At 38.2% G+C, this 115,343-nt stretch carries 90 protein-coding genes, 1 other RNA gene and 5 pseudogenes (1 of these 96 only partly in view); 25 read left to right on the forward strand and 71 right to left on the reverse strand.

Annotation, left to right across the window (positions count from 1 at the left end):
- The 5 genes from TOL5_RS15365 to TOL5_RS15385 form a co-directional block, all read right to left on the reverse strand.
- Positions 1-1,419: the 5' portion of an ATP-binding cassette domain-containing protein gene (locus TOL5_RS15365; protein WP_221260491.1), read on the reverse strand. It extends 180 nt beyond the left edge of the window; the window shows 1,419 of its 1,599 coding nt (coding positions 1-1,419); it begins with the start codon at positions 1,417-1,419; its stop codon lies off the left edge, out of view.
- Positions 1,391-2,407, reverse strand: a complete 1,017-nt coding sequence (locus tag TOL5_RS15370) for an ABC transporter permease (protein WP_042085743.1) — start codon at positions 2,405-2,407, stop codon at positions 1,391-1,393. Before TOL5_RS15370 ends, TOL5_RS15365 begins: the two co-directional genes overlap by 29 nt.
- A complete protein-coding gene (locus TOL5_RS15375) occupies positions 2,407-3,477 on the reverse strand; it encodes a microcin C ABC transporter permease YejB (RefSeq protein WP_151806575.1) in 1,071 nt (356 codons plus the stop codon). Before TOL5_RS15375 ends, TOL5_RS15370 begins: the two co-directional genes overlap by 1 nt.
- Positions 3,478-3,591: 114 nt before the next feature.
- Positions 3,592-5,430 (reverse strand): extracellular solute-binding protein, encoded by a 1,839-nt coding sequence (locus tag TOL5_RS15380; protein WP_151806574.1) that lies wholly within the window; start codon positions 5,428-5,430, stop codon positions 3,592-3,594.
- Positions 5,431-5,507: 77 nt separating this feature from the next.
- Positions 5,508-8,795, reverse strand: a complete 3,288-nt coding sequence (locus tag TOL5_RS15385) for a LysM peptidoglycan-binding domain-containing protein (RefSeq protein WP_200024729.1) — start codon at positions 8,793-8,795, stop codon at positions 5,508-5,510.
- Positions 8,796-9,010: 215 nt separating this feature from the next.
- Between TOL5_RS15385 and dnaQ the strand changes: the two genes are divergently transcribed.
- The 3 genes from dnaQ (at position 9,011) to nudC (ending at position 12,955) form a co-directional block, all read left to right on the forward strand.
- Positions 9,011-10,426 (forward strand): DNA polymerase III subunit epsilon, encoded by a 1,416-nt coding sequence (gene dnaQ / locus TOL5_RS15390; RefSeq protein ID WP_221260492.1) that lies wholly within the window; start codon positions 9,011-9,013, stop codon positions 10,424-10,426.
- Positions 10,427-10,553: 127 nt separating this feature from the next.
- Entirely contained in the window at positions 10,554-12,197 is a 1,644-nt protein-coding gene (locus tag TOL5_RS15395) for a chemotaxis protein (RefSeq protein ID WP_221260493.1), read from the forward strand.
- Positions 12,197-12,955 carry an NAD(+) diphosphatase gene (nudC, locus tag TOL5_RS15400; protein ID WP_005030446.1) on the forward strand — a complete coding sequence of 253 codons (759 nt, stop codon included), beginning with the start codon at positions 12,197-12,199 and terminating at the stop codon, positions 12,953-12,955. The genes TOL5_RS15395 and nudC overlap by 1 nt, the downstream gene beginning before the upstream one ends.
- Before the next feature lie 36 nt (positions 12,956-12,991).
- On the opposite strand, the gene TOL5_RS15405 is transcribed toward nudC, so the two are convergent.
- From TOL5_RS15405 to TOL5_RS15420, 4 genes are all read right to left on the reverse strand, one after another.
- Positions 12,992-13,894 carry an alpha/beta hydrolase gene (locus TOL5_RS15405; RefSeq protein ID WP_046761255.1) on the reverse strand — a complete coding sequence of 301 codons (903 nt, stop codon included), beginning with the start codon at positions 13,892-13,894 and terminating at the stop codon, positions 12,992-12,994.
- Entirely contained in the window at positions 13,878-14,582 is a 705-nt protein-coding gene (locus tag TOL5_RS15410) for a BON domain-containing protein (protein ID WP_004831722.1), read from the reverse strand. Before TOL5_RS15410 ends, TOL5_RS15405 begins: the two co-directional genes overlap by 17 nt.
- Before the next feature lie 107 nt (positions 14,583-14,689).
- Positions 14,690-15,106, reverse strand: coding sequence for a YraN family protein (locus TOL5_RS15415; protein WP_046761254.1), 417 nt, complete (start codon positions 15,104-15,106; stop codon positions 14,690-14,692).
- An 11-nt stretch (positions 15,107-15,117) separates the two neighbouring features.
- Positions 15,118-16,068, reverse strand: coding sequence for a penicillin-binding protein activator (locus tag TOL5_RS15420; RefSeq protein WP_035301412.1), 951 nt, complete (start codon positions 16,066-16,068; stop codon positions 15,118-15,120).
- A 10-nt stretch (positions 16,069-16,078) separates the two neighbouring features.
- Here TOL5_RS15420 and rsmI point away from each other — a divergent pair, with 10 nt between their 5' ends.
- Entirely contained in the window at positions 16,079-16,921 is an 843-nt protein-coding gene (gene rsmI, locus TOL5_RS15425) for a 16S rRNA (cytidine(1402)-2'-O)-methyltransferase (RefSeq protein WP_004831728.1), read from the forward strand.
- Positions 16,922-17,046: 125 nt separating this feature from the next.
- Complete coding sequence (lptA, locus tag TOL5_RS15430; protein WP_151781074.1) at positions 17,047-17,562, forward strand: lipopolysaccharide transport periplasmic protein LptA; 516 nt, start codon at positions 17,047-17,049, stop codon at positions 17,560-17,562.
- A 73-nt stretch (positions 17,563-17,635) separates the two neighbouring features.
- Here lptA and TOL5_RS15435 read toward each other — a convergent pair whose 3' ends face one another.
- The 5 genes from TOL5_RS15435 to TOL5_RS15455 form a co-directional block, all read right to left on the reverse strand.
- The gene (locus TOL5_RS15435; RefSeq protein ID WP_042085725.1) at positions 17,636-17,887 is read right to left on the reverse strand and encodes a hypothetical protein; all 252 of its coding nucleotides are present in this window, start codon (positions 17,885-17,887) and stop codon (positions 17,636-17,638) included.
- Between the two features lie 172 nt (positions 17,888-18,059).
- Positions 18,060-19,301 (reverse strand): FAD-dependent monooxygenase, encoded by a 1,242-nt coding sequence (locus TOL5_RS15440; protein WP_151781075.1) that lies wholly within the window; start codon positions 19,299-19,301, stop codon positions 18,060-18,062.
- Positions 19,298-20,509, reverse strand: coding sequence for a 2-octaprenyl-6-methoxyphenyl hydroxylase (gene ubiH, locus TOL5_RS15445; protein ID WP_151781076.1), 1,212 nt, complete (start codon positions 20,507-20,509; stop codon positions 19,298-19,300). The genes TOL5_RS15440 and ubiH overlap by 4 nt, the downstream gene beginning before the upstream one ends.
- Before the next feature lie 287 nt (positions 20,510-20,796).
- On the reverse strand, positions 20,797-22,119 hold the full coding sequence (gene pepP / locus TOL5_RS15450; protein ID WP_151781077.1) for a Xaa-Pro aminopeptidase: 1,323 nt from the start codon (positions 22,117-22,119) through the stop codon (positions 20,797-20,799).
- 306 nt (positions 22,120-22,425) lie between these two features.
- Positions 22,426-23,058: a UPF0149 family protein gene (locus TOL5_RS15455; protein ID WP_004831738.1), complete on the reverse strand. Its 633-nt coding sequence runs from the start codon at positions 23,056-23,058 to the stop codon at positions 22,426-22,428.
- A gap of 64 nt (positions 23,059-23,122) precedes the next feature.
- Between TOL5_RS15455 and TOL5_RS15460 the strand changes: the two genes are divergently transcribed.
- The 3 genes from TOL5_RS15460 to ssrS all read left to right on the forward strand — a co-directional run bounded on the left by TOL5_RS15460 (position 23,123) and on the right by ssrS (position 24,243).
- Positions 23,123-23,674: a hypothetical protein gene (locus TOL5_RS15460; RefSeq protein ID WP_004831739.1), complete on the forward strand. Its 552-nt coding sequence runs from the start codon at positions 23,123-23,125 to the stop codon at positions 23,672-23,674.
- A 2-nt stretch (positions 23,675-23,676) separates the two neighbouring features.
- Positions 23,677-23,961 carry a cell division protein ZapA gene (locus TOL5_RS15465; protein WP_004831740.1) on the forward strand — a complete coding sequence of 95 codons (285 nt, stop codon included), beginning with the start codon at positions 23,677-23,679 and terminating at the stop codon, positions 23,959-23,961.
- A gap of 100 nt (positions 23,962-24,061) precedes the next feature.
- Positions 24,062-24,243: non-coding RNA, 6S RNA (gene ssrS / locus TOL5_RS15470), on the forward strand.
- 269 nt (positions 24,244-24,512) lie between these two features.
- On the opposite strand, the gene TOL5_RS15475 is transcribed toward ssrS, so the two are convergent.
- Together TOL5_RS15475 and TOL5_RS15480 are read right to left on the reverse strand one after the other, a co-directional pair.
- Positions 24,513-24,929, reverse strand: coding sequence for a GFA family protein (locus tag TOL5_RS15475; protein ID WP_151781078.1), 417 nt, complete (start codon positions 24,927-24,929; stop codon positions 24,513-24,515).
- A gap of 93 nt (positions 24,930-25,022) precedes the next feature.
- Entirely contained in the window at positions 25,023-25,229 is a 207-nt protein-coding gene (locus TOL5_RS15480; protein WP_151781079.1) for a hypothetical protein, read from the reverse strand.
- A 195-nt stretch (positions 25,230-25,424) separates the two neighbouring features.
- Here TOL5_RS15480 and TOL5_RS15485 point away from each other — a divergent pair, with 195 nt between their 5' ends.
- A complete protein-coding gene (locus tag TOL5_RS15485) occupies positions 25,425-25,856 on the forward strand; it encodes a GNAT family N-acetyltransferase (RefSeq protein ID WP_228129442.1) in 432 nt (143 codons plus the stop codon).
- A 621-nt stretch (positions 25,857-26,477) separates the two neighbouring features.
- On the opposite strand, the pseudogene TOL5_RS15490 reads toward TOL5_RS15485, so the two are convergent.
- The 3 genes and pseudogenes from TOL5_RS15490 to TOL5_RS15500 form a co-directional block, all read right to left on the reverse strand.
- Positions 26,478-29,063, reverse strand: a pseudogene (locus TOL5_RS15490) (TonB-dependent hemoglobin/transferrin/lactoferrin family receptor).
- A gap of 141 nt (positions 29,064-29,204) precedes the next feature.
- The gene (locus TOL5_RS15495; RefSeq protein ID WP_151781133.1) at positions 29,205-30,188 is read right to left on the reverse strand and encodes a FecR family protein; all 984 of its coding nucleotides are present in this window, start codon (positions 30,186-30,188) and stop codon (positions 29,205-29,207) included.
- Positions 30,178-30,726: a sigma-70 family RNA polymerase sigma factor gene (locus tag TOL5_RS15500; RefSeq protein WP_004828713.1), complete on the reverse strand. Its 549-nt coding sequence runs from the start codon at positions 30,724-30,726 to the stop codon at positions 30,178-30,180. Before TOL5_RS15500 ends, TOL5_RS15495 begins: the two co-directional genes overlap by 11 nt.
- A 160-nt stretch (positions 30,727-30,886) precedes the next feature.
- Here TOL5_RS15500 and TOL5_RS15505 point away from each other — a divergent pair, with 160 nt between their 5' ends.
- Positions 30,887-31,261: a hypothetical protein gene (locus TOL5_RS15505; protein ID WP_162987681.1), complete on the forward strand. Its 375-nt coding sequence runs from the start codon at positions 30,887-30,889 to the stop codon at positions 31,259-31,261.
- A gap of 256 nt (positions 31,262-31,517) precedes the next feature.
- Here the strand turns inward: TOL5_RS15505 and TOL5_RS15510 are convergent, their stop codons facing one another.
- The 15 genes and pseudogenes from TOL5_RS15510 to kdpA form a co-directional block, all read right to left on the reverse strand.
- Entirely contained in the window at positions 31,518-33,845 is a 2,328-nt protein-coding gene (locus TOL5_RS15510) for a TonB-dependent receptor (protein WP_151781132.1), read from the reverse strand.
- A gap of 259 nt (positions 33,846-34,104) precedes the next feature.
- Entirely contained in the window at positions 34,105-35,595 is a 1,491-nt protein-coding gene (locus TOL5_RS15515) for a surface lipoprotein assembly modifier (RefSeq protein ID WP_221260494.1), read from the reverse strand.
- A gap of 63 nt (positions 35,596-35,658) precedes the next feature.
- Entirely contained in the window at positions 35,659-36,417 is a 759-nt protein-coding gene (locus tag TOL5_RS15520; protein WP_009586465.1) for a Slam-dependent surface lipoprotein, read from the reverse strand.
- A 202-nt stretch (positions 36,418-36,619) separates the two neighbouring features.
- Positions 36,620-39,751 carry a TonB-dependent receptor gene (locus TOL5_RS15525; protein WP_221260726.1) on the reverse strand — a complete coding sequence of 1,044 codons (3,132 nt, stop codon included), beginning with the start codon at positions 39,749-39,751 and terminating at the stop codon, positions 36,620-36,622.
- 424 nt (positions 39,752-40,175) lie between these two features.
- Entirely contained in the window at positions 40,176-41,189 is a 1,014-nt protein-coding gene (locus TOL5_RS15530; protein ID WP_046761195.1) for a FecR family protein, read from the reverse strand.
- A pseudogene (locus TOL5_RS15535) lies at positions 41,190-41,758 on the reverse strand (sigma-70 family RNA polymerase sigma factor).
- A 235-nt stretch (positions 41,759-41,993) separates the two neighbouring features.
- Positions 41,994-42,431, reverse strand: a complete 438-nt coding sequence (locus tag TOL5_RS15540) for a Fur family transcriptional regulator (RefSeq protein WP_004828689.1) — start codon at positions 42,429-42,431, stop codon at positions 41,994-41,996.
- A 21-nt stretch (positions 42,432-42,452) separates the two neighbouring features.
- Entirely contained in the window at positions 42,453-42,878 is a 426-nt protein-coding gene (locus TOL5_RS15545; protein WP_009586455.1) for a YbaN family protein, read from the reverse strand.
- Between the two features lie 30 nt (positions 42,879-42,908).
- Positions 42,909-43,505 carry a biliverdin-producing heme oxygenase gene (locus tag TOL5_RS15550; protein ID WP_009586442.1) on the reverse strand — a complete coding sequence of 199 codons (597 nt, stop codon included), beginning with the start codon at positions 43,503-43,505 and terminating at the stop codon, positions 42,909-42,911.
- A 41-nt stretch (positions 43,506-43,546) separates the two neighbouring features.
- On the reverse strand, positions 43,547-44,404 hold the full coding sequence (locus tag TOL5_RS15555) for a TonB family protein (protein ID WP_121774499.1): 858 nt from the start codon (positions 44,402-44,404) through the stop codon (positions 43,547-43,549).
- Between the two features lie 366 nt (positions 44,405-44,770).
- On the reverse strand, positions 44,771-45,481 hold the full coding sequence (locus tag TOL5_RS15560; RefSeq protein ID WP_004828685.1) for a response regulator: 711 nt from the start codon (positions 45,479-45,481) through the stop codon (positions 44,771-44,773).
- 27 nt (positions 45,482-45,508) lie between these two features.
- Positions 45,509-48,166: a sensor histidine kinase gene (locus TOL5_RS15565; protein WP_121774498.1), complete on the reverse strand. Its 2,658-nt coding sequence runs from the start codon at positions 48,164-48,166 to the stop codon at positions 45,509-45,511.
- Between the two features lie 237 nt (positions 48,167-48,403).
- The gene (gene kdpC / locus TOL5_RS15570; protein ID WP_121774497.1) at positions 48,404-49,006 is read right to left on the reverse strand and encodes a potassium-transporting ATPase subunit KdpC; all 603 of its coding nucleotides are present in this window, start codon (positions 49,004-49,006) and stop codon (positions 48,404-48,406) included.
- A gap of 20 nt (positions 49,007-49,026) precedes the next feature.
- A complete protein-coding gene (gene kdpB / locus TOL5_RS15575; RefSeq protein WP_151781130.1) occupies positions 49,027-51,057 on the reverse strand; it encodes a potassium-transporting ATPase subunit KdpB in 2,031 nt (676 codons plus the stop codon).
- Positions 51,058-51,067: 10 nt separating this feature from the next.
- A complete protein-coding gene (kdpA, locus tag TOL5_RS15580; protein ID WP_151781129.1) occupies positions 51,068-52,792 on the reverse strand; it encodes a potassium-transporting ATPase subunit KdpA in 1,725 nt (574 codons plus the stop codon).
- A gap of 315 nt (positions 52,793-53,107) precedes the next feature.
- Between kdpA and TOL5_RS15585 the strand changes: the two genes are divergently transcribed.
- Positions 53,108-53,908 carry an undecaprenyl-diphosphate phosphatase gene (locus TOL5_RS15585; RefSeq protein ID WP_009586456.1) on the forward strand — a complete coding sequence of 267 codons (801 nt, stop codon included), beginning with the start codon at positions 53,108-53,110 and terminating at the stop codon, positions 53,906-53,908.
- 270 nt (positions 53,909-54,178) lie between these two features.
- Here the strand turns inward: TOL5_RS15585 and hfq are convergent.
- A pseudogene (gene hfq, locus TOL5_RS15590) lies at positions 54,179-54,442 on the reverse strand (RNA chaperone Hfq); the annotation flags it as partial.
- 153 nt (positions 54,443-54,595) lie between these two features.
- A complete protein-coding gene (locus TOL5_RS15595; RefSeq protein ID WP_010590876.1) occupies positions 54,596-54,862 on the reverse strand; it encodes a hypothetical protein in 267 nt (88 codons plus the stop codon).
- A 154-nt stretch (positions 54,863-55,016) separates the two neighbouring features.
- Between TOL5_RS15595 and TOL5_RS15600 the strand changes: the two genes are divergently transcribed.
- A complete protein-coding gene (locus TOL5_RS15600) occupies positions 55,017-55,697 on the forward strand; it encodes a heavy metal response regulator transcription factor (RefSeq protein WP_004828666.1) in 681 nt (226 codons plus the stop codon).
- Positions 55,690-57,066, forward strand: a complete 1,377-nt coding sequence (locus TOL5_RS15605) for a heavy metal sensor histidine kinase (protein WP_042085672.1) — start codon at positions 55,690-55,692, stop codon at positions 57,064-57,066. Before TOL5_RS15600 ends, TOL5_RS15605 begins: the two co-directional genes overlap by 8 nt.
- Positions 57,067-57,369: 303 nt before the next feature.
- Here the strand turns inward: TOL5_RS15605 and TOL5_RS15610 are convergent, their stop codons facing one another.
- Positions 57,370-59,739, reverse strand: coding sequence for a heavy metal translocating P-type ATPase (locus TOL5_RS15610; protein ID WP_151781127.1), 2,370 nt, complete (start codon positions 59,737-59,739; stop codon positions 57,370-57,372).
- Positions 59,740-60,007: 268 nt separating this feature from the next.
- Between TOL5_RS15610 and TOL5_RS15615 the strand changes: the two genes are divergently transcribed.
- The 5 genes and pseudogenes from TOL5_RS15615 (at position 60,008) to TOL5_RS15635 (ending at position 65,676) form a co-directional block, all read left to right on the forward strand.
- Positions 60,008-60,379 carry a copper resistance CopC family protein gene (locus tag TOL5_RS15615; RefSeq protein WP_004828659.1) on the forward strand — a complete coding sequence of 124 codons (372 nt, stop codon included), beginning with the start codon at positions 60,008-60,010 and terminating at the stop codon, positions 60,377-60,379.
- A 62-nt stretch (positions 60,380-60,441) separates the two neighbouring features.
- Positions 60,442-61,323, forward strand: a complete 882-nt coding sequence (locus TOL5_RS15620) for a copper resistance D family protein (protein ID WP_151781126.1) — start codon at positions 60,442-60,444, stop codon at positions 61,321-61,323.
- 648 nt (positions 61,324-61,971) lie between these two features.
- A complete protein-coding gene (locus TOL5_RS15625; protein ID WP_221260495.1) occupies positions 61,972-64,452 on the forward strand; it encodes a heavy metal translocating P-type ATPase in 2,481 nt (826 codons plus the stop codon).
- A gap of 17 nt (positions 64,453-64,469) precedes the next feature.
- Positions 64,470-64,931, forward strand: coding sequence for a Cu(I)-responsive transcriptional regulator (gene cueR / locus TOL5_RS15630; RefSeq protein ID WP_004828653.1), 462 nt, complete (start codon positions 64,470-64,472; stop codon positions 64,929-64,931).
- A gap of 99 nt (positions 64,932-65,030) precedes the next feature.
- Positions 65,031-65,676: pseudogene (locus TOL5_RS15635) on the forward strand (IS982 family transposase).
- Between the two features lie 575 nt (positions 65,677-66,251).
- On the opposite strand, the gene TOL5_RS15640 reads toward TOL5_RS15635, so the two are convergent.
- Positions 66,252-66,440 (reverse strand): heavy-metal-associated domain-containing protein, encoded by a 189-nt coding sequence (locus tag TOL5_RS15640; protein WP_004828649.1) that lies wholly within the window; start codon positions 66,438-66,440, stop codon positions 66,252-66,254.
- A 645-nt stretch (positions 66,441-67,085) separates the two neighbouring features.
- Here TOL5_RS15640 and TOL5_RS15645 point away from each other — a divergent pair.
- The 3 genes from TOL5_RS15645 (at position 67,086) to TOL5_RS15655 (ending at position 69,451) form a co-directional block, all read left to right on the forward strand.
- Complete coding sequence (locus TOL5_RS15645; protein ID WP_009586449.1) at positions 67,086-68,012, forward strand: LysR family transcriptional regulator; 927 nt, start codon at positions 67,086-67,088, stop codon at positions 68,010-68,012.
- 63 nt (positions 68,013-68,075) lie between these two features.
- On the forward strand, positions 68,076-68,399 hold the full coding sequence (locus tag TOL5_RS15650) for a hypothetical protein (protein WP_009586498.1): 324 nt from the start codon (positions 68,076-68,078) through the stop codon (positions 68,397-68,399).
- 152 nt (positions 68,400-68,551) lie between these two features.
- Positions 68,552-69,451, forward strand: coding sequence for a LysR family transcriptional regulator (locus TOL5_RS15655; protein ID WP_009586481.1), 900 nt, complete (start codon positions 68,552-68,554; stop codon positions 69,449-69,451).
- A 587-nt stretch (positions 69,452-70,038) separates the two neighbouring features.
- Here TOL5_RS15655 and TOL5_RS15660 read toward each other — a convergent pair.
- The 18 genes and pseudogenes from TOL5_RS15660 to TOL5_RS15745 all read right to left on the reverse strand — a co-directional run bounded on the left by TOL5_RS15660 (position 70,039) and on the right by TOL5_RS15745 (position 91,492).
- Entirely contained in the window at positions 70,039-71,211 is a 1,173-nt protein-coding gene (locus TOL5_RS15660; protein ID WP_198114776.1) for a fimbrial protein, read from the reverse strand.
- Between the two features lie 81 nt (positions 71,212-71,292).
- On the reverse strand, positions 71,293-72,417 hold the full coding sequence (locus TOL5_RS22525; RefSeq protein ID WP_227560705.1) for a fimbrial protein: 1,125 nt from the start codon (positions 72,415-72,417) through the stop codon (positions 71,293-71,295).
- A gap of 48 nt (positions 72,418-72,465) precedes the next feature.
- The gene (locus tag TOL5_RS15670; protein ID WP_221260496.1) at positions 72,466-75,021 is read right to left on the reverse strand and encodes a fimbria/pilus outer membrane usher protein; all 2,556 of its coding nucleotides are present in this window, start codon (positions 75,019-75,021) and stop codon (positions 72,466-72,468) included.
- 27 nt (positions 75,022-75,048) lie between these two features.
- Positions 75,049-75,759 carry a molecular chaperone gene (locus TOL5_RS15675; protein WP_221260497.1) on the reverse strand — a complete coding sequence of 237 codons (711 nt, stop codon included), beginning with the start codon at positions 75,757-75,759 and terminating at the stop codon, positions 75,049-75,051.
- Between the two features lie 33 nt (positions 75,760-75,792).
- Entirely contained in the window at positions 75,793-76,398 is a 606-nt protein-coding gene (locus TOL5_RS15680; protein WP_221260498.1) for a fimbrial protein, read from the reverse strand.
- Positions 76,399-77,236: 838 nt separating this feature from the next.
- Complete coding sequence (locus tag TOL5_RS15685) at positions 77,237-79,660, reverse strand: glucose/quinate/shikimate family membrane-bound PQQ-dependent dehydrogenase (RefSeq protein ID WP_005030547.1); 2,424 nt, start codon at positions 79,658-79,660, stop codon at positions 77,237-77,239.
- A 16-nt stretch (positions 79,661-79,676) separates the two neighbouring features.
- Positions 79,677-81,005, reverse strand: coding sequence for a carbohydrate porin (locus tag TOL5_RS15690; protein ID WP_151798608.1), 1,329 nt, complete (start codon positions 81,003-81,005; stop codon positions 79,677-79,679).
- Between the two features lie 16 nt (positions 81,006-81,021).
- Positions 81,022-82,482, reverse strand: coding sequence for a right-handed parallel beta-helix repeat-containing protein (locus TOL5_RS15695; RefSeq protein ID WP_373467646.1), 1,461 nt, complete (start codon positions 82,480-82,482; stop codon positions 81,022-81,024).
- A 20-nt stretch (positions 82,483-82,502) separates the two neighbouring features.
- On the reverse strand, positions 82,503-83,282 hold the full coding sequence (aroD, locus tag TOL5_RS15700; RefSeq protein WP_373467647.1) for a type I 3-dehydroquinate dehydratase: 780 nt from the start codon (positions 83,280-83,282) through the stop codon (positions 82,503-82,505).
- Between the two features lie 235 nt (positions 83,283-83,517).
- Entirely contained in the window at positions 83,518-84,147 is a 630-nt protein-coding gene (pcaG, locus tag TOL5_RS15705; RefSeq protein ID WP_004828630.1) for a protocatechuate 3,4-dioxygenase subunit alpha, read from the reverse strand.
- An 11-nt stretch (positions 84,148-84,158) separates the two neighbouring features.
- Entirely contained in the window at positions 84,159-84,884 is a 726-nt protein-coding gene (gene pcaH, locus TOL5_RS15710) for a protocatechuate 3,4-dioxygenase subunit beta (RefSeq protein ID WP_004828629.1), read from the reverse strand.
- A 10-nt stretch (positions 84,885-84,894) separates the two neighbouring features.
- Positions 84,895-85,308, reverse strand: coding sequence for a 4-carboxymuconolactone decarboxylase (pcaC, locus tag TOL5_RS15715; RefSeq protein WP_004828626.1), 414 nt, complete (start codon positions 85,306-85,308; stop codon positions 84,895-84,897).
- A 31-nt stretch (positions 85,309-85,339) separates the two neighbouring features.
- A complete protein-coding gene (locus tag TOL5_RS15720) occupies positions 85,340-86,692 on the reverse strand; it encodes an MFS transporter (protein ID WP_198114772.1) in 1,353 nt (450 codons plus the stop codon).
- 41 nt (positions 86,693-86,733) lie between these two features.
- Positions 86,734-87,513: a 3-oxoadipate enol-lactonase gene (gene pcaD, locus TOL5_RS15725; RefSeq protein WP_221260499.1), complete on the reverse strand. Its 780-nt coding sequence runs from the start codon at positions 87,511-87,513 to the stop codon at positions 86,734-86,736.
- Entirely contained in the window at positions 87,510-88,868 is a 1,359-nt protein-coding gene (pcaB, locus tag TOL5_RS15730) for a 3-carboxy-cis,cis-muconate cycloisomerase (protein WP_198114770.1), read from the reverse strand. Before pcaB ends, pcaD begins: the two co-directional genes overlap by 4 nt.
- Before the next feature lie 8 nt (positions 88,869-88,876).
- Positions 88,877-90,084: pseudogene (gene pcaF / locus TOL5_RS15735) on the reverse strand (3-oxoadipyl-CoA thiolase).
- A gap of 74 nt (positions 90,085-90,158) precedes the next feature.
- Positions 90,159-90,812: a 3-oxoacid CoA-transferase subunit B gene (locus tag TOL5_RS15740; protein ID WP_121775262.1), complete on the reverse strand. Its 654-nt coding sequence runs from the start codon at positions 90,810-90,812 to the stop codon at positions 90,159-90,161.
- Positions 90,809-91,492 carry a 3-oxoacid CoA-transferase subunit A gene (locus tag TOL5_RS15745; protein ID WP_198114769.1) on the reverse strand — a complete coding sequence of 228 codons (684 nt, stop codon included), beginning with the start codon at positions 91,490-91,492 and terminating at the stop codon, positions 90,809-90,811. Before TOL5_RS15745 ends, TOL5_RS15740 begins: the two co-directional genes overlap by 4 nt.
- A gap of 248 nt (positions 91,493-91,740) precedes the next feature.
- On the opposite strand from TOL5_RS15745, the gene pcaU reads away from it, so the two are divergent.
- Both pcaU and TOL5_RS15755 read left to right on the forward strand, forming a co-directional pair.
- Complete coding sequence (gene pcaU, locus TOL5_RS15750) at positions 91,741-92,565, forward strand: IclR family transcriptional regulator PcaU (RefSeq protein WP_004828614.1); 825 nt, start codon at positions 91,741-91,743, stop codon at positions 92,563-92,565.
- A 114-nt stretch (positions 92,566-92,679) separates the two neighbouring features.
- A complete protein-coding gene (locus TOL5_RS15755; RefSeq protein ID WP_046761064.1) occupies positions 92,680-93,528 on the forward strand; it encodes a tetratricopeptide repeat protein in 849 nt (282 codons plus the stop codon).
- A gap of 660 nt (positions 93,529-94,188) precedes the next feature.
- Here TOL5_RS15755 and TOL5_RS15760 read toward each other — a convergent pair.
- From TOL5_RS15760 to TOL5_RS15810, 11 genes are all read right to left on the reverse strand, one after another.
- Entirely contained in the window at positions 94,189-94,383 is a 195-nt protein-coding gene (locus TOL5_RS15760; RefSeq protein ID WP_046761062.1) for a hypothetical protein, read from the reverse strand.
- A complete protein-coding gene (locus TOL5_RS15765; protein ID WP_009583894.1) occupies positions 94,356-94,622 on the reverse strand; it encodes a hypothetical protein in 267 nt (88 codons plus the stop codon). Before TOL5_RS15765 ends, TOL5_RS15760 begins: the two co-directional genes overlap by 28 nt.
- Before the next feature lie 104 nt (positions 94,623-94,726).
- Complete coding sequence (locus TOL5_RS15770; RefSeq protein ID WP_049044436.1) at positions 94,727-95,164, reverse strand: hypothetical protein; 438 nt, start codon at positions 95,162-95,164, stop codon at positions 94,727-94,729.
- Between the two features lie 45 nt (positions 95,165-95,209).
- Positions 95,210-95,650, reverse strand: a complete 441-nt coding sequence (locus TOL5_RS15775) for a hypothetical protein (RefSeq protein ID WP_221260500.1) — start codon at positions 95,648-95,650, stop codon at positions 95,210-95,212.
- Positions 95,651-95,707: 57 nt separating this feature from the next.
- Entirely contained in the window at positions 95,708-95,956 is a 249-nt protein-coding gene (locus tag TOL5_RS15780; RefSeq protein WP_035299849.1) for a hypothetical protein, read from the reverse strand.
- A 175-nt stretch (positions 95,957-96,131) separates the two neighbouring features.
- On the reverse strand, positions 96,132-96,605 hold the full coding sequence (locus tag TOL5_RS15785; protein ID WP_199995906.1) for a tetratricopeptide repeat protein: 474 nt from the start codon (positions 96,603-96,605) through the stop codon (positions 96,132-96,134).
- A gap of 346 nt (positions 96,606-96,951) precedes the next feature.
- Positions 96,952-97,185 (reverse strand): hypothetical protein, encoded by a 234-nt coding sequence (locus TOL5_RS15790; RefSeq protein ID WP_121775884.1) that lies wholly within the window; start codon positions 97,183-97,185, stop codon positions 96,952-96,954.
- 2 nt (positions 97,186-97,187) lie between these two features.
- The gene (locus TOL5_RS15795; protein ID WP_198114767.1) at positions 97,188-97,394 is read right to left on the reverse strand and encodes a hypothetical protein; all 207 of its coding nucleotides are present in this window, start codon (positions 97,392-97,394) and stop codon (positions 97,188-97,190) included.
- A gap of 531 nt (positions 97,395-97,925) precedes the next feature.
- On the reverse strand, positions 97,926-98,618 hold the full coding sequence (locus TOL5_RS15800) for a tetratricopeptide repeat protein (protein WP_121775861.1): 693 nt from the start codon (positions 98,616-98,618) through the stop codon (positions 97,926-97,928).
- Between the two features lie 9 nt (positions 98,619-98,627).
- Positions 98,628-103,469, reverse strand: coding sequence for an RHS repeat-associated core domain-containing protein (locus TOL5_RS15805; RefSeq protein ID WP_228740292.1), 4,842 nt, complete (start codon positions 103,467-103,469; stop codon positions 98,628-98,630).
- A 62-nt stretch (positions 103,470-103,531) separates the two neighbouring features.
- On the reverse strand, positions 103,532-107,119 hold the full coding sequence (locus TOL5_RS15810; protein WP_221260501.1) for a type VI secretion system Vgr family protein: 3,588 nt from the start codon (positions 107,117-107,119) through the stop codon (positions 103,532-103,534).
- A 304-nt stretch (positions 107,120-107,423) separates the two neighbouring features.
- On the opposite strand from TOL5_RS15810, the gene TOL5_RS15815 reads away from it, so the two are divergent.
- Together TOL5_RS15815 and TOL5_RS15820 are read left to right on the forward strand one after the other, a co-directional pair.
- Positions 107,424-109,106, forward strand: a complete 1,683-nt coding sequence (locus tag TOL5_RS15815; RefSeq protein ID WP_139420524.1) for an arylsulfatase — start codon at positions 107,424-107,426, stop codon at positions 109,104-109,106.
- Positions 109,103-110,098 carry an SUMF1/EgtB/PvdO family nonheme iron enzyme gene (locus TOL5_RS15820; RefSeq protein WP_139420523.1) on the forward strand — a complete coding sequence of 332 codons (996 nt, stop codon included), beginning with the start codon at positions 109,103-109,105 and terminating at the stop codon, positions 110,096-110,098. The genes TOL5_RS15815 and TOL5_RS15820 overlap by 4 nt, the downstream gene beginning before the upstream one ends.
- 131 nt (positions 110,099-110,229) lie before the next feature.
- Here TOL5_RS15820 and TOL5_RS15825 read toward each other — a convergent pair whose 3' ends face one another.
- The 4 genes from TOL5_RS15825 to TOL5_RS15840 form a co-directional block, all read right to left on the reverse strand.
- Entirely contained in the window at positions 110,230-112,920 is a 2,691-nt protein-coding gene (locus TOL5_RS15825; RefSeq protein ID WP_221260502.1) for a TonB-dependent receptor domain-containing protein, read from the reverse strand.
- A gap of 76 nt (positions 112,921-112,996) precedes the next feature.
- Entirely contained in the window at positions 112,997-113,461 is a 465-nt protein-coding gene (locus TOL5_RS15830) for a YbaN family protein (RefSeq protein ID WP_151781585.1), read from the reverse strand.
- A 104-nt stretch (positions 113,462-113,565) separates the two neighbouring features.
- Positions 113,566-114,710 (reverse strand): IS3 family transposase gene (locus TOL5_RS15835; RefSeq protein ID WP_085944219.1). Its coding sequence is split into 2 segments (ribosomal slippage): positions 113,566-114,446 and positions 114,446-114,710, totalling 1,146 coding nucleotides; the frame shifts between segments, so codons are not numbered across the junction.
- Positions 114,711-114,747: 37 nt separating this feature from the next.
- A complete protein-coding gene (locus TOL5_RS15840) occupies positions 114,748-115,329 on the reverse strand; it encodes a biliverdin-producing heme oxygenase (RefSeq protein WP_221260503.1) in 582 nt (193 codons plus the stop codon).
- Positions 115,330-115,343 lie beyond the last annotated feature (14 nt).

Below are 115,343 nucleotides of genomic sequence, written 5' to 3' on the forward strand. Positions count from 1 at the left end.
TTGCAATTGACGCAATAATTTCACAATTGCACGCTGTGTGGTTCGGTCAAGTGCAGATGTTGGCTCATCAAGAATCAGTAATTTAGGTCGCAGGACCACTGCACGTGCCAAAGCGACACGTTGACGTTGTCCTCCTGAAAGCTGATGCGGATAAAGTTGTTTCACGACAACAGGTAATTCAACTTTATTCAAAATTTCATTGATCCGAATAATCATTTCTGATTCTTTTAAATTTTGTAGTGCCAAGCCCTCTCGAATAATCTGATCGACCCTCATTCTTGGGTTTAAACTGCTTAATGGATCTTGAAAGACAATCTGAAAATTGCAGCGTAGCGGTCTTAATTTGCGTTGATTCAAACGATTAATATCTTGATTTAATAAAACAATATTACCTGTACTTTCAATCAGTCTTGCAATTGCCAAAGCTAAAGATGTTTTACCAGAACCGCTCTCACCGACAATCCCAATGGATTCAGCACGATTCAAACGCAAATTTAAAGGCTCAACCGCAATAAAATAATCTTGGATTCGATTGAAAAGCCCTTTCCGAATTGGAAATTTGACCCCGAGTCGATGTAAAGACAGTACCAAATGACTGTCCTTCGGTACTGGATTGGCTTCACCAAAGTTATGATCCAGTAAATATTGGGTATATACTGTTTTAGGTTTTAGAAAAATATCTCGAACTAAACCCTTTTCTTCAACCCGTCCCTGATTCATCACGATCACTTGATTGGAATATTTACGAACCAAATTCAAGTCATGGCTAATCAGGATCATCGCCATTTTATGATTCAAAATCAGCAATTGTAATAAGTTTAAGACTTGGGATTGTAAAGTAACATCCAATGCTGTGGTTGGCTCGTCTGCAATAATAATTTCAGGTTTTTGTGCCAATACTGAAGCGATTAAAACACGTTGTCTTTGCCCGCCCGACAGTTCATGTGGATAACGTTGTAACTTATCCTCAGGATCATCCATCCCTACATCACACAATAAATCATAGACACGTTTTCTGGCTTTTTCTTTAGACATCCCTTCTAAAATTAATGTTTCACCCACAATCCGTTCTACTTTATGCAATGGATTTAAAGCGGTCATCGGTTCTTGAAAGATCATGGCAATTTTTTTACCACGAATATTTAATATACCATTTTGATTGAGTGCCAATAAGTCGTGTTGATCATAGACAGCTTGCCCTGAAGCTTTTAAATCATCGGGAAGTAATCCCAGTAAAGCCAAACCGCTGATAGATTTCCCGGACCCACTCTCCCCGACAATCGCTACAGTTTCACCGACATGTAAATCAAAATTCAGATTCTCAACCAGCACTTTCTGTTGTTTATTTTCAATGTGCAGATGCTTAACAGACAATAATAAAGATTCATCATTATTTTTGGCGTCTTGGATCGAATGCATCGCGTGTCGCCTCCCCAATATAAATTAATAATGACAAAACCAACGCCAATGTAAAAAAACCTGAAAGTGCAAGCCACGGTGCATCTAGGTTATTTTTACCTTGTAACAGCAACTCTCCCAAAGATGCGGCATCAGGTGGTAAGCCATAGCCTAGAAAATCCAACGCCGTAAGTGCTGTAATATTTGCAGTCAACATAAAAGGTAATTGTGACAAGCTTGAACTCATGACATTTGGCAGAATATGCCTAAAAATAATCACTAAATCACTTACACCTAATGCACGCGCTGCTTGCACATAATCCAAGTGACGCGCACGAAGGAACTCCGCTCGCACAATACCCACCAACTCTGTCCAACCGAAAATCAACATGATCAAAAACAGCCAATACACACTCGGCGTAAACAAACTGACTAAAATAATCACCATAAATAAAGTGGGTAATCCTCCCCAAACTTCGAGGATTCGCTGCCCAATCAAATCAACCCATCCACCATAATAGCCCTGAATCGCACCCACAACGACCCCAAGAAAAGCAGCAAACAACGTAAGAGCAAAACCAAATAACAAGGATATACGTAATCCATACAGGATTCTGACCAACACATCACGTCCTTGGTCATCTGTTCCCAACCAATTTTGCGTTGTAGGTGGTGATGGTACAGGGACAGCTAAATCTAAATTAGGGGTCTGATAGGAGAAGCGTAGAATAGGCCAAATCGCCCAGCCTTTTTCATCAATCAGCTGTTGAACAACAGGATCTCGATAATCAGCTTCAGTTTCAAAAACTCCACCAAAGGTTGTTTCTGGATAGGCTTTAAACACAGGCATGTAATAGTGCTGATCGTATTTGACCAATACTGGCTTATCATTGGCAATAAATTCAGCTGAAATAGAAATCACAAACAGTGCCATAAATAGAATAAAACAGCCAAAGCCCAATCGATTTTGTTTAAATTTCTCTAAACGGGCATGCATGATTGGTGACATTATTTCGCACCTCTTGATTCAAAATCAATCCGAGGATCAATCACCCGATACAACACATCGCAAATCAATCTTAAAATCAGACCAAAGAGGGTCAAAAAGAATAAAGTACCAAAAATCACAGGATAATCACGCTGTTGTACAGCTTCAAAACCCAGTAAGCCTAATCCATCTAAATTAAAAATTATTTCGATTAGTAAGTTACCTACAAAAAACACCACCACAAGCACTTCGGGTAACCCTGCCACAATCACCAATAAGGCATTACGGAATACATGTTTGTAGAGCACTGTATTTTCGGTCAAACCTTTGGCACGTGCAGCGAGTACATAATGCTTATTTAACTCTTCCATAAATGTGTATTTTGTAAGATAGGTTAAACTGGCAAAACCACCCAGCACCATTGCCAACAAAGGTAAAGCCATGTGCCAAAAATAATCAATCACCTGCTCAAACAAGTTCAAACTGTGAAAGTTGTCTGATACAAAACCCTGTAATGGAAACCACTGAAAATAAGAACCACCAGCAAAAAATACGATCAACAAAATCGCAAAGACAAAAGCAGGAACGGCATAACCTACAGCAAGTAGCAATGATGTTGCTCGATCAAAAAAAAGACCATTCTGTTTGGCTTTCCTTATACCCAAAGGAATGGAAATTAAGTAAATCAGCAAAGTGCTCCATAAACCCAAAGACATTGTGACTGGCATTTTTTCGAGTAAGAGTTCTGTAACAGGTTTATCTTTAAAAAAACTGCTGCCAAAATCAAAAGCCAAATAATTGCTCAGCATCAGTCCAAAACGTCGATACGCGGGTTGATCAAAACCATATTGCTTTTTGATTTGCTCAACCATTTCTTGGCTCAGACCTTGCGCACCACGATACTCATGGCGGTCGATCGAAGCAGAAATTCCACCCGTGCCGATATTATCTCGTTGAAAGTTTTCTGCTTGCTGAATCGCCTGTTCAACAGGTCCGCCTGGTGCAATTTGAACCACAACAAAATTGATCAATAAAACAAAGAACAATGTTGGAATGATCAGTAATAGCCTTTTGAGTATATATGTGCCCATTGCAACAAGGTTCCTTATGTCCTCATGAGGATGGATGAATCAATTTAACTACGACTTAATTTGAGTCACTTATGTTTTGCATACTATTGTCTTTTAGACAATTTTTTTCATCGATTATCTTTTTAAATATTGCTCTACTTTTTTAGTTTCAATCGGATCAGCCCACCAATACTCTAAACCGAGTGATAGTTTGGGTTTAATTACAGGTTGATGATACATGTTCCAATAGGCATACCAATTTTTATCATTGCCATAGGTCAGAATTTGATAATAACCAGCACGTAACACACGATCGAGTACACGTGTATGTAATACCAGTTGTTCACGATTTGGGGAAGCAATCATCTTTTGGATCAATTGATCAATCACAGGATTTTTAATTCCTGCATAGTTATAATTGCCTATCTCATCTGCCGCTTTAGAACCCCACATTTGAGCCTGTTCAGCACCTGGTGTCAAAGATTGTGGCATATCCATTGGCGTCATCTGAAAATCCAAACGGCGCATACGTTCAGTATATTGCGGCAAATCCACTTGGCGAATCGTGGCTTGAATACCGAGTTTTTTTAAATTGCGTATATAGGGCATCAAAGTTCGTTGCGCACCATCCTGATGAATCAAAAACTCAATGCGAATAGGTTTCCCTTGCTGATCAAGCAATTGACCTTGGTAAAAACGATACCCTGCTTTTAATAAAATAGAACGTGCAATCAACAGGTTTTGCCGATTAAAACCACTGGCATCAGAAACAGGATATTGCCAATCTGCTAAAACACCTTCTCGTTGTAAAGTTGGAAGTTGTTTAAGATAAGGTTTAAGAATCTCTAGTTCTTGAACACTGGGTTTCCCCGTTGCAGCTAGCTCACTGTTTTGAAAATGGCTTTGTAGTCGAATATTTTGACCATATAACAAAGCTTTGTTGATCCATTCAAAATCATAAGCATAGGTTAAGGCCTGTCGAAAATACAGATCATTAAAAGGTGTTTTTCGGGTATTAAATATCAAACTTTGAGTTAATGCCGGTGTTTGAATTTTAGCGGTATAAGCTTTGACTAGTCCTGCTTTTACCGCAGGAAAATGATAAGCAGTCACCCAATTGCGCGCGCTTTTCTCTTGGTAAAATGTATACTGTCCGGACTTAAAGCCCTCAAAAGCAACTTCAGGACTGCGATAATAAACATATTTGATTCGATCAAAGTTATAACGTCCGCGATTGACAGGTAAGTCTTTTGCCCAATAGTGTGGGTTCCGTCTATAAGTAATACTACGTCCAGAATCAATTCGTTCAATTAAATAAGGACCAGATCCTAAAATCGGTTGCAAAGTCACTTTGCCATAGTCTTTATTTTTCCAATCCGCTTTTGAGTAAATTGCGATCTTTGCCAAAATATAAGGCATATCAGGATTATGGGCAGATTTAAAGGTCATTTTTACCTGATACTTGGACAACACTTCCGTTTTTGCCAAATCAGATAAATACATTTGAAAGCCAAGATTGGCTTTGGTCTGAATCGTATCAAAGCTAAATTTGATATCTTCAGCGGTGACTGGTGACCCATCACTAAAACGGGCTTGAGGATTCAGGTGAAAAATGACATATTTGGTTTTAGCGGGATCATAACTGACTTTTTCAGCAAGTAGTGGATATAACACACCTGGTTCATCCAACGAGCTATCCATCAAGCTATCAAATACATAGTTGATTCCTTCAGTCGAACTGCCTTTGCCATTCAAACTGTTTAAATTATCAAATGTACCGATACTTGACGTACTGATATAACCGCCTTTTGGCGCATTGATATTGGCATAAGGCATGACCTGAGCTTTGACATATAATGGCGAATTATGAACCGCAATATAAGGTGTAGTCTGAATTGCAGCAGCTACATCCACTGCAATACCTCCCCCCAATGCCAATACGAATGTACTGACATGTGTAAAACTCAGGTGCATTCCCCTACTTTCCTTGATTCAAAAAATCATTTTGAAAATTTAAATCACTCAGTAAATCCATCTATCACCCAAATCAATTAAAGATTTGGAACTTTGATAATACTACCAATACGTAAAGCGGCATTTGGTTTCAGATCATTCATCTCAGCTAATGCACCAGTATCGATACCGAACTTACTGGCTAAACGAATCAATGAGTCGCCACTTTTCACTTTGTACTCAGTGACAGTTTTAGGAATACGAATGGATTGACCGCGCTGTAAACCAGCACGTGGACTTAAATCATTCATCTCAGCCAGTTCTTGTACGGATAAACCCACACGACTTGCAATGACATTTAAAGATTCACCTGCCTTAACAGCATAACTTTCAGTATTCTTACTCGCTGCTTTAGATGAAGACTTTGCTGAAGCTTTTAAGTCTTCCTTTTCCTTAGAAAGCGAGGCTTTACTGGGTAAATCTCCGTCAATTTTCAAACGTTGTCCAACATCAAGTGCTTGATTACGAGATAAACCATTTAAGTCGCTCAAATAGCTCAACTGTAATTTATATTTCTTGGCAATACTTGCTAGCGTCTCACCTGATTTTACGACATGAATGTCCTTGCTTGAAGCTTCAGATTTCGCTTCATTTTTGCTATGTGCTCTGTCTTTAGCACTACTTTCAGGTGTCCCTGTTAATTTGAGCTTTTGTCCAACCAGCAAACCTGAGGTCGTCGTTAGACCATTTAACTCAGCAATTTGGTTAACTTGTAAATTATATTTGTTGGCAACTGCAATCAAACTATCGCCCGATTGAACTGTATAGGTCTCTGGAGTAGAACTTCCAGCAGGAATTTTGATCACCTGACCTACAAGTAAGTTTCGAGATGGAGAGAGTTTATTCAACTCAGCCAACTCCGTTAAAGATAATTTAGACTGTGCTGCAATACTGGATAAACTATCACCACTTTGAACTTTATAGTTTTCCGTTTTATAGCTTGGTTCAGATTTCAGATTTTTAAACTTACTTTGCTCAGCCACTTTCGACTCAAGCTTGTTCTCTTGCTCATTCACTTCATTAAGGGGCACATTGATTTTTTGCCCGACAAACAAACTGCTTGAAATATCTAATCCTGGAGTTAAATCAGCAAGTTCATGTACTGATAATGCATAACGATCAGCGATGATTTTGAGATATTCACCACGTTTGACCACATAAGATTTAGTTCTTACTTTGGCAACTGGCTTAGATGTATCTGCTCGAACCACAGTTTTGTTGATTTCTGATAATTTATCATCAGCAGTATCTTTAAGTTTTAATTTTTGACCAACAAATAAATTACTGTTGGTATTCAAATTGTTATAACTTGCCAATTGTGAAACCGATAAATCAAATTGATTGGCTACGCCAGTTAAGCTGTCATTCGGTTTAACCACATAAGTGGTCGGTGCTGACTCTGTTGCTTTCCGTGAGGTGGTTGGCGCATCAATCTGTGGTTTAGCATCATACAAATACAATGTTGCACCAACAAATAAAGTTCCATTTGGATCCACTTGGTTCCATTTGGCAATGTCACGCCAATTGACTCCATTTTTCAAAGCAATCGTTGCTAAAGTATCACCTGGCAAAACAGTATAAGTGCTGCGTTTACCTTTAGGAGGTTCCACCACGACTTCAGTATCAGTTTTCTTAAAGTTCTTATCTTGATTCAGTTTCGCTTCTTCAGAATTTGCAGGTGTAGTATCAGCCAAGCCTTTAGGATAGGCAAATCCAACGGTATTTTCTCTACCCTGCACTTCTGCGACTGATTGACTGGTCTGAATCGCAGTCAGTTTAATTTTGCCGTCATACGGGTCTAAAACTTCCGTACCTTGAGGCGCAATTGCTTTAATTTCTTTAACAACTTCTTCTTTTTCTGCTTGTGTTGCTTGAGGTTCTAACACTTGTTTAACTGTTTCTTTTTCACCTTCGGCTTTCACCGCGGCAAGAATCTGGGCCTTTTCTCGTGCAGAAATCGGTGGCTCCACTGCTACAGGTTTAACATTGGCAGCCGTAGTAACGGCAACAGGAATACGTGGTGCACTTGGAATATCTGCATTGGCGGCAAATCGCGCCAAAGCATCTGAGCCCTGTGGCGTATTCTTTAAAGTATTTACTGAATTTGCAGTGCTGGTTGTCGTAGTGGTTGCTTTATTTGAACTCAATACAGGTGGCGTAGTACGGGTCGGCGTAATCGATTGCGTTACTGTAGACGTTACACCAGCAGGTGTTAAAGTCTGGGTTGCTGTCGTTGGGCTATTATTGCTTGCCCAAAATCCACCATCAGAGCTTGATTTTAAAGCTCTTAACTTGGAATCAATTGTTGGGCTTAAATCAGCAGGAATCAAAATTCGTAAAGTACTTGATGGATCAACAACTTCACCACGATGCCCCGGATTCAGTGCGTACAATTCCGCACGGCTTAAACCTGTGATGGACGCAATTTGATTCAATTGTGCACCTGGTGGAACAGCGACTTCTCTAAAATGCGGACGATTGGCAATCGGCGGTAAACTTACACCATATTTAGATGGATTTTTAATGATTTGTGCCACCGCCAAAAAACGCGGAACATAGTTCATCGTTTCTTGTGGTAATCGCAATGACCAATAGTCTGTTGGCAACCCTGCTGCTTGGTTTCGATTAATTGCCTGTTGAATTCGTCCTGGACCAGCATTGTATGCTGCCAATGCCAATTCCCATGAACCAAACTGATTATACAAACCACCTAAAAACTCATATGCTGCACGAGTGGACTCAACCACATCACGACGCCCATCGTACAAACTGGTTTGTCTTAAACCGTAAATTTTACCTGTGCTTGGGATAAACTGCCACATTCCCGCTGCCGCAGCACTACTGGTTGCAGCAGGATCGTAAGAACTTTCAATGATTGGTAATAATGCCAATTCAGTTGGCAAACCGCGACGTTCAGCTTCTTTTACTGTATGGTAAAGATAACGTGATGCACGGGCACTCAAACGATCTATATAAGGTTGACGAGAAACGAACCAGCTTCGTTGCGCATCAATCCGTGGGTCCCAATGGTTTTCATCCATTTTAAAACCAACAGACATGCGCTTCCAAACGTCACCATGTTTTAAAATCAATAAACGATCACCTTCTACCGCACGCATATCAGTTGCTGACAGAAGATCCTCTAGTGAATCCAAACTGTTCGCGTCCAACATCCCTGACGACTTTGATGTTTGAGTTTTTGACGTCGATGGGTTCGAAGAACACCCAGCAGTCAAACCCAGTGCCGCCAATGCAGATGTTAATAGTGATAGTTTAAAGAAAACAGATGCAGTAGGTTGCCACACCATTGTGGTAGGTTTAAACATAAGGGTTCCGAACAACATTTAGTAAATTATTTTATCTTTGCCATTTTAGTAGAGCTTAGGGCGCATACAAGGCAAAATTTGAATGCGAATTGCATACAAATGTTACAAGAAATTAAAAAAATCTCAGTTCATGCGTAGAAAACGCTGATTTGCGTATACAATAAATTCTTAAACCACGATGTTCAACTCTTAATTCACTTTCATTGGTTATTACTATGTCACAAACAATCACACTTTATGTCGACGGTGCTTGTAAAGGCAACCCAGGTCCTGGTGGCTGGGGTGCTTATATCATCACTGAAACTGAAGAGCATAAATTGTGTGGTGGTGAGCTGGATACCACCAATAATCGTATGGAGCTGAGTGCTGCTATTGAAGGCATTTCATTTTGCCCTACAGAAGCGAAACTGATTATTTGGACCGACTCCAACTATGTGAAGCGCGGTATTACCGAATGGATTGAAGGTTGGAAAAAGAAAAATTGGAAAGATGTCAAAAATCCTGATTTATGGCAAAAACTGGATCGCGTATGTAGAGGTCGTGAAATCGAATGGAATTGGATTAAAGGTCATGCAGGTCATGCAGGCAATGAAATGGCTGATCAATTGGCAAACTTAGGTACGGAACAAACATTGGCAGCAAAAAACACGAAGGTGCCTCAATCAGCCACCGAACAGAGTGTAGAAAATAATGATAAAAAAAAAGATGAAAAAGACTGGTTGCTTGATGATCCCTTCGGATTTGACCTGATGGAATCCGATGAAACTATCGATACTGAATTGCCAACACCCAAACAAACTGTGACAAGCTCTGAAACACCAAATAATAATTTGCGCCATGAAGATGTAGTTGAACAGGTTGAACAAAGTACTCAAATGAAAGATATGAATATTCACCCGCAAATTGTGATTACACCTGCGACCATAAAACTGCATGGACCTAAACAGTTTATTCTTGATACCGAAACCACAGGTTTTTATTATCAGGACAGTGATCGAATTGTTGAAGTTGGTGCGATTGAAATGGTCAACCGTAAACTCACAGGCAGTTCGATTCACATCTACATTAATCCAGGAAAACCTGTAGGTGAGTCAGAAGCCATCCACGGGATCACTGATGAATTTTTAAAAGACAAACCCAAGTATGAGGAAATTGCAGAAGTCCTATTCGACTACTTAAAAGGCAGTGAAATCATTGCACATAATGCAAGCTTCGATATGAACTTCTTGGATATGGAATTCAAACGCAGTGGTCTTCCTGCCCTGTCTGAAGTGTGTACAGTGACTGATACTTTAGCGATGGCTAAAAGTAAGCATCCCGGACAAAAAAACTCTTTAGATGCACTTGTTCGACGTTACGAAATTGTTCAACGTGATCGTACTTTCCACGGCGCATTGCTCGATGCTGAAATTTTAGCCGATGTTTATCTCGCAATGACAGGCGGACAAGTATCCTTTGACATGGATGCTATTTCTGCACATACTGAACAAGCTCAGGGGAATACAACACGGCAAAAAATTGAAATTGATGTTCCAGTAATTTACGCTTCAGATGAAGAATTGGAAGCACATGAGAACTGGGTCAATAAATATCAAGAAAAACATGGGGAAGCCTGCATTTTTGCAAAATAAAATTTCCTATTTAGGCTGATTTTTTCTGTAAAAAGTCCCTTGTTCAGCTATATTAAAACTTAGAAAATTAGCCTCGTTTTGAGGCTATGCAATAGAACATTTAGATACCCAGGAAAGGTGCAGATCAATGTCTTACCAAACCTCTATACATTTTGATCCGACGGCATTACTGATTATTAAAAAAGAAGTCGATAATTCAATTTTACAAGTTGAATCTGCTGTCAGCAGCTTAGTTGAAGATCAAACTTTACCCTTTGGTATTGATGATGCATTGCTACAACTGGAACAATGTAGTCATGTACTGATGCTGATTGACATGCCTCAAGTTTCCAAAATTGCCGAACTTTCAGCACAAGTCATGCGTAAAATCATGCAAAACCCACGTGAAATCAATACTCAAGATGTGATTGCATTGAGCGAAGGTACAACCATGCTCAAACGTTACATCGAGTTTAGTTGTCTACGTGAAGTCAAAGTGCCACAATTTTTGCATGATACACTAAACCGCTTGGAACTTTCTTTAGGTTTAGAACTCACGCCAGAAGGTCAAGCTATTGTGCCACTACTGGATTGTGTGACGCCTAATTTTAATCTCTTACAAACTCCAGACTTGGAACATTCAGTGCATGTACATAAGCTTTATAAGCTGTGTCTGCATAAACTCTTAAATCAACAAGAGACAGATTTAGATCTGCAAGGGATAAAACTGGTTGGCAATTATTTAGCCAATATCGCTCAAGGACAACCGAGTGCTCAATATTGGGCGCTGATTGCTGTGGCTTTAAATCAGATTGAAAATATTATCCTCAACGATACACGTTTAAGAACATTAATTAGCATCGAAACCAACATTTCATCATTCTTTAAAGACCTTGCAGGATTTATTCCATCCTTAACCGATACTGCAAATGTATTGAGTATTTGTATTAGTCAGGAAGATGAAATTTCTCAACACATTCGTGAGCAAATCAATGTAGGCGAAGATATTTTAACGGATACTCAATTACAGATTTTTAGTCGTCATTTGTACGGACCAGATTTCGATACGATTCATAGTGTCAGCCAGCTCATTACAGATGAAATGTCGCAAATCCGTAATGATATCGAGTTTAATTATCAAAATATGAGTGATGAAAAAACTCAAGAATTAAAGAGTAAACTCACAGACCTTGCACATGTATTTAAAGTACTTAACTTAAATGAAGCCTATAGCGAACTAAAACAGCAAGCTGATCTGTTGTCTCAAGAAAACATGCTGAGAGATGAAAACTATGCACAGCAATTGATGAATAGTATTCTATCTGCGATGAACTCTATTGGAATTCTTGAACGCAATTACACTTCTAATCGCTTGCAATTAAAGGTCAATAATCTACATATTTCTTTAGACCGTCTTGATGAAGCTCACACCGCTTTACTGACTGAAACTAAGGCAATGGTCGATTTAAGTTCACAAACACTGGTTCAATATTTACAAGATCCGCAGTCTACAAGTCTAGAACTACTACCTTCTCAATTATATGAAATTGGAGGAGCTTTATTGTTCCTTGCAGCCAAAGATGGTCAAAAGGCATTGGCACAGTCTGCTGAATTTATTCAGTCTGGACTCAACAAAGAACAGATATTTAACCAACAACAGATCAATAAACTTCTGGATGTGTTAGCCAGTGCAGATATGATGATTGAAAATCTACAGAACAAACAACCTGTTTTGCAAACGATGTTTGATGTAGCATTAGCAAGTAGTCAAAATTTAAAATCGGTAGCCTAATGTCAGAATTATCAGTTGCTTATATCTTTCATCACCAACAACTTTTAGTAGATGAAAACTTACAACTTCCGAAAGTAGAGAAATTGGCAAGTGATATCAGTTTTAACTCGGGTGATCAAATCATTGCCCGAGATCTTTTTATCGAAGATGAAATTCCACAAGGTTATCAACTGATTCCAATTCGACAGCTCATCTCACAATGGACAAAATCTGAATTTGAACAAGCCAGTCGAGCAGTGCAACTACTTGAATGGCGTCGAAATCATAAATTTTGTAGTCACTGTGGACATGAAACAGAAGTTCATCCGATTGAATATGCAATGGTTTGCCCTGCCTGTCGTTATCACCAATACCCTCGCGTACAGCCATGTATTATTACGGTGATCACACGCGGCGACAATGAAATTTTATTGGCTAAAAATGCCAAGAATAAAACTAATATGTATGGTCTGATTGCAGGTTTTGTTGAAGTCGGTGAAACCCTTGAAGAAGCGGTAAAACGTGAAACTTTGGAAGAAGTCGGTTTAAAAGTAAAGAATGTACAATATTTATCGAGTCAACCGTGGCCTTTTCCAAGCAATTTGATGCTCGCCTTTAAAGCCGAATATGAGGCGGGTGAAATCGTATTGCAAGAAGAAGAGATCAGTGATGCGCAATTTTTCAAATTTGATCAATTGCCTGAAACGCCGTTCACAGGCAGTATTGCACATGCCATGATTGAACATGTGATTCACAATACACCGATGCACCAAGATTAATTTGATCCGTATCCTTAATAAAAAGCCTAGCGATTGCTAGGCTTTGTTCATTGCATCATCGAGTACTTTTATAATTTCCGATCGTGTCATAAAGAAACGACTGAATAAACTCGAAACACTTCCCATAATCGAGATATGTCCCGTTTTAGGAATCGTCAAGATTTCACAATGATTACCTTGTTCATGTAATTGTTGTTTGAAATCAAATGAGTTCTGAGGCTTTACGATTTGATCATTTTCAGCCAGAAATAAATAATGCTTTACATCATTCTTGGCAACAAAGTAATAAGGCATCACTTGTTGATATGGAATCGCCTGATCAAATGCATCTTCAGCCAAAGCATCACCTTTATAATCAAAATGATAAGGTCCCGCAATTCCAATCATGGCTTTGATGTTTGGTTTTAGCGCCAAAGCATAACTTTTGGGATGATAAAGCAATGAGGCAATATTAAATGCCCCAGCTGAATGCCCCATGAGTGCAATTTTATCTGTAGTAATCCCTAAACGTGTTTGCTGTTGTTCAAGATAATTCAAAGCAACGGCTAAATCATCAACATAGCTTGGAAACTTATGTTCAGGTGCTAAATGATAATTCATAATCGCAACGTTATAGCCATAGCGACTAAATGCTTCACCTACAAATTTATAGGCACTTTTATCACCATGATTCCAAGCACCACCATGTACAAAAACAATTAAAGCTTTGTTTTGTGTTTGATGGGAAAGATATAGATCTAAACGTTGTCGAGCTTTTAAACCATAAGCAATGTTTGATTTTATGGAATACCCCTTTTTAGGGGTTAGTCCATTGATCGTTATGCTGCCTAAATCATATAAACGAAAATCTTGATAATGTGCTTTAAACTTGACTTTAAGCTGTTGAAATTGCTTATCAAGTTTATTTTTTAGCAATTCTAATCTATTGTTGGATAACATTATTGTTTTGCCCTGAAGCATCTGGATCAATTGCAACAGGGGTTTGCACATCTGGCTGTTGTGCATTGTTTACCACAGGTGCCGTAAACGATGAAGTTTGAACTGAATTATTTGCTTGCTCAACATTGTCAATCAAGGTCACAATTTTAGTCACATTTCCAACCTTTTGTAGAACATCATTTAAATCTGCGATTTCAGCATTATTTAAACGACCCAAAACATACAGTACGCCATCTTCAGTATGAACCAAAACTTTGTTATCAGAAACGACAGGCGCTTTCATGATTAAGCCACGCGTATTTACGGTGACAGAAGCGTCTTGCATAATCGTGCTATAGCCGATTTGATTGCCAACAGTTAAATAATTATGTACCGCTTTTACGTCACTCATTGCACGTAAATTGTCTTCGGCAAGCTGCTTTAAATGTGCATCAGGCACTTGTCCAGTCAGTAAAACATTACTATGGAAACTATTAATATTTACACGAGATTGTTTAAATCGAGCATCCAGCTTATATAGATTAATTTTCGCAGTACGCTCAATAGAAGAATCAATAAAAACCTGCCCTAAAGATCGGACACCGCTTTCTGTTCCCACTGGTGAAGAACCAGTACCACCTGAGATAAAACTAGCGCAACCAGACAAACTTGCTACACACATCATGGTGATGACAATACGCTTTAACACTCAGCAAGACTCCTAATGATTTTAACTGACAACACAACATCCTGATTACTCATTAAGATGTTGGAACATATCTTTTTTTTGATAAAAAACTGTGAGGCAATTCTTCATCACAGATTAATCAAGTCTGCATCCAAAGTAAATGCATTTTCAATCCAAGACTGATCATAAGAGATTTTACTTAAGTCTTGCTGTACGTTTTTTGCAATTTTATGATGTAAATCAAACCCAATTACATCAAAACGACTATAATACTGTTCATATTGCGGATATTCTTGTAAAAACCTAAACGCCGTTTTGATCATTTTTTGTTGCTTAATCAAATTCACAGCTTCAAAGGCATATCCCCTATAGCTTGACGTTCTGGCTTTCACTTCAATAAAAACTAATTCTTGCTGTGCCTCAGCAATAATATCGATTTCGCCAAAGCGAGAAAAATAGTTCAATTTGACAATCGTGTAGCCAGACTGCCGCAGTATTTTTACTGCCTCATGCTCTGCCCATTCCCCTAAATTATTTTTAGCCATCGATCATTCAACTATAAGGGCACTAAGTTATTTTTAGAGCGCTCAAAACATTGTGGAATGCGCTCAACGCGATTACCTTCAATTTTAATTTTTCCTGTCCGCCCATTAAAGGTTAGACTTTTGACATTGGGATCTAACACAAATTGTTCAGCAATGTACCAAGCATCACCACCAAACGCATATAAACGTTGATAAGGTAATGACGTTGGTTGATCCTTATAGGCTTTCACCACATCTTCCCATTCTTTGATATACAAAGCAGGCACATCACAGAACTTCATGCCTTTCGGTAATGTTTTACTTTCATTCACGGCGATCGCTTGAGTATAAATATTCTTTTTCTTTAACTTCTTTAAATTTGCCAACCATTGATTTGACCCAAGCAATAAAATACCTTCACTTGCTTTGGTCGTATTTGGCATCGCATCTACTGGGTCAACTTCTCCTGCATAATTTGCGAAAAGTGCATTTAAAAAGCTGATTGATTCTGCCTCAGTGCCCTTTTCACGAACAACATAGAGTTTGCTCACTTTATCATGCTGAATATAATCCAGAAGTGCTAAAGCATCGTCATTTTTAGACAGACTATATTGCCAAACATTTTTATGGGTCGGATACACCTCATTCAAAGCAAGCACTGGAACTTTTGGTTTTAAATTAATCAATGCTTCTACATCTGGACGTGCCAAAGGACCAATTATCATTTTGGTCTTTTTATTCACATTTTGCTTCAATATGGTTTTGATGGGTTTTTGATCAGAATCGACAAATTTTAATGGAATTTGGTTCTTGGATGCATGAGATGCATTCAATATTCCTTGTTTGATACTTAAACCTGCTCGCGACATGGGACCTGTTTCAGGTAAGATAACAAGAATTTCTGCGTGAACTTGGATTGTAAATCCAATTATTCCCAAACATACCAGTCTTTTAATACTGTTCAACACTATCTTATTTTTCATGGAGACCTTTATGAGTGCTCAATTATTTGTCGTAGCGACCCCAATTGGGCACTTAGATGATATGACTTTCCGTTCTATTGAAGTTTTAAAGTCGGTTTCTATTATTGCGGCAGAAGATACCCGCCAATCCGCTCAATTATTAAAACATTATAATATCTCAACTCCACTTACAGCGTGTCATGATCATAATGAAAGTAACAAAATTGATATACTTATCGAAAAATTAAAGCAAGGTCAAGATATTGCACTGGTCAGTGATGCTGGAACCCCACTCATTAGTGATCCTGGATTTAAATTGGTTCGTGCTGCACAAGACAATGGAATCCGTGTCATTCCTGTACCGGGCGCTTGCGCTGCAATTGCAGCTTTGTGTGCTGTTGGCTTGCCTAGTGACCGTTTTAGTTTTGAAGGCTTTCTATCTTCAAAACAATCTCAGCGCTTAATACAACTAGAAAAATTAAAATATGAAACGCAAACCATGATTATCTATGAAGCACCCCACCGTATTTTAGATAGTGTCAAAGATATGGCTCAGGTTTTTGGTGAACAACGCCCCGTCGGTTTCGCTCGCGAGATCACCAAGACCTTTGAAACTATTAAAAAAATGACGCTAGGTGAATTGGTGAGTTTTATTGAAAATGATCACCACCAACAAAAAGGTGAGATCGTTTTAGTCATCGGTGGTCTACCTGATGCCAAAGATCAAGATGTTGAACAAGATAAGTTAGATCAACTACTCACACGATTATTACAGGACTTATCTGTTAAAGCTGCATCGCAACTCGCAGCTGATTTGATGGGCATCAAAAAGAAAATTGCTTACCAACGAGCGTTAGAACTCACCAATCAATAATCACGTGATATAACAACAAAAGTAGAATGATCATCATTGAGGAATAGGATGTTTAGTGGCTGTTCCTCAATGTATGTAAGAATATGATTGAACATTTATTTTTTATTTATCAGAAATTTTAACTTATGATCAATAAACCAAAGATTCAAATTTTTAAAATATCAAAACCACGACTCTTTTTATTGTCATGGCTGATGACATCATCTTTATTTGCTGCACAAGATCCGGATTTTAATAAACCACTTCAACTGTCAGGTGATTTTGCTCAATTTAATATCCATAACTCCTCTGGCTATTACAAAGGGAACTTTAGCGCCAAACAAGGAAGTATGCAGATCACAGGAAATGAAATACAGCTCAATCAAGATAAAAATAAACAACTTGTGTCTATCATCGCTTTTGGCACCCCTCTAAAACTAAATAAGAGAATCTATAAAACGAAAGAAAACATTCAGGCTTCTGCAAATAAAATGATTTTCGATGCGAAAAAATCAATAATCACTCTAGAAGGTAATGCGATGATTAGAAGTGATGTTGGACAACAAATTAAAAGTTCAAAAATTACTTATGATTTAATCAGTAATGACTTTGAAGCAATTGGGAATGAACAACAACGTGTCGAAATCATCATGCAACCTTAAACGTTGAATCAAATCAATCGCCCCTAATCAAATTTTAAAGACATTAAAAAAGCACCTGACGGTGCTTTTAAAATCAATCTCTTGCAGATTCATCAGGGGGAACTTCAGTAATTTTCCCACCACGCGCTAAAAATGCAGCGACTTCATCTTCTAATGCTTCACGTTGTCTTTTTTTCGCGGTCACCGTGAGTGTTTCTGCTTCAGCCAAATCTGTATCAGACACCGTTGATTCACTTACCGCAGCACCTTTTTCCGCTGCTTTAGCTTCATCATCGTCAACTGCATGATCTTCTGAATTATCATCATAATCATTTGTATCTGTCATCTTGAACTCCCCATCAACGACGTCAATTTACCATCCAAAAAATGGTGATGTTTTACAGAGAAATGTACCAATCTCTTGCGAATTCGACTAGTCTCTAGATACATAAAATCGTGTTTTTTTTCATCAAATTCGTAATATTGTTTAAATGATTGTTTAAAAAGTATCAGTCAACTCATGAAATGGCATATTGCGTGCTTTTTAACGTTTCTAATCCACTGGCTTTTGTTAAAAATTGATCTTTTAAAAGCGGAGTATTTTCCACTTGTTTCAGTCCAAAATTACGCGCCCAGATCATAGGAAAGAATTCAGCAGTTTCCAAAAAACCAATCATCGACATGCTATGCATCATGGCATCATTTTGCCCTTTACGTGTGTGTTCATAACGTTTTAAGGTCTGTTGGTGTGCCCATACACCACGCTTTTTATCTTGCAATAAGACATCACAAAGCACTGCCGCATCCAAACAACCTATATTCACTCCTTGCCCAGCCAAAGGATGAATCACATGTGCTGCATCACCAATCAATGCCAACCCGTCCTTGACATAACGCTGCGCTGCGCGTGCTTTGAGTGGAAATTCTGCACGTGGTGTTGCTTCAATTATTTCACCCAACATATGATGACTTTCACGGGTGAGCAACTGGCAAAAATCTACATCATTCAAACTGGCATATTCATCTGCATAATCATCAGGCAGTGTCCAGACAATTGAAATCCAATGCTCAGCTTGTTGAGGATTCAAACTCGCCATCGGTAAAAATGCCAAAGGACCAGTTGAATGGAAAATTTGACGAGCCACATAACGGTGCGGTTGTGTGGTACGAATCGCACAAGTCAAACCTGCTTGCTGATAATCAAGAATATCGTAATCAATAAAAGCCTGCTCACGCACAAATGAGTTTGCCCCATCTGCCCCAATGACTAATTTTGTCTTTAACTGACTGCCATCTGCAAGATGGATTATCCAACAACCAACGCCTTGTTCAACACGAACGACTTTCACCTCGGTACGATAGTCGTTTAATTGTTCCAGCATTTGTTGTTGAATGGCGAGATTTAATAAGCTGGGTTCAACCATTGAACCTAAACTATGTTCATCCGTCGGAAAATTTATGGATTCTTGACCAAAATTAATTTCTCCATAACCATTTTTATTCCAGACTTGCATCCCTGTATAAGGCATCTTTCGGGCAATTTTATCCCAAACATTCACAGTTTTAAGTAAATGAATGGTTGCTTGACTGAGTGCCAAAACTCGTGGATTCGCTTGGGCTAAAACTTTTTGCTCGTCTAAAATGGGTGCTGCGTCTAATACTGTTGCTTGAACACCGCCTTGCGCCAAAAGTAATGCGGTTAAACCGCCTACCAGACCGCCACCAATAACAATAACATCTAAAACATTTTGTTCTATCATGCTTTTAACCCCATTGCGTAATTGGCAACCAAGGGTTTTATTCCAGGGATGACATCAAATGCAACCAACCCTGTATTACGTAATAATTTTAAAACTGGATTCTGATTACTAAAGCCTCGTACAACCGAATCACAAAATTTGATGACCCGTTGTTGATCTGTTAAGCGAGCCTGTTCGTATGCCTTTAACATCTCAGGCTCACCTATATCTTCAGACTTAGCCATTTGTGCTGTGATATAACGTAGCAATACATCAGCATCACGCATGCATAGATTAAATCCTTGCCCTGCCACAGGGTGAATCGTATGTGCCGCATTTCCCATTAAGATCACACGTCCAACCGTCTGTTTATCTGCCAGTACTTGTGACAATGGGAAACTAAAACGTTTGCCTGTCTTTTGGAATTTACCTGCACGATCTCCATAGGTTTGCTGTAAGGCATCCAGAAAATGTTGATCATTCTCTTCCCCTAGCCACTCACCCTCTGTTCCTTTTTTTACCGGCCAAACAACTGAACGGCGGCATTCACCAGGCAAAGGTAATAATGCTAATGGACCTAAGTGGCTAAAGCGTTCAAAACCCACTTGCTGATGCGGTTTAGACGTTTGTACAGTGGTGACAATTGCAACTTGATCATAATCATGTACATCCACACCGACGCCTAAGGCTTGACGGCAAAAAGAGTCTCGACCATCTGCTGCAATCACCAATTTAGCTTTGATTGAATGACTATATTCTTCACCACGACTTGCTTCTATATAAACAAAGTCATTGTCTTGTTTTAAAGAGTTTACTTGCACACCATCAATCAACTCTATAAGAGGTTGTTGTCTTACCTGAGTAAGAAGTACCCGTCCAAGCCATGCATTTTCAATCACTTGCCCAAAGCTTTCGACTTTTTCTTGATCTGCTTTTAAACGGGCTTTACCGAAACTGCCTTGCTCTGTGATATGAACTTCAAGAATTGGGGTTGCATGCTCTTGTAAAGCATTCCACAAGCCGAGCTTTTGATAAATTTGTACAGTACGACGTGAAAGTGCTGTATTTCGAGCATCAAAACTTGAATGATAAGCTACAGCATTGTTGTCATCATAATTTGGGTATTTCACCGCTTCTAAGAGCTTTACCGCAATATTCGCTTTCGCCAACATGAGAGCCAAACTCAGCCCAACCATTCCACCGCCAACGATGATGACTTCTTGTTGCATGCTTTGATCCTTTCTATACGTGATTCAGCTTACTGAATACTTATGATCTTGATGAATTTTATCTTACATCAAGCGCGATTATTTTTATATTGAAATAGGAAATTGTTGCTATCATTTGTACTGAATCAATACGTTATTTTAAAAAAGACACATCACATCTAATCAAGAGCTAACAATGACGTTGTAAGAGTTTTAAATTTAGAAAAAAGCGCAATAATGTCAAAACATTGCGCTTGTTGAAGCCATTTCAATGCAATGGCTCAGTCGAACATCAATAATTAACATATTCAGTTGTGGAATGCCATCAAGGCTTCAATATCCTCAATCGTTTTCACAACATTCTTGGTCAACACCAAAGGACCGTGTTCGGTTGCCACGACATCGTCTTCAATTCGGATACCAATGCCACGCCATTTTTCCTCAACAGTTTCATCATCTGGCGCAATATATAGACCTGGCTCTACTGTAACCACCATGCCTTGCTCATAGGTTCGCCATTGACCATTGTCATCTTTATAAGCACCAACATCATGTACATCCATACCTAGCCAATGCCCAGTTCCATGCATATAGAACTGACGATAACTTTCAGATTCGATAATTTGATCAACATCACCTTGCATAATTCCAAGTTCAACCAAACCTTCAACCAGAATTCGTACTGCTACCGTATGCGGTTCTTTATAGGAGTTTCCAATTTGAATCGCTTCTATCGCTGCAATTTGTGCATCTAAAATAATTTGATACAAGGCTTTTTGTTCAGGGCTAAATTTGCCATTCACGGGAAAAGTCCGTGTGATATCTGAAGCATAACATTCATATTCACACGCCGCGTCAATCAACACCAGATCACCGTTTTTTAGCGACTGATTATTTTCTACATAATGTAAAATACAGCCATTTTTACCACCACCGACAATGCTGTTATAGGCAGGGACACAACCATGCTGACCGAAAATATAATTCAATTCAGCTTCTAAAGCATATTCCATCATTTCGGGACGAACTGTTTGCATGGCACGAGTATGCGCATCCGCACTAATATTTGCTGCGATTTGCATCAATTCAATTTCTTCAGCTGATTTATGCAAACGCATTTCATCTAAAATCTGATCAAGTTGCATAAGCTGTGTTGGCACGCCGAAACCACGACTGGATTCTTGTGCTTTGGAAATCCAATGCGTTATTTTGGCATCGAACTCTGCTCGTTGACCAATCCGATAGAATAGTTTTTCTTTATTGAGGATTTTGGCAATAATCTCTTCATCAAGCAGATCTATGGCATATGCTTCATCTGCTTCATAGTCATCAATTGCTCCATCAATTCCTGCTCGATAACCATTCCAAATTTCCATTTCACGGTTTCGCTCACGGCAAAATAGACTATAAATATACGTTTCACCAGTTTCATCTGTTTCGAACACTGCTACTGCTTGAGGTTCGGCAAAACCTGTAAGATAAAAGAAACTACTGTCTGCGCGAAATTTATAGTCAGCATCTCTATTTCGCATGACTTCCGGACTAGTGGCGATAATTGCAATACTATTGGGACCCATTTGTTCAGCGAGGCGGTCACGACGTTCCTGAAAATCTGCTTGACTTAATTTCATTCTCTATTCAGCTTGTCTTTCAGTTCATTAAATCAATTGGTGAATGTTTAAATTACAGTTTGATGGGGTAAGATGTAAATACGAATACAACAATATTTATCCATTTATTTTAAAAACAAAATCAGCAGTATTCTATGAGATTGATTGATCGATCCTTATCAATATCCTTAAAATGACTTGGTTTGGTGATCAAAATATATCCGCATATCATGAAAAAAATGGCTGATTGTGGTCTCTAAATTTTAGAGATTTATACAATCAACCATTTCATTAAAACTTAGCAGTGCTTCATCTTGAACAAAAAATTTAACTTGGACGGTGTGGTGTAAACATTTCGACCACATTGTTACTTTCAGATGAGTCTATAGCTTGCTTCATTTTGCTATGGAAATTTTGCAACAAAGGGCTTTCTGAAACTGGTACTTTTTTGCGCCCTACAGATAGGGATACTGGAATCAAGCGAACAAACTCGTATAACTCTTCATAGCTTGCTTCACCCTCTTCATCATCATCTGATTCATCAAACTCAACAGATGCCACATCTTGTAAACTTTCAATTAACTCTTGTTCGTCTGAACGAATGTGACCTGAAGCCAAACCAAAACCTAAAACTACACCAGCACACCAGTCAGCCAAAGCTTGAACACGCTCCGATAAAGTATGTTCATCATCTGGAAGCATCGGAAGATAGTCTAAATCATCTTCAGCAAGCGCATGTGACACATCTTCGGTTTCATCTGAGAGTACAGCCAATGCTTCATCGTCTAATTTTGGTACATCCAACGTCGATAAAATTTGTAACCATTCATCTCGGGTTGGTACTTCGGTAACACAAACTATACCTGTTAATAAGCCATGTAACTCACTCGGGCTTGAAATTTCCTCAATCCCTTTAAAATTTTGGTTCCAATCTGACCAACCTGAAATATCGTCTTGCATTCGCTTATCCAATCTCTATACTTCTGTATATATTACCTTTGATTGCAAATCTGTGCGACCCGTTATGTTAGAACAATTACAGCGTCTACAAACGCATATTGGTGTTTTAAAAACACGAATCGAGACTGTTGAGAAAGAAAATGCATCGCTGTTAAAAGAAAAAGATAACAGTGAAGAGCAAGCTCACGCTCAAATCAGCCATAAAAACAGTATTATTACCCAAAAACAAGATGAAATTGATTCGCTCACTGAACAGCTTGCTCAGTTGCAAAATCAATTTCAACAGCTCAACACTGATGCCTCATCTTTAGCTGAACGCTATAGCCGTTTAGAAAAAAGCTGTACAGATTTAAAAAATCGTTTTCAGGAAATTTTAGCCGAACGCAATGAATTACGCGTGGTTAAAGAGAAAATGGCAAATGAACAGCGCCATCATTTGCAGGACATTAAAAACCTGCAAGATGAGCGTGAACGTTTAATCCAAAAAAATGAACATGCAAAGACCAAAGTTGAAGCGATTATTCAACGTCTTTCTATTTTAGGGACTGAACAAGATCATCATGCGCAAGAGATTCAACAACTTGCTCATCCTTCAGAATCTAATGAGGAAGTATAATTATGTCTGAACATGTTACCGTAGAATTGCGTTTAATCGAACAGACTTTCCGTCTAGGTACGACTACAGAAAAAAGGCATGAGTTAGAACGTGCTGGTCAGCTATTAAATGATAAGTTTCAAGAGTTCCGTCGCAAAGCACCCAACGTTGAACATAATAAGTTGGTGATTATGGTGGCGTTAGAGTTAATGCAAGAAGTTTTGAGCATGAATAAAACGTTACAAGAATACGCACAATGTGAACGTTTATTAGAAGCTATGCTCGAAGATGTTGAAAAAGCGGGCTAAACCGCTTTTTTTTCGTGCAGTTGATTTCATTTTTTTATCTATATTTATAATTTGTGACCTTTGATGATTTGCCACAAACGTCAGATTATGTATACTTAATACAACTCTGGGGTGTTCGCCAGTACGTCTATTCCCCTGCCGATACTTAAACTTATGGATGTGTTCTGTATATTTTGAGTGTATGCCCACCGCGAGTGGGAAACCCAGTAAGTGTACGTCACGTCCACCTTGAACTCATCGGGTTCAGGGTAACGACCATGCAGCGGCATCACCGGAGTACTTATTTTTATTATAAAAATTTAATGTTTAAAATTCATTCTAGTTCTCTGACGATTCTCTTTATACTGTATCCTCTTAAAATTTTCATGTTTTGATTTATATGGTCATTTCAATTGTATGATCCGCATAATCCTTACACTTATAACTCAACATCACATTAGGTTCTCAATTTAAGACCTGATACTTCATAAATACGTTCATTCAAACACAACACAGATCAACTTCATATTTTGACTTGAAAAACTTGATATTTTGCTAAAGCTTGATTGTGTCTATTTATGATTTAGCGCTTCATAGCAAAGATAGCCTGTTACACCACCACCCCCATCTTTCGGGTGCTGGATACCATCCATAACTGGAACTTTTTCAAAATCAAACGGTGAGACTCCAACGATACAGGAAACATTCACTCCAAACTGCTTAGGATTGGAGCGACGTTGATGAAAAGTATAAATTCCACAAACTGAACAAAAATAATGTGCTGCTTGTTTTGTGTTAAATCTATACTCTGTTAATTCATTATGACCCTCATAAACATTTATTCCTGAAAGTGGAGCAGACACGGCTACAGCTCCCCTCATACGACAAAATGAACAATTACAACGTCGTATTGTCTCAAAATTATCTGACAACTCTACGGTGAATTTCACTGCCCCACAGTGGCATTGCGCATTTAAAGTCATATTCATTCAGTTATTAAAGTCATGTTTATTATATCTAAAATAAGCAATAACACTGAGAAAAAGCAAAATATTTCACTAATATTAGATAAAGAATCAATATTAATTTTCTTTATGGTTTTTCTTCAAATCTGGTCTTACCATGTAAATATTATTCTGCAATTCAAAAATATGACTTAAAGCCTTTGCTATAAATAAAATATTTTCTCTATGATCTAAATCAGGGACTTCTTGTATTCTTTTAGGAATACTATCCAGTTTCATGGCAATCTCGTATAAATCTGAATAAATAGTTTCTAAGGTGCTCATTTATAGTCTCTTACAGGAATTTTGGCTCATGCCCCTACAGGTCATTAAAAGTCTTTTTTAATCATTGATTTTATCTTTATAAAATCACAAAAAGGGCAACCAGTAAACTCACACATTTCTTGAATATTGATACTGCATAGACAAATCTAATCATCTGAAATATTGCTATAGTATTTATCCGAATGACAAGAGTAGATGGATATAATGTTAATTCGCCTCGCCAGTGAAGCCGATCTCAAATATTTAATAGCGATTGATAGTGTTGCCTTACATGAGGCACAACGGGTATTACAAATTCACGCTTGGTGTGCTCAAAGTACATGTTTTCTTGCCGAAAAGGATGGCGAAATCATGGGTTATGGTGTTTTAAATTACCATTTCTTTGGATGTGGCTTTATTGAAATGTTAATGGTTGGAGAGCATTATCGACGTAATGGCATCGGACTTGCCTTACTGAATGGCTTGAAGTCAAAATGCCTACATCCAAAACTTTTCACCACCACCAATCGTTCTAATTTGCCAATGCAACGTTTGTTACGCACTTCTGGATTTATAGAAAGTGGTCAAATTGAAAATCTTGATGAGGATGATCCAGAATTAGTATTTTTTATTCCAATCCCCCAATAAGTTAGTTTTAAGCAGTCGCATTTCTAACTTTTAGGGCAATCCATCACTACTGCTTTCAGATTGAAAGATGGAACGATAGCTCGATATGATTTAATCAATGAAGACTACATTTATATATCAAATCATAAAGTAAAAATTGGTCATTTAGTTCTTGGGCTAATTGTTAGAATCAAATTGTGATTATTTACCACTTTTTAATGTTTGTAATAAGAAAATTAATTTCAAACAATATCAATGACAAATAAAAAAATACCCACTTGATGGAGTAAAGTGGGCGATAAAAACTGCGTATATAGTTGAAGCACAACCTTCAGCACTATGATTTGAATATGGCAAAGAAAACTTTAAAATTCAAGTTTATTTTTTACCCATTGGTAAATTTTTACGATCATTAAGTAACCAAAATGTAATTTAAAAAAATGATGATTAATACTTGGTTTACGTGTAAAAATAAAGTTTTGTTATTTCAATCGCTTGTAATTCCAATAGCTTATCAGTAACCCAAAACACATCATCTTTTCAATACGTTTAGATCCAACAAGATATAAGTAGCCCATTTTCAATGAAACCCTATGGGCTACTCATGAGAGATACTAAGTGTTCAACATCCAGACTTCAACTTTAGAATTTTTGAGAAATACTGAACTTATAATCGCGCCCTGTACCCGTCATATATTCACCTAAATACATTTTATAGTCTCGATTAAACAAATTATCTATAGAGAAATTAAGTGTTGGTCCTTTCTCACCCACAGGTTGCCAATCTGCATATACGCCATGAAGCGAGTAGCCTTTGGTTTTAGGTAAAGAAAAAGAAGATGCAGCAATTGATTTATCATTATCAGATAAACTTCTGTCTTGAGCCGCAACAAAAATTCCTCTCCATCCCATGGTTAAGTGATGCTCAGGCACATTTACCCCTAAAGTTGCTGTGGCTTTTTTAGGTGGGATATCAACCATCCATGTTTTTTGGTCAAACCATGGATTCACAGGTGAATTATCACGTTGCCCACGAATATATGAATAAGTTAAACCAGCAAACCAAGTCGGTTGATTGTAGAAAACTTCAGCTTCATAGGCTTTAATGGTGTAATCGGTAACGTTTCGATAGAAACCATGATTGTAATTACCATTGCAGTCTTTAACACTGCCCTCACCTGTACTTGCATTATTTTCTGCTTGGGCTTGGCAAAAGGTTGAACGGTTTCTAAATATTTCGTCAGCACCACGATTACGATGATAGGTCAATCGTACTTGCAGATGATCATCTGTACTGAACAAATCATCAAAATTCATTTCATTACCGATACGTATCGCCAGCATTTTTTCAGGAAGCAGATAACGACTGGTCGATGGAACAGTGGTTGCCGCTGATTGCACATAATACTGCTCATCAACACGAGGAGCACGCCATGTCTTACTCACATTGGCAAACCATGTCATGTAGTCTGTTTGCTTCCAAGACATTGCCAAACGAGGTGACCAACCTGTATAGGTTTTACTTGAGTAATCATGTCCTGCGCTAGGATCATTATAGCGTGATGCTCGATTGGGTTTTCCTGTGTTTTCAATATGATCGTAACGTAACGATGGTGTGATAATGATATTATTGAACTGATATTGATCTTCAACAAATGCGCTCAACATTTGCTGATCGCCTGCTGGCATATAATTGGGTTCATAATAGCCAAAATTATAATCAGGCTTGGTCACATTGGTTTTATCAAAAATCAGGGAATTTTGTTCCATCTTTTGATATTGCGTACCGACTTTTAACTTATGAGTACCATATTTAGTTTCTATATCACTGATATTACTGAGTTTGAATGCTGTATTGGTATAGGTTACCCAACTTTCATTGCCTAAAAGTGCTGCTGAACCATTTACGCTTGGTAGTCTTTGGTCATGCTGATAGGTTTTTGAATATGAAACAACCCCTTTGAGATTCAAATATGGATTGTCTGCTGGATTAAACTCATAATTTGCTGAATAACTGGTATCTTCCTGATCACGATAAACCAAGCGTCGTTTCCATGCTTCATCATAGCCATATTTTGCAATATCTGCCTATGTAGGCACAGCATCCTGATCACGCATGGCAGCAAATGGCTCCCAACCCTCATGTCCGCTGCGCATAGCATTGAGAGAGATTTTATGTCCATCCGCAGGATAAAAATTAAGTTTTGCTAAGTAGGTCTCTTGCTCTTGGGCAGAGTATAAAAATGTACTGCCATCTGGACGTTTAACATTACCACTGTCCCGATTGGTATAATAAAACAGACCATCTACTACGCCATTATCAGCTTTACCATATACCGCACCTGTGTAGGTATTTTGGCGATTATTTGAATATCGAGAATACTTTAAAAATGCCCCTACATTTTTATCTTTATCTAACAAATCTGTCGCATCTTTGGTTTCTAAAGTAACCTTCCCACCAAAACCACCATTTCCAACTTCAACATTATGCGGACCTTTATCTACAGTGATTTTCTTTAAAATTTCAGGTTCTATAAATACCGATCCCTGACGATATTTATCAAAACTTTTTACAGAATCATCTAAAGTAATCGGAACATCTGCTACCCCACCCATACCCAGAATATTGATCGTTTGACCACCGGGGCGAGGAGATCCAGCAGACCCAACACTTGGCATGTTATCTAAGAGTTGTGCCACATTATTGGCCTGATAACGATCAATTGCTTTTTGGTTTAAAACACTTTGTCCAAACTTAATTGTATCTTTTTGAACGGCTTCTACCACAATCGGCGTCATTTGATAAATTTGATTTTGCCCATTCTGATTTGAAGGCAGATTTTTGTCTAAACTCACTTTTTCATGGTTCATTACAGGGGCACTTTCAACACTGGACTTTTCCGTTAATACATAGCCAGCTGAGGTTTTTTGGATTTGAAAGGGTGTATTTTGAACCAGCATTGTAAATATCTGGTCTAAGGTATATTTACCTTTGATACTTTTAACCTGATAACGATTGGTTTTGTTGGAATCAAGTAATAATGAGACATTGGCTTGTTGCGCCAAACTGTTTAAAGCTTGGGTGAGTGAACCACGCTGCACTTGATAGAAAGTCGTGGGCACAGCAGTTTCTGCGTAAATTTGTGTACTGACGACTCCCATAGACAAGGCTATGGCAGCGGTCAATGCGAGCGGTTTTATGGCATTTCGATATAAAGACTGGGACATTTTGAAGCCACCTAAAGTCAAATGATAATCATTCACTTCATTCAGTTAAAAAAATATGTGTTCTAACTTATATGACGAAGACCACCCAAAAAAACCGCAATGAATGGTCATTTTTTTAGAGCATACTGTTTAAACGTTTTATCACTCTGCACTTATTACAATCACATGTTGCCCTATTTTTTTGATTTTTAAAGGATACTGTGTTGCCAAGAGTGCAAGCGTCTGTTCCAAATCTTGTTGAGTATTAATCACACCGCTCACTTTGTATTGCGCTAAAGTTGCTTGGTTAAATAATAAATATTGGTGATGATAGCGCCCTAAACGGCTGAGTAAATCTGACAGTGGTAAATCATTTGCCAAGATTTGCTGTTTCTGCCAAACGAATTCTGTTGATGCAGTATCTATTTTAGTTATCTGGCTTAAACCTTGTGAATCCGCTGTAATATTTTCACCTTGCTGAACCACTTTAGACAAAGGAGCTGCCTGCAAAGCCGTCGCTTCGACTTTAGAATGCAGCATATTCAATACACTGCGCTTTGGATATTGATTCACAATAAAGCGAGTTCCTAATGCCTTATAATCTGCTTGTGGCGTATGGATAATCAGTGGTCTATTTGGATCTTTGGCAACATCGATATAAATGTCACCCTGAACTAAGTCAATTTGGCGTTTATCTGCTTTGAAATCCAATTTAATTGCAGATCGTGCCCCCAAAGATACTTTTGAGCCATCCTCCAAAGTGAATGACTGCATTTCACCTGTATCTGTTTTTAAATCAGCCGTATAGTAAGAGAATATTGTTGAGTGATAAGCAAAATAGGTTGCGCTTCCTATACTTAAACAAAGTACAAAAACTTTGGTAAATAATTTCTGGATTTCCGTTTTACTCTGCTGACTGATTTGCATAGAGTGATGAACATTCTGACTGGAAATACCATGTGTCATCGAAAGCTGTTGCATCGTTTCAGAAAAACTCAGCATTTCATCTAATTGATCCTGATATTCAGGATATTGATTGCGCCAAAGATCAAATTCAATCTGAGCCTGACGGCGCTCCTCTTGATCATCCGCATTTAAGCGAACAATCCACAGCGCCATATCTTTACGCAACTGTTTAGCGTTCATCTTGCTCCAGCTCAAGCAGATTATTTTTCGCTTCGTAACATAGTTGTAGACATTCAGCTAAATACAATTGCGTACTACGCAATGACCGACCAATCTCTAAGGCAACCTCACTTTGACTATAACCTTCAAAGTAATACATGATAAAAGCCTTACGCATCAGTGAGGTGGTATTTTGTAGCGCAACCGTCAAAAAGTCTAAAATTAACACTGCTTCTTCGATTTGATTGGATGACAGCAAGCTTTCTTGTTCATCTACGTGTTGCTTTAGGGTCTCTAAATAATTTTGCTCTAAGATATAACGACGGTGCTTATCAATAAGCAAATGTTTAGCCACATTGACCAAATAGGCTCGAGGTTCTTGAATGGAAAATAGCTGTTTGGTTTGCAACAGTTTTACAAAAGTATCTTGAACCAAATCAGCTGCGCTAAATGGATACTTGATCCTTAAGCTTAGCCACTGACGAAGCCAATCATGATGATCCAGATACATTTCTTGCAGTAACTGCTGACGTGATTGAGTTGTGGGAGTCTGAATCATAAAATGTAGTGCGCAAATACAAACAATAATAATTATCGTTTACATAAAGACTTTTGTAAATGCTCTATTCGACAACTTTTTGTCCTTTATTGAATGGACTTTTTCTAGAAATTAATTGATAATGATTATCAATTGCATTATTTAAAATTTGGTGAATATTGTGGAACAGCCTACTCTAGCAACAGAAGCCATCCGAGCATTTTTCACACTACAATGCTGTTGGCTAAATAATGAAGAAATTTATCTTGAAAAAGGTTGTTTACATTGTGGTTCTGCAGCCACCTATTTAATCTACTTTACCAATACGCCGATTCAAAACTTATTGTTGAATTTTATTAAAAAATACAATTGTCATCATAGCCGTAAATTGGACTTACTTGATCTGTTAGATTTTGAAGAACAATACAATGATTTCCTACAAATCTTAGAAAATGCCGTTAACAGTTACGCTTGCCAATATCAAAATCGTCCAAGAGCACTTGCCTTTGAACAGGTTGATTCTATTTTTGAGCGAGAAGCTGCCGTTGCATGTTAAAGCGCTATATATTAAACCTTTGTAAGCCAAATCAATACACGACTTAATTCTCAAAGCTTCAACGATGACTTAAATCATTGAAGCTTATAACCACGCCCTGCTCTCATTGATCAATTAAAAAATCAAGCATCATAAATCATATTGGAAGCGCCCTATTCTCAAAGAACAAGGCGCAGATGATCAGTTGATTTCTGTTGAAATGCTGCATGATTAAGATAGCGAAAACAATACTTCTCAATCCGGTTAATCAAGCCGATTAGATTTTTATATTTACACCGACTTGAAAACCACGTCCAGGAAGCGGTGCAATATATTTTAACGGCGAGTTTTGTGGTCTTGCATCTTCATTCAATAAATTCGATCCATTTAAAAATACGTCCATACTGGTTTTTTGTAGTTTGAAGTGTTTTTGAATTTGAAAATCCATCATGTTATATGCTGGCAATGGTACTTCTTCAGACACGCTTTTTCCCAAATATTGAGGCTTATCATAATAGATACTGGATAATCTCGCAGACCAATCATTTTGTGCCCATTCAACACTCATGCCATAACGGTTGGTTGGCATATTGGGTAAATAGTTTCCGTCATTAAACAGACTAAACTGATTCGGATGAAGGTTCTTATTTTTAACAAAATCGGCAAATGCGGATACCACAACTGAGCCATAGGCATTTAATTCAACTTTTTGTTTTAAATCAACTTCAAACCCTGTGATTTCAGCATCTGTCTGTGTCCAATATTTAAGCGGTAAACGGTTTTGAGTCTGCACACCTGAATGGGTTAAGTATAAGTAATTGTCATATTTCATTTTATAAACAGTGGCAGTTAAATTAAAATTTTGATAATTCAATAATCCTGTCAATTCTAGATTTTTCGACTTTTCTGCTTTGAGCTTTTGATTTCCTTCCTCTTGCATCATGGTAGAGTAGTGCGCATTACTCGCATAAAGCTCATTGATTTCAGGCGCTCGATCTGAAACCGAATAGCGTAATTTTAAGCCCAATAAATCATTATATTTGAAATAAGACCCAAAGCTATAACTGTCTAAATCAAATTCAGTATCCTTTAACTTAGTATTTGGTGAGTTTCTTGCTGTTTTAAAATCACTCGCTTGAATTTTGTGTTCTACTTTTTCATTACGGTAACCTGCATCTAATTCTAGCCAGTCAAAGTCTAATTTTTCCTTAATAAATACAGCTTGTGTTCGAGTATCAACATGAGGTAAATAGCGTAATTTCCCTTGCCCTTCAACTTTACGATCTATTTGATTTAGACCAACAAAACTACTCCAAAATTCGGTTGGTCGATGTTTAAGTAATAATTCTGCTTGTTGTGTATCAAATTGATAACGATTGGCCATCCCAGTACCCAGATACTCAGCAGAGGTATTGACTGTTTTACTGGCATTAAACTGAATTTGATTGAGCAACAATGGGCTAAAGTTAAGTTCACTGGCAAGTGAATATCTTCGTTGATCCGTTTTAACCCCTACTGGAACGCTTTCACTGGTCGATTGAAAGGATTTATTTTCAAGAGAAAATCCCGGAACACCGTATTCACTTTTCTTCGAATCAGCACTGAGTCCGATATATCCTCGATCAAGAAAATATGTTGTGCCTACAGCAAAATGCTGATTATCTAAGTAACTGTTTCCAAGCTTACCGCTATAGTTCGGGGTAACGTCCTTATTAATTTTATTTTCCGTAAACTGTTTGCTATTCGGAACATAATTTGGATTTACAGGATTGGTATAAGTTTTCCCACTCCATACAGATGTTGGCTTGTCTGTATAAAAAGAAAATGTACCATCTGCCCAATCTGGATTTTCTGTCATGAATTGGTCAATATATGGCTGTGATGCCGTGTTATACACCTGTTGAATTCGTGCTTCTTTTTGGCAAGCATCAGCTAAACCTGTATTCACTCCACCTGTTGCAGGAAATAGTGCGCTATTACAGACTTTTGCTTTACCGTTACCCGGAATTTTATATGCCGCAATCTCTTGCGTCGAAAATAAGAAATTGGTCGAAAAATTCTTTTGGTTATTTAAATTTAATTTAAAGCCCTTTGCATCAAAATCATTCCAGCCCTTTTTAGCGACAAGTTCCAGTTCAGTTTTTTTTTCAGGAAGCACTTGATCAATGATTCCTGTATCAATGTCCACACTCCCACCAATAGCATTCCCGCCATAACGCACCGTATCAGAGGATTTATTGACCGTAATTGATTGGCTAAACAATGGATCAAATGGAATATTAATATTGCCACTGATTGCATTCATTCCATAAAGCGATTGACCATTTTCTAAAATCTGTACTCGATTGCCGCCTAAACTACGGATGACTGGTGCACCAGCATTTGGACCAAAAGCACTACTTTGCACTCCTGAAACTTGCTTTAAGGCATCTCCTAAAGTTTTATTGTCCGCATTTTTATTTTTTACAACCACAAGATCTTGTTTAAAAATGTCTTTTTCTGCATCTACTCGAATGATGGGTAAAACATTGAGCTCTTTATTATCCACCGCATAGGCAGGAAAGATCGGTAAAGAAATTGCAATGGCTAAACTATGACGACGCACGATGATATATCCAGATTGTAATTTATTGTTATGTTATAACATCACATTTAACTATTCAACGACAATAATCTTAATGATTTATCCAACAAACAGCATTGTGATAAAAAAATTTGAATAAGCCTTTGATCTAACTTAATAATTTAAACAATTGATGCTATCTATGAACAAATTTCTTTGTTCTGAAATGCTGCATCATTGATCTGATACTTATATTGATGAATTAAAGATGATTTTTATGAGCTTAAGTTAAAATATAAGTTTAAAAACGATGTTCTAACTTTAAGCTGATATTATGTTTATCATAGGAATACAACCACTCTACATTACTGTTATTTTGATTATATTGATAAGTAAGATTCGGTGTTAAACCGTAAAAAGCCCAACGTGGCGCACTTAAAATCAAGGTATAGTTTTGTTCAAAATCATGTCGCCTAGCCTCCAATGCAGGCGTAAATTTATCAAATTGACGCCAACGAAAAGAACTAAATAAATTGGTGTTAAAGCCTGCGGTAAAATTTTTGGACAGCCCTAAACGTATGCCTTGTTGTTGATATGCTGTGAAATATTGCTCTTGGGTATTATGGTCAACGAAATCCAGTCCACCAAATAAGGTCCAGTTTTTTGGTAAAATTTTCCAAAAAGTTGAATAGACTGAATATTCCGTGCCATTCTGCCCCTTATACTGAGAATAGTTCATATCATTCATTTCAGCTTCTAACTTGACGGCTTTATCGTTGGAAATAAAACGCATCCACTCGCCTTTTAACCCATAAGCACTGTAAAGTGGATCATGTGCATAGTATTTATGTTCAAATACAGGAGCAACCAAGACTTGATTACGTTCATTATAAAAACTATAACCCGCATTTAAATTAAAAGTTAATTCATTATAATCTGTCTGTTCTGGGTAAACTTGACCATAGAATAATCCACGTAAAGCAATACCATGCTGTCCAGAAAGTGACCAACGCTTGGTTAACGTGGCTTCATAATCCAGACCTTGCGCACTGATCGCATCTGGTGTACCTCGCTTTAATTGTTCGACAGGCACGACTTCCTTCGTCTCTGGGTCAATACCGTAATAGGTCACAATGTCGTATTTATTTGAAGCGTTATTGATATTACTGGCATAACGTGAACCAAAAGCTAAGGAACCTTGCCATGCATCACGTTGTTTAAGTCCTTTAAGATACATCTCTACAGTTTGAAGAATACCTTGAGCAGCAGGATCGGTAGACATGCTCAATTGAGATTGAATCTGCTGAAATAACTGTAGTCCTTGCTGATTTTTTTGTTGTTCGGTGTAGACACGTGCCAGCTCAAGCTGTGTCATTAAATTATTGGATTGAATCTTTAGACTGTGTTGTAGTTTACTTTCAGCCAAGCTTAAATTTCCCTGTGTTCGTGCCATGACGCCTTCAGCGAATTCAGTCAAAGCCTGATCATAATTTGGAAATTTTTTATATTTTTCTAAATAACGTACAGCGACTTGCCATTGTTTTTGCATCACCGCCAAATAAAGCGCATAAGCAACTTCTGCGGGTTCATCCTTCACCATATATTCCTGACCTTGTATGATCAGATTCGGTAATGCTTGGTCTTTTTTGGGATCATCTGATTTGAGTAGTTTCTTATCATTTTGATATTGCTGCTGACTAATTTCCTGATTTAACCTGATACTGGTATCATCTGCTGCATAGACAGATTCTCCACACAGTACCACAACGCCAAGCAATACTATTTTTTTCATTGATCACCCTATAAAATAAAAAAAAGAAAGACTTACCGAAGCAAGCCTTTCTTATTCAAATCATTATTTCTTACCGCCGAATGCAACATCATATGTATTGTTACCTACAAATGTTGCAATGCCTGCTAAGCTGCTTTGGCTATTATAAAACTGACCTGAAACATCACCACCAGAAGGTCCACCTGTCCAAGATGCATTTGAACCACTAATCGTAGCGTCATTATTAATTGTTGCAGTACCTAAATTAAAGGTACGTGAACTATCGCTCAATGAACCAGTTAACTGTTTGGTTGCAAAGTTTGCAGTAAACGTACCTGACAACAAATTAGAGCCATTATAATTATTGACACCTTGAACGCTATAATTTGCAGTACCTGTAGACGGTACGCTGGTATCCGCATCTTTACCATTGTAATAAACAGTATGTGTTGTTGGATCAACTGTACCTAGACGGTTTCCACTGGCATCTTTGGCTTCGGCATTCCACTCACCAAACCAAACGTCTTGCGTAGGCACTTGTTTATAGTTGGCATAACCGATAGCAGCATGTGTTGGCGGAAGACCTGGTAAATACGGGTTCAAACGCACTACCCCATTGCCATCTGCATAACCGTTAAAACCCGAGAATGCAACAACTGCGCCGTTATAAAAGTCTTTGATTCCGAAACCTACACCCGAGTTTGGATGAGTTGGTCCAAGTGAACCTGTAGCTGCGACCTCGATTTTACTAACATCACTCGACTCACCGACTATAGCTGCCTGAGCAGCACCGACTAAACCAATAGATAGTAAAACAGCCAGTGAGATAGATTGAAGTTTCATTTTAAATTCCTCGTTATGAGTTTAAAGTTTTACCATTAAGAATAAAAATAAAAAACTTAATGATTATCATTTAAAATAAAACATGTGCTGCACTGATTTTAATTTTTCAATTTAAGTGTAAAATCAAGGAGTACCTGTCTTATTTTCCACACATTTATTGCACACCACGTGCAATAAATTCGGTTAATTACCTTTAAGTTCCTTAAAACTTATGGGTAATGCTTAGCTTAAATGTTCGACCAGGTGCTGCGATTGCCGAACGGGTTAAAGGATCAATATAAAATTCGTCAGTGAGATTAGTTCCCACCAATTCAAATAAAGTGTCCTGCTTCAGTCGATAATTGATATAAGCATCTAAAATGGTCATTGAGTTCCAAGCCAAAGGGGTATTGGCGTAATAACTCATCTCTATCCCGTTATAGTTTTTCGTTTCAGGATTTTCATATTTTTGGTAATAACTCGCTCGTGTACCCAATTCCAATTTCTGATCAAAGAAACGTCCTCCAAGCGTCAAATTTACTGAATATTTGGGAATTGCCATACTGACCAAATATCCCCCTACAAATCCATCATCGACACAGCGATTTACTGAGAACTGCTTATTTGCCCCCAAAATCATTGCTGAATTTTCATCACATACTTTATTCTTAAAACGGTAATTGGCACTCAAATCCGTAAAGAAACGTCCATTGTCAAAGCGACTTTGTAGTTCCAGTCCTTCTGTAGTGAGACTATCGACATTACTAAATGCCAAAGTTGGACTACGCTCAATCGCATTCTTGGTTTTGTTATAGTAATAAGCCAATTTAATATCGGCATAACTGCTGTTTTTAAAAAACTCTGAAAGATTATGGACATAGGCGAGTTCATAGTTCGATGCATGTTCAGGTTCTAACTTATAACCACTTAAAGTTCCAGAAAAACCAAGCGTACTTTCAAACATACTTGGCATTCTATATGCTTCGCTATAGCGCAAATACATTCGACTATTCGAGTTAAAGTTAACCGTTGCTGAAGCCGTCGGTGTCCAACCACTATCTTTGCTTTTTTGCACACCTGTTTGGGTTAAGTCAATATCTTCATAAGCACCTTGAGTGCCGCTCGCATAATATCCATAATCCCGCCCCTCCACTAAAGTCCCATTTAAAAAGGGATTATTGGCAATGGTTAATTTTCCACGACTATCCTTTTGATAGTTAATCGTATTACGTTGAGTATATATATACCTTTTTAATTCTTTTTGCTTATATTCTTCCGTCCAGCCCTGAGCCAAAGCGGATGCATCTAATGTATTTCTTATTTGTTGTTCTCGTTCTGGGGTCATATTTGCTTTTTTGGTAAAATAAATCATGCTTAATGCAGTGGCTTTTTTAATCAGGTTAAACTGGGGATCACCTGCATTGACCCGTTCATTAAGAAAATCATCAAAGGCCCAATAGTTTTGATATCTTGCACCTGCATTTAGCGTCAGCCATGATACAGGCTGATAGTCAAAGTTAAAATTAAACTCTTTTTCTTCTCGACGTCCTGCTCTCGGTACCATTCGATAACCTGAATTCGTTCCGTTAATATTTGGGTCTTTATAAATATCATCTGAACTGAGCTTTTCTTTTTGAAAACTTCCACCAACAGTCAAGCCAAGACTAGACAGTAATTTAAACTTATTGCTCAAGGTTATTCCTTGGCGAGTATTGTCTGAGTTTGCGACGGCACTGTTCACAAAGATGCCCAAGTTCTCATTGGTATCATTGGGAAATCCACCAGAACTATAGGTATTGCTTTTGGTATCAGTTCGCCAAATATTGCTGTAAAAATCAACCAAATTATTGTTTTGAGGCTGATATTTGTATTCCATATTATAGGCTTTGGAGTCAATATGACTTAAAGGCCACTGTGGTACGCCTGTTTTGTTTTTTACCAATGCCTCCCAAGCAATTCTCGAGGGCAGTATTTCTCCGTTGGTGATTGAAGTGTCCCGATAACCGAACTCTAAACGCTGTTCATCAGTCGGCTTCCATGTTGCTTTCAACAAATAAGATTCTGTTTCCAGAGATGTATTCGGAACTTCTGTACCTCCCGGATAAATTTTGGCAAGATAAGGAACATAGTTATAACGTTCCTGCGATGGTTTATTATAATATTCACTGCCATTTTTTCCGGCAAAATGATTGCCCTTATTCCGATAAGCATAAGCAGCCAATACTTCAAAGTTATCAGTACGCCCCGCCAAAGCGATACGAGTCGCAACATCATCACCTGAGTATATATTGTTCTCTTTATTCTGGCGTGCCATCTTAAATAAAGACGGATCATAATAAGGTTCGAATATTGGCTTACCTTGCCAGTTCGTTGCTACTGGCGGATAGTTGGGATTATCATAAATACTTTGACCTGTGAGTAATTGCGGTTCTCTAGGTTTCACTGCATTACTGCTGGTTTCTACTTTTATTTCTCCACCAAAATTTTTACCTTCTTTTAAAACATCATCTACAGCCAAAGTATGAATAACGACAGCACCGCCGACACCTGTGTTTACATTGCGGGTGATGGAAGGTCCTTTGATGACTTGTAGCCCACCGATTAAATTCGGATCGATATAACTACGGTTATTTGCACCGTTATAACCGCGCCATACTGTTAGTGCTTGCTCTGTCCCATCAATAAGCACTGGCACTCGTCCCGGTCCTTGAACGCCACGTATGCTTGGATCTAAAGCACCACTATTTCGAGCATCCCCACTGTATACTCCGACCATTCCCTTAAATAAGTCTGCTGGCTGAGCGCCTTTATATCGTTCTATTTGCTCTTTGCTGGCGTAGACGCTAGAAATATCTTGGTCATAAACATCATTCTGCCCTTTTGTATCTCGACTAACTGTGCCAAAAACAGTCATTGGGCTAAGTTGCACCGCATTTTCATATTCGGTGGCTGTTGATTGAGTGGTTGCTGCTGCGGTTTTGAGTTCAGCTTGAGTCACTTGCTTGAGCATATAGCCACTGCCCACTTTTGCTGCAACAAATTCAGTGGGTGCTAAAATACGCTGGAAACCACTTTCCACATCATATTGCCCAGTCAAACCAGAACTGGATTTTCCTTTTAATAAATTGGCATCTATGGCAATCGTGGTACCTGCTTGTTCAGCAAAAGTATTTAAAACACTGGCAAGTGAACCTGCTGGGATATGATAAGAACGTGATTCCAAAGTTTGCGCAGAGACGCTTTGCGCCAGCCCCATTGCACCAATCCCCACACAAGCAACATGAATAGCAAATGCCAATGATGAAACTCGAAAAGAAGATTTTGTTTGCTTTTTATCCCAAGCAGCTTTGCTCATTTTACGCCCCAGTAAATGTAAATAAGAATCATTCAACATACATAATTAAATGAATCCTAATCTTTGCTTCTACTTAATATGACGCACGAGAAATAAAAAAGTGGAACCTAGAATTAAAAATTTTTTTAAATGAAACTTGAACGGGTCTAAGACTTATGACGAAACGGAGCTTTGGGAAGCTTTCTAAATCTGATTGATCTTGATCAGGCAAGAAACTTTTGTCTTTAACCTGAGTTCGATAAAATTCTTGATAAAATATGAAACTTAAAAAAAGTCAGCCACAATTTCCTGAGACAGGACTTTATTGATAAAATGTAATCGTCTGTTCTCATTAATCAATGCGTTTCAGATCACTCATTGTTGAGTGGTGAGAGCAATGTGGTTGATTGAGATGTAAACCGACTCATAGATATAACTACTTATTTTATTGAGTCGTTACCACAGTCAGATACGGCGTGATTTGATAAATCTTGAGTTGTGGAAAAACACTATTCAACAACTTCAAAGCATTTTCAGTTTGATCTAAAGGCAACACTGCATTGACTTGGATTTTTTCCAGTTGATCCGTTTTAAATATAATTTTCGTTCGGCTATTTTGATCTAATTCCGTCAAAACTTTCGATAAAGGCATATTTTCAACAATCAACTGACCTTGCATCCATTTTTGTTGTTCGTTATGGATATTCAAATCATGAATGGGTTGTATAGCATATCCATTAAATGTGACTTCCTGCCCTGCGGATACAATCACGGAAGATGGCTTGGATGGTTCTTTAACGAAGTGAGAAGTTTGTACTTTCACTTTAGAATGCAACATCTTGAGTTCTGTAAGTTCTGGCTGATAACGAACACTAAATGCAGTGCCTAAAGCTTCGATTTGACCATGTTGTGTTTGAACAATAAATGGACGTGCTTGGTCTTTAGCGACATCTACAAATATTTCGCCTTGGACCAATTCAACGACACGTTGATTAGCAGAAAAATGTACATTGACTGCACTTTGACCACGAAATTTCAGCGTTGACCCATCGTTTAAGCTTTGAGTCTTCCATTCTCCTGCCGAAGACTTGAGGTCAGCCGTGAGGTAAGCGATTGGATGATAGGCGAGATAAGTGTAAATTCCGCCAAAACAACATAATGTAATGGCAAAGAGGCTACCATAACGTAAATTCTTTTGTTTGTTTGCACTTTGCAAACCTGCTTTCAGTACGGTTTGTGTCATTTGTTGCTGTTGCGGGGTCTGTACCAGTTTTTGAATGGAATACAGATAATGTTCAATATCTTGTGCAATTTTTTGTCGTTGTGGACTCATACTTTTCCAAGCATCAAAATCCATTTTTGCCGCTTTTTTTGTTGAATCATCATCAGCACTGAGCAATACAATCCACTCTGCGGCTTCTTCAATTAATTTTTGTTTGCTTTTCTGATCATCTATCATTTATACAAACAAATCCTTCTCTTGCTTTAACACATAACATTGCACCAAGCATGTTGCGAGATATTTTTGAATCATTTTCGTTGAAACACCAATCTGCTCGGCAATCTCTTTATGAGTCAAACCTTCAAAATAATGTAAAACAAACGCACGTTGGGCTTTTTCAGAAACAGATGCCAATGCCTGACAAATTTGATCAATCGCTTGAATAATCTGTAGTTGGTCTTCCGGTGAAGGAATCACATCTAAAAGATATTCCATTTGACCTAATTCATCCAAATACGCTTGCTCAATGCGTTTGCGGCGGACTTGATCAATCATTAAATTACGTGCGATCGTGACTAAATAAGCACGCGGCTCTTTTATCCCAAACAACTCATCACGCGTCTGTAAAATCTTGATAAAAGTATCTTGAACCAAATCAGCCGCATGTTCACTGCTACCCATCTTTTTTCTCAGCCATTGATGTAACCAAGACTGATGATCACGATACAATTGATCTACAAATGCAGGATTTTTGTTCACAATAGAATCAACTCGTTTAAGCTCACACAAATGATAATAATTATCATTTAAATGTCAAGCAGCTCTTCTCTAAAATCACTGAATTTTAAATTACATTTTTGTCGACCAATCGTATATTGTTGCGATATATGGATTAAAAATAACAATTATTTTTCTATAAAACCTTATTAAAAAAATCTATGACAGCGCATCATTTTTGTATCCAAATTTATATACCTGTCCTTATGAATATTTTCAAATAAATATAGATTTTATTGTCATCAATATAAGTGAGACATCATTTTAACCATCACAATAGAAACACTCCGACTTTTCCAAAGTGAGATGATAAGTGCTAGCACCATGTGCCAGCATCAACGCTTGAAGATGACCTTCCAAATCTTGATCATGAATCAACTGTAATTGACCACATTTTTTACAGCATATTCGGATATTGGTCTGGCAATTTTTAAATGAATAGAGTGCCTGTTCATTTCCAAGTTTAAATTTCACCAACACACCAGCTTCTTCCAACTGCCTCAAGGTCTGATATACGCCTGCAAAAGACAGCTTTTTAACCTGAGGTGATGGATTGTATAAAATTTCTGCGGCAGTGAGTTCACGCCGTGCATTTTTTAAAATATTCAGTACTGTTAATCTTGTTGTCGTCACTTTTAAATTTGCTTGTAGAAGTAAATGTTTTAATTCTTCAATATTTTTATAGGGGTTAAAGATTTCCATCCAAAGATAATCCTCATAAATTCATGCCTTAAGCCACATCCATAATTGTACGCAAATCATCATCATAATAATTGCACCGACTGCCCACGGATGAGGCACTGTCAAAATTAAAATTCCAGCTGCTACACTCATACTCAACAAAGAAAATAACTTCACTTTTGTAGGTAATGTGCGCTGGGTCTGCCACTGCTGTAAAATTGGTGCAATCAGTCGATTGTTTACAATCCAGTGATGCATTCGTTTTGAGCCTTTGGCTGCAAAAATTGCTGCAAGAAAATAAAAATCAAACGTAGGCAAACCTGGTACAACTAAACCAATGGTACCCAAAATCAAACATAAACCTGCGAGTGCAATACACACGCAACGTACCAACCATGACTTCGCCAGTTTCGGTTCTGGCAATGTCATACTGGTATTAATATCTGTTTCAGTTCCTGTTTGCTTCATTGTTTGATTCCCTTTTCAACGATTCATCATTTATTTCAGTGTTTTCAATTGTGCTAAAAGCTCACCAAAACGCTGAAAGCCTTGCATCGCTCCTTCAATAATTAGTTGTTGATCTTCTGAACTAAAATTTGCCTCATCCAGCGTTTGCTTGAAACGTTTCCATACTAAGCCTCGACCTTCTGGATATGCTGCCAAATTACGTGCACCAAACTCTGCATTAAAGCCAAATTTAGCTTGCGCTTCTTTGAGTAAAAATGCTGCACCTAATGTCGAACCTTCAGAGACATAAATCCAGCCTAATGATTGTGGAAAGCTCACGGTATGCGTCGCAATATCGCTTTGTTGTGGCTGCACACCTAAATCAGCCAAATCCTGCAATGCTGCATCAGAACGACCACGCACATCTAAATCAGGAATCAACTGTTGCACCTTTGAATCTTCATATAAATGCTCAACATCTTTCTGAAAGTAATACTGTGAAAGTGTGAATTGGGCATAATTTTCTTGGCTGGCAAAAGCACCCGATTGTTGCATCAAAACTTCCATGCGATCATGTTCTTCAGCAGTCGTTTGCTTTAAACGTTGCATTAAACTTTCTGTCATTGCTTTTTCTGTCGCTGCGTTCATAAAAATTCCTCAATAAACGTTGTATACACCTGTTAGTCCAATCAGCGGTTGCGACCAAGCTTAAGCTGAATGGGAAAATCCACCACGATAGCAACTGCTTCACCGTTTAAGATGTGTGGTTTAAATTTGGTTTTTTGTGCAGCCTGAACACCTCGTGCATCTAAACTGCTTAATCCTGTACTTTGTTTCACTTTGACATCAATCGCTTGTCCTTGAGGATTAATCTTGATAGTCAAAACCAGTAAACGCTGTTGATTCTGTAACTCACGGTCATCGTAATTCAGCTTGCCAAAGCTCAATACATCAACCTTACTGACCATAATCGGTTGTTGCGGTTTTGGTGCAGATTCAGCACTTTGCTCCTTTTTATTTTCTCGACCTTCTTCGCCACCAGATTTTTGAGTCTGCTCATTTGATTGCCCAGAAGATGACTGTTGTTTCGAAGTATTTAAATCAGTCTTGGTTTGCGTTTGCATGGATTGTTGTTGATTCGACGCTGTGCTGTTATTTGAAGATTGATCTGTTGTTTTTGTCAGTGTGGCTCTTTGAGTATTTTGTTTTGGTTGATCCATGATCACTTTCTTGGATTCGCTACTCTGAATTACTTTGCTTTGTTTTTGCTTGGATATCGGTGTCTTAGCATTCTGTTGCTGTGTTACTGCTTGCATTTGTGATTGTGTCGAATCGGTTGCCGTATCTGTACGGCTCTCTTGAACCGTTTCTGTCTTATTCATACGGACAAAGCGAATTTTGATCGCATTTTCTGGTGAATGCGTTTCAACGAATTGATCAGTTTGTAAAAAAGTCATCGACCAAATCAATAAGACATGCCCCAGCATGACCCCACACAACGTCATATACGTTTGTCGATCATATCTACTGGTTAATACTACAGACATCAATTGAACTTAATGATGAAGTGATGAAATATTGGAAACAGCATCCTGAAATAAATTGCTCAGGATATCTTGGCTATTTGATCTGTAATGTTGAATTACCATACTCATTCCTCTTTAGCTAAATCAAAGCAGACCCATAAAAAATCTGCCTTATATCTATATAGACGAATGAGAATGGAAAAAAGCCTAATGAGAAATGTAATGAAATGTAAACTATTCTTATTTTAGTTCTGTTTTCTCTTAAATTTTATCCCCCCTACTGAATCAACTTTCAATATCCATTAAGACCTTGCAAGTTTTATATAACCAAACAACAAACTAAACCAAGATATTGATTTTATTAAAATTATTTAAAAAGTATCGTGCTTATTGTCCTAAAAACCTCAGTCCTACACCTGGCTCGGTGACAATATATGTGGGTTGAACAGCGTTATCATTCAGTTTGCCTCGTAGTTTTGCCACTAAAATTCTTAAATAGTGTGTGTCTTCTTGATGAGTAGGTCCCCACAAATCATTTAAAATTTGCGGTTGAGTAATCAATTGCCCTTTATGCTGGGCCAATAGGGTCAACAATTGATATTCCTTACGGGTCAACGAAATCAATTGTTGGTTTAAAAATACTTGTCGATGTGCAAAGTCAATTTTTAGCACCCCATCATCAAAACAAGCAGACTCCACAGCCACATTTTGATATTGGCGAAGCAGCACCCGTATTCGCGCCATCAGCTCCTGTACGCTAAAAGGTTTTGTCACATAATCATTGGCTCCAGCATCCAATAACTTCACTTTTTCTTCTTCACTTGAACGTACAGACAATACAATGACAGGCACATGTGACCAGACTCTTAACTCTGCCAATACTTCTGCACCATCTAGATCAGGTAAACCAAGATCAAGAATCACCAAATCTGCACCATGCAAAGCTAAAATTTCCAAGCCCTTTTGACCATTTTCAGCCAATAGTGTCTTATAGCCTTGAGCACGAAGTGCAATATCTAAAAATTTACGAATCTGTGTTTCATCATCAATAATCAATACATTGGTCATCGAGCTTGTTGATACATTTTGCTCTGGCATGATATTTCCTTAAATCAAAAAGCAAGATTATCCAATTTGCTGGATCGGGAGTTGCATACGAATACATGTCCCTTGATTATGCTTCGCAGAAGAAGCCATAATTTTACCCATATGTGCGCCAATAATCGCTTTGACAATTGTTAATCCAAGCCCTGTACCATATTGTCCTCGATCACCACGCTCCATGGTGTAGAACATATCAAAAATTCGCTCACGCTCATCTTCAGGAATACCCTGTCCTTGGTCACTGATTGCAATTTCAATTTCATTTTCACTACATTGTACAACGTCGATACATACTGCTTTATGTTCTGGCGAAAACTTAGCAGCATTTTCAAGTACATTGAAAATAGCCTGTTCAATCAGTGCGGCATGAACATATAAACTTAAGCTCTGCTCAGGTAAATGTACTTCAACGAGACTGTGTGGCATATAGCGTTTTAAACGACGCACTGCTGAACCAATTAACTCATCTACACCAATCCAATCCCGTTTAAGACTAAGACCCTCATGTCCTAAACGCGTCATATCGAGTAAATTTTGGATATAACGGTCTAAACGTTCACCTTCTAAACGGATGGCTTCCAATAAACTGTCCTGATCTTGTTCATCCATAGAATGACGGTAATTGGTCAAAGTATCTGCTGCACCAATCATAGACGCTAATGGCGAGCGTAAATCATGTGACACCGATGAAAGCAAAGCTGAGCGCAGTTTTTCAGTTTCCGAATTAATATTGGCAATTTCCAATGCTTTGCTCAGTTGAGTTCGAGAAATTGCTTGAGCAATATATTCAATCATTGTTTCGGTTAATTGCTTTTGCTCAGTATTTAAAACGGATAAATGCTTGGGAAACTTGATTCCAACGACGCCTAAACATTGTTTAGATGCCAACAAGGGCAAAAACCACCAGTCATTTTCAGTTAGAGTTTGAGTAAATCGTCCTGAAGGTTGATGATTTTTAAAGGTCCAATCTGCTGAAATTTTCTCTTTATCGCTGATGGTCAATAAAGGACTTACTTCAGCAGACAAACCTGGAAAATAAAACCAGATTTCAGCATTTAAATTTTTACTTAGGCTATTTTCTGCAATCTCTTGAACCTGCTTCAAATCTACGGCGACAGAAAGCTTTTGTCCCAAATCCTGCATAATACTGTTATAACTATTTGCCGCTTTTAACGCGACAACTTGTTCTTTTAAACGTGAAGCCAAACGGCTGGAAATTAAAGCAGCACCCAGAAAAGCGACCACAGTAATCACGCCTTGATGTGCTGAAATCTGAAAAGTAAACTTTGGTGTAATAAAGAAAAAATTATACGCCAAGAAAAATAGAATCGCTGAAAAAACCGCCGCCAACATGCGTGTTTTCGATGCAACAAAAACCACCGCAGTAATAAAAATCACCGACAGCTCTTCAATACCTAAATATTTTTCACCTAGACTCGCAATGAAAATACTCATCACCGTCGTCGATAAAACGTAAAATATTTCTCTTAGATTTAAAAACCGACTTTGTTCAAGAATCGTAGAATATGGTTTATTTTCTGCAACAATCGGCACCATACTGAGTTCAAAACTCGGTTGATATTTTAATAATTGATCTACAAAATTCTGCTTAAATTTTAAATGGAATTGAAAGCTCTTTGCCTTAGGTTGGGTGAGTACCAATGTCGAAATACCCCGATCAATCACATAATCAAACAGCGTTTTTGCATGTTGTTTACCATAGAGAATTTCTGTCATTCCGCCCAATTGACGGGTCAAATTTAAGGCGCTTTCGATCTCACGACGCTGAGAATTTTCAGATTTATGATGAATTTGAGAATCTTCTGAAAATGCCACCACAGTCCAATGTGCTTGACGATTTTCAGCTATACGACAACCTGCCCGAACTAAAGCCTCTGCATGTCCTCCACCATCTAACATAATCAGAATATGGTTTTTCAATGGAATGGGAACTAGTCCCTGTATCGAAAAATTTTCTCGAACATCGCTATCGACATGGCTGGCAACGGTTTGCATCGCCAATTCACGTAAAGCTGTCAGATTGGAATGATTGAAAAAGCGCTGTAATGCTTGTTGTGCTTGTTCAGGGACATAAACTTTACCTTGATTTAAACGCTCAAGTAACTCACTTACAGGTAAATCAATTAAACGAATATCTCGAATACGCTCAAATACACGATCTGGGACTGTTTCAGCCACACGAATCCCTGTAATTTGAAATACCACATCATTTAAACTTTCCAAATGCTGAATATTCATGGTGGTAAAAACATCAATGCCTGCATCCAACAATTCATTGATGTCTTGCCAACGCTTTTCATGGCGACTATTTGGCATATTGCTATGGGCAAACTCATCCACTAAAGCAATACTGGGTTTGGTTGCAAGAACAGCATCCAAATCCATTTCTTCAAGCTGATGCCCTTGATATTCAATGACTTTGCGTGGAATAATTTTCAAGCCTGCAAGCAAGTTTTCTGTTTCGACTCGACCATGTGTTTCAACATAACCAATTACAATATTGTTGCCCTGTAAGGCTAATTCATGCGCACGCACCAACATGGCAAAGGTTTTGCCAACACCCGGAGCAGCCCCCAAAAAGATGGTGAGTCGTCCAGATTGATAGCGTTGGGTATGTTGTAACAAGACATCTGCTTTATTATTTCGATCATCTACCATAGCGCTAGTGTCTTCCAAATATTGGCAGTGATGCCATCCTTTTTAAATGTGATTAAATCAGTTTGCTTTACTTATCATGCTATTGGTATCTATTTTATGCTGTCTTTTCAAGTTTAGAATACAAGAAAACATTGAAGCAGAATGCGATAAAAATCAAATGCTCAATTAAATTTTTATCACATCCTGTACAGCCTCTAAAAATAACCGATCCAATAATAAACTTGGCAATCTAGTGGATTATTTTCCAAGCTGATCCAACGCTAAATTTAATTCTAGAACATTGACTCGTGGCTGCCCTAAAATTCCAAAAGTAGCTTGAGTGGTATATTCCTCAACAAATTGCACTACATTTTCTTCAGTTAAATGACGTGCTTTGGCAACTCGCTTAACCTGAATCATTGCAGACTGAACACTAATTTCAGGATCAATACCACTTCCCGAAGCAGTCACTAAATCCGCAGGAATTTTTGATTTTTCAACATGTTCTTGCTGAGCAATTTTATCCAAGCGTTCCGCAACAATATGATGTAAGTCAGGATTGGTTCTTGCCATATTACTCCCTGCCATGTTCATGGGATCATAGTGTGCAGCCGATGGTCGAGCTTGGAAATATTGCGCTTGTTGAAAAGGCTGTGCGACTAGACGAGAGCCCAATACATGATTTTTTTCAATCAACAGACTTCCGTTGGCTTGTTCAGGGAAAATCAGTTGCCCAAGCCCAGTAGCCGCAGAACTATAGACAAAACCGCATAGCCCCAAAGCGACGAGTGTCAAACCAAATGAAGCACGAATTAAACTGGATAATGATAAGTCAACATTTTGATGCGTTTCAGTATTCATTTGCATATTCCTCTCTCAGTTTACAGTGCAAGCAATGGACTGATCATCAAATCAATCAATTTAATTGCAATAAAGGGCAGAAGCACACCACCAACACCATAAATCAGCATATTACGGCGTAACAATTGGGTAGAAGTTGCAGGTTTAAACTTTACCCCTCGTAGAGCAATTGGAATCAATAACGGTATAATGATGGCATTAAAAATGAGTGCTGAAAGTATGGCACTTTCAGAACTGCCCAAATGCATGACATTCAAACTATTCATTTGAGGAATGGCTGCCACAAATAATGCAGGTAAAATAGCAAAGTATTTGGACACATCATTCGCCAATGAAAATGTGGTCAAAGCACCTCGGGTAATCAGTTGCTGTTTACCGATCTCAACGACAGACAAAAGCTTGGTTGGGTCTGAATCCAAATCCACCATATTTCCGGCTTCTTTGGCAGCCTGTGTTCCCGAATTCATTGCCAGACCAATATCCGCTTGCGCCAATGCTGGCGCATCGTTGGTACCATCCCCGACCATAGCAACCAAATGCCCTTTATTTTGCTCAGCACGAATACAGTTTAACTTATCTTCAGGTTTGGCTTCTGCAATATAGTCATCTACCCCAGCTTCTGCTGCGATTGCAGCTGCAGTCAGTGGGTTATCCCCTGTAACCATCACAGTTTTGATTCCCATTTCACGCAAACGTGCAAACTTTTCCTTGATTCCTTGCTTAATCACATCAGAAAGTTCAATGACCCCAAGAATATTTTTGTTTTTTGCAACGACCAGTGGCGTTGCACCTTTGGATGCCACCTGCTCTACACGGGTTTTTAACTCACTATGATTTTCTAGACGCTGTGATGCAAATTGAAGAATTGCATCCAATGCTCCCTTACGAATTTGATGTCCATCACTTAAATCTATGCCTGAGATGCGTGTTGATGCACTAAAGGCAATAAACGCAGCATGCTCAGGTTCGCTCACACGTTCCCCCAACTCTTTTGCCAAGGCAACCACTGACTTTCCTTCGGGCGTAGGATCTGCAAGCGATGTTAATATGGCAGCTTGACGAAGTTCTGATTCAGTTACACCGACTAAAGGATAAAAAGCTGTTGCTTGACGGTCGCCATAAGTAATCGTTCCTGTTTTATCCAACAGCAACACATCCACATCACCTGCAACTTCAACGGCTTTACCTGATTTCGCAATCACATTGGCTTTTAATGCTCGGTTCATCCCAGCAATTCCAATTGCTGGCAATAATCCGCCAATCGTGGTGGGAATTAAGCACACCAGCAATGCTACTAATACAATCGGATTGATTTCGATTTTTAAGAAATGTCCAATAAACGGTAAACTGAGCACCACCACGATAAAAGTTACAGTCATGACGGTCAGTAAAATACCCAATGCAATTTCATTCGGTGTTTTTTGTCGATTGGAACCTTCGACCAATGCAATCATACGATCAAGGAAACTATGCCCAGATTCGGCTGTAACTTGTACAATGATCTGATCAGTTAAAACTTTAGTTCCGCCGATCACGCCAGACTTGTCTGTTCCTGCTTCACGTAACACAGGTGCAGACTCCCCAGTTACCGCAGCTTCATTGATGGTGGCAAAGCCCTCAATAATTTCTCCATCCGCTGGAATCAATTCACCTGCACGAACTTCAATCAAATCATTCATTTTTAATTGGGTTGCTGCAATCTGCTCACCCTCTGTATCTGTTTTAGATTTGAGTCGTCGTGCGGTCAAATTTTGGCGAGCTTGTCGTAACGAAGAGGCTTGACCTCTCCCCTTCGCTTCCGCAATTGCTTCGGCATAGTTGGCAAAAAGTACGGTGATAAATAAAATCAAGGTGACTGATAGACCAAATAACACATTTGCTTTGCCCATCACTGTACTGATCAAAGTAATGATCGTACCCAGCCATACGATTGCCATAACACGATTTTTTATCGCATGTTGTGGGAGTAATTTAACCCATACATTCTTCCAAGCTTCAGCTTGAAAAAGCGTAGAAGATTTATTTGTATTCAATTGTTTTGAAGGATTCATTTGATTCACCCTAACCTTGTACCAATAACAGATGATCAGCAATCGGTCCTAAGACTAGGACTGGCATAAATTGTAATAAGGTCAACATCACCACAATGGCAATCAGCGTAAAAGCAAATGTTGGGGTCTCAACTTTTAAACTGCCTTTGCTTTCAGGCGCTTGACGTTTAGCAGCCAAACGTGCAGCAATAATGAGCGGTATGATTAAAGTCGGAAAGCGACCAAGTAGTAAAGCAATGACACATGTGACATTCCACCACACCGTATTGTCTGCCAAGCCTTCAAAACCAGAACCATTATTGGCAAAAGCAGAAACATATTCGTACAGGACTTGGGAAACCGCGTGATATTGTGGATTACTGTTACCCGTCAATTCAGGGAAAAATAAAGCAATTGAAGTTAAAGTGAGAATCACAATGGGTTGAATCAAAATCACCACTGCCAATAATTTAATTTCGCCTGCTTCAATCTTACGTCCGAATAATTCAGGAGTACGTCCTGTCATTAAACCTGCGATAAAGACAGCCAAAAACAGATAAATAATGAATTGCTGTAAACCACAACCAATCCCACCCCAGATGGCATTTATCAGCATGTTGGCGAGCGCCACTAGACCTGTTAAAGGGGATGCCGAGTCATGCATCATATCCACTGATCCATTGTTGACTTGTGTGGTCACTGCTGCCCAAAGTGCGGAAGATGCTTCACCAAAACGTAGTTCCTTTCCTTCCATTGCATAGAGTTGTGATGCCGTAGAAGAAAGGCTTTCAGACCAAATCGCAATGGTCGCAGAAAGAACGGACATGAACAGCATTGAACCAAAGACAAAGCCTGCAAATTTTGCGCGTTTGGTGAAAAAACCCAACATGAAAATAACAGAGACTGGAATCAGTAAAATGGCAATCATTTCTAAAAAATTCGAAAGTGGTGTTGGATTCTCTAATGGCACACTACTGTTTGGTCCATACCATCCTCCCCCATTACTACCCAGTTGCTTAATGGCAACCATCGGTGCAACAGGACCTAAAGGAATTTTTTGTGTTTTTAATTCAGTGGATTGATCTACTACTTGAACGTCTGGACCACCTTGAAAGGTTGCTGGAACGCCTTGGCTATTCAATAACAATGACCACGCCATACACAACGGAATCAAAAAACGAAATGTAGGGCGAATCACATCTGCCCAATAGTTCCCGACATTTATTTTTTGAACTTTACTGTTAAATGGTATTGAATGATCTGCTGTGGAAAAATCATTTGTTGGTAAAGAGAATAAAGCACGGACTGTTGCAACAACCATCGCCAACCCCATCATTGGAGTGATGATTTGCAAACCAACGATCCCCACCATCTGAGACAAATATGACAATTGGCTTTGACCAGAGTAATGCTGTTGGTTGGTATTGGTTAGGAATGAAACCATCGTATGCAGTGCCAAATCCCATGACATATTAGGTGCATGATTTGGGTTTAGTGGCAGACTGGCTTGGAACATAAACAACAACCAAGTGATCAATCCAATCACCAAACAACTGATCACAAAACTCAGTGAATAGGTTTTAACATTCATCCCCTGATTAGGGTCTGTCCCCAATAGCGCATAAATCGGCTTTTCAATCCAATTGAACAGTGGGTCAATTTTCATCTTGCGATTCTGCATAATCCATGCAAGATACTTTCCTAAGGGATAAGCCAGTGCAGTCACAATGACCAAGAGCAAAATAAACTCTAACATGACCTTGCTCCTTGGTTTGAAAGACTGAGCTGAGACATGCCAATCCTATTAATTTGGGCATGTTTTTTAAGTTTTTGTCGTAAGCATATTTTTGGATGCTGTACTTGTTGATGCGCTATATATTTAGCACTCATCTTTTCCATCCTAAACACTGGGATATTCCATTTCTCAGTATCGGAAAATAGCCCGTAAACTCTCTATTCACGGTCAGATCAACTGCGTAAAAATTTCGTAAAATTTTGTCTTTTTTCATTTATAAGTAGCGTTAAATACATTAAAAAGGTTCAATTTTTTAAATTCTTGCTTATTTCATTTATGGAAAATTTTGAACTATTCAAAGCTTTGTTTTTGGGGCTTATTGAGGGTCTGACCGAGTTTTTACCGATTTCCAGTACTGGTCACTTAATTCTATTTGGGCATTTGATCGACTTCCACTCAGATTCAGGTCGAGTATTTGAAGTGGTGATCCAACTCGGGGCAATCTTGGCTGTATGCTGGTTATACCGTCAAAAAATCATCGAATTAGTACGTGGCTTTTTCTCAGGTGATGTACATGCCAGACATTTTACAATTAATGTCTTGGTTGCCTTTATACCCGCTGTGGTGATTGGCGTACTTGCTGTTGACTTTATTAAACAGGTGTTGTTTAGCCCCCTAGTTGTTGCTTTTGCTTTAATTATTGGCGGTTTGATTATTTTTGCCGTTGAAGCCAGAAAGTTTGAGCCAAAAACCATAGAAGCCACTGACATCACCTTGAAACAAGCTATTTTGGTGGGTTTTGCACAATGCGTTGCCATGATCCCTGGAACTTCACGTTCTGGTGCAACGATTATTGGCGGAATGTTATCGGGCTTATCACGAAAAGCAGCCACTGAATTTTCATTTTTCTTGGCAATGCCAACCATGTTAGGTGCTGCAACCTATGATTTAATTCGTAATGCTGATGTTTTAACGTCTGATAATCTGATGAATATTTCAGTAGGCTTTGTTGCTGCATTTATTGCCGCTATTTTGGTGGTAAAAGCTTTGGTAAAATTTGTTGAAAAACATACATTAAGAGTCTTTGCATGGTATCGTGTTGTATTGGGTATTATTTTATTGATTGTATTTTTATAAAAAAGTTAAATCGTTTGAACTGGCTATGATCTGGTTGTTATGATTTTGCCCTACCTCTATCGACCCACATTCACTGTGGGTCTTTTTTTTAAGTTTAAATTCCCTAAATAGTTTAGAAATATCTTGAACACTTTAAATCATTGAACATGGTCAACATGAAAATTCTATAAGGCATAAGGTCATTCGCGCTCATTATTCCTGACTATGAGCATTCATTTCATTTTGTGAAAACGCTTCATATTGAGTTTCATCCTCCAAATCATCTGGACGACCAAAACCATATCGAGCACCAAATTGAGACAAATAAACGCCAATATTAGGACGTGGATTGCGTGTTGGAAATACAGTAGAAATCGAGTGTTTATATATAATCTGAATTTGCCCCATGGTATTTTTTAGCAAAACAACATAAGGATCAAAGGACTCAATATGCCCTTGTAGTTTAATTCCATTGACTAAGAAAATATAAACAGGGATATGCTCTTTTCGAAGTGCATTCAAAAAGGGATCTTGTAAACTTTGATTTTTTGACATTTTTTCAACTCCAAAATTAAAAATAGGGATCAGACTCGACTAAGTTGTTAAAACTATTCATCCATGAAGCCCACACATTATGTTGTTCAAAACTAGACCATAGCGTGTAAGCTCCTACTCATGTCTCAGTATTGCATCCCGATTTTCATTGGATTATTTAGAAGTTTTATTTGACATTTTTGAATGATCCATTTTCGACATATCAGTCGAGTTTCCATGCTGATGTTGTGAATGATCATTTTTTTGAGTTTTACTTTCCTTGGTTGGTTTACAAGGCTCTTTACACTTCTCCTGTTTTTTTACTGTAGTTTTACCGTCAGCTGTTTTATGTTCATCACCATGTGCCCAAGTTTGTGTAGTGCCGATTAATGCACCTATACACATGAATACCATTACACTTTTACTGAATATTTTTTGCATTTTGTCACCCAAGTTGGCTTTGATTCGCTCTACAATAAGACAGTGACTCAAACTTCAAGATGACATGAAAATGACATTTATGTCATTCATGGGCATATTTGCTTTTATAACGTTATGATGACACCGAATGAGATAGGCACTTGAGGAAATTACAATGAGAATTTTATTGGTCGAAGATGAACAAAAAACTGGTGATTATCTCAAACAAGGTTTATCTGAAGCTGGTTATATGACTGATTGGGTCACAGATGGACGCATGGGCAGACATCAAGCGCTTTACGAAGAATATGACCTTATTATCTTAGATGTCATGCTGCCAGAGCTAGATGGTTGGCATATCATTCATGATGTCCGTAAAAGCGGAAAAACCATGCCTATTTTGTTTTTAACCGCACGTGATCAAATTGAAGACCGAGTTAAAGGACTGGATCTAGGTGCAGATGATTATTTGGTTAAACCTTTTGCCTTTGCAGAATTATTAGCACGTATTAAAAGTCTGCTTCGTCGTGGACAACAAAGAGAAGACAGTAACTTAATTCGGATTGCAGATCTTGAGCTAGATTTAAGAAAACGTCGTGTTACCCGCGCAGGACAACGTATTGATCTCACTGCAAAAGAATTTGCACTGATGGAATTATTCATGCGCAGACGCGGAGAAATTCTTCCTCGAGCACTCATCGCATCGCAAGTTTGGGACATGAACTTTGACAGTGACACCAATGTGGTTGAAGTTGCAATTAAACGTTTGAGAAATAAAGTCGATCAAGATTTTATGCCGAAACTGATTCAAAATGTTCGCGGAATGGGCTATGTGCTTGAGGTAGAAGATGAGTAATCGGCTGTTTAATGCTTTAAGTTTTAGAATTGCCATTATTTTTTCTTTTTCTACCATTACTATTCTAATGACAATGGGATTAGTCATCCATAAAGGCGTCACACGGCACTTTGAGAAAGAAGACCAAAAGTTACTTGATGGAAAAATCCAACTCATTCATAGCCTATTAGCGCAAAACCCCACGGACTCGTTTGAGCTGTCCATCTCATTAAATGATGCACTCATTGGGCATGATAATCTGATTGTTCAAGTTGAACGACCAACAGGTAAGATTATTTTTAGTTCAACCAATGCCATTATTGCCACACAGAAAAACACCAAATCTCAGCACTATCCGTGGATTGAATGGAAAGTACAAGATAAAACCTATCGTGGATTTATTTATAAAAAAAATATTAAAAGCAATAATATTGTTCAATCTACCCAAATTCTAGTGGGTATCGACACCTCCGAGCATTTAATCTTTTTAAACGAGTTTAGGCGCCAACTGTTTTATATCGGTTTAATTGGTACACTGTGTTTGATGTTTTTGGGTTGGTACGCCGCATGGCGAGGCTTACGTCCTGTGCAAAGAATGGCGAAAGTCGCAGAAAGTATTTCAGCACAACATCTTTCTGTTCGTTTAGAACTTAAAAATACTCCTTTGGAATTAAAACCTTTGACCATTGCATTTAATGAAATGCTCGATCGTTTGGAATTTGCGCTGGAAAAGCTCTCAGACTTTTCATCAGATTTAGCCCATGAAATCCGTACTCCGATCAACAACTTAATGACACAAACACAAGTTTGTCTTTCTCGTAGCCGTGATATAGATGCCTATAAAGAAGTTTTATTTTCCAATTTAGAAGAGTTTGAACATCTGGCAAGAATCGTCTCGGATATGTTGTTTTTAGCAAAAGCAGAAAATGGTTTAACTTTAGCCAAAGTTGAACAGATTGATTTAGCTACAGAAATCGAAGCATTATTTGAGTTTTATGATGCGCTCGCTGCGGAAAAAAATATCCGTTTTGAACAATCAGGTTCAGGTAAAGTCAATGCTGATCCAACCATGTTACGCCGTGCTTTAAGCAATTTATTTTCCAATGCGATTAAATATGGAAAAGCAAATTCAGTCATTCGTGTTAAATTTCAACAACAAACAGAAAATACTTTATTTTCGATAGAAAATGAAGGTCCTGCCCTCTCTCCAGAACAATTATCACGTGTATTTGACCGCTTTTATCGGACTGATGCATCTCGTCAAAGAGTTGAAGATGGCACAGGGCTTGGCTTGGCAATCACCAAGTCAATATTGGATATGCACAACGCACTGATTTATGCAGAATCTAGAGATGGGCTGGTGATTTTTTCGATTATTTTTAAGAATTAATACTTTGACTATGCATTTCAATCACAATTGCGAATCAATAGGTCAAGATCGTCAATCCATTTGATTCTTCATAGAAGTGATTCGATTTCAATTATTCATATTCAATAAACTTTATGCTTATATAAAAATGATTAGACGCTTTTAGAGATTTATTTTTCAATCATAGATGGTCTTTCTAACCTAAGGCGACATGGATGTCGCCCTGTTGGGCGAGGGTGTAAGTTCCCCTCGCTCAATAGGGTAAAAAACCAAGTACGGTTTTTTACAGCACACGTTTTAACAACCTCTCAGAATATGAACTTTTTATGCACTTAGCCGTAAACGTAATGCATTTGCGATCACGGAAGCAGAACTCAAACTCATTGCAAGCGCAGCGATCATTGGAGACAACAACCAACCTGTAAAGAAATAAAGCGCTCCTGCGGCAATAGGTATTCCCAAAGCATTATAAAGAAAAGCAAACATCAAATTTTGCTTCATATTTTGGACAGTTGCTTCAGAAAGTGCGCGTGCAGTCCCAATTCCTCTAAGATCACCCTTAATCAAAGTGACTTGAGCGCTATTCATTGCAACATCAGTACCTGTTCCCATCGCAATGCCAACATCAGCTTTTGCTAAGGCTGGTGCATCATTAATGCCATCTCCTGCCATTGCAACAATGCGCCCCTCACTTTGTAATTTACTGACCAAATCAAGTTTATCTGCGGGTTTAACTTCGCCATAAACTTGGTCTATTCCCAGTTTTACCCCCACTGCACGAGCTGTGGTCATACCATCGCCTGTTGCCATTACGATCATCACGCCATCTTTCTTTAAAATTTCGATCGCTTCCGGCGTGCTGCTTTTTATGGGATCAGAAACTGCCAGTAACCCCATTAGATACCCATCAGCTGCCAAATACATAACACTAGCGCCTTCAGATCTTAATTTCTCTGCTTGAGACACTAAAACATCAACAGAAACATCCAACTGTTGCATTAAAGCAGTATTACCAAGCGCTAAGCTCAAACCTTCTACTTTGCCCATCACCCCGATACCAGAGTCAGAGTCAAAAGATTCAGGTGTAGTTAATTCAATATTTCGTTCACGGGCAGCGTGTACTATGGCTTCGGCTAAAGGATGCTCACTTCCTTGATCTAAACTTGCAGCCAAACGTAATACATCATCACTTGAAACACCTTCTGTGGCAATAACACGATCAAATCTCGGCTTCCCTTCAGTGAGCGTCCCTGTTTTATCAATAATTAAGGTATCGACTTTACGTAAATTTTCAATTGCAGCAGCATCGCGAAATAACACACCTTTTGTCGCCCCATTTCCAGTCGATACCATAATGGACATGGGCGTCGCCAAGCCCAGAGCACATGGACAAGCAATAATTAAAACAGCAACAGCATTGATTAAACCATATACCCAACTTGGATCAGGTCCGAAAATCCCCCATCCGATGAAAGTAGCAATCGATACGCCAATCACAACCATGACAAATTTTCCTGCAACTTGATCTGCCATACGTTGCATCGGTGCCTTTGATCGCTGAGCTTGCGAAACCAACTGCACAATTTGGGAAAGCATGGTCGCAGAACCCACTTTTTCTGAACGTATAATCAATGAGCCACTTGTATTTAAAGTCGCTCCAATCACTTGATCTCCAATTTTTTTATTGACAGGTAAAGGTTCACCAGTCAGCATAGATTCATCAATAGAGCTTTGTCCCTCTACAATAACGCCATCAACGGGTACTTTTTCACCCGGTCTAACTCTTAATACATCTCCAACGTGTACAGAACTCAGTTCAACATCTTCTTCAGTTCCATCAGCATTGATTTTTCTTGCTGTTTTAGGGGCAAGACCAAGTAATGATTTAATCGCGGCTGAAGTTTGGGAACGGGCTTTTAATTCTAAAACCTGTCCTAATAAAGTCAGTGTAATGATTGCGGCAGTTGCCTCAAAATAGACCGATACACGCCCCATGGAAACGAAAGAGTCAGGAAAAACCTGAGGAGCTATTGTTGCAACTACACTATAGACAAATGCAGCACCTGTTCCTAAACCAATTAATGTCCACATATTTGGATTTCGGTTTACAACGGACTGCCAACAACGAATAAAAAATGGGCGACCTGCCCAAAACACGATAGGTAAAGTTAAAACCAACTCAATCCAACTTTGCGTCGACATCTTAAACCAGTTCACTTGATGACCAAACATAGCAAGAAAAACAACAATAATCGTGATTGGTAAGGTCCACCAAAAACGCTTTTGAAAATCCTCTAATTCAGAATGATCTTCATTTTCTAAAGTGGGCAATTCTGGTTCTAAGGTCATACCACATTTAGGACAATTTCCTGGATGATCTTGTCGAACCTCAGGATGCATCGGACATACATAAATTGTCGCGGAGTTTTGAAGAGATTGATCCTTCTCACTTGGCTGAGCAGAATGGTGTGAATGACTTGCCTTTTCATGTCCTACAGGATGTTGTATTTCCTTATTGCTGGAGGTGTATAAATGTGGAGCTGCGCTAAATTTTGATTGGCATTTCTCACTGCAGAAATAATACGTTTTCCCTTCAAAATCATGCTGAAGCGCATTTTTTATATCTACATTCATATTACAAACAGGGTCTTTCATAGAGTTTTCTATAGTTTGCACTTTTTGTTCGTGTTCCATATTTCTCTCCGTGATTTTTTTCACATGCTCTTTAATTTAATACTTCGATTGTTGTGACAGATGTTCCTTTCTACACGTTGTTGGCTTCAATAGTGTTCAAGCCGACAATTTATCATCGCGCATTATTTAATTTTACTAAACAACAGAAATGTAATTTTAAAGTCATACTATTGTATGTTTGGATATTGAATAATTGAATAGTTAAGCAATCGTAGAGACTGAGGTGATACGGTTGCTTAACCATTATCTTATTAATAGGAAGTTTCATATGCGCTTTTTTCAAAAGAAAATCTCGACAGTATCCAGCATATTTCTTGGTATTACGCTGCTTTTCAAAGCAACCAGCGCACTTGCTCATGTAAAATTACTCAGCGCAGTTCCAGCCATGAATGCAACTGTGACGGATCAACCTAAAAACCTCACTCTCAATTTTGGAGAAGAGGTCATGTTGATGAACATTAAGTTAATAGATGCTCAACAAAAAAATATTTCATTGAACTACAAAGTGAATCATGACCTTAAAAAATCCTTTAATGTTCCAGTTCCAAATCTTAAAAAAGGAAAATACACTGTGACATGGACAACCATGGGCAAAGATGGGCATAACATGAGTGGTGAGTATAGTTTCACGCTCCAATAAAATATTTGAATCGTCAATGAAACACCAGCAGATTTCTAGCACCGTATTGATTTGGGAAAATCATGATTTCTGAATATTGGATTGGATTAACTTGGCTGAGCAAAGTCACTTTGTATTTAAGCATGGCATTTATTACAGGTGGCGCATTTTGTTACTTGTTATTTAATCGTTTCATCTCACTGAAAAAAAGCATTCTTAAATATATGTGCTTTGGAGCAGGTTTAGGGCTGATCTCTAGCATTGCTGGTTTTTTCATTCTGGTCGGTAGTTTTGCAGATTCAGGGTTTGCTGGAATATTCAATACGACGTATATCCAGATCCTCTTGAATACAGCTACTGGTCAAATGTTGATTGGACGTATCCTTATTTTTCTCGTTCTTCTGCTTTTATTGTTCATCAATTTCACTCAAAAAACCACACAGACGTCTATGTTTGAACGATTTTTATTTGGGCTATTCTTGCTACCGCTTGCCTATAGTTTTTCTCAAACTGGGCATGCAGCAAACTTACCTTTTTTTGCTCAAATTCTACTGACAGTTCATGTACTATTCATTTCCGTTTGGATGGGTGCTTTATATCCATTATTCAAAGCTACCCGTCAATTGGAAGGACTTGCTTTGAAAGACCGTACACATTTATTTGGGCAGATTGCTGGATTTATTGTGGGCATCTTAATTGTTTGTGGTGCAAGTGTTGCGGTGCTTTTATTTAAAGATATTGATACCTTGACCAGCACCCCTTATGGCTATGGATTTATACTCAAAATCTTGTTTGTTGGTTGTATATTACTTCTCGCTGCATTTAACAAATGGTTTTTTACCCCGCAACTGCACAAACCTCAATTTGGACGATATCTGGGTTATGCCATTTTGTTTGAAATGTCGATTGGGTTAATGATTCTGTTTACCACGGCATATATTACAACAGTCGTCGGGATTGAATGAGTGACCTATACGGACTGACCCTGTCATACTTTTTGCTTAGCTTTTTTCAAAATGCAAGACTTACTGTTCTTAGACTGTATTGCCTCATCTTTAGTCTTGCTTCGTTCCAAAGCCCATCCAAATATTAAATAAAGTATCAGCTTGTTTGGCTTATATTTTTAAGGATACATCTTACACAATAGTCAAATCGTCTGATGATTCACATAAGTAATTTTATTTCGATCATGCATATTCAATAAACTTTCTGTTTTTATACAAGTTGTTAGATGCTTCAGTGATTCATTTATTTTTGCAAGCATGGATGGGCATTCTATCGTGATGCGAGATGGATATCGTCATGTTGAGTGGGAGTGTATGAGCAAAAACAAACTCTGATTTGTTTGCAGCATAAGAATGCGGTTAAACAAAAAAATGACTTAGGCAAAGTGAGACATCATCTATACAACGTTATTCAAACTTTAGATGTAAAGCATGGCAACGAAAGCTAAATATTTTTAAACAATAGATTCATCTCATTCATTTTATTGATCAAGAGAAATTCTATTTTACGATATGAGTTTTACTACAGATTGATTATATTTCGCTTGACCTTCCCATGATGGAAGAGTTTAGGATTAAATCATTCAAGAAAATAGTAAGGTATAAATGATGGCAAATTCTCCATATAGTACTGATTCTGATTTAAAAATGAACTTACAAATCGAGGGGATGACATGTGCCAGTTGTGTGGGTCGTGTAGAAACTGCGCTTAAAAAAGTGGATGGTGTAAAAGATGCTGTCGTAAACTTAGCAACAGAGCGCGCAGATATTTCACTCGATAAACCAATACAACGTCAACAGCTCATTCAAGCTGTTGAACAAGTTGGTTATGATGTTATCGATGAAAAAATTGAATTCTCCATCGATGGAATGACCTGCGCTTCCTGCGTAAGTCGTGTTGAAAAAGCATTAAAAGCAGTTGATGGCGTAAAAGAAGCGGTTGTGAATTTAGCGACTGAGCGCGCAACTGTCAGTGGTCATGCCAGCGTCGATGCACTCATTGCCGCCATAGATCGAGCCGGCTATGATGCCAAACAAATCCAAAATTCAGCTCCTAATCAAACTCAGCATCTTGAGAAAAAAGATAAAGAACGTAGTGAATTAAAAAGGGATTTAATACTGGCGACAGTTCTTGCTCTCCCAGTTTTTATACTAGAAATGGGTTCGCATATCTTCCCTAGTCTGCATCACTGGATTGCACAAACCATCGGTATACAAAATAGTTGGTACCTACAATTTATTCTGACCACGTTAGTACTGGTTATCCCAGGTCGTAGATTTTATGCACATGGTTTTCCTGCTCTGTTTCGCTTTGCGCCAGACATGAATTCACTGGTGGCTGTAGGTACATTAGCGGCCTATCTTTTTTCTCTTGTTGCAACATTTGCACCGCAGATTTTACCCGCTGGCACCGTCAACGTTTATTATGAAGCGGCAGCTGTTATCGTTGCCTTGATTTTACTTGGTCGTTTTCTCGAAGCAAAAGCAAAAGGAAGAACTTCCGAAGCCATACAACGCTTAGTCAATTTACAAGCAAAAATCGCACATGTATCGCGTAACAATCAAGTCGTCGATATTCCTATAGATGAAGTAGTTGTAGGTGACTTTATCATTGTGAAGCCAGGTGAACGAATTCCAGTCGATGGTAAGGTGGTGGATGGGCAAAGTTTCGTTGATGAATCCATGATTACTGGAGAATCTATTCCTGTTGAGAAAAAGGTTGAAAGTGATGTTGTCGGGGGTACTATTAATCAAAATGGTACTTTGACCTTTACTGCTGTTGCTGTTGGCGGTGAAACCATGCTTGCTCAAATTATTCGCTTAGTTGAACAAGCACAAGGCTCTAAAATGCCGATTCAAGCTGTGGTTGATAAAGTCACATTATGGTTTGTTCCTGCCGTAATGTTGGCAGCGACACTCACTTTTTTAATCTGGCTTATTTTTGGTCCATCACCAGCCTTAACTTTTGCTTTGGTCAATGCTGTGGCTGTCTTGATTATCGCATGCCCTTGTGCCATGGGTTTAGCAACACCAACATCAATTATGGTGGGTACAGGACGCGGTGCTGAATTAGGCGTGTTGTTCCGCAAAGGTGAAGCATTACAACTGCTTAAAGACTCTAAAATTGTTGCTGTAGATAAAACTGGAACTTTAACAGAAGGTCGTCCCGTATTAACGGATTTTGAGGTCACTCAAAATTTCAAATATGAACATGTTTTAAGTTTGGTCGCAGCTGTAGAGTCGCGTTCCGAACATCCGATCGCGCAAGCAATCGTCGATGCAGCAAAACGGCAAAATCTTAAACTCTCTCGTGTGGATAGTTTTGACTCTGTCACTGGTATGGGCGTTTTAGCAACGATCGATGGGCATACGATTCATGTCGGTGCAGATCGTTACATGCTTCAGTTAAATGTGGATATTTCACCATTTGCAAATACCGCACAACGTTTAGGAGATGAGGGAAAATCTCCACTTTATGTTGCGATTGATCACGAGTTAGCCGGTATTATTGCCGTTGCTGATCCAATTAAATCCACCACACCAAGTGCAATTAAAGCCTTACACCAATTGGGTCTCGAAGTCGCGATGATCACAGGTGACAACGCGCGTACAGCGCAAGCCATCGCGAGAAAATTAGGTATTGATCAAGTGATCGCAGAAGTCCTACCCGAAGGAAAAGTAGACGCGATAAAACAGCTAAAAGCACAACATGGCAACATCGCTTTTGTTGGAGATGGTATCAATGATGCACCTGCTTTGGCGGAAGCAGATGTTGGTCTTGCAATTGGTACAGGAACAGATGTTGCGATCGAATCCGCAGATGTCGTATTGATGTCTGGAAACTTACAGGGTGTTGCCAATGCGATTGCATTGTCCAAAGCAACCATTGGTAATATTCATCAAAATCTATTCTGGGCATTTGCTTACAACGTTCTGTTAATCCCCGTTGCGGCAGGGCTGCTTTATCCTGCTTACGGTATTCTTTTATCACCCATATTTGCAGCAGGTGCAATGGCATTATCAAGTGTATTCGTTTTAGGAAATGCTTTACGTTTACGTCGGTTTAACCCGACGTTGACTGCACAATAACATCCAAGGAGACTCAGATGAACATTGGAAAACTGTCTAAAGCTGTCGGTATATCTGCCAAAATGATTCGCTACTATGAACAAATTGGTTTAATTCCCGCTGTCGGACGCAATAATTCAGGTTATCGCTCATACAGTGCCCAAGATGTAGAGCGCTTAAAATTTATTAGAAAATCAAGAACATTGGGTTTTTCAGTCAGTGAAATTACCGATCTTCTCGATTTATGGAATGATAAAAAAAGACAAAGTGCAGATGTGAAAAAATTAGCACAATCTCATATTGAAAAACTGGAATTGCGGATTTTTGAATTGCAGAAAATGACGGAGACTTTACAGAATTTAATCAATTGTTGTGCTGGCGACCATCGACCAGACTGCCCTATTCTTGATGGATTGCAGACAACAGATCTCGAAATAAGTGATGTGCATCACCATAACGATACTTTATCCCTGTCACCTCTTGGCACATCCAAAGCTTAAATCTTCATCTATTTTTAACCCGAATCCGAGATAAGAAAACTGTTAAAGAATAGGCATTTGAGTCACAATTTAATCACGACAAAAACTGAATATCCTCAAATGCCTATAGATATACAGCTTATATCACTTTTTTGCTTAATTGATGATTTTTGTTCAGATATTTCCGATGATATTAAGCAATATATGTTCACTCATAGCAACACAAATTGAGCGCTCAAAAGTATCATCCGTTGGAATCGCCTTCATTGACTCTACTAAACTTGCTGTATGCCATAACAAAAGAATAAATCAACATCGTGTATTAACTGATAGTGCCAGTCGAGGAAAAAGTTCAGTAGATTGGTTTTATGGCTTTAAATTACATTTAATTTGTGACCATGTTGGACAATTCGTTTCTTATTGTATTACAACAGGTAACGTGGATGATCGTAAAGTTTTACCTGATTTAGTTCAGTCATCAAAACTAAAGGGGAAAATGTTTGGTGATCGTGGTTATATTGGCGAAAATTGGAAAGTTCGTCTTACTGAGATGGGTGTTCAACTAATCACACGAATTAAAAGAAATATGAAGCCACAAGCTTTAGACCCACTTGATCGTGCGGTATTAAGAAAGCGAGGCATTATTGAATCACCATTTAATTTAATGAAAAGTCAATTTGATCTTGAACATACACGACATCGATCAAAAATAGGACTGCTAACCACGATATTTTCAGCTTTAACGTTAGACCTATTGCGAAAGTAGGTTTTTGGGTCATTTAGCTATATGCAATACCTTATATAGTCAAACCGCCTGATTATTCATACAAGTGATTTGGATGATTCATTTATTTTGTACTTTTGAATCATAAACAGTCTTGCTATCACGAGGCGACATGGATGACGCCATGTTGAGCGGGGGTATTAGGATGTACCCCTCGCTCAACGGAAGATTTTTGTTACTTTTCATCTCTGAAAAGTAAAGTATCGCCTACGCAAAACAATTTAAACTCTAGAGCTAAAGCGTGGCAGTGCAAGGCGTATATCATCAAACAATATATTGATCGCTTTAATTTTATTGATCAACAGAAATGATATTCTACTGTATGAATTTTTCAACAGATTAACTATATAACAAAGATCACAGCTGCTAAAATTTTGACTAACGCAAGAGCTCTGTTGTACGCTTTACTACTTGTAAAAGACGATAACTCAGAAATTCAACAGATTTTAGCTCCTCTTAAATTAAAATCCTTTAAGCCGAATTCACGTTATTTTTAGTTTATGTGAATAAATATAAAAAAAGCTACTGACCAGAGTAGCTTTTTTATGCCTCAGATTTTATCGTGCCGGATAGCCAATTTCAACAAGCATCCCTCTTACATCTTCTTCAGTCACGATTGTACTGACTTTCAAATGACGGTTCGGTGTATCCGCGATAATTTCTGCGTCCTCGTCTAATGTTTGAATCGCTTTTGCTATACGGCGCACGCACGCACCACAGGTCATATTTTCAACATGGAATTCCATATTTGGCTCCTTAATTAATCGTAAACTCATGATAAAAGTTGCCATTATTGTAAGGTCAAGTGTTTGAAATCATTTCTTTAACGATCATTGTAATTTTAAAATAATCAGGATGAATGACTTTAATTAAACGTATTTATTTATCTTTATGGATTGTTCATATTTAAGTCATCTTTATCCTTTTAATGATGCATTGTGTATAAATAAAAAATTCAAAAAAATGTAAATAATTTTTTAAATAAAATTCGGCTTTTAAATAAAAAAATTGCACAAAAATAAAACCAAACAACATTAGAAAATTATTTCAAAAATCACCAACAACACTCATAATTTACCCTATAGAATTTTCAAAACAATCAACACAAAACGGAAAACTAATTAATAAATCTAATGAAACAACTTAAGTAAAAAAACATCACATTACTTATATTCAATAAAAAACATGATTTTTTGTAATGAAAAATTAAGAGCAAAATAATAAAAATCAATTTTTATCGTTATAAAAAAATGTATTACATTTTCTCAATCATACACTTGATTAATCATCAAATCAATAAGATTGCTAAGAATAACTTCACTATATAAACTAATCCTGTTTATTCATATAAATATAACCTCAAAACCCACAAATATAGAGCAAGGTCTTAAATGGTTAAAAGGATTTCATTAAACTCATTTAAGTTTTTTTATTATGTAGCGATGTATGAAAGTGTGACAATTGCCTCAGAAAAGCTTTTTGTTACACAGGGTGCGGTTAGTCGACAAATAAAAAACTTAGAGGATGATCTAAATACGGTTCTTTTCATCAGAAAAGGTAAAACCTTAGAGTTAACCAATGAAGGTTTATTACTTCTGAATTGTTGTCAAGGCATTTTTCATGAAATTGATAAATGTCTTATTCGTCTTGACAATAAAAAGGAAAATATCAAAGAACTGGTAATTTCTTGTGAATCCACATTATGTATGAAATGGCTAATTCCCAGATTAAAAGATTTTAATGAATTAAACAGTGGTTTTGATTTAAAAATTACCACAAATGATAAAACTGTAAATTTTAGCAATGTTGATATCGCCATACGTAGGGATGATATTAATTGGAAAGAACATATTTACAGCATCAAACTCATGGATGAAACCATGTTCTTTGTTAAAAATTCAACCAAACATAATAATAACATTTTAATATCATCTTCGAGACAGAAGTTCTGGGGGACTTTATTAAAGATCAATCATATTAGAGATAAGATCACACAGCTGAATTATAAAGAGCTTGATCATTTTTATCTTTGTATCGAAGCATGCTTATCTGGTTTAGGCTCAACAATAGTATCTGGATACATGATCGAAAAAGACTTAAATAATGGCAACTTAGAGCCGATAACAGAGCCATTTCATGATGGCTCTTCCTACTATTTACTATCAGCATCTCCTTTAGAAGAGGACTATCGAAAAGTTGTTTTCAAAAACTGGTTAATTGAAGAGATAAATAAAACACAATTGAATTTAGAAAAATTTTCTTATCTTAAAAAAAAATTAGTTAAAGACCCTAATTATTCAATAAAATCATTAAAATAATAAAAATTTATTCAATTAAATAAAAATTTAAGATATGAGAAAATAATCAAAAGGAGAAAATTAATGCTTAAACCCAACATTTCATTCAAAACCAAAAAGTGGACCTGTAAACATTGTGGTCTACTCAAAGATATTTCAAAATGGCGAATTAAAATTGGTGACTCCGTTTTTTTTAATACGGGTCATCTTGATAAAAACTTTGAGTATATTAAAAGAACAACTCATGGCATTGTAATTGATCGGCAAAATAAATTTTTAACTGTATTAGACCAAAACAAGAATCAAACCTATTTTATTGATCAAAATGAGGTGCACTTAACGGATTCACCCGCACTTTTCTTATATCATATGTATGGAAAATGTGCCTGTAAACATGATAAAAATTAAATAAAATAGATGATTTTTACTAATCTTTACGACTAAATACATTGCGATACATTACAAAAAATTATAATATCCATTAAAATAAAGTACTAATACTTGATTACATCAATCAGTACATCAATTAATTCAATGTATGGATTACAAGAGCCTTTAACATGATAGAAAGATTATCGCTTAATTCATTAAAGTTTTTTTATTATGTGGCGATTGAGGGAAGTGTAACCATTGCGGCTGAACGCCTATATGTTACTCAAAGCGCAGTAAGTCGACAAATTAAAAATTTAGAGGATCTACTGAATGTTGCTTTATTTGAAAGAAAGAATAAATCTTTAATTTTGACTGCAGAAGGTAAAGTTCTTTTAGATTGTTGCCAACATGTGTTTAATCAACTTGATCATTGTGTCATTAGCATTAAACAGCAAAAATATAAAAGCAATAATTTAATTATTTCTTGTGAACCCACGATTTCGATGAAATGGCTTATTCCTCGTATGGTGAGCTTCAATGAGTTAAATCTTGGTTTTGGAATCACCCTTTTAACGGGTGGTGGACCTCTAGATTTTCAAAATCAAGATATCGATCTTGCCATTCGAAGAAATGATTTTGCTTGGGGTGATCATATTTTCAGTACCAAAATCATTGATGAATTTATGTTTATGGTGAATTCCAATCAACAAAATGCCTCAAATTTGTTACTCAGTTCATCACGTCCAAAGTTTAAAAATTACCTAGCGAAAGAATATCCTGAAATCTCAAAATTAAACACCATTGAGCTTGATCACTTTTATTTATGTATTGAGGCATGTTTATCCGGTTTAGGACAAACAATTGTTTCTGGCTTTATGATTGAACATGAACTTGATCACGATTTCTTTCAAGTTGAAAAGTATCTCCACTTTGATGATTCAGCCTATTATTTATTGGCTTCCTCTTCAATTGAAGAAGACAACAGAAAAGTGATCTTTAGAGATTGGTTGATCAAAGAAATGCAACAAACGCAACAAAACCTGCTGCATAAATTTGGCTTTGCCAATAGTGATCAAGAATTCGGTTGATCTCGCATAAATTTTTATAGCCGCTTTTATAGTTGTATTTCAACATCCCCTTTTCCAACTTTCTTCCCCGATGGAGAGGCAACTTAGAAAATCTACAGGATGTAGATACCATGAATTTAATCAAAGCCAAGAGATATTTTTCATAGTTTAAAAATAAGGATGTAGAATTTTCATATTTTTAAAGCGTGATAAAACATAGAGTCAAAACCGTCTGATTATTTATACACGTGATTTACATCGATGTTCTTTCTATCGTGAGATGGCATGGATGCCGCCGTCGGTCAAGGGCGATATGAGCAAAAACAAAGCACTGCTTTGTTTGCAGCGCAAGATCCCTGTTAAAGAAAAATTTTTGCTCTCTTTTCATCTCTGAAAAGTAAGATATCGCCTAAGCCAACGTATTTAAACTTTAGAACTAAAACATGACAATACACGCTTTAAATCTTGCAATACTATTTTTATCGTATTGAAGTAATTAATCAATAGAAATAATATCTTACGGTATGCATTTTTTAACAAATCAAACATCGAAGTTAGTTTCTTATACGCAAAAAGCTAAAAATGAATATTTTTAGCTTTTGATTGATTTATTGATAGTCTATTGAAACAGTTGCCTGAGTCTGTACATAACCTGGAGTAGCTGTTGCTAAAGATCTATAATAACGTGCCTTTAATGTTTTCATAAATGTCGTTGCAGTTGAACCAACAGGAATCGAATAAAAAGGGCTTTGTGTCCCAATCGCCAATGGCACATCAGCATTGTCTCTTAACTGTACATCGACATTACTACGATTTGCTAAACTTGGTGAATTTTTTAATATGCCATTGGTATTTACATTACTTGGGGTATAGCTATCGGTAATTGTTGCCAATAAAACTTTATTGGGCATTGCTGCAGTACAATAAATATTGACATTAAAAGATTGCTCATTTGCGGTTTGATTACTGTTCAACGTTGCTGTCGGTACGGGTGCTAAATTCACTATTTGGTTTGCCATGGTGCAAGTAGGAAGAGCAAAGTTCATTTGGATGTTCACATAAACTTCAGATGTTCCAACTTTAGGATTTCCACTTGGGGGTGGTGCATTTCCTAAAGCCCCTCCCCAATCATCATATTTATAGGCAAAAGTACCTAAATGAATACGAACTACTGAATTATTTAAAGCATCGATAACAGCGGCTGAAGGTTTAGTTGTAGAAAGTAAAGTCAGTTTAAATCTGCTATTTCTGATTGCGCTATTGGTTGTACCATTACCATTTAATCCCGCATAATAGCCTTCACCATTTATGATCTTAATCGGTCCTGCACTAGTGTCTGGTACTACACTATAATCCGTATCTAAAGCCAGGATATCGAATGATAAAGGATTAATATCATTATTCGATCTTAATCTATATTCAATCCGTAGATTATTCATCAACCAAATCTTTGCTGCTGCTAAGGTTATTGGATTAGCGTTAGAACCTGAAATAGTAATACCATTACTAACTGAAAAAGGACTACTGCCAACTAAATCAGTATTACCAGAAGCCGCTTTAAAAACTGCCCTTACAGCAACAGTATACGGCGCTGGTGTACAATTATTTAGCAATAAGGTGTTATTTGTATCATTAAATGTTTGTGTATATGGAAAACTATTAATTGTGCCACTTGTGCGATTAAACTCAATCATTGGATAGGTTACACAAGTCGAATTTGCTGCAAATATCTGTGTTGACGTAAGGCATAATGGTGCAAATAACCAAAGTAACTTCTTCATGATTTATTTACACTCCACTACAATTATTTTAAACAAATATAGATTTATCAAATTGAATTCACTTTACTGATAATATTCTAATTATTGATAATCTAATGAAACAGTTGCCTGAGTTTGAACATAACCTGGTGTTGCTGTTGCTAAAGATCTGTAATATCGTGCTTTTAATGCTTTAATAAATGTCGTTGCAGTCGAACCAGCAGGAATTGAATAAAAAGGGTTTTGTGTCCCAATCGCCAATGGCACATCTGAACTATCTCTTAACTGTACATCGACATTACTTCGATTTGCTAAACTTGGTGAATTTTTTAAAATCCCATTGCTATTTATATTACTTGGGGTATAACTATCAGTAATTGTTGCCAATAAAACTTTATTGGGCAATGCTCCTGTACAATTAATATTGACATTAAAAGGTTGTTCATTTGCTGTTTGATTACTGTTCAATGTTGCCGTTGGTACGGGTGCCAGATTCACAATTTGGTTTGCCAGCGTACATGTAGGTAAAACAAAATTCATTTGGATATTTACATAGAGCTCAGTTGTACCCGTTTTTGGTACACCACTTGGAGCAGGATTTGTTCCACCATTTCCCCAATCATCATATTTATAAGATAAAGTGCCTAAATGAATTCGTACAGTCGAATTATTGAGTGCATCAATCACAGCGATGCTCGGCTTTGTGGTGGAAAGCAGGTTCAAGGTAAATCGATTATTTCTCATTGCTGAATCTGGTGTTCCATTATTACCAAGCCCTGTAAAATAGCTTTCACCATTAATAATCGCTGAAGACCCATTACTGGTTAAAGGCATAATATTATAATCAGTATTTAAGGTTAATATATCTTGCGATATAGGATTCACATTATTATTTGATCTTAAAGTAAATGCTATTCGCATATTATTAATTAACCAAATCTTAGCTGCTGCTAAAGTTGTCGGATTCGCAGTTGAACCCGTTATTGTAATATTATTATTTACGGCATAAGGACTTACACCGACTAAATCAGTATTGCCTGTCGTAGCTCTAAATGTCGCCAAGGCGGCAACATTTCCTCGCGGTTGACAATTATTAAACAACACCCCATTTGTTGTATCATTAAATGTTTGCGTATAAGGAAATATATTAATCGTACCGCTAGTGCGATTAAATTCTATTGTCGGGTAAGTCGTACATGTCGCTGTCGCTGCAAATATTGATTGCATTGATAAAAAGCATAGTGGCGTAAATATTAAAAGTAACTTCTTCATGATCTATTTACACTCCACATTGATAATATTGAAGTTTTCTGTATTTTTTTGTGTTAACAATGACTTAGATATCGGTCCAATCTTACACTGTTGATTGGCTTCAGCTCCCCAAACTACAGATGTATCATGCAATAATGCCTCTTGTTTATCTACGATCACTTGGCTAGATGCACCCACAATACCCAATACATTCCCCTGTTCATCCTTTAATTGACTGCCCATCGCAATTTGTGAATCTAAAGCGTAACGAATACGCAGTAAAATATTACTTGATTTATTGGCTTTAAATTCAGTAAGTTGTGAACTATATCTACGTGGAATCACTTCAGTTTGGTTAGATTCCAAAGTCACATTTGCTGGTAAATCAGCAGGGTCAAGCGTGATTAAATTTTTACTGTATGGTGTATTGTATGGATAAATCGCATTTCCAAAGCGATCAACTTTAACCCCCCAAGCATTTGAAACAACCGCGCCCATCCCCTCTTCCGCATGCACAATAGTGTAAGTGTCAGGCAACGTATTGACTGGGGTAATCCCAAAACGATGGGCAACAACAGCACCTTGTGCGGATAAAGAATACTGGGTGTTGTTTTGATTGGTCGAAAGGGTTGCGCCTAGATTCACGGCAGGCAATAAATAATTAATGTTGCCATTAAATAAGGTATCGTGCTGATTATTAATCACCCCTGCACCAAAGTTTAATTCATTATGCGCACCCAAAATGCCTGATAGACTGACATTTGAAGTGGTATTTGAATCTTGGTCATGCTGAACACTGGCATTGAGTGACATATTTTTCTTGCGCCAATCGAGTGGAACCGTCATGGAAAAATAAATAGCATCGCCTCGTTTACGCGCATGATCTGAATAGTCGGTACGTGATAAGCCAAGGTTATAACTTATTCTGTTCCATGTATTGCCATAACTCAGGTTATATTGATAATAATCTTGGCTGTCCTCCCAATAGTTATTTTTACGAACTGCTAAATTAAAATTACCGAGACGTGTATTTGGGAATGACTTGGAAACACTGATGCCCATATTTTGTTTTAGATTATAATTATACAAAAAGTCATCATACTCACGATCAGTTAAATCAGCCAAATTACGCTGATACAAATGTGAGGAAATACTCATATATTCACGGTCATAAGCCGAATAATCTGCATAAAAATTTAGATTTTGAGCTAGCCAATCATAACGATAATTCAGACTGTATTTTTGCCCACGATAATCCTTACGATATAGTTCAGATTCAGTATGCTCTATAGAAGCAGTTACGCCACCAAGTAGTGTATTAGTAGATATTGCCAGCAAGCCACTGGCATAGTCATCACTAAAATTTGCACCTGCACCAATGGTCAAGGCATTATTGATACCGTAATTAAAACTGCCTTGAAACAATTTATCATGGGTTGTTTCATGACGCGTACGATAACGACCACCCGCAACACTGTAGTTATAACGACCTTGACGCACTAAATCATAATTGCTTTGCATCGGAACATTAAAGCTTCTTCTTTCACCGCCTGTTTCAGTAATTTCAACGGTTAAATCTCCTGAAGTTGCCGTATTTAAATCAGTAATACGAAATGCACCAGCAGGTACGGTACGCTCATAGATTTTTTGACCACTTTGATAAATTCTGACCAATGCATTGGTATTGGCAAAATTTTCAATTACAGGGGCATACTGCCGAGCTGACCACGGTAACATTTCCTGATCAGACGCCAATTGTGCACCTACAATGGGTAAATTATCCAAACGATAAGTTGTGGTATTAAATTGACCTAAACTTAAACGTGATTTTAATCGGGTCATATCGCGATATAACACGTTTTGATCAGAATAATAGTGCCCCAAACCTGAGTTTTCAGACTCAAATGCACCTGCATGTCGGTAGTACCAACCCGCAATATTTAATCCCCCATTTAATCCCAAGTATTTACTTTCTCGATCTTCATCACGGTTATAGTTAAATGCATAACCAATAAAACTTGAATTTACCCCTTGATTAAATAATGCTGGATCAATATATCCTTCTGGACGTTCGACTCGTATTGCTTGAGGAATGGAAACATTCAGTTTTAATTGAGATAAATCAAAGTCATAATAGGCATCAGCATTGACTTGTTTAATGGTTCGACATGGCATTTCAGTTAAACTTTTACGAAACGCTGGTATTAAATCAAATTGATTTAATAAATTCGTATCTACACAAAGCACAGCCGAACGTTGCCCATCCAAATGATCAAAGCGGACTTCCTGATTACCGATCACTTGCTTATTGACCGACAACTCGACTAGATATTTACCAGGCGCAACGAAGTTTTTAACTTCAAAATTACTCAAGGAAACATTACGGTCATTACCAAATAACGACGCCGAATTGAAAGTCACTAAAGCATTATTTTGTGCAACCAATTGTGTATTGTCTTGAGCAATCAAATGTTGATTGTCTTGTGCGAGCAAATTTTGTTGATTTTCTTCAGCTGACACCTGCAAAGCAATCGCAGACAACAGCATTAAGCAGAGCTCGCTTTTTTTAAAATTTAGCATGCTAAACGATCCATTATTACTGTTTTATTACTGCATGACGGCTTCGAATGTTTGTACTGCGCCTAGATCATTGACAATTTCATAGGATATTTTTTTTGTTGTGAGATCGAGGATAAAATTTTTTAAACTACGGCTACTAAAAGGCTCTAACATGATGGCATCTTCGCCTGAGTTAAAAGCATGATTTTTTCCACTTTCCACTTGTAAGACCGTAATGTAATACGGTGTTGGATTACTGATGGTCAAACTATTTATAGAACGATCTAGTTTAAATTGAAGGCTTTTTTGTGCATGATCTGCTTTCATTGCCAACTGTGTTGGACGATAAAATAATTTAACGCGTGTCCGTACCGTAAATGACAAATGATTTTTATCAGCTAAATTCGGGTCACTCGGTGGAATATCTAAAATATTAAACCAATAAATTGACTCTCGATCTTTTGCCAATTTTGATGTGTCTAAGGGGATAATTCGAATAATTTGCCCTTTATTTGGTTCAATGCGAACTAAAGGTGGATTAAGTACAAATGGGACTTCTTCTGCCTGAGGGGTTTTCTTTGGATCGCCATTATCAATCCAAGCTTGTACTAATGCAGGTGTGTCATATATGTTTCTGAGTTGGACATTTACACTTTTAGACTGAGCAGGGAAAATTATACGTGTACCTTCTATAGACACCCCAGCATAAGCAAGTGGCATGGTTAAGAATACACATATAGCAGCTTGTAGATAACGCATAATATTCCCCTTCACAATTTAAGCAAACACAGATTAGTTATATTGCAATGTATAATTTACAGTTGCTGTCACATTCTGCGCATCTACAGAACCAGTTTTAGTGAAGTAGTGTGCTTTATAAGTCATGGTTGCAGTGCCAGTACCATCTGCTGCAAGCCCTGTGATCGCACTTTTTGCTTGTGTACCCCAAGCTTGTGAGTAATCTACAGGTGTATCTGCATCAGTTAAAATTTGAATAAATACTGGCTTAGCAGATGAAGCATCTGTTGACTTGTTTACTAAAGCTGTTTTTTCTGTTGCATCATAATCCGCAGCCGCCGCTGTTTCTAAAAACAAACCTTTAAGTGCTTTATTTGTTGCCGCATCACAGCCACCTGTACCTGCACCATTTTTAAGTTGTAGGTCAAAGCTTTTCGTTGCAGCAGATTGGTTTGCTGTTGTAAAAGTAGAAGTTGGAACTGTATCTAGAGTCACGATAATATTTTTAGAGCCAGCAGTGCCTGGACCTGACCCAGTTAATGTACATGTGCTATCCGTCACTACACCATTGACAGTGATTGTGCCGTCTACAGCAAAAGTATGTGTACATGCCAAACCTAAAACTAACGCACTTACTGTCGATAAAGATAAACTTTTCATGCAATAAACCTCATTGGATTTTAATAAAAAATAGTACTGAATTATTATTTTGTTCACCTTTATTTATTAACAGTAAGGTTCACTTAATTAATAATTCCAAATTTGTGAATCTAGTTACTATTTATTTAAAACTACCTTGTTATAAAAAAATAACAATAGTTCAAAAATAAATCAGGAACTTCACTCTGATTCAAATGATACATCTGTCACATTTTTTATGATTGATTTATTGTCATACCAATACATTACTTTTTATCATTTATTTATTTTATTCATATAATACAATAAAATACAAACAACTTTCCGCTGTTAAATTTTTAAAAAATCTATTTGATTTAAATTTAAGCAATCAAGAAAATATTTTTATAATTGACGAATGATGAAGAGATTATAATATTTTAGTTAAGCTAATTAATTTATTTTTATTTTAACTTAAACTAAATTATTAATAAAAATTTAAAAATACAATTATATTTTAAAAACAACTAAATATTATAATTTTATTAATATAACCATTATTTACTTTTACCTTAATTAATTACCAATTAAAAAAATAAATTATTGATCTATTTAATTTAATGACATTTCTGTAATCATTCAAATAGTAAGTTTAACTAAAATCTAAGGAAAAAATTAAAACCTAAATCACATTCTAGATTAAAATAGATCTAGCATCACGATTCAAAAAAATAAATACAAGATAATGATTTTATTAATTTTTTAAAAAACAATAAAGTCTTATTCATTATTTGTTAATGATCCAAGCTATTTAGGAAAACTCATAAAAAAACTGCAATCGATCCCGATTGCAGTTTTTGCTACTGTTTAAAATAAAGACTTATTTCAAACTATATGCAATCACATAATCACCATGATCAGGTGATTGACGCGCTCCACCTGCTGTGATCATGACATATTGTTTGCCTGTTTTCGGAGATACATAGCTGATCGGTGTGCCTTGGCTACCCACAGGTAACCGTGCTTTCCAAAGCTCTTTACCAGAAGATGAGTCCAAAGCGCGTAGGTAGTAATCTTGCGTTGCAGCAAAGAATACCAAACCACCTTGCGTTGCCATTGGACCACCAATGGTTGGCATTCCAATCGGTGCTTTCAGCCCCATCTTAATCCCCATCGGTCCAGTATCTTCTACTGTTCCCATTGGTACTTGCCATGCAATTTGACGAGTTTTCATATCAATCGCAGTCATGGTGCCATAAGGCGGTTTTTGGCATGGAATATTCAACTTCGACCAGAAACGATCTTTATTGACTTTATACGGCGTACCTTTCATCGGTACTGCACCCATCCCAGTATTGACCTTCTCACCACCATTTGCCTGTTTAGCCAAATCTTCAGGTGTTTGTTCAATCAACTGAATCCATAAACCTAAGCGCATGTCATTGACAAACATATATTGATGACTTGGATCGAAAGCAATACTGCCCCAGTTCATACCACCGAGAGAGCCTGGGAAGCTTAACGATTTATCTTTACCCGGTGCAGTATATAAGCCTTCATAACGCATTGATTTAAAGTTGATACGACACATCAATTGATCAAATGGTGTAGCGCCCCACATATCCGATTCAGTAATGGTTTGATTACCAATCTGCGGCATTTCAACAGAGCGAGGTTGTGTCGGACTATATTGTTCACCTTGAATATCTGCTGGCTTGACAGCTTGCTCAATCACCTTGGTTAAAGGTTGCCCCGTCAAACGATCCAAGACAAAAAACTGACCGGATTTCGTTCCAATCACCACAGCAGGTTTATTCGAACCATCTTTCATTGGGAAATCGACCAAACTCGGTTGCATCGGTAAATCAAAATCCCATAAGTCATTATGAACAGTTTGATAAACCCACTTTTCCTTGCCCGTAGTCGCATCCAAAGCCAAGACAGATGAATTGTATTTATGGTCCAACGGTTGGCGATTGCCACCCCAAACATCCACAGAAGAACTGCCCATCGGCAAGAATACCGTATTCATTTGCGGGTCATAAGACATCGCAGCCCATGAGTTTGCTGAACTGCGTTTATAAGTTTCACCTTCTTTTAACACATGGTTTGGATCTGGATTACGTGGATCAAAAGCCCAACGCAATTGCCCTGTAATCACATCATAAGCGCGGATCACACCACCGGGCATATCTGCTGCAAAGTTATCCGCAATTCGACTTCCCACAACAATCACTGTACCTGCGATGGTTGGTGCTGAGGTTACTTCAAATCGTGGTGCAGTGGTTCCCTCACCCAAACCTTTGAGTAAGTCTACAGTACCATCCACCCCGAAATCTTTACAGCGTTCACCTGTATCCGCATTGACTGCGATTAAGCGACCATCAGGCGTGTTGGTATAAACACGACGCAAACATGAGGTATTGTTTGCCACAGCTTGAACAGGCGTAGCACCTGCCAAAGTTGGCTGAACCAATGCTTGGGTTGAATCAAAATAAGCCACACCACGGCAACGTTCCCACGCATCAGACTTAGAATTCACTTCAGCTTTCCAAAGTTGTTTTCCTGAATCTGCTTCTAAGGCAAAAATGTTATTGTGCGGTGTACATAAGTAGATCTTATTGCCGACTTGCAATGGGGTCATTTGATCTTCAGCACCATTGCCTGTACCTGTAGTAAAATCACCTGTACGGAAACGCCATGCTTCTTTTAACTGATGTACATTATCTCGAGTGATTTGATCTAATGCAGCGAAACGGCTTCCCCCTGCATCCTGCCCATAATGTTGCCAGTTGGTTTGTTTCATGTCTGTTTTAACAGGAACCAATGGCAATGCCTGCCCCGTTGCAGCAACCGTTGGATGTGGTTGGAACATCTGATAAAGTCCAATCAGCATCCCAACAACAGTCACAACACCCAAGCCATAAGCAGGTAGACTCATGCTCGGTTGAGCTTGATAACGGCGAATGGCTGGTAAACTAAACATCAATGCTGCAAATAAGCCTGCTGGAAACATCAGTCTTGAGAATAAAGGCCAAAACTCCCAACCTGCGTCAATCAAAGCCCAAATCAATGTACCGATAAAAACCAGACTGAATAAGCCAACACCGATCACTTTTTTCTTAAAAATGAAAATCGCAGAAGCTAAGGTGAGTACGCCAGAGATCACGAAATACCATGATCCCCCCAAGGTCACCAGTTTTATCCCACCCACTGTAAAAAACAGTCCTGTGAGTAATAAAGCCAATGCTAAAATAAAACACCATATTTTCAGTATAGTATGTGAGTTCGAAGATTCAGACATACGTCATACTCCTAGATTAGAAATTTACACGCATGCTTAAACCTGCAACCCATGCATCATCCACTTCTTTAACACCTGCGGGTTGATGAATATATTGTAGATTTGGTCTGAGCATGACCGCTGGTGACCATTGGTAGGTATAGTTCAGTTCAATATTTAACTCATCACGTTGAACAGGAACATAGTCTGCTGCAAATGCATCGTATTCGTCATAACCACGACTATTATTCAGCGCAATTTGACGGTCTTTATAACGATCATTCACCACATAATTGGCAATACCAAAACCAATAGAATCATTTGGACGACCATCAAATGGTCCTTTGTACCAAAGCGCCAATTGTTGTGTGCTTTGGACTGCTGTGGTGGCTTTATCATTCACCACGACATTCACACTGGCATATAGACCACGTTTAGGATCATTGCCTTTTTGGCTCAATTGTTGTTGTGCATTCAACCAAAAACTGTGTTTACCGTCATGTACTTTACCCGTGGTTGCAATATCATTGGCTTCAGCTGTCGAATACAATGCACCGACTTTATATTCACCTGGCAAACCATCGAATGTCGCGAGTTTCGGTCGCCAAGCCAGTTCAACAGGAATTGTTGCACCTTTGACATTATTCATATCCAAATTAAAACCATCGCTATTTTTGGCGGTTTTAATATTGTCTGGATTGACTTCATAGACACCCACACCCAGTGTCCAATCTGGCGCAAATTGATATTTAACATTGGTTCCCCATAGCCCCACAGGTAAGTTGTACCAAATGGAGCCAATAGATTTTCCAAGCTGTCCGCCACATAGTAATAAATTCTGGAATTCACACTGTGAACCATTGAAGTCGTCAGACATGCCCATACGCCCAATCTTGAATTGAACTGTATTGTCAGCAAATCCTTTTTTGACCCATGCTTGAGTCAGACGCCAAATTTTACCTCGACCATAAATTTCTTGTGAATTTCCCAATGCACTCGAACGAGGATCTTTAATACGATCCAAAGTCAAAGCATTGCCATCACGCTTGGTGATTAAAATATTGGCGGTGGTATTGTCCCAACCTGCTATTTTCTCTAGATCAAAATTTGCACCTAACGCCAGTTGCGCTGCATTTTTAAAAGTATTGCTATCGTTATAACCGCCATCTAAATTGGTGGCTGCTTGACTCATAATAGAAGCAGTAAATTTATAACCTTGTTTTTCCAGTTGTTGACGCTCACCATTCCAATCACCCAATAACCACTGACGATCCTGTGACCACGGTTGATTCGCAAAGCTGTGTTGAACAGTACAAAGCGCAACAGTCAAGCAACTCAGTTTGATCAAAAATCTTTTTGAATTCATCTCAAGCTCCTGATTGTTATTTTAATTTCACAGCTGAACTGAGTTCAGAAGTTGCACCCAAACGATCTGTAATATTTGCGGTAACAGATGCGACTTTATTGGTCGGTTTCCATAAAAGCTTGGCTAGACCTTGTCCATTGGTCGCAGCAACAGCTGAACCTAAATAAAATTCTGCTTCATTTGAGCTCGCTGAAGTGTTTCCAAAGAACTCAATCTGATAACGTTGATTTGGTTGCCCCTTGACTTCAACCGTAACTTGACCTTTGGCATAGCTTAATTTAGGTGCTTGAATGCCTTGATTTGGTTGAGCATTACAACCTTGCTCATTCGGCTGTTGACAAGTTTTCTGTAAATTTGCAGGATCAATCTTGACACCATGACCACGTGAACCCACAAAGTGCGCATGTTCCAATCCCGGAATATCAAAGATAATCGCACCTACACGTTGATTAGGTACACAACTCCCCCCCGCTTCACAGCGCTTAATGTCTTGACCGTTATTCCAAATTTGGTTCTTGGTAAGCGTGATGTGTGCATTGGCATCTTTTTCAGAACGAATCGCAATACCAACACGGTTTCCATGGACTTTATTGCTGTCAAAAATATTGCCATCACCTGTTAAGTTAAAACCATTCGAGTTATTGGTCAGTTCATTGTAGGCAATATAATTTCGCTTGCCCCAGTTGATCTGCAAGCCATCTGAATAGTTTTCAAACTTATTGCCCACCACGGCATTGTCATTGCCCCATAAAATCTCAATACCTTGCGATGGTTCTGGATTTGCAGATGTTGAAATAAAGTGATTATTTGCAACCAAGTTAAATGCTGCACCACGGGTTAATTCAAGCCCATCACCATTGTCTTGGAAATAATTATTCAGCACTTTATTGTTATTGGTGGTGGTTGCGGTTGGATTGCCCTTGCCATCATCCCCTGTCAACATCACGCCTGCACCACCATAGTTATGCATAATACGGTTATTTTGAATCAGGTTATTACTGGCACGATTCATTAAAATACCAATACAGAAACGGCGAATTTCTACACCTTGAATGGTGACCCCGTTGATATCACGCAAAACCAAGCCTGGTAAAGTTGTGGTACGCACATTGGTACCAAACTGCCCTTCAACCGCTCCCGGACAAGCTTCAACGCCTGTCCCTTTAATATAATTTGAACCATCAATGGCGATAAATTCACCTGTTTTCGCCCATTGGGTTCCCGTAATTTTTACGGGTGCTTTGATCTCAGGTAAAGGACTATTCACCTTGATGGTATAAGGTGCTGTCCCAACCGCTTGAATCAAAATCTCACTGGCCTCAGTCGGTTTGGCATTTGTCTGTTCAATTGCCCAGCGCAATGAACCTTTTTCACTGTCATCCTGATAACGGTCTACCACATAGCTTTCCGCCATCGTTAAACCAGAAACTGCAAGCCCTATCGCCAATGCGCTTAAACGTAAAGAAATCAATTTCATGTCTTAAAAGTCCTTTTAAATTATGGTGTAGGTTGAACAGTTTTCAATAACTGCTTCAATTGGGTTACATCAATTTGACCAGGTGCAGAAGCTTCACCGATCATGCCGAAGCTAAAGCTGCCGCCCATATTTGCCGTAGCAATTCGAGAAATAGTGCCCAACTTGCCCATCGACATGGTCAATAATGGCTTTTTGGATTGTTGACTCACTTTTAAAGTGGCATTCATTAAGGTGAATACATCTTGTTTGCTTTGTGGCATCACTGCGATTTTTAAAATATCTGCACCAAGCTCATCCTGTTTAAGCAAACGTTGAATGATCTCATCTTCATTGGGTGTCTTTTTAAAATCGTGATTCGACATCACAATCAATACTTTTTTGGCATGTGCCAGTTTTACGATATTGTTTACGGCTTGTGGATCTCGGAACATCTCCACATCTAACATGTCCATAAATGGCTGTTTTAAATAAGTTTGATAAGTTTTTGCATAATCCGCATCAGTGATGGTCAACTGCCCACCTTCATTGTGTGTGCGAATGGTAGCAATCATCGGCTTGGTGCCTAAAATCTGTTTAAGTTGATGCCCCAAAGCAATCACTTGTTGTGTGTTGTTGGCAAAGTCGAGCAAGTCGATACGGAATTCCGCTAAATCTGCATCGGGATTACTTGCAATCACTTTGGCTTGCGCCAAGGCTTGTTCTTGAGTTTTGGCAGTAATCGGTACAATCGTTTTCACTGGAAGTTTTGCCAGTTCAGATAATTCAACACGCTGTACTGGAAGTGTTTGTGCTTGTGTCATTTGCAATGTAAAAATTGGGCTCAATGCCAGCATCACTGCTGCAATTTTTTTTAATTTCATTTTCCATCTTCCTTAATAGATGATCTGTAATAAATAATTCGAATATAGATACTGTTTTAATGTCCTATGCTTTAAACCAATGTACTTAAATCGCATTCATCCTCCCTTTTTACGGGGAGGAAAATCATAAATTGATCAAACTCCATGATGATCAAAGTAAGATTTGACAAAATACTTAGATATCAAAAAATACCGTTTCATCTTCACCTTGAATACGAATATCAAAGCGATAGACGATTTCGCCATCAACTTCCGTACGTTTGGCAATAAGAGTCTGACGACGAGTCGCCCATTCAATACTGTTTAAAACTGGATCATTGGCATTGGCATCTACTTCATCCTCAAAATAAATACGGGTATGTAGTCCAATGTTGATGCCACGTGCAAACAGCACCACGGCAATATGAGGTGCTTGAATCGAACCTTTACGTCCAGCTACAGCACCAGGTTTTACAGTTTCAAAATGCCAAAAACCTGTTTCAAAATTCGCCCCTGTACGCCCCCAGCCTTGAAAATGTGGATCTACAGTTTTGCCTTGGGTATCTGCCTGACTTGGATAAACACCATTGCTATCTGCTTGCCAGATTTCCAGTAACACATCTCTTAATGGCAAACCCAGTCCGTCAAAAACTTGACCTTCCAGGCGAATACGTTGCCCTTGAGTTTTGTCATTGGTCAATTGGTGATTAAAGTTGTGTTCAAACACTTCAATATTGGCTTGTTGAGGCAATAAGCCAATGTGAACATAAGGACCACCTGTTTGAGATGGGGTCTCTTTCAGTTCTTGAAAATTCCATGCGTTCATCGTATACACCCTTAAGTCAAATCATTTTCAAAATAAGTCGCACGACGACCACGAAGATGAATATCAAAGCGGTAACAACGGCTATCCGCTTCAATAAAGTTGTTTTTATCTTCGAGTGCGATCAGGGCACGACGCTGATCTTCAGAAGGAATCGTTTTTAAAATTGGGCAGCTATCAATCAGCGTATCGCCTTCAAAATAGAACTGCGAAATTAAGCGCTGTGCCCAACCATCTGCAATCAATGAAAAATGGATGTGCGCTGGACGCCATTCATTGATACGGTTACGCCACGGATAAGGACCCGGTTTAATGGTACGAAAAATGAAGAATCCATTTTCATCAGTTAAAGTACGACCACAGCCACCAAAGTTTGGATCCATCGCGCCGATAAACTTATCATTTGGATGACGATAACGCCCTGAAGCATTGGCTTGCCAAACTTCTAACAAGGCATTTTTGACTGGACGACCAAACTGATCACGAACATAACCATGGACAATAATACGTTCACCGACGGGTAAACCGTCTTTGGCATAGTTCAAAATCAAATCATTATCTTTCGCACCAAAAAGATTGGGGGAAAAATGCGGTGAGGTCACTTCTGTCAAGGTTTCATTAATCGAAATCAATGCATTTTTTGGCGAGCGTAATACACTGGTTTTATAGCCCGGTGTATATGCTGGCGGATGATCATCGGTGTTACGTTGTGGATATGCACCCAATGTATGACTTAACATGCTGGTCTCCTTAATCTTGTAGTGGTGTCGCAATAGGCTGCACTTCGATACCCAGCTCTTTAAAAACGTCTTCAGCCATATGCATTGCTGCATTTGCTGCTGGCAAACCTGCATATAATGAACTATGCAAAATCAATTCTTTAAGTTCATCCTTGGTCACACCATTGTTAAAACAAGCACGTAAATGCATTCTGAGTTCATCCTCTCGTCCCAATGCCAATAAAATGGCAATGGTCACTAAACTACGTGTATGACGAGGTAGACCTTCACGAGACCATACTTCACCCCATGCAAATCGACTGATAAAATTCTGGAAGTCTTGATTAAAATCATTTAGGTTCGCTAAAGAGCGGCCGACATGTTGTTCACCAAGTACTTCGGTACGGACTTTAAGCCCTTGTTGATAGCGTTGATCATCATTCATTGACGTTATTCCTCATCTAGAAAAATGAGCATTAGGTTGCATCGGTATGAGCAACCAAAGATTTAACAAAAATAGCGATGGCTGCTGCGGTTGCTGGAATCATGAGCAAACTGAGAATAGCGGTAAAAGACCAATCATCGCCCAATAAAACAGCCCCGATCCATGCACCAAACACAGCACCAAATCGTCCAATACCCGTCATCCAAGCAACCCCTGTTGCACGGCATTGCGTTGGGTAAAAACGAGCACTTAAAGCAGGCATAGAAGATTGCGCACCATTGATGGCTATCCCGGCACATAACACCAATAGTGCCAATAAAGTTGGATTGCTTAGGCTTTGCCCCACAGCGACTGCAAACAAACCTGCGATAAAATAGAAAGCAGAAATAATGCGATTTGGGTTAAAGCGATCCATCGCCCAACCAATAAATAAGGCACTCATCACACCACCGAACTGGAATAAACCACCGATAAATGCAGCTCGTTCCATGGTCGCGCCCGTTTCACGCATCAAGGTCGGTAACCAGCTGGTCAGCAAATAAATCACCACCAAGCCCATAAAATAGGTCGACCAAAGTAAAAGCGTGCCTTTGGCATATTGTTTTGAAAACAACATACCGAATACATTTTTCTTTTCTGCAACCGCAGACTGCTCTTCTGGAATATGAAAGGTTTGCGCAGTTTTTACCTGCTCTGGTGCAATATGGTTTAAAATTTTGCGAACCTTCTCTGTTGATTGTCCTTTGACAATCAAGAAGCGATAAGATTCTGGCAACACGAAAATGACCAATACCATGAGTATCAGTGGTGCGATTCCGCCCAGTAAAAATAGACTGTGCCAACCAAAGGTCGGGATTAACCAACTACTGATAAATCCACCAATCGCCATCCCCAAGTTATAACCGCAGAACATGCAGGTCACGAGCAATGAGCGAATGCGTTGTGGACAATATTCTGAGAACAAGGTAGTGGCATTTGGCATCGCCGCACCTAAACCAATACCTGTTAAAAAGCGTAATATCACAAGGCTGTTTAAGTCTTGTGCATAAGCAGATGCCAGTGTAAAACCACCAAAAATCAGCATCGAAATAGTCAAAACAATTTTGCGACCAAAGCGATCTGCTGTAGGACCTGAAACCAATGCACCGATGATCATTCCACCCAGTGCTGCACTCATGACGGGTCCGAGTTGGGAACGATCAATGCCCCAATCTTGTGCCAAAGCAGGTGCAATAAAGCCCATTGCAGCAGTATCGATGCCATCGACAAATACGATGAGAAAACAAATAATCGCAATCATCCACTGATATTTACTGACAGGTGCATCATTGATCAGCGCCTGCGCATCCATACTCTTGTTTGGGGCAGCAATTTCCTGTGCCATAGTTGCCTCCTTGTAGGCGAATTCCTTTCTAACCCTTGCGGTTATATGCTTTGAATAAACTTAGACAGCGCCTGATTGAACACTTGAGGCTGTTCAATATTGGATAAATGGGAAGCTGCCAAGATTTCAAGCTGACTGTTTTGAACAAGTTGATGCATAAATTCTGCATCTTGAACTGTGGTGACAGGGTCATACTGCCCCGCAATAATCAATGTGGGTATTTGGATTTGATTTAACTGGTCGCGAACATCTGCATCTGCCAAAGCTATACAGGCATTGGCATAACCTTGTGATGGTGTCATTGCTAAACTTTGAATGGTTTTTTGTGCCAATACATCATGGGCATAATCAAAATGCTCACTAAACCAACGGGTATGTGTCGTTTTCACGATTTCAGCTAAACCATGTTGCTCCACACTCTCCGCTCGACTGTTCCAAGCTTCGGCAGTGCCAATTTTTGCGGCTGAGTTTGCTACGGTAATACTATGAAAACGTTCAGCATGATTCATCGCCAAAGCAAGTGCAGTAATCCCACCCATGGAAATACCACAGAAATGTGCTTTGGCAATGTTTAAAGCATCTAGGATATCCACTGCATCTTCAGCTAAGTTTTGCAAGGTCGTGTGGGCAACCACCTCACTCTCACCATGACCACGTGTGTCATAAGTAACAATTTGAAAATGTGCTGCTAATACAGCAACCTGTGCTTGCCACATCCCATGATCAGTTCCCAAAGAGTTGGAAAACATAATCACGGGAGCATCTTTCAAACCCTGTACTTGCACAGCAAGTTGGTGTCCTTGACGGTTATTGATCATCATGATCTTTGATCCTCTTGTGCGGCTTGCAGTACTGCATCAATTTGAGCCTGAATATTGCCCAAGTAAGATGTCGGGTTAAACAATGCTTGCAACGCCTGCTCATTGAAGTAGGTATTGACTTGATCCATCTCGGCTAATACCGTTTTTAAATGTTTCTGTTCAGCTACTGCTTGTTGACATGCTTGTTCAACCAAATGATGCGCATTTAAACGCCCAATTTTTACTGCAAGTGCCATCATGACTGCTTCTGCCATGACTAAACCTTGAGTACATTCAAGATTACGCTGCATGGCGACTGCATTTACTTGCATATATGCCAATACATCATGTGTCCGTTCTAAAGCACCTGCACATAACTGAAAAATTTCAGGAATTGCCAACCATTCAGCATGCCAAGCCCCTAAAGCACGTTCATGCTCTTGCACCATACTTTGGTAAACGCTTGCCATCAAAGCAGGAACACGATTGGCTGCTGCAAGGATTGAAGCTGCTGCAACAGGATTACGTTTATGAGGCATCGTGGATGAACCACCGCGACCTTTTGCAGTGGGTTCAAAGACTTCGGCGATTTCAGTCTGCATCAGCAATGACCAATCTTTTGCCATTTTGCCGACATTGCCGACAATCAAAGCTAAGGCGCTGGCGATCTCAACCATGCGATCTCGCTCACCATGCCATGTACATGTCGGTGCAGTTAAATTGAGTAAGTATGCATAAGCTGCAACCACAGCTGAACCTTGATCTTGCAAAGAAGCCAACGAACCTACAGCACCTCCCAGTTGGGCGGTTAAAACTCGTTGTTGCATACGATTAAGACGTTCAAGATCACGTTGCAAAGCAGCCGCCCAACGTGCAAACTTATGTCCAAGTGTGATCGGTAAAGCCTGTTGTAACCATGTACGCCCAATCATGACTTGATCACGATATTGTTGTGCTTGCTTTAAGCAGACCTGATACGTCTGTTGCAATTGTTGCTCAATCAAGATCAATGCATCTCGACACTGCAAAATGGTTGCTGTATCAATAATATCTTGACTGGTTGCACCCCAATGTACATAACGGGCGGCATCTTCATCTTGCTGTTTAACTAAGGCTGTAAATTGCTTCACAAAAGGAATCGCAACATTTCCAGCCAAACCAGCTGCAACAGCCAATGCATCGATATCTATGTGCATTAAAGCATCTTGCCCTACACGTTCAATAACGGTAGCCGCTGATTCTGGAATCACATTGACCTGCGCCTGCGCTTTTGCCAAAGCGACTTCGGCTTGAATCATATAACCCAATAAAGCTTGATCACTAAAGATCGCAGTGACATCAGGTTGATAAAATAAGCTGGCGTATAACTGGCTCATCACAGACCTCACTCGACGCGTTGAATAATCATGGCGATACCTTGACCCACACCGATGCACATTGAACACAAGGCATATTGCCCTTGAATCTGTTCGAGTTGGTTGAGGGCGGTTGTCACCAAGCGAGCGCCTGATGCACCCAATGGATGCCCCAAAGCAATCGCACCACCATTCGGATTGACCCGTGCATCATCATCTGCCAAGCCTAAATCACGAGTCACCGCTAAAGCTTGGGCAGCAAATGCTTCATTCAGCTCAATCACATCCATCTGCGCCAAACTCAGATTTGCCTGTTGAAGTAATTTCTTGATCGCTGGTGCAGGTGCAAATCCCATGATTCGAGGTTCTATACCCACGGTTGTTGCTGCAATGATTTTGGCACGTGGTTTTAATTGATATTGTGTAGCGGCTTGATCTGATGCGATCAGTAAAGCGGCTGCACCATCATTAATTCCTGAAGCATTACCCGCAGTTACCGTACCTTCTGCTTTCACCACACCTTTTAATTTTTTAAGGCTTGCAATGTGGTTGAAGCCCGTGGATGCTCATCTTGATCCACCAGCAAAGCATCACCTTTACGCTGAGGAATGGTCACAGCAACAATTTCTTGTTTAAAGAATCCTTGTGCCTGTGCTGCTGCTGTACGTTGCTGGCTGTTCAATGCAAACTGATCTTGATCAGCACGGCTGATCTTGAATTGCTCAGCCACATTTTCAGCCGTTTGTGGCATGGTCTCTACACCATACATGTCTTTTAGCTTTGGATTGATAAAGCGCCAACCCATGGTGGTGTCTTCAATTTTTTGGCTACGCCCAAAAGCACTCTCGGATTTACCCATCACATAGGGTGCTCGACTCATGCATTCCACACCACCAGCAATGATCAGATCGGCTTCATTGGCTTTAATCGCCCGTGCTGCCATCGCAATCGCATCCAGTGACGAACCACATAAACGATTGACCGTAGTTGCAGGCACTTCAACAGGCAGCCCTGCCAATAATGCCGACATACGACCCACATTTCGGTTGTCTTCACCTGCCTGATTGGCACAGCCATAAATCACATCGTCGACTTTTTGCCAATCCACAGTCGGGTTGCGTTGCATCAAGGCTTGAATTGGCACTGCACCTAAATCATCCGCTCTTACAGCTGCAAGTCCACCAGCATAACGACCAAATGGAGTTCGAATGGCATCAATGATATAAGCATTTTTCATGTGTTTTTCCTTAAATAATCTCTCTTAAGAAGCAGTGCTTCTAACCCTTTAAAAAAAGGGTTAGAGGAGATTTATTATCCTTGTGTTGCATCAAGCAATTGAGCACCCGTCATCGACTGCAATTCTTCAAAGCTGAGACCCGCTACTTTTTCAATCACTTTTAAACCGTCTGGAGTAACATCAATCACACATAGATCGGTATAGATACGGTCGACACATTTTTTGCCAGTCACAGGATACGTCAGCTCAGCCACGATTTTGGGTTCGCCTTGTTTGGTGACATGGTCAGTGGTGATAAAGACTTTCTTGGCACCGACTGCCAAATCCATCGCACCACCCACCGCAGGGATTGCATCAGGTGCGCCTGTATGCCAGTTGGCAAGATCACCATTTTCAGCAATTTGGAAGGCACCCAATACTGCAATATCCAAGTGCCCACCACGCATCATGGCAAAAGAATCGCCGTGATGGAAAAAGCTTCCGCCTGTAAGCATGGTAACGAATTCTTTACCTGCATTAATCAGTTCAGGATCTTCTTCGCCTTTGGCAGGGGGTGGACCAAACGCCAACAAACCATTTTCAGAATGTAGGAATACATCTTTATCTGAAGGAAGATATTTTGAGATTTTGGTCGGTAAACCAATACCTAAATTCACATAAGCGCCATCGGGGATGTCTTGTGCAACACGTTCTGCAATTTGGTCACGGCTTAGTTTTTGGTAACTCATTGTGCTTCTCCCTGTGCCGCATTGACAGCAACTACATGCTGTACAAAAATCCCTGGTGTAATGATATGTTCAGGATCAAGTTGACCGAGTTCTGCGATTTCAGAAACCTGTGCAATGGTGACATCCGCAGCCATCGCCATAATCGGTCCAAAGTTTCGTGCAGATTTACGATATATTAGATTGCCCCAACGATCGCCTTGATGGGCTTTGATCAAAGCAAAATCAGCTTTGATCGGATACTCAAGCACATAGTCTTTTCCGTCGATATGACGGGTTTCTTTTCCTTCGGCAAGCAATGTACCAAAACCTGTTGGTGTGAATACTGCCCCTAAACCCATTCCCGCTGCTTGAATGCGACATGCCAAGTTTCCTTGAGGAACAAGTTCTAGTTCAATCTTGCCTGCATGATAGAGTTCATCAAATACCCATGAATCAGACTGGCGTGGGAATGAACAGATGATCTTACGTACAGCCCCTGATTTGAGGAGTTTTGCCAAACCATAATCGCCATTGCCAGCATTGTTGTTGACAATGACCAAGTCTTTGACGCCAAGCTCAATCAATCCATCAATCAGCTCTGCGGGTTGTCCTGCGGTTCCAAAGCCCCCAATCATAATGGTTGAACCATCCTTGATTTGTGACAAAACCTCTGTCAATGAGCCGGCACGCTTATCAATCATCTGACTACTTCCTGTACTGTGTAGCACTCAATTTTTCATCCTAAAAGTCGATAAAACTAAGTTGAGTGTTTTGTTCGGATTTCTTATCTTTATTCTTGATAAATTCTGAACAGACTTCTATCTTCTAAAAGCTATTTTGTGCGATTATTATTTTTAATGTTCGATCATCGAACATTATCCAACTAAATTAGTCGTGTTTCGATTAGAATAATTATTCATCAAAGGATTTTGTAGGAATGCTCTAAATTATGGAAAATGATAAAAATAAAAATCGTCGCTTGATTCATCACCGTGAAAATAAGAAAGTGATTCGACATGAAGACTTTATCGCAGGGATTGCCAAAGGCTTGGCGATTTTAGATTGCTTCGGTCCTGAACGTCATCGTTTAAATATGAGTACAGCCGCAGAGAAAACAGGCATGACCCGTGCTGCTGCACGTCGTCATTTACTGACTTTAGAATACTTGGGATATTTAGACTTTGATGGTCATTATTATTATTTAACCCCCAAAATTTTAAAGTTCTCAGGTGCGTATCTGGATGGTTCTCCCTTACCTAAAATTTGTCAGCCTTTATTAAACTTACTCACCAATCAAACATCACTGATTTATTCAGTCATGGTGCTGGATGGTTATGAAGCCATTACCATTGCACGCAGTGCAGCGCATCAACAAACTGACCGTGTTAATCCTTATGGTTTGCATTTGGGTAACCGACTCCCTGCTCATGCCACATCCGCAGGCAAAATTTTGTTGGCACATCTAAATAAAGATGAGCAAAAAGAGTGGTTAGAAAAATATCCTTTGAAGCGATTGACTAAATATACCCATACAGACAGTGAAGTGTTTTTGGCATTGTTGCATGAGATTAAGGAACAAGATTGGTGCTACTCGTGTGAAGAACATGAGTTAGGTGTACATGCAGTTGCTGTACCGATCTATGATGCCAATGCTGATGTAGTTGCAGCTTTAAATATTGTGTCTCCAACGATCCGTACGACTCAAGATTATTTAATTACGCATATTTTGCCGTTGTTACAGGAAACAGCACGCGACTTGAGACAAGTGGTTTAGGTGGGAAAGTTGATCATATGATTTAAGTTTGTTTATTATTTTCAGCTCATGTTATTATTAAAATTTAATAGATATCAAAATAATTTTTTGACGTTACTCAGTTTGAGATAAAATATGTTTTATACAAGAAAAATTTTTCTAACAATTTGTTTACTTAGTGTTTTAAATTCAGGGTGCGCTAAATCAACTGATAGCAACAACAATAATCAACAATATAGCGCTAATAATTCCGCTATTGATATCAATGAGATTAAGTCTAAAGCTGAAAAAGGTGATCCTGAAGCTCAATATAATATGGGAGTTTTGTTCACAGATGGTTATAAAGACCTAAAACCCAATATTATAGAAGCATTTAAATGGTATGAATTATCGGCTGATAAAGGATATGCAAAAGCGAAATATAATTTAGCTATTCTACTAAGTAGTGATTCAGGTATTAAAAATGATTATGCTCAAGCAAAAAAGTTATTTGAAGATGCAGCTGCTTTAGGCGATGTACCATCATTAAATGAGCTTGGTAATTTTTATAAAGATGGAATAGGTGTACAAGAAAATTACGCTCAAGCATCTGAATATTATTTAAAAGCAGCTAATGCTGGGTATTCTGCTGCTGAAAATAATATAGGTAATATGTATCTACATGGTCATGGAGTGTCGCAAGATAAACTAAAAGCATCTCAATGGTATATAAAAGCTGCTGAACAAGGTGAGGTTGATGCTCAATATAATTTAGGGCTTATGTATTTTTTAGGTGATGGTATAAAACAAGATTATTCACAAGCATATCAATGGTTTTTAAAAGCTGCAAATCAAGGTGATAGTGGCGCACAATATCATTTAGGTAAAATCTATAAAGATGGCTTGGGTGTTGATAAAAATCTATCAATTTCAAGAACCTGGTTTGAGGAGTCTGCTCAAGCGGGTAATTCTCTAGCTTACGATGAATTATCACAACTTAAATAATATGTTTAAATCATAACTTCTGACTATTTCTTTAAAGAAAAAATCATTATTCCTATAGCAATAGCCAGCATTATAGAATTTAAAATAATTGTCCAATAGTAATCATAAGTGAAAGATTCTACTAAGAAAAACCTACCATTCACTCCACAATAATAGTAAACATAACAACTTAAAATTTTAAATAAAAAATATATTAAAGCTAAAAGAAGAAATAAAATATTGAAAATCTTTTTCATTTCTTCATACACAATTGATAAGTTTTTTTGAATGCATTACAAATTCACTATATTTTTGGTTTGTTTCATCCAATACCTCTGGTTCTTTATAAAAATCTGTTTTTAAATTTGCTACTAAACAGTCAAAATAAAATTTAAAAGTATTCGCATAAAATTCTTAGCTTTTATTTTTTCTCCATTTAAAAAATCAACCCTCGATAATAAATAAAAAAAGCCTATAATTTGTGTAACAATAAAAAAATAATTTTTTACTGTATTCCATAACTTTATGATTTTCGATATACCCCACTATATTTCCTAAAACATATCCAATTAAATCTATTGTTATCACTTTAAAAAAATTTATCAGATACGGATGATCTTTTGATTTAAAGTTGGAAATAAAAATACTAATTATAACCTCTGCGATTAGTGTAATCATAATTTATTTCTTCTCCTTTTTATCAGATTTGAATATGTCTTTAGCAATGCTCCCTGAGGTAGCACCTATTAAAGCCGAATTTGACCAAGTAGTTATTCCTACTGGATTATTTAAGTTCATAGATATATTTAATACTTCAACTTGAATAATTAATTTCGCTTCTTTTTTAGCTAATTTTTTGAGTTTAAATCTAACCATTTACACCCCATAAAGAACAAAGAGCATAACAAGCCAATTCCTATTGATATTAGAAAAAATAATAATACTCCCTGCAAATCCATTAAATCCTTATTAAAAAAATCAATTAGCATTCCTAAAATAAAACCAGATACGCCTAAAACTATTCCTTTAAAAAAACTAATTAAATATGGATATTTTTCACTTTCATAATTAGAGATGAAAAAAGAAATAATTACCTCAGCAATAATTGTCAGCATTCTATTTCTTTGCCTCTTTCGCTTTCTGATCCGAAATAATTTTATTTGACAATTTAATTTTACTACTTTGCTATTTTTAGTGTAAAAGTTTCAATACACCCTAATTATTTACATTCATCATTTCCACCTGTTCTGTACGAATACCCTATTTGCCATATATCATCTAATTGAGTTGCCACAATTCCATTTAATTTTTTATTATTGATCGATAGAGGTTCAATTGTTTCTATAATATTCCCATTGTTATCACAAAAGAATTTCTTACCATCTTCATCTTTGACTGCACGCCAACCACTTTTCTCCCATTCTGAAATGATTTTTTTATTTATATCAGGATTATATTTATTGTTTAATGTGTAAACATAAAGTATATAACGAGTGGTAATAATTTCTGAAGCCATAATGGGTTGATAATTTTCAAACCATTTACTGATTTCATGTTTTGCATTAATTTCATTTTCCTGAATTTTATTAGGCTCTTTATTTATTTCGCCACAGCCCATTAAACAAAAAATCACAAAATATAAGGATACTGATTTCATAGCTCAATTAACAAAATATGTTTTATAATAAAAAACAAAACGCATCTATTCTCTACACTCATAATTTCCACCTATACGATACTGATAACCAACTAACCATTCACTTTCTTGCTGAGCAGCTAAAATTCCATTTACCTTCTTATTGCTTATTGAAAAAGGTGTAACTACTTCCATAATATTTCCATTTTTATCACAAAAAAATTTTTTACCCTCATCATCTGTAACTGTTCTCCAGCCATTTTTCAACCATTCTGACAAAATTTTTTTATTTATATCAGAGTTATACTTTTTATCTAAAGTCAATACATAACTCACAAAACGTGTTGTTATAATTTCTGAATTTAGATCAGGACTATACTCATTAAACCATTTACTCACTTCATTTTTCCCATCAATCTGTGCTTGTTGAATTTCAGTTGGTTGTTGTGTTAACTCACCACACCCCATAAAGTTAAACACAAAGCAATAGAATAAAAAATTTCTCATAATAATTACCTTAAATTTTAAGATCTGATTCTTATTTTTTATAAAAAATACTGATGCTTATTTTTCAACATTTTCTCTTCCAATTTCACATATCCCTGCAATAAAGCTTATAACTAATCCAAAAAATAGAGAACAACCAGCCAACCAATTTAAACTTTTCATTATATCTTGATCGTTTGATTTGAAAAAAATTAAAAACATTGCTGTTATCACACTTATGATAATAGTTCTTAAAAAGAAAGTTAGATAGGGTTTATTCTTAATTCTTAAAAAAGATGACAGCATAGTAATAAAAAATTCTAACATCATAATTTCCTATAATTTTACACTATTTCATACTTTTATCCTTCTGATTATTTTTCTTCTGCTCTTGCTCCTCATTTTATAACCTGCTATAGAATTAGCACCTAATTTAGTACCCCAAATAATTTGTTCTTGATAATTGCACATCCCTTTTTATCCGCACTCATATACAGGATTTTTACATTTTCACACCAAGTTCTTTTAACTTTTGTTGAGCTTCAATGTTTCCTTGCATTCCAGATTTCTTTAACCAGATTACAGCTTCATTTATATTTTTGTTTTTGTCTTTGTCTAGTAATATTAGTGCTAATTGAATTTGAGCATTTTCATGATTTTGATTAGCAGCCAATCTATAATAATACTCTGACTTATTTAATTTTTTTTCTCCACCTATTCCTCTTAAATACATAATACCTAATCCATTTTGAGATGGTGCATCACCTTTTTTTGCTGCTTTTTCTAGCCACTCTTTAGCAACTTTTTCATCTTTAGGAAATCCATCTATTCCATTTAAATAATTCATTGCGACATTATATTGTGCATCAATATTGCCTGCCTTGGCTAACTCTAATTCATAGCTTTTTTCATATGAAGCACTATTTGCACATCCACTAAAAATTAAAAATATACTTAAAATCATCAAAATTTTCATAATTACTTACTCTACAAACCATTGATATTCATTGGAGTTGGTTTAATATAATTCCCAAATTATGAATCCTTACTATCAAGACTTTTTATAAAAAAATTAATTACCATAAGAATGCTAAAAATCACACCAACAAACAAAACAAACAATGAAAAATAATAACTAAATGATTCATTAAAATATATATTTAGTGTTCTCCTTGCCCTACATTCTTTATAATGAAAGCATGTGAAAAGCATTTCAGAAATAAAATATAATACTAAAAGAGAACAACCACCTCCATTTTTTATAAACTTATAAAGCATCACAATTCCTACAGGCATCAATAATCTTTACATTATAAATTTTATTATTTATCTTCATTGCAAACAATTTCATTTACCTTTGAATTATCATCATCAAAGCTTAAAATATAAATTTTCGATGACAAGTATTTACCATCACTATTTAATATCGAACGATGCTTTATTTTATTTTTATTATCACAATTTAAAAAAATTTCCGTATATTCATAATTTTTAATATTATTTATTTCATAATAAGCATAATCTACAACTGTTTTATTAAAAATTAAATAATGCAAATCTAAATCTCTTTATCTATAAAATTCTTGCCTATAATTCTCAGTTTTATTTTTTTAACATCTGTATGTATATGCTCTCCGCCCAAAAACCATTCATCTTTTTTTTGAAAGTCATCGACATTAATAATTGGCTTATAATTTTGAGCATTTATCAAACCACTAAATATAGAAAACAAAAAAAATACTGATAATTTTAAAAAATACTTCATATATTACAACCGTCTTCTCTTAATAATAAAAAATAAATATACAATACTAATAACTATAAATAAAACACAAAATATTATTGTAAACATATATTCGCTAGACCCATTTTCAACTAATCTACTTATCTTAGTTAAGCCACAATAATTATTTATTAAACAATTACCACCTCTATATAGTAGAATAGAGATAACTACTATACATACAAAAATTTCATAATAAACATTTTTCAATTAAGCATACCTTCAAAACTGAAATTTTACAAATACTCTTAACTATTTTTAAATAATTCATTAAGGCTAGTGTAAAATTTTATTCTTTCATAAAACATGATTCCTCCAACCACTTTATTGAGATATATTTTTTCCAACCTAACACAATATAATCCCACATAAAAAATATAATATTAAAAACAATAAAATTATATCTTTATGATATTTACTCGAATTTCGAATATTAAGTTCGCAACTCTATCTCACATTATTTTCTTCGCTACTTTTCTTCATTAATTTTATTATCAATTATAAAACTCCTATTTACTCACGAGATTCAAATACTTTTATAGCTTCTTTATTTTTATATAGATAAGCCATTTTCAGCCATTTTTCAGCTTCATATTTTTTATTACTCTTATAATAATCATACAATTTCATCATTGATTCTGAATCACCTAAATTAGCTGATTTTTCTAACCACAATATTCCTTTTCCTCTATCAGCGGAATTATCTTTATCTAAATATAATTTACTCAAATATATATATGCATCATTATTTTGTTGTTCGGCTGCTTTTTCCAACAACTTTATAGCTTTTTCTTCTTTATTATTATCCTTTTCAATGCTATTTTTTTCTAATATTCTTCTTGCAGTCTGAACTAATGCATTTGGATGATTTTGTTTTGCTGCCATTTCAAAATATCTCTCAGCTTCATTTTCATTTTTACTCACTCCCTTTCCCTCTGCATATAATATTGCTAAATTATTCTGAGCAGAAGCATCACCTAAATCTGCTGCTTTCTTAAACCAATACATTGCTTTTTTATCATTTCTTTCCTTTCCATTTTCACCATATAAATAGTCCATTCCCAAATTATATTGATAATCAGTATTTTCATTTTGGCTAATATTTAATGTTTCTTCATTAGCATTAACTGTTTTCTGGCTTGCATCGCTGCAACTAGATAAAAACAAAAGGTTAAATGTAAAAAATAAAGTAGTGATTAACTTCATAGAGCACTCTTAAAAAGGAAACTGTATATTAATTGGATGATTTTTACTCGGAGGAGTCATATCTAATGCTGGAGGGGTTTTTTCTTTAACAGTAGGTCTAGCTATTGGAGCTGGATTAAAATGCGAACTCGCAGGTTTATTTGATCGTCTTTTGTCGAAACAACCATTAGGACCACATTTTGGAGGTTCATTTAAACCACAATATTTCCAAGTTTCTTTTACCCTTACTACTTTTCCTAAAAACATTCCTACTCCAGCATTTGTAGTAGCAGTATTAGTATCAAATTGAATATTAGTAACAGCGCTGCCTAATGCCGTTACCCCATATTGAGCCCCTTTCCCTCCTGCGGAAGCATTGGCTGCAGTTCCTCCCCACGCTCCTTTTAATCCATCTGGATAAATTGTTGCATTATTATCATAAAGTTGTATTCCACCTTTTGTGCGTCCCCCTGGTGCCAACCCCTTACCTGTTCCTAAAGCTATAGTATCAACCTCGACCTCAACCTCATACTTATCAATACATTGTGACTTTAAATTGTATTTACCTTTACTAAAAAGGTCAAAAGATAAAACCTCTTCTGTTCCATCCCATAATTGTAAACCCATCGGATCAATCCAACGCAAAGTATTAAGAACATAAACCGAGTTATTTAACCCACCATTCAACCCAATCGGGTCTTTACTCACATACCTTGCACTATACGGCTCGTAATAACGATAACGATTATAGTGTAAACCTGTTTCTTTATCGTAATATTGCCCCTGAAAACGAATATTACTATGTCCAAATGGGTTGTCTTGTTCGATTGCCTTAATTTCTAAAGCTGTACCCCATGTGTCCTGTTTAATTTCCCAAATACACTCGCCTAACTCATTGCTTAAGGTTTGTGGTGTGCCCACTTGATCACAGTGATAAAACGCAACACGTTCCAATTCAGCTTTGTTCTTTCGGGTGTCTGTTTTCCACACTGGGTCTTTATAAATCGAATAAGGGACATCTTGGAATTGACGATAATCAGGTGTTTCTATCAGTTGAATAAAACGGGTATAGCCTGTTTGTAATAACGGTACAAAGCTATCTGGTTCATAAACATAGTGTTTGGTGTAGTTTTCTTTTTCTTTGTTTGATCGTTGCGACTCCCAAATCATCAAGTCACCATCCCAACCAAATAAAGTCAGACTATCCTCAGTGGCATTTTTCTTAAATAATCGACGTCCAAATACATCATAACCATAGTTTGTAATTTGACCATTGTGATCGCTTTTTATCAGTCGATTAAGGTTATCCCAAGTCAGTTTTAAGGTCTGACCTGATTGACTGGTTTCAATCACATTGCCTTGCGCATCATATTTGTAGTGCTTGCCTTGATATTGGGTGATCAGGTTATTTTTGACTTGTGATGTTTGTGTCGCAATCGGGTCGATCAAGTTCCCCGCAGGATCAAAACTAAAGCTTTCAGAACTATACAGGTTTTGCGCTTTAATTAAGCGTCCAATTGGGTCGTATTGATAGCTTAACTTACCTAATCGGCTGTCATCCACCTGAGTCAGTAGGTAGTTGTTATCGTAGTGGTAATGTCGTTCTGCTTGATGTTTTGCTTGTTGTAATTGGGGTTGTTGTAACTGATCGAGTGTTTCTTGTTCATGTCGAATGATTTGTGAACTGAGTAAGCCCATATCATTATAGTTTTTGTTTTGCACCAAACCATTGGCAAGCAAGCGTGTGGTTTCTCGGTGTAAATCATCTCGCTGAAATGCCACCATGTCTTGTTGGTTAAAAGCAATGCCATAAATATGCCCTGAGCCATAGCTGAGATTGGCTTGGACTTGTCCATCGGGTCGGATGGTTTGGGTCAAATTGCCCAATTCATCGTATTCGTAACGTAGCACTGCGCTCAGTGCAGGCAGATTCGGGACTTTGTAGTGTTGGTGTTCTCGTACCAATTGTCCAAGTGGGTTGCGATAAAAGTCAATTTGGCTTTCTGCATTGCTGGCTTTGCTCAATTGGCTATTTAAGTTGTATTCAAATTCTTCAACTTGACGATGTCGAGTCTGCAAATGGGTATAGGTTTTTGATGCAATCGCTCCACCCTGATGGTAGCTAAATTCAGTCAGAATATTCGGTTGACGGATTTGCGATAGGAATCCATTCTCATCATAACTAAAGTGTTTTTCTTCTCCATCAAAGGCTTGTTCACGGATCAATTGCCCATAACGGTTGTAGTCAAATAAGTATTCAGCATGGTTTTGGTTGATCAGTTTTTGAATCCGACCTTGTTTGTCCCATTGGTAGCCGATTTGGTGTCTATTGGCATCAATGCGTTGTTCTAATAACCCAACTGGGTTGTATTGGTATTGGGTGATTAAGCCTTTGCTATCGGTATGTTTGAGTAGACGCCCTTCTTCATCGTGTTCAAATTGTTCTTTTAATCCATCAGGATAAATGATGGTTTGCAACTGTCCTTTGTCTTTGCCTTGAGTGCTATATAGATATTGGACTTGTTGTGCATCCGCAGCAGCTTGTGCTGTCAGTGTTCCGTCTTCATCATATTCCCAAGCACTGCTTTTTCCTGAACAGTCGGTATAGGAGATCATTTGCCCAAGGTCGTTATATTGGATTTTCTTTGAGCCACCTTTGGCATCAATCACTTCAACCAATTGGTTGTCATTGTTATATTTATATTGGGTGGTCTGCCCTAATGGGTTAATGTCTTTGCTGACATTGCCATCAGCATCATATTCTTTCTTCCAGATATTGCCTTCAGGATCTTTGGTTTCGGTCAGGTTGCCTGCTTCATCATAGGCAAACAGGATGATGCCACCATTCGGCTGTACTATTTTTACCAGTTGATCTTGGTCATTGTACACTTGTTCGGTTTCAAGCCCTGTAAAGTCAATTTGTCGGGTAATGCGTTTTTGACGATCACGGGAAATCCACTTTTCTCGACCATCGGCTAAACGGGTACGGTAGGTAAAGCCATCTAAGTCGAAATAGTAATGGGTTGGCACATCATAGGCATCATAGACCGCAACTTGACGTAAGCGTGGATGCCATTCTAAGCGGGTTTTAAAACTGCCATCATCTGCCCATTCTGCAATCGCTTTGGCTTTGGGCGAGGTCGATTCATAACGAATGTTTTGTCCACGCCCTGTACGATCGGTATAGCGAGTCAATTGATGGGCTTGGTTATATTCATAACTGCGCGTATGCCCATTTTGATCCGTGGCTTTAATCAGGTTGCCTTGTGTATCGTATTCATAGCGTGCTAAGGGTTCTGCTTGTTCATCAACAAATGCAGCAATGATTTTGGCTTGTTCGTTAAAAGCAAATTTAAGTAAATGTTTGGCACGTTTCAATTGGAAATCGATGCCCTGCAAGTAGGCAAATTGTTCGTATAATAAATAGGTCAGTACGACTTTTTCATCGGTCTGTTCATTGAATTGTTGGACCAGATGGTAATGTTTTCCAGCATTAAAACTATGAAAATGGAAGTTCCAGTCTGAACCAAAGTTGAGTAATAAATCTCCCTGTTCATAGGGTGCGACACTAAAACCTTCAAAGGGAACTTGATAGCGTTCATCGACAATCGAGGCTGGTAGTTGGTGTTTGCGCCCATTGCTGTCGATAAATAAGTAGCCCTGTGCGTTGTGTATGATCACATTGGAGAATGGCATCATCCATCGTGCACCGATCATACTGTAGTCAAACTCATTCATCTGTGAGTTATATTGTCGGCTAAAGGCAAAACCCAGTTTAGGTAAATAGAAGTCTGCGTGATTGACCCGTTCAGCACCAATCGCATAGCTGATACTGTGCTCTGTTTTGGAGCTTTGATCTTCAATCAATGTTGCACAAATCGGATCATTTAACGCATCAGGCTGTAAGGTCACAAACTCTAAAATATCACCATTGATATGCTGTTCATGTTCGCCTGTTTGGTTGAGGGGGACGCTGGCTGTGGCTTTTTTTCCCTGTGTTTGAATGGCGTTTAGGGTTTCTTGAATCAGCCAAGCTAGGCTATATCGTGTACCCGCATTGCTTTGTTGTTGGATCGCTGTAGCAAGTAATGGGGCGGCTTTTTGAACTTCCGTTTGCAAAGTTAAATGAGGCGCTGAAATCTTTGCAGTCATGTCTGCTTGTGCGGGTGCGCCCAACAAATCAATCAATGGCTGCGCCCAATTGCTAAATTGTAGGTTGGGGTCTCGCTTTTCAGCTGTTGTGCCTGTAGTCACTGTTGGCAATCCACCTGCCACACTGGTGGTAAAGGCTTGCAAGATTGAAGACCCCAGTGTTGTTGCACTGGACAGTAAGCCTGTGAGTTTGGCTTGTGTTTCTTGTAGGAATTTTTCTAAATCCCCTGCCATCTGTGCATTTAAGTGCAACTGCATACGACGTAAGTCGGCTTCTTTGATTTTGCCATTGGCTGGATATAGACACTCAGCCATTAACCCCAACATTGGACGTAATGCCATACGCACATGAGCTTCGGTGTTCGGTTGTAAAAATAAACCGATTAAGTTCATGCTCAACAATGCTGCTTGTTGTACACCGGCATCAGCTTGTTTGGGTTCTGCGGCAAATAGAATCAGATCTAACACACTACCAGACAATGCAAAAATATTGGCAACTGTCGGGATATTGGCACTGGCTTTGATTTGTTCGAGGCTGGTATTTCCGCATGCTTGTAGGTATTTCTGAATTTGGTGCGCAATAAATTTATGGTCTTCTGTATGCGTCACACTGGCTAAGTTAAATACTGCCAATTCGACTGCTGGCTTTGTATTGTTTGTGCGAGATGTTTCTGTTGTATTGGACCCTGCGGTCTGGTTTTTACTGTCTATAAATGCCATGGGCTTAACCTTAATACGTTTTAATTTTTAATTTCAATCAAGAAAAATCTAAAAATACTCAATCACTTATTGCGTGCACTATATACATCTGGATCTTCAGGCGTGGTTTTGCGTACCGTCACTTGTTTGGTGACATAACGGGATTCTTCTAAATCCATACGCACCACATCTTTATCCATATTATAAATCGACTGCGGTTTTTTCACCTCTTGAGGGGGTGAAACAGGCGAAGTGTTTTGGGTCAAGATGGGTGAAGGCTGACTTACAGTTTGAGGAATACTCTGGGCTATGGTCGGTGATGAAGATGCTTCGCCTTTGCGCGTGGTAATGCTATACGTCAAGAACCGAGAAAAATACTCGTCCTTTTTCACAAAATCATCGACCACTTTTACAGGCGTATCTGCAAGGTTTTGACCTGAGCCAAAAGATTCTGCGACAAACCCTTGTCCTAATCCCGAACCGAAACCTGTTGCTGATGTTAAGTTGGATAACAAACCACTGCTCTTTTGAGCGAAGGCAGCTGAAGCTTGATCTTTAAAGAAATCGATACCTTGGTCTTTGATGTTTTGTAAGGTTTGGCTTGGATTGGCAATCATCTGTCCAACATTCATCATCTGAGATGGAGACAGATTTAAATTCATTGCTGAAGAGACTGAACCTAATGCACTTTGAGTAAATTGTTGTTTAAACTGCCCTAGACTTTGTGTTCCAAGGTCTTTTAGAGCATTTTTACCCATGTTTTTTTGGGAATCACCATTCAGTGAGAACAAATTATCCTTAAGTTGAGACATCATATTTTGTCCCATCGATTTTAAGGCATTTTGGGCAAAACCAGTGACGCCACCGACTGCTTCTTCTGACCATGTATAATCACGATTAAAATGACTACCTTGATTCCAAGCACTACGCGGATCGGTTTCAAATTCAACTTTGGCAGGTCCAGGTGCAATACCTGTCACTTTTGCAAAACCATTGCCATCCAATTTGCCAGAAACTTGCTTGCCAAATGAATCAATGACATTAAAGCCTGTTTGCTTAAAGAAATCCTTTCCACCATAACTTTTCAGTAAGTCCAGTGCCCCTTTCATTGGATTCGATGGTGGAAGTTGTGCTGATTTACTGACACTGGCACCCGGCTTAAAGGTATGTTGCCCTGCATTGACTTCGAACTTTCCACCTGTTTTGGGGAAAATTCCTGAGCCATTCAATGCGATTTGCGATGAACCACCAGTAATCAATACTTCTTTCGGGCTACTGATTTCTATTCGGTCTTCAGTCGAAGAAATGGTGATTCCAAGCTTGGCAAATACATCTAAAGCATTTGACTGCGCATGAATATTAAATTTACCCTGTGCCGCAATAAAGTTTATGCCGCCCTGTGCCGCAAATAAACTCACTTTTCCTAACGCATGTCCCAACAGATTTTTTTGGGTACTGAAGTTAATACTGTCGCCTGCACTATGATTGATAATGCCTGTTGCTGAAAGGTGAATATCTTCAGGCGTACTCAGGGCAATGCCATCAGCTGAACTTAACAGCATGATTGCTTTTTTATACTTGGCAATATCTTTTTCAATTGCTTCAGCAAAAGCTTTCAGTTGCTCAATCGACTCAATTTCATCGGTCTTTTGGTTTTTAGCAATATCACTTAAAGCTTTACTATTGGTCTGACTGCTTTCAAGTTGCTTTTGGGCAATCTCACTCTCTAAATGATCACCTTTGGCTTGATCTTGAGCATAGGTCGAAATCAGTAAGCCTTGCCCTGCGCGTAATGCACCCCATTGGTCTGTGCGTAATTCAAAGCCCTCACCACGATCATCACTTTCTGCTTGATCTTTTGGATGACTGAGCTTTCCAAGATTCAGTTGACTCGCGCCATGACTACTCTGTAGCTGACTGCTAAGTTGCCCTTTAGTATCATCAAAGCGTAGCTGATTGTAGCCACTGCCCTGATATTCCTTACTTTTAATCCCTGATAACTTTTTGGTATCTGGCAGTTTGCCTTTGCCATCAAATTGAGTTGGATGACGATATCCTTCATGGATGCGCCCAACGATGAATGGTCTGTCAATATCCCCCGCAAAGAAATCGATAACAACAACCTCTCCAATACGCGGTAAGAATCTTGCCCCATAGCCTTCACCTGCCCACGGGGTCAGCACATCGACCCAAGCCGAGTCGGTATCATTGTCATTCGAGCCTGCACCACCATCATGCGTATTGTCTTCATTACGGGTAAACAGAAAGCGGACTTTGATGCGCCCCCATTCATCGACATGGATTTCTTCGCCACTTGGACCCACAACAATTGCGCGTTGTGGTGATGCGATCGGACGGTGTTGCAGTGGATTATATTCAGGAACAATCGCAATATTACGTCGTATTAGCGTCAGTGTATTGGCTTGGCGTTCCTCACTATTGTTTGTGGTGATATTGGTGATTTGCCAATCACTTTGTTTTAACAAAGTTTCGACTTGGTTGGTTAAGTCTTTCGGTAAATTATTTTGGTTATAAAAGGTTTTGGATATGATTAGAAATTGCCGATCAGCAGCATCTTTTAGATTTATGCTTGGATGTTCATTCAGTTCGAAATGATAGCCAACCTGCGCATCTCGTACTGTCGAGATCGCAGTAAATTGTTTGGCTTGCACATTATAGTAATTGCTGAGGTTTTGGTTAAAGCGCTCAACCTGACTATTGCCCGATGGCGTTGCACCATCTTCTCCATTAATATCTTGTATCCATGCAGGGCTAAAGTGCCATGCTTGTTCTAAACCTAGGCTGGCATTGTCATAATTTTCACTATGGTTGTGTTTACTTTGAACGCTACCAGCACCTTCATCTGTATCTAATACATCGGCTTGCCAGCGTTGAATATGGACTGAGGTCGGTTGAAGTGAACGTTGTCCTGTAAAATGAATGATTGAATCGCTCGCTTCTACAGCGGAGCTACGATGAAAACGAATGTTACGGCGTTCCAAGGCACTAAATTGAGCGTTATCATCGATTAATCTTAACTTTTGTGCTTGAATTTGTTCAGTTGTATTCGGCACTTTCAGCTGAGCTTCATCAATTAGCCAATTAATTCCTTCAGCTCTCATCAAACGTGTTAGAAAGTCGAAATCACTTTCAGATTGCTGCATGAGGAATGGACGGACATCATAGTCTTTGGTCAGTCCGCTCTTGTCTAAAGTGAGGCTTGAAGCAAACAGTGGGCTACGTTGCACCCATTCCTGAAATACGGTTTGAATTACCTCAACAGCCGACTTCGCCATAAACACACGGGAATTTCTACGATGCTTCCACAGTGCGGTTGGGTCTTCAACCTTAAGACGATAGATGCAAAGAGAACCATCACTCGCGCCTGCATCTGCATGGGTGACAATTCCTGAAATTCGATTGAGTTCGGATTGATCATTGACGATATCAACAGCGACTTGAGCACCAATAAACTGCTTTAAAGGTATTGCTGAATTTGTCGAAAGACAGATCAATTGCAGTTGAATTCCCTCATTCAACTGATGTGTGCCCTCAATGCGCTGAAGAAAAACTTGATCATTGAGCGCGGTATTTGAAAATTGCAAATGTATGGCGCGCTTTTGCGCTGTAAGTCCCAACTGCTCTAGAGCAACATAAATATTGTTAGACATGGTTTATTGTTTGATTTTAGATTGTGATGTAGTGTACTAAAAAATAGCGTCAAAGTCTAGACAGACCTGTCTACATTATCTCAATAACATTGATGAGTTTTTCTCAAGTTTCAATTACATAACATGATAAAGAGAATAAAGTTTCACCTTATCACGAATCTTAGAAAGTGCCTTCAATTTTATTTTTAGACTGAACTTTGAGTCTTTTCATTTTTTAAGATTAACAATCAAATTTTAATTATTTTTACCGTAAAAATTAACCCTCTAAACTCAGCTCAATTTTTATAAAATCAAGTCGACACGTATGTCTGGTAAAAATCTTCTTACAACACTTTCTATTGCTTTATTCAGCCTTTCTATTTCAGCCTGTAATGACAGTGATTCAAATGAATCCAATGGCAGTGTGGGAACTCAAAAAAAACCGAACATCTTATTTATCATGGCGGATGATCTCGGATATTCAGATTTAGGCGCTTTTGGTGGTGAAATCCACACCCCAAACCTTGATGCACTGACCCAAGAAGGTCGTATTTTAACCGATTATCATACTGCACCTACCTGCTCACCGACGCGTTCACAATTGATCTCAGGCACTGATCATCACTTGGCAGGGATTGGAGCGATGGCTGAACTTACTCCTGCGCATTTAAAAGGACAACCTGGATATGAAGGTTATTTAAATGAACGTTCCCTTTCAATCGCAGAGGTGCTTAGAGACAATGGTTATCGTACCTATATTAGTGGAAAATGGCACTTGGGTTTAACCCCTGAAACCAATGCACAGGCCAAAGGTTTTGATCACTCATTCACTTTGTTACAAGGCTTGGATTTACATTTTAAACAAGCCCCTACGGCCTATAAACGTAATGCCACCTATACCGAAGATGGCAAACAAGTTGCAATCTCATCACTGCCTGATGATTTCTTCTCGACCAATTATTTCACCGATAAGCTACTCAGTTATTTAGAGTCTGGTAAAAACTCAGGTAAACCCTTCTTTGCTTACGCGGCTTATACAGCGCCACACTGGCCAATTCAAGCACCAGCAGAATATCGCGATCGTTATCGTGGCGTGTATGATGTTGGTTATGATGCGATTCGTAATGCCCGTATTGCACGACAAAAACAGCTTGGACTGATTCCTGCCAATTTTACGGCTGCTGAACCGATTGCAACACAAAATGCCCCTCAAAAATATGGCAAATGGAATGAACTTTCCGCTGAACAAAAGGCTTTAGAAGCACGCAGAATGGAAATTTATGCGGGCATGGTGGAAAACTTGGATGCCAATATCGGTCGTGTCATTCAATATCTCAAACGTAATCATTTATATGACAATACCTTAATTTTCTTTGTTTCTGATAACGGCGCTGAAGGTTTTATCCGAGGTAACTATGGTGCAGAGTCAGGCTTTGACAACAACTTAAATAATGTTGGTACAGCCAGCTCTTATCACTATGTTGGTCCCCGTTGGGCTGAAGTCAGTGCAGCGCCATTCCATTTATGGAAAGACACCGCAGGTGAAGGGGCGACCACCGCGCCAGCCATTGTAAAACTTCCAAACCAAACTCAGGCTCAAGCAATTCATCATGGCTTTGCTTCCGTACTGGATGTTTTCCCAACTGTGTTGGAGTATGCCAATATTGCTGTTCCACAAGGTCAATACAAAGGACGTCAAATTAATACCCCAAGTGGTTACTCGTGGAAATCTGTACTAGAAAATAAAGCACAATTGATTCGCCCAGCTCAATTTAGTTTTGCGGATGAACTGCATGGCAGTAAATATGCTCGCCAAGGAGACTGGAAAATTGCTTTACAAGGCAAAGCTGAGTTGGGTACAGGAACTTGGGAACTGTATAACTTAAACAATGATCGTGGTGAAACCAAAAACTTGGCGCAGGACAATCCAACAAAAGTACAGGAACTCATTGAGGTATATAACAAATACACCCAACAAAATGGAGTGAAGGAATACAATATTCAATGAAGCTTCAGCCTGTTCCCATTTTATTGTGTAGCCTGTCACTTATGGCAGGCTGTAGTAAGGTACAACCTGATCGCCCTGCACCACAGCAACAAACTCAATTGGCTCAACTTGGCACATTAAAGCAATGCCAACAATATTCAGGCTTACCAGAGGCGTGGGGGCAAAACCCAACCGCAGGAATGGTACGGATTCCCAAAGGTTCATTTCAGCTCGGTTCTAATCAAGCTTATCCAGACGAAATCAATTTTGGAGAAAAGCAACGTCAGGTTGAAAGTTTCTGGATCGACCAAACGGAGGTTACCGTTGCCCAATTCTCCAGTTTTGTAAAGGCAACAGGCTACATCACAGATGCTGAAAAACAGCATCAAGCTGCTGTATTTTCTCCGAATAAGCAGACGCCTCAACAATGGTGGCAACTCAAAGCAGACTATACGTGGAAAAGTCCAAATGGTGCTAAAGGTCAAGCACCGCTGCCTGCTGAACCCGTTCGCTATGTCACTCAAAATGATGCCGAACATTATGCTGTTTGGTTGGGGCATGATTTACCCACAGAACAAGAATGGGAATATGCTGCCAAAGCAGGATCGACCACAGATACACCATTACACCAAGCGCCAGAAGATGCACATCAACACCCTCAAGCCAATTATTGGCAAGGTGAATTTCCATTTAATAACACACAAGCAGATCACTTTGAAGGCGTTGCTCCAGTGGGCTGTTATGCTGCAAATGCCTTTAAATTGTTTGATATGATTGGTAATGTTTGGGAATGGACCTCATCTATTTATCGAGGGGCACACGATCAACACATGGGGAATTATGCAGATCTTCGTCAACAGCGTATTGCGGGTACTCAGTACGTGATTAAAGGCGGTTCTTTTTTATGTGCTTCTAATTTTTGTTCTCGTTATCGCAACAGCAGTCGCTACCCTCAGGAGTTTGATTTGGCTGCGACACATGTTGGCTTTAGAACTGTTTTACGTGCACCTTAAACACAATATTTCCAACGATAAAAAAATAGAGTCAAAAAGATTACCCATCTTCTGACTCAACCTGTTTTGAATGGATAAAACAAATTCATGATAGTGATCAAGCCCACAATGCGCTTGATCACGACACTGATTTAGAATTTTGCTTCAAATCCGACTTTGATGGTTCGCCCTGGGATTGGCATACCGATCACTGTACCCGGATCAAAATTATAACGGTTGGTTAAGTTATCAACATTAAACGAAAGGTTTAGATTTGGATTCAGCTTATAGCTCGCAAAAAGATCAACGATGGTTTCTGATGAAATCTCAGTCACGGCTCGACCACTCACCCCCGTACCTGCCAACCAGCCTTTCGGATTTTTCTTCTCAGAATGATACTTCGCTCGCGCTCCAATGATCAGTTTATCTTCCAACAAGTGTTTACCTACGGTGATATTAAAAATCTTACGTGGTGGTAAACGTGTTGAGATTAAACTCCAAGAATCCCCGACTTCGTTACAATCACTTTTGCTTGCTGGGCAGACTTTAGGAGCTTGATATAATGTGCCGTTGAAACTGGTAAAGAAACTTGGATGCTGATAAGCCAGATTAAACTCCAAACCTTTTAAGACCACTTCTTTATAATTGATGAATGTATAAGAGCTTGTGTAGGGAAGAATAAAATCTGGAGTAATCTGATTGGGAATATCCTTTTTTTGTACGCCTTGCGTGAGAAAATCACGGGTTTGATTATGGAAATAATTAATGTTGAATTTTAGCTGATCATTTTCAGCCCAAAGATTGTCACGTTTTCCAATCAAGCCAAATTCAGCAAGGCGTGCGTTCTCTGAGTGAATCGGTAAGTCAGGATCATAACTAAAGGTTTGATTGGATACTGTCGATTCGAATAAACTTGGACTACGGTAGGTATTGGATAACTTTCCATAAATATCAATACCGTTCATAAATTGATAGTTTAGTTGTGCCATCCAATCTATTTTTCCGTCAAACTCACGAAGCGCATAGCCTTTATCAGTCAAGTCTGAATTTGCGACGGGGGTCATTGCCCGATGCTGATCGCCATAATCTTTCACTTTTGCCTTGTGCCATTTACTGCCTAAGCTCAATGTATAGTTCTTAAAAAGATAGTCTCCGTTGAGGAAAATAGAGGACTCTTGACGTAAACCATTTCGCGCAGTTTCCCTCTCAATGAGGTTTTGTGGCTTCATTCTTTGTTCATCGTAGGTCAGACCATAGTTCAAAGTTAAAGCATCAATTTTACTGGTATTTTCTAAGTTAATACCGCTACGATAATCTTGATAACTTCCCCAGTATTGATCACCGTAACTTGCATTCAACATACCCAACATACCGTTATGTTGGCGGTACTTGGCGTTGGTATGCCAAATGCCTAACTCTAAATCAATCCAATTGTTGTGCTTTGGTTTATAAGTATAACTTCCACTAAAAGCATTGATTGCTGCTGTACCCAGCGACCATTGTGGCATTTTATAAGCACCTTCAATATATTGAGGCAGTACATATTCACCATCTATATAGCCCCACGGTGGCGAGTTAGGATCAATCACTTGAGATCTGTTCCAGTAAACAGCCATCACCTCACCCGCCTTTTGCATGTGACGACGCATATTCACTTCGACCCGGTGTTCATCTGTAATGTTTATGCCTGCTTTAATGATGCCTGAATCACTTTTATAACTGGTATTCACCACTTCTTGACCCGGACCCACATCGACAATATCTCGATCTAGATAGTATTCAATGCCATGTTTACCTGCAAAGTAATTGCCCACTTCCCGTTTACTATACGCTGCAACCAAATCGAATATCTCATTGCGATACGCTGCTGCAATTGTTCCAGCGCCATTTTGAAAATTGTTGGAAGAAAGTTTATTGCGTAGCAAATAAGACATTTGTTCACGTTCATTATCTGAGATATGTGGCGTTTTATTGTTGTTATAAAAACTCCCTTTTAACATCACACCTGATTGACGATCAGGCAATAAGATATCATCAGCGTTAAGCGTACGCATTTTAACGATGCCCCCAATTCCACCAACACTGAATTTGGCACGTGAAGCACCTTTTTCGACTTCAATTTGACTGATTAAATCCATGTCGATATAGGTACGGTCACTTTCTCCTTGATACCCGCGAAAGGTATGACTCGATTGTAAACTTCCATCAATCACAATAGGAACACGCCCCTCACCTTGCATTCCTCGAATGCCAATATCAATTGCGCCTGCTTCATTACGTAAGCTATTGCTTTGAACACCAGCCATGTCCGAAAACACATCTCCATTCCCCGTTCCTCGAAAGCGGCTAATTTGCTCTCGATTGAGTTGGGTTGTATTGACCTTATCTTGATAAAGTTCAGCATTGACTTTGATTTGTGCAAGCTTGACATAATCAGTATCAGACGAATCTAAAGCCATCTGCTGATTTTTAATGCTTTGGCTATGATTTATAGCTCGTTTTGCAGCCGTAGACTTAGGCATCAAATGATAAGTCGCACCCTGTTTTTCAACTTGATAAGGTTGCTCTACCAGTAAATAATCAAAACCATTCTTTACACTGTAATACCCTGTAATTCCTTTACTTTTTAATCCTTTGAGCATATTTGCATCATAACTCAGCACCACGCCCGATTGAGCAGCAAAAGTGGATAATACATAACCCAACTGATTGCCTGTAATTTGATAATATTTTTCAGAGGATGTTTTTGTTGATGCTGCGACATTGGGAGTCAGTTGTGCATAAACACCACCAATACATAAGCATTGTATTAAAACGGCCAAGCTTTGTTTTTTAAACTTCATATGAACGCCTACTTGTGAATGATTTTCATTTTCAATAATCATTACCCAGTGACTTTTAAAAATATGACAAAAAAAATTATTTATTTTCTGATCGGGTCCATATCCAAAACAAACACAGGCTAAACACTGCCAATATGCTGAGTTTCAGATGTAAATGTAATGAAGACAGGAGCAACATCGTTACAGCCAATACCATGCTCACGGTCATCATCCACTTGCGTGACCGTGAAATGTGCTTAAAACCACCCTGATACTGCGCCATTAAAAGACGCATATAACTGTTTTGATGAAGCCAACGATGTAATCTCGTTGAGCCTCTTGAGGCAAAAAAAGTAGCTAAAAAAAGAAAATCAAAAGTTGGAATTCCAGGCAATACCACACCGATAATCGCGGCAAAAATACATAAAACAGCCAAGATCACACAGATGATCCTGACTAAATGAGATGAATGTATCCGCTTAGTTTGAGGCTCATCCAAACACTCAACTCGGCTTTTGCGTTTAGACGAATGCTGATCAAAGAGCGAAAGATCTTTCTTCATTGCTTTAATGGATGTTTTTTAATAACAATCCGAAATAATCAAAAGAGGTGGTCCCACATGTTTGAACAACTAAAAGCTTATTTATAAGTGATACTCTGCTCTAGTTAAGCTACCTTATTTTGTTGTGGTAGCTGGTCATAGTAAAACTCATCTGGAGTCATTTTGTCCAGACTCGAATGAGGTCGTTTCAAATTATAAAATTCAAAATATGCGTTTAATTGCTTCTTCGCATCCAAAACATTGCTGTAGGCTTTGAGATACACCTCTTCATATTTAACGCTCCGCCATAATCGTTCAACCATCACATTATCAACCCATCGACCTTTACCATCCATGCTGATTTGGATGTCATTTGATTTCAATACATCAATAAATGCATCACTGGTAAACTGACTGCCTTGGTCTGTATTAAATATTTCAGGTCGACCATATTTTTCAATAGCTTCATTTAATGTTTCTATGCAAAATGTAACCTCCATACTAATCGATACTCTATGCGCAAGTACCTTGCGGCTATGCCAATCAATCACAGCACATAAATAAACAAAGCCTTTTGCCATAGGGATATACGTTATATCCGTAGACCACACTTGATTACTGCGCTGAATAGCCAATCCTTTGAGCAGATATGGATATTTGCGGTGAGCTTGATTAGCCTGGCTTAAATTTGGTTTGCAATATAACGCATTAATGCCCATTTTCTTCATTAAAGTACGTGTATGACGTCGTCCTATATGATGTCCTTGACGATTCAACAAATCACGCATCATACGGCTACCTGCAAAAGGGTATTGCATATGTAACTCATCCATACACCGCATCAGCTTCAGATCTGATGCACTCACAGGTTTTGGGCGATAGTAATAACAACCACGGGAGACTTTCAGCAGCTGAGCTTGCTTAGATACTGAAATCTGAAGTGAGTCATCGATTAACTTTTGTGGTTGAAGCGGCCCAGTTTCTTCAACACACCTTCTAAAAAATCAATTTCTAATGCCTGCTCACCGATTTTTGCATGTAGTTTTTTTAGATCGATGGGTGGTTCTGTTGGAGCTTTTGATTGATCGAAAGCTTGCGAGGAAGCTGAAATCAGTTGATTTTTCCAGTCGATAATTTGGTTTTGATGAACATCAAATTCAGCACTCAATTCAGCAAGTGTTTTTTCTGCTTTAATCGCAGCAAGTGCTACCTTAGCTTTAAAATCATTTGAATGATTTCTTCTTGGTCTACGTGCCATAAAATACTCCATATATTGATGTTTATAACATCATTTGGGGAGCAAAATATCACTTATAAGTGTTGTTCAAATTTCCTGATCCACCTCTAAATGCCTGTCGAGCACCCTCAATAACTTGATCTTGTTGTTGTTGAGAAAGTTCTGCTTGATCTAGTTCAGCAATAAAATGTTTCCAAACTTTTGCTCTACCCTCAGGATAAGCTGCCAAATTGCGTGCACCAAATTCAGCTGAAAAGCCCAAATGTTGTTGTGCTTGTTTAAACAAAAAGGCTGCGCCTAAAGTCGAACCTTCTGAAACATAGATCCAACCTAAGGCTTCAGCAAAGCCAATACCTTCCGTCATTAATTTTAATGACTCGACTTGCTGGTTTAAGTCCTGCAAATCCAGTAAAGCTGACTGTGAACGTCCACGGATATCTAAATCAGAAATCAATGCAGCGATCTCAGCGAGGTCGAATACATTTTCCACATTTTTTTGAAAATAGTATTGTGCCAAAGTAAATTGAGCATAATGCTGAACATCTTTGAAGACCTGTGCCTGTTCCATCAGTTGGTGCATATATTCATGCTGGCTGGCGGTTTCATTTTTTAAACGGAGTGCAAGACTGTTTAATGCGAATGAAGCGGTCATAAAATTTCTCCAAT

The sequence above is a fragment of the Acinetobacter sp. Tol 5 genome, assembly GCF_019702905.1.
Classification (GTDB): domain Bacteria; phylum Pseudomonadota; class Gammaproteobacteria; order Pseudomonadales; family Moraxellaceae; genus Acinetobacter; species Acinetobacter bereziniae.

What these genes read in the sequence shown, in the direction of transcription:
- TOL5_RS15370 (WP_042085743.1), bottom strand. Translation starts at nt 2,407, where the DNA reads ATGTCACCAATCATGCATGCCCGTTTAGAGAAATTTAAACAAAATCGA.
- TOL5_RS15375 (WP_151806575.1), bottom strand. Translation starts at nt 3,477, where the DNA reads ATGGGCACATATATACTCAAAAGGCTATTACTGATCATTCCAACATTG.
- TOL5_RS15380 (WP_151806574.1), bottom strand. Translation starts at nt 5,430, where the DNA reads ATGCACCTGAGTTTTACACATGTCAGTACATTCGTATTGGCATTGGGG.
- TOL5_RS15385 (WP_200024729.1), bottom strand. Translation starts at nt 8,795, where the DNA reads ATGTTTAAACCTACCACAATGGTGTGGCAACCTACTGCATCTGTTTTC.
- dnaQ (WP_221260492.1), top strand. Translation starts at nt 9,011, where the DNA reads ATGTCACAAACAATCACACTTTATGTCGACGGTGCTTGTAAAGGCAAC.
- TOL5_RS15395 (WP_221260493.1), top strand. Translation starts at nt 10,554, where the DNA reads ATGTCTTACCAAACCTCTATACATTTTGATCCGACGGCATTACTGATT.
- nudC (WP_005030446.1), top strand. Translation starts at nt 12,197, where the DNA reads ATGTCAGAATTATCAGTTGCTTATATCTTTCATCACCAACAACTTTTA.
- TOL5_RS15405 (WP_046761255.1), bottom strand. Translation starts at nt 13,894, where the DNA reads ATGTTATCCAACAATAGATTAGAATTGCTAAAAAATAAACTTGATAAG.
- TOL5_RS15415 (WP_046761254.1), bottom strand. Translation starts at nt 15,106, where the DNA reads ATGGCTAAAAATAATTTAGGGGAATGGGCAGAGCATGAGGCAGTAAAA.
- TOL5_RS15420 (WP_035301412.1), bottom strand. Translation starts at nt 16,068, where the DNA reads ATGAAAAATAAGATAGTGTTGAACAGTATTAAAAGACTGGTATGTTTG.
- rsmI (WP_004831728.1), top strand. Translation starts at nt 16,079, where the DNA reads ATGAGTGCTCAATTATTTGTCGTAGCGACCCCAATTGGGCACTTAGAT.
- lptA (WP_151781074.1), top strand. Translation starts at nt 17,047, where the DNA reads ATGATCAATAAACCAAAGATTCAAATTTTTAAAATATCAAAACCACGA.
- TOL5_RS15435 (WP_042085725.1), bottom strand. Translation starts at nt 17,887, where the DNA reads ATGACAGATACAAATGATTATGATGATAATTCAGAAGATCATGCAGTT.
- TOL5_RS15440 (WP_151781075.1), bottom strand. Translation starts at nt 19,301, where the DNA reads ATGATAGAACAAAATGTTTTAGATGTTATTGTTATTGGTGGCGGTCTG.
- ubiH (WP_151781076.1), bottom strand. Translation starts at nt 20,509, where the DNA reads ATGCAACAAGAAGTCATCATCGTTGGCGGTGGAATGGTTGGGCTGAGT.
- pepP (WP_151781077.1), bottom strand. Translation starts at nt 22,119, where the DNA reads ATGAAATTAAGTCAAGCAGATTTTCAGGAACGTCGTGACCGCCTCGCT.
- TOL5_RS15455 (WP_004831738.1), bottom strand. Translation starts at nt 23,058, where the DNA reads ATGCAAGACGATATTTCAGGTTGGTCAGATTGGAACCAAAATTTTAAA.
- TOL5_RS15460 (WP_004831739.1), top strand. Translation starts at nt 23,123, where the DNA reads ATGTTAGAACAATTACAGCGTCTACAAACGCATATTGGTGTTTTAAAA.
- TOL5_RS15465 (WP_004831740.1), top strand. Translation starts at nt 23,677, where the DNA reads ATGTCTGAACATGTTACCGTAGAATTGCGTTTAATCGAACAGACTTTC.
- TOL5_RS15475 (WP_151781078.1), bottom strand. Translation starts at nt 24,929, where the DNA reads ATGAATATGACTTTAAATGCGCAATGCCACTGTGGGGCAGTGAAATTC.
- TOL5_RS15480 (WP_151781079.1), bottom strand. Translation starts at nt 25,229, where the DNA reads ATGAGCACCTTAGAAACTATTTATTCAGATTTATACGAGATTGCCATG.
- TOL5_RS15485 (WP_228129442.1), top strand. Translation starts at nt 25,425, where the DNA reads ATGGATATAATGTTAATTCGCCTCGCCAGTGAAGCCGATCTCAAATAT.
- TOL5_RS15495 (WP_151781133.1), bottom strand. Translation starts at nt 30,188, where the DNA reads ATGAACGCTAAACAGTTGCGTAAAGATATGGCGCTGTGGATTGTTCGC.
- TOL5_RS15500 (WP_004828713.1), bottom strand. Translation starts at nt 30,726, where the DNA reads ATGATTCAGACTCCCACAACTCAATCACGTCAGCAGTTACTGCAAGAA.
- TOL5_RS15515 (WP_221260494.1), bottom strand. Translation starts at nt 35,595, where the DNA reads ATGAAAAAAATAGTATTGCTTGGCGTTGTGGTACTGTGTGGAGAATCT.
- TOL5_RS15520 (WP_009586465.1), bottom strand. Translation starts at nt 36,417, where the DNA reads ATGAAACTTCAATCTATCTCACTGGCTGTTTTACTATCTATTGGTTTA.
- TOL5_RS15525 (WP_221260726.1), bottom strand. Translation starts at nt 39,751, where the DNA reads ATGAGCAAAGCTGCTTGGGATAAAAAGCAAACAAAATCTTCTTTTCGA.
- TOL5_RS15530 (WP_046761195.1), bottom strand. Translation starts at nt 41,189, where the DNA reads ATGATAGATGATCAGAAAAGCAAACAAAAATTAATTGAAGAAGCCGCA.
- TOL5_RS15540 (WP_004828689.1), bottom strand. Translation starts at nt 42,431, where the DNA reads ATGGAAATCTTTAACCCCTATAAAAATATTGAAGAATTAAAACATTTA.
- TOL5_RS15545 (WP_009586455.1), bottom strand. Translation starts at nt 42,878, where the DNA reads ATGAAGCAAACAGGAACTGAAACAGATATTAATACCAGTATGACATTG.
- TOL5_RS15550 (WP_009586442.1), bottom strand. Translation starts at nt 43,505, where the DNA reads ATGAACGCAGCGACAGAAAAAGCAATGACAGAAAGTTTAATGCAACGT.
- TOL5_RS15555 (WP_121774499.1), bottom strand. Translation starts at nt 44,404, where the DNA reads ATGTCTGTAGTATTAACCAGTAGATATGATCGACAAACGTATATGACG.
- TOL5_RS15560 (WP_004828685.1), bottom strand. Translation starts at nt 45,481, where the DNA reads ATGCCAGAGCAAAATGTATCAACAAGCTCGATGACCAATGTATTGATT.
- TOL5_RS15565 (WP_121774498.1), bottom strand. Translation starts at nt 48,166, where the DNA reads ATGGTAGATGATCGAAATAATAAAGCAGATGTCTTGTTACAACATACC.
- kdpC (WP_121774497.1), bottom strand. Translation starts at nt 49,006, where the DNA reads ATGAATACTGAAACGCATCAAAATGTTGACTTATCATTATCCAGTTTA.
- kdpB (WP_151781130.1), bottom strand. Translation starts at nt 51,057, where the DNA reads ATGAATCCTTCAAAACAATTGAATACAAATAAATCTTCTACGCTTTTT.
- kdpA (WP_151781129.1), bottom strand. Translation starts at nt 52,792, where the DNA reads ATGTTAGAGTTTATTTTGCTCTTGGTCATTGTGACTGCACTGGCTTAT.
- TOL5_RS15585 (WP_009586456.1), top strand. Translation starts at nt 53,108, where the DNA reads ATGGAAAATTTTGAACTATTCAAAGCTTTGTTTTTGGGGCTTATTGAG.
- TOL5_RS15595 (WP_010590876.1), bottom strand. Translation starts at nt 54,862, where the DNA reads ATGCAAAAAATATTCAGTAAAAGTGTAATGGTATTCATGTGTATAGGT.
- TOL5_RS15600 (WP_004828666.1), top strand. Translation starts at nt 55,017, where the DNA reads ATGAGAATTTTATTGGTCGAAGATGAACAAAAAACTGGTGATTATCTC.
- TOL5_RS15605 (WP_042085672.1), top strand. Translation starts at nt 55,690, where the DNA reads ATGAGTAATCGGCTGTTTAATGCTTTAAGTTTTAGAATTGCCATTATT.
- TOL5_RS15610 (WP_151781127.1), bottom strand. Translation starts at nt 59,739, where the DNA reads ATGGAACACGAACAAAAAGTGCAAACTATAGAAAACTCTATGAAAGAC.
- TOL5_RS15615 (WP_004828659.1), top strand. Translation starts at nt 60,008, where the DNA reads ATGCGCTTTTTTCAAAAGAAAATCTCGACAGTATCCAGCATATTTCTT.
- TOL5_RS15620 (WP_151781126.1), top strand. Translation starts at nt 60,442, where the DNA reads ATGATTTCTGAATATTGGATTGGATTAACTTGGCTGAGCAAAGTCACT.
- TOL5_RS15625 (WP_221260495.1), top strand. Translation starts at nt 61,972, where the DNA reads ATGGCAAATTCTCCATATAGTACTGATTCTGATTTAAAAATGAACTTA.
- cueR (WP_004828653.1), top strand. Translation starts at nt 64,470, where the DNA reads ATGAACATTGGAAAACTGTCTAAAGCTGTCGGTATATCTGCCAAAATG.
- TOL5_RS15640 (WP_004828649.1), bottom strand. Translation starts at nt 66,440, where the DNA reads ATGGAATTCCATGTTGAAAATATGACCTGTGGTGCGTGCGTGCGCCGT.
- TOL5_RS15645 (WP_009586449.1), top strand. Translation starts at nt 67,086, where the DNA reads ATGGTTAAAAGGATTTCATTAAACTCATTTAAGTTTTTTTATTATGTA.
- TOL5_RS15650 (WP_009586498.1), top strand. Translation starts at nt 68,076, where the DNA reads ATGCTTAAACCCAACATTTCATTCAAAACCAAAAAGTGGACCTGTAAA.
- TOL5_RS15655 (WP_009586481.1), top strand. Translation starts at nt 68,552, where the DNA reads ATGATAGAAAGATTATCGCTTAATTCATTAAAGTTTTTTTATTATGTG.
- TOL5_RS15660 (WP_198114776.1), bottom strand. Translation starts at nt 71,211, where the DNA reads ATGAAGAAGTTACTTTGGTTATTTGCACCATTATGCCTTACGTCAACA.
- TOL5_RS22525 (WP_227560705.1), bottom strand. Translation starts at nt 72,417, where the DNA reads ATGCAATCAATATTTGCAGCGACAGCGACATGTACGACTTACCCGACA.
- TOL5_RS15670 (WP_221260496.1), bottom strand. Translation starts at nt 75,021, where the DNA reads ATGCTAAATTTTAAAAAAAGCGAGCTCTGCTTAATGCTGTTGTCTGCG.
- TOL5_RS15675 (WP_221260497.1), bottom strand. Translation starts at nt 75,759, where the DNA reads ATGCGTTATCTACAAGCTGCTATATGTGTATTCTTAACCATGCCACTT.
- TOL5_RS15680 (WP_221260498.1), bottom strand. Translation starts at nt 76,398, where the DNA reads ATGAAAAGTTTATCTTTATCGACAGTAAGTGCGTTAGTTTTAGGTTTG.
- TOL5_RS15685 (WP_005030547.1), bottom strand. Translation starts at nt 79,660, where the DNA reads ATGTCTGAATCTTCGAACTCACATACTATACTGAAAATATGGTGTTTT.
- TOL5_RS15690 (WP_151798608.1), bottom strand. Translation starts at nt 81,005, where the DNA reads ATGAATTCAAAAAGATTTTTGATCAAACTGAGTTGCTTGACTGTTGCG.
- TOL5_RS15695 (WP_373467646.1), bottom strand. Translation starts at nt 82,482, where the DNA reads ATGAAATTGATTTCTTTACGTTTAAGCGCATTGGCGATAGGGCTTGCA.
- aroD (WP_373467647.1), bottom strand. Translation starts at nt 83,282, where the DNA reads ATGACACAAGCACAAACACTTCCAGTACAGCGTGTTGAATTATCTGAA.
- pcaG (WP_004828630.1), bottom strand. Translation starts at nt 84,147, where the DNA reads ATGAACGCATGGAATTTTCAAGAACTGAAAGAGACCCCATCTCAAACA.
- pcaH (WP_004828629.1), bottom strand. Translation starts at nt 84,884, where the DNA reads ATGTTAAGTCATACATTGGGTGCATATCCACAACGTAACACCGATGAT.
- pcaC (WP_004828626.1), bottom strand. Translation starts at nt 85,308, where the DNA reads ATGAATGATGATCAACGCTATCAACAAGGGCTTAAAGTCCGTACCGAA.
- TOL5_RS15720 (WP_198114772.1), bottom strand. Translation starts at nt 86,692, where the DNA reads ATGGCACAGGAAATTGCTGCCCCAAACAAGAGTATGGATGCGCAGGCG.
- pcaD (WP_221260499.1), bottom strand. Translation starts at nt 87,513, where the DNA reads ATGATGATCAATAACCGTCAAGGACACCAACTTGCTGTGCAAGTACAG.
- pcaB (WP_198114770.1), bottom strand. Translation starts at nt 88,868, where the DNA reads ATGAGCCAGTTATACGCCAGCTTATTTTATCAACCTGATGTCACTGCG.
- TOL5_RS15740 (WP_121775262.1), bottom strand. Translation starts at nt 90,812, where the DNA reads ATGAGTTACCAAAAACTAAGCCGTGACCAAATTGCAGAACGTGTTGCA.
- TOL5_RS15745 (WP_198114769.1), bottom strand. Translation starts at nt 91,492, where the DNA reads ATGATTGATAAGCGTGCCGGCTCATTGACAGAGGTTTTGTCACAAATC.
- pcaU (WP_004828614.1), top strand. Translation starts at nt 91,741, where the DNA reads ATGGAAAATGATAAAAATAAAAATCGTCGCTTGATTCATCACCGTGAA.
- TOL5_RS15755 (WP_046761064.1), top strand. Translation starts at nt 92,680, where the DNA reads ATGTTTTATACAAGAAAAATTTTTCTAACAATTTGTTTACTTAGTGTT.
- TOL5_RS15760 (WP_046761062.1), bottom strand. Translation starts at nt 94,383, where the DNA reads ATGGTTAGATTTAAACTCAAAAAATTAGCTAAAAAAGAAGCGAAATTA.
- TOL5_RS15765 (WP_009583894.1), bottom strand. Translation starts at nt 94,622, where the DNA reads ATGCTGACAATTATTGCTGAGGTAATTATTTCTTTTTTCATCTCTAAT.
- TOL5_RS15770 (WP_049044436.1), bottom strand. Translation starts at nt 95,164, where the DNA reads ATGAAATCAGTATCCTTATATTTTGTGATTTTTTGTTTAATGGGCTGT.
- TOL5_RS15775 (WP_221260500.1), bottom strand. Translation starts at nt 95,650, where the DNA reads ATGAGAAATTTTTTATTCTATTGCTTTGTGTTTAACTTTATGGGGTGT.
- TOL5_RS15780 (WP_035299849.1), bottom strand. Translation starts at nt 95,956, where the DNA reads ATGTTAGAATTTTTTATTACTATGCTGTCATCTTTTTTAAGAATTAAG.
- TOL5_RS15785 (WP_199995906.1), bottom strand. Translation starts at nt 96,605, where the DNA reads ATGAAAATTTTGATGATTTTAAGTATATTTTTAATTTTTAGTGGATGT.
- TOL5_RS15795 (WP_198114767.1), bottom strand. Translation starts at nt 97,394, where the DNA reads ATGAAGTATTTTTTAAAATTATCAGTATTTTTTTTGTTTTCTATATTT.
- TOL5_RS15800 (WP_121775861.1), bottom strand. Translation starts at nt 98,618, where the DNA reads ATGAAGTTAATCACTACTTTATTTTTTACATTTAACCTTTTGTTTTTA.
- TOL5_RS15805 (WP_228740292.1), bottom strand. Translation starts at nt 103,469, where the DNA reads ATGGCATTTATAGACAGTAAAAACCAGACCGCAGGGTCCAATACAACA.
- TOL5_RS15810 (WP_221260501.1), bottom strand. Translation starts at nt 107,119, where the DNA reads ATGTCTAACAATATTTATGTTGCTCTAGAGCAGTTGGGACTTACAGCG.
- TOL5_RS15815 (WP_139420524.1), top strand. Translation starts at nt 107,424, where the DNA reads ATGTCTGGTAAAAATCTTCTTACAACACTTTCTATTGCTTTATTCAGC.
- TOL5_RS15820 (WP_139420523.1), top strand. Translation starts at nt 109,103, where the DNA reads ATGAAGCTTCAGCCTGTTCCCATTTTATTGTGTAGCCTGTCACTTATG.
- TOL5_RS15825 (WP_221260502.1), bottom strand. Translation starts at nt 112,920, where the DNA reads ATGAAGTTTAAAAAACAAAGCTTGGCCGTTTTAATACAATGCTTATGT.
- TOL5_RS15830 (WP_151781585.1), bottom strand. Translation starts at nt 113,461, where the DNA reads ATGAAGAAAGATCTTTCGCTCTTTGATCAGCATTCGTCTAAACGCAAA.
- TOL5_RS15840 (WP_221260503.1), bottom strand. Translation starts at nt 115,329, where the DNA reads ATGACCGCTTCATTCGCATTAAACAGTCTTGCACTCCGTTTAAAAAAT.